We start from the raw sequence: 115,343 nt of genomic DNA on the forward strand, positions 1-115,343 counted from the left end.
TTTTGGGGGGCTGTGCCGGTGCTCCCGCGCGCGCCCCCCCCGGGGGGCGGGCCCGTGGGGGCCGCGGAAGCGCCCGGCCGGAGGGCCCGGCCGGGCGCTTCCGGTGCTGGGTGCCCCGGGACCGGGACGCCGGGTCGCGCCGACCCGGCCGGACGTGTCAGAGGCTGAGCCGCTGGCCCGGGAAGATCAGGTTCGGGTGCTCGCCCACGACCCGCTCGTTCTTCTCCCACAGCACGCGCCAGCCGCCCCGCACGCCCTGCGCCGTGGCGATCTTGGAGAGGGTGTCGCCCGACCGGACCACATAGGTCATCCCGCCGCTGGACGGAGCGCTCTTCGGGGCGCTCCTCGTGGTGTCCCGCTTGCTGCGCGTGGCCGGCTTCTCGGTACGCGGGGACCGCTCCTTCGGGGCGGCCTTCGTCTCCGACTTCCGCTCCGACTTCGAGCTGCCCTTCGTCGAGCCGCCCTTCTTGCCGCAGGTCGGCCACGCCCCGATGCCCTGGCCGTCGAGCACCTTCTCGGCGATGCGGATCTGCTCGCTCCGGGTCGCCAGGTCGGCACGGGCCGCGTACTTCTTGCCGCCGTAGCCGGCCCACGTGCCCTGCGAGAACTGCAGGCCGCCGTAGTAGCCGTTGCCGGTGTTGATGTGCCAGTTGCCGCCGGACTCGCACGAGGCGACGGCGTCCCAGTTGACCGCGGCCTGGGCCGGCGCGGCCGGGCCGGCCAGGGCGACGACCCCGGCGAGGGCGCCCGCGGCGAGAGTGCCGACGGCGGCGCGGCGGACGGTCACCCGACGGTGGCGGGCGGTGTATTCAGTTGCCATGTGTGATTCCTCCACGCCGGCGAGGTGAGCTGTCGGGTTCGGGCCGAGGAGCCCGGCCGCCGCAGGCGGCTTCACCCCGAGGTGCGGTGCACCGAGGAACGTGTGGGTCCCCCGCTCCTGCCTGATTGACAAGGGAACCGACGGTCGGCGGCAGGACTAGGCGTTACCGACCGTGGTCGCCGCGTTCGCGGACTCAATCGACGTTAGGCACCGTTGGTGACGGGTGCCCACCTCTTGTGAAGTTCTTCACCCGCTCGGGCGAGGGACCACACCGTCGACTTGCGAGACTTCACCAGCAATGCAGGGCGAACGCCGGGCCGGGTCTGATCAGGGTGAACCGCCATCGGCCAACCTCGTCCCGTTACCGAACGTGATTGGGGTCCGATTGCGCACATCGGATGCCGGAAACACTCGGTGATCACCCACATCGCTCAGTGGGGCGGTCGCCGGCCGTGCCCGGCAACGGCGGTGTCGGCCGTACAGCTCAGCTCCCCGGGGACGAGTTGCACGCGGGCGGGCCGCCACACCTCGACCCGTCCACCCTCCACGCGGGCCAGCAGGCAGTCGTACTGACTGGCCCGCAGCGCCACCCCCACGACCCCACCCACGGCGGCGACCTGCCGGATGACCAGAGGCTCAAGGTCGAGGCGGTCGACCGCCGCGCGGACGGCCTGCTCGGTGGCCGCACCGCCGGTGGGAAGGGCTTGGCGCAGGTCGTCCTCGGCGGAGCCCGGGAGTTCCGGGTCGACGGAGACGGTGAGCGGGGAGCCGTCCGGACAGGACACCTCGTCGACCCGGTCGTCCATGGCGTCCTGCTCGACGCTGATCGCATAGCAGACGGGCAAGTCGAACGTCTCGTCCATCGACCGGCCGGACGCGTCGACCGCCGTGGCCACCCCGTGCACGCGGACGATCAGCGAGACCCCGCCCCCGGTCCGGGTGTCGTCGATCCGCATGACCTCCGTGCCGGCGACCCGGGCGGCCTCCCGGGCGTACCGCTGCGCCGGGTGCGGGTACCGGCGTTCCCGCGCGACGGCCTGCTCGACGCGGATGACCTTGCCACCGGCGTCCTGCATCGCCAGCTCCCTGGTCCGGACCGTGTCGACCTGCGGCTCCGGCCCGTAGCAGCCTGGCAGCAGGAGCAGCCCGATCGACACCGGCACCAACCCGCGCAGCCGCCCCCGAAGCATGGGGTCATTATCCCGCTCCGTCCGCCCGTCCGGGGCCCCGCCCGGCGGGACGCGCAACGGCGCGCGCCGGGCGTCCACGGTCGACGGTGTCGACCGGGAGCCCGGCGCGCGGTGCGTCGCGGCGGCTACAGGGTGCGAGCCAGCCGGTCGGCGAGGATGCGGGTGAACCGGGACGGGTCGGCCAGCTCGCCGCCCTCGGCCAGCAGCGCCATCCCGTACAGCAGCTCGGCCGTGTCGCCGAGCGAGTCCGCCCCGGCGTCCTGCTCGTGGGCCTTGCGCAGCCCCTCGACCAGCGGGTGCCCCGGGTTCAGCTCCAGGATCCGCTTGACCTGCGGCACCTCGTGCCCCATCGCCCGGTACATCTTCTCCAGCGTCGGGGTGATGTCCTGGGCGTCGCCGACCACGCAGGCCGGGGAGGTGGTCAGCCGGGTGGAGAGCCGGACCTCCTTGACGCTGTCGGAAAGCCGGCCCGTCATCCAGGTCAGCAGGTCGGCGTACTCCTGGCGCTGCTGCTCGCGGGCCGACTCGGCCTCCTTCTTCTCCTCCTCGGTGTCCAGGTCGACCTGGCCCTTGGCGATGGAGCGCAGGGGCTTGCCGTCGAACTGCCCGACCCGCTCGACCCACACCTCGTCGACCGGGTCGGTGAGGACGAGCACCTCGTAGCCCTTGGCCCGGAACGCCTCCATGTGCGGCGAGTTCTCGATCATCGGCCGGGACTCGCCGGTCATGTAGTAGATGTCGCCCTGGCCGTCCTTCATCCGCTCGACGTAGTCGCGCAGGCCGGTCAGCTCCGCCGGATCGTGGGTGGAGGCGACGGAGACGATGTCGAGGATCGCCTCGGTGTTGTCCGGGTCGTCGAGCAGGCCCTCCTTCAGCGCCGGGCCGAACTCCGACCAGAAGGTGCGGTACTTCTCGGCCTCGTTGGCCTTCAGCTCCTTGACGGTGGCGAGGATCTTCTTCACCAGCCGGCGGCGCACCGCCTGGATCTGGCGGTCCTGCTGGAGGATCTCCCGGGAGATGTTCAGCGACAGGTCGTGCGCGTCGACGACGCCCTTGACGAAGCGCAGGTAGTTCGGCATCAGCGCGTCGCAGTCGTCCATGATGAACACGCGCTTGACGTAGAGCTGCACGCCGCGCCGGGCCTGCGGGGCGAACAGGTCGACCGGGGCGTGCGAGGGCAGGAAGAGCAGCGCCTCGTACTCGAAGGTGCCCTCGCCCTTCATGTGGATCGTCTCAAGCGGGTCGGCCCAGTCGTGGCTGACGTGCTTGTAGAACTCCTTGTACTCGGCCTCGTCGACCTCGCTGCGCGGGCGGGCCCAGAGCGCCTTCATCGAGTTGACGGTCTGCACCTCGTGGGTGACCGCGCCGTCCTCGCCCGGGCGCTCCACGGTCATCCGGATCGGCCAGGCGATGAAGTCGGAGTACCGCTTGACGATCTCGCGGATCTTCCAGTCGACGGTGTAGTCGTGCAGGTTGTCGTCGCTGTCCTCGGGCTTGAGGTGCACGGTGACGGCGGTGCCCTGCGGCGCGTCGTCGATGGTCTCCACGACGTACGTGCCCTCGCCGGTGGACTCCCAGCGGGTGCCCTCGGTCTCGCCGGCGCGGCGGGTGACCAGGGTGACCCTGTCGGCCACCATGAAGGTCGCGTAGAACCCGACCCCGAACTGGCCGATCAGGTCGGCGGACCCGGCCGAGTCCTTGGACTCGCGCAGCTTGGCGAGCAGTTCGGCGGTGCCGGACTTGGCGATGGTGCCGATCAGGCCGACGACGTCGTCGCGGGACATGCCGATGCCGTTGTCCCGGACGGTCAGGGTGCGCGCCTCGCGGTCGGCCTCGATCTCGATGTGCAGGTCGGAGGTATCGGCCGCGAGATCCTTGTCGACCAGGGACTCCAGGCGCAGCTTGTCCAGCGCGTCGGAGGCGTTGGAGACGAGTTCGCGCAGGAAGACGTCCTTGTTCGAATAGATCGAATGGACCATCAGCTGGAGCAGCTGGCGCGCCTCCGCCTGGAATTCCAGCGTCTCGATCCGGTTGCTCACACCGACCCCCTTCAGTTACTTCCGACCTTCGCGCACAGGATACGAGTCGTCGCTCGCGGTCGCGTCACCCGCCCGGCCCGGCGAAGGGACCGGGTGGCTTTCCTGCCGTGCCGTGAAGGTGGCGGCGCAGCCATCATGTCCAGATGACAACCCCACTGCTCTCCTCCCTGGTCGAGGCGAGGTAGCGAACGAGGTAGGGTTGGCACCGTGACTCACACAGGCATCGCGTCGATGAGGCTCCGCATCCGCCGCTGACGGCGGCGCACCGAGCGATCCTCACCTCCCTGCCCGCCGTTCCGGTCTCCTGCCGGGCGGCACCTTCAGGCTGCCCGGCTCCATCGCGAGCTGCGGAGCGTTCCTGTGTCCTTTCCTCCCACGAATCCATCATTCCTGCCGCGAGCCGACTCTCCCGTCCACCACGAGCCCGTCCACCACGAGCCCGCCGGCGTGGACGAATCGCTGTCGGCGGGCGGCGCGGTCCCGGCCGGGGAGCACGCGCACCTGCGCGCCGAGGGCGTGAGCGTCCTCCTCGGCGGGCGACAGGTCCTCCACCACGTGTCGATCACCGTCTCGGCCCGGTCCCGGCTGGCGATCGTCGGCGAGAACGGCTGCGGCAAGACAACTCTGTTGCACGTCCTGGCCGGCATGGTCCATCCCGACGCCGGCTCGGTGCGCCGGGTGGGCACCATCGGGCTGGCCGAGCAGGCCTTGCGCGCCGGACCGGGCCTGACCGTCGGCACCCTCACCGATCAGGCGCTGCGCGCCGCCAACGCGGCGTTGGGCGCGCTCGACGAGGCGGCCGACGACCTCGCCGCAGGGGTGGACGGCGCGGAGGAGCGCTACGCCGCCGCGTTGGAGGCCGCCACCCGCCTCGATGCCTGGGACGCCGAACGCCGGGTCGACATCGCCCTACAGGCGCTGAGCGCGTGCACCGACCGCTCGCGCGAGCTGAGCACCCTCTCGGTCGGGCAGCGCCACCGAGTGCGCCTGGCCTGCCTGCTCGGCGCCCAGCACGACATCCTGCTGCTGGACGAGCCCACCAACCACCTCGACGCCGACGGCCTGGCGTTCCTCACCGCGCAACTGCGCGCCCGCCGTGGTGGCGTCGCCCTGGTCAGCCACGACCGCGCTCTGCTGCGCGACGTCGCCCGGGACTTCCTGGACCTGGACCCCAGCCAGGACCGCATGGCGCACCTGCACGCCGGTGGCTACGACGGCTGGCAGGAGGGGCGCCGCCGGGAGCGCGAGCGGTGGGAGCAGGAGTACGCGGCGCAGCAGGCCGAGCAGCACCGGCTCACGGCAGCCGTGAAGCAGGCCCGCGACCGGCTCAGCACCGGCTGGCGCCCGGACAAGGGCACCGGCAAGCACCAGCGCCAGTCCCGGGCCCCCGGGGTGGTGCAGGCGCTCAACCGCGAGCGGGACGCCCTGGAGTCGCACCGGATCACCGTGCCCGAGCCACCGCTGCACCTGCGCTGGCCGGAGCTGACGACCCGTCGCGGCACCGGGCTGGTGCGCGTCAACGGCGTGCTGCTCGCCGGGCGCCTGGAGCAGCCACACACGCTCAGCCTGAACGGCGGCGACCGGCTCCTGATCACCGGCGCGAACGGCGCGGGCAAGTCCACCCTGCTGTCGGTGCTGGCCGGTAGCCTGCGACCGACCAGCGGATCAGTGCACCGCCTCCCCGGCGCGCGCATCGCCCTGGTGGGGCAGGAGGTGCCGAGCTGGCCGGCCGATACCACCGCGCGGCAGGTGTACGAGCAGCACATCGGTCAGCTGATCGCCTCCGGTCGCCTCCGCGAGAGCGAGGCGGTGCCGCTGAGCGCGACGGGCCTGCTGGACCGCGAAGCGCTGCGTACCCCCGTTCAGCGGATGTCCCAGGGCCAGCAGCGGCGCCTGGACCTGGCGGTGCGGCTCGCCGCCCGGCCCGATCTGCTGCTCTTCGACGAGCCGACCAACCACCTGTCGGCGGCGCTGGTCGACGAGCTGACCGCGGCTCTGCTGACCACGCCGGCCGCTGTCGTTGTCGCCACCCACGACCGTCAACTGCTCGACGACCTGGCCGGCTGGCCCCACGTGAACCTGCTCCACCACCATGCGGCTTGATTACCAACCGCCACAACCGAAACGGGTCGCGGGCCGCTCATAGTGTGGTGGGAGGCCGGGTTGCGGAGTGAACAGGAGTACGTCGAGTACGTGCGCGCACGCATGCCGTGGTTGCGGCGGCTGGCGTACCGACTGTGCGGGCAGTGGTCAGCCGCCGACGACCTGGTGCAGGAGTGCCTCGTCGCGCTGTACCGGCATTGGCGAAAGGCGGCGGCGGACTCGATCGACGCGTACGTCCGGACGATGCTGGTGCACGCCTACCTGGCGGAGCGGGAGCGGTTCTGGAACCGGCGCGTCCGGCCAGTGGCCGACGTCGTCGGGCCCTCGACGGCGCCGCTGGCCGGCGCCGAAGACCGCGTCGACCTGCTGGCTGCGCTGACGAAGTTGTCCCGCGAGGATGGCAAGCACGGTCCAGACGACCGGAACTCTGCGGGTCAGCCGATCCGGCGCCCGCGTACCCAGCCGAGCACGCAGACGGCAAGGGTGGGCGTGTCACCGTCCAGTAGCCCCCCGGTCTGCGGGGTGTCGACAGTGCGGGCTGACCTCTCTCGCGCCCGCTATCGAAAGGCCGGGGCGTTTGGCCACGGCAGACGAACCCACCGCTGCAGAACGGCCACACCGAAACTGATTAGGCACGGCTCAGCGGGCGGCGAACCGGTCCAGCGTGGCCCGCAGGTGCCCGCGCATGGCGTTACTGCCGGTATGGCCGGAGTCGGCGACCACGATCAGCTCCGCGTCGGGCCAGGCGCGGGCCAGCGACCACGGCGTCTCCAGCGGCGAACCGAGGTCGAGGCGGCCGTGCACGAGCACCCCGGGAATCCCGGCCAGCCGGCCGGCGTCGCGCAGCAGGGCGTCGTCGTCGAGCCATGCGCCGTGCGAGAAGTAGTGCGCGCAGATCCGGACGAACGCCAGCCGGGCGTCCGACGGCCGGTCGCTGTACACGCCGGGCCTGCCCTGTGGCTCCAGCGAGACGACGGCGTCCTCCCAGGCCAGCCAGGCGTTCGCCGCCCGGTGCCGCACCCGCGCGTCCGGGTGCTCCAGCAGGCGCGCGTACGCGGCGAGCAGGTCGCGGGCCGTCCCCCGGCCCGGCTCGACCGTCGGGCGGTCTGCCTCCGGCACGGCATCGGCGAACCGCCGCCACTGCTCGGGGAAGAACCGGCCGACGCCCCGGTACAGCCAGTCGATCTCCGACCGGCGGGTCATGGTGACCCCGACGAGGACGATCGCGCTGACCCGCTCCGGGTGCCGCTGCGCGTACGCGAGCCCCAGGGTCGAGCCCCACGAGTCGCCGAACAGCAGCCACCGGTCGATGCCCAGGTGCTCGCGCAGCCGCTCCATGTCGGCCAGCAGATGCGCCGTGGTGTTGTGCCGCAGGTCGGCGGCCGGGTCGGCGGCGTGCGGGGTGCTGCGCCCGCAGCCGCGCTGGTCGAACTGGACGATCCGGTACCGGGCCGGGTCGAACAGCCGGCGGACGCCCGCGCCGGAGCCGGCCCCGGGCCCGCCGTGCACGACGAGCGCCGGTGTGCCGCCCGGGTCGCCGGACACCTCCCAGTGCACGAGGTTCCCGTCGCCCACGTCGAGCATGCCCTGTTCGTACGGCTCCCCGAGCCCGTACCCCATCTCCACGCTGCCCCTCCCGGGCCTCTGGTGCGCGCAATTACACGGAATGTGCGGCCTTCGGAGCCTGCAACAGCCACGAATTCCGTGAATTTTCGCTGGCGGGTCAACGGGCGGACCGCCGGCGGCGGTCAGCCGGCGATGGCGTCCAGGGCTCGGGTGAAGTCCGCCAGTAGGTCGGCCGTCTCCTCGATGCCGGTGGAGACCCGCACCAGGCCCTCGCCGATGCCGGTTTCGGCGAGCTGCTCGGCGTCGACGATGCCCGCCCACATCGAGCGCGGGTGCACCACCAGGGTGCTCACGCTGCCCAGGCTGGCGGCGCGCTTGGCCAGCCGCAGCTCGGCCAGCAGGGTGGCCACCGCCGGCCGGCCGCCGGCCAGGTCGAGGCTGAACACACCGCCGTGCCCGCTCATCTGCTTGGTGGCCAGGTCGTGCTGGGGGTGGCTGGCCAGCCCCGGGTAGCGCACCCGGGCGACGGCCGGGTGCTCCTCAAGGGCCCGGGCCAGCGCGAGGGCGTTGTCGTTGTGCCGGGCCATCCGCAGCGGCAGCGTCCGGATGCCGCGCAGCAGCAGCCAGGCGTCGATCGGGCCGAGCGTCGCCCCGGTGACGATGGAGGTCTGCCACACCCGGTCGACCAGCGCGGCGGACCCGACCACGACCCCGGCCGAGACGTCGGAGTGGCCGCCGAGGAACTTCGTGGCGCTGTGCCAGACCAGGTCCGCGCCGAAGGCCGCCGGACGCTGGTTGACCGGGGTGGCGAAGGTGTTGTCCACGACGGCGTACGCCCCGTGGGCGTGCGCCAGGTCGACCACGGCGGTCAGGTCGGTCAGTTCCAGCAGCGGGTTGCTGGGGGTCTCCACCAGCACCAGCTTCGTCTGCGGGGTGAGCGCCCGGGCGAACGCGTCGACGTCGGTCTGGTCGACCTGGGTGCAGGTCACCCCGAAGCGGGTGAGCAGCCCGGTGGTCAGCGAGGTGGTGCCGCCGTACGTGCTGCGCTGCACGATCACGTGGTCGCCGGCGTTGAGCAGGGCCAGGGCGATCGTGGTGATCGCCCCCATCCCGGACGCGGTGACCAGGCCCGCCTCGACGCCCTCCAGCTCGGCCACCACGGCGGCGACCTGGGCGTGGTTGGGGTTGCCGTAGCGGGTGTAGAAGGCGTCGCCGCGCGTCTGCGTGGCGACCTCGGTGAACCGCTCGTCGGTCTCGGCGCTGAAGGTGGCGCTCTGCACGATCGGGGGCGACACCGCACCCGTGGGGCTCAGCCCGTCGTCGCCGTGGATCGCGGTCGTGCCGATGCCGGTCACCGGTGCTCCTTCGGTTGTCTGCTGCGAATGGTCAGGGTACGACGACGACCGGCGCCGGGGCGGGCGCGGGGGCGGCCCGGTCGGCGAGCATCCGCTGGCTGTCGCGCTGGTGCCGCAGCCGGGCGTCGTCGAGGTCGGCGACGGCCAGGCCGGCGGTGGCCCCGGCGTCGGCGAGGGGGCGGCCGTCGGGGGCGTACACGGCGCTGTGGCCGGCGAACCGCCACCCGCCGTGCGTCCCGGCGAAGTTGGCGAACACCACGTAGCTGGTGTTCTCCAGGGCGCGGGCCGGGAAGTAGACGCTTCGGCGGTGGTCGGAGTCGCCGACGGTGAACGCTCCGGACACCAGGTAGGCGTCCGCGCCGGCCAGCGCGAGGCCGCGGGCGTGCTCGGGGAAGCTGGCGTCGTAGCAGACGCCGAGGCCGAGCCGCCAGCCGCGCACCCGCACGAGCGTGTCGGTGGTGCCGGGGACGAACACCTTCCGCTCGTCGGCGTCGAGGTGCCGCTTGTGGTAGGTCGCGGCGACCGCGCCGTCGGGGCCGACCACGTGGGCGGCGATCGCCCAGCCGTCGGCGCGCCGGGCGCAGCCGCCGACCACGGCGGTCACCCCCCGCTCCCGGCAGGCCTGGCCCACCGTACGCAGGGCCGGGTCGCCGGGGGCCACCTCGCACCGGGCGACGTCGGCGGCGAGCAGCGGATAGTCGTACCCGCACAGCGACAACTCGGGGAAGACGACCAGGCTCGCGCCCAGGTCGGCGGCCCCGGCGATCGCGGCGGCATGCGCGGCGGCGTTGCCGGTCAGGTCGCCGCCGACCGCCTCGATCTGCGCCGCCGCCACCCGCAGCGGCTGCCGCAGCGGGGTGTCGCCCGTCGTCGTCACATCGCCCCCAGCCACCAGCGCAACCCGAAGAAGACCGCCAGCCCGACGGTCCACACGATCATGAACCGTTCGACGAAGAGCCCGGTCACCAGGGTCACCACCCCGGCCACCAGGTACGGGACCGTGACGACGGTGATCTCCACCCGGTTGTCGACGGGGGCGAGCACCGACGGCACCGCGATCGCGGCGAGCAGCGCGGGCGGCAGGTAGCCGAGGAACGTCTTCACGTCGGCGGGCAGTTCCCGGTCGCGGAAGACCAGCAGCGGCACGTACCGGGGGGCGAAGGTGGCCAGCCCCATCCCGAGGATGAGCAGCAGCATCGACATCGCGGTCACCTTCCGTCCACGTCGGCGGCGGCGTCGGCCGCCCGGTCCCCGGCCCGCACGGGCTCACCGGGCGGTACCGGCTCACCGGGCCGCTCGTGTGGCACGGAGCCCGGCGGCGGCCCGTCGGCGCCCGCCGTCAGGTCCGGCGCCACCGGGTCCGGGTCGTCCGCCGGCTCGTCGGGCTTCGGCGGGAACCAGCGGCGTTCGATCCGCTCACAGGCCATGCCGACGCAGGCGCCGCCGAGCGCCGCCAGGATCAGCCCCAGGTTGTACGGCAGGCCGAGGGTCAGCATGGCCAGCGCGCCGGCCGAGACGGCGGTGGTCCAGATCTTCCAGCCGGCGAGCGCCCCGGCGAGCACGACCAGGAAGACCGCGGTCATCGGGAAGTCCAAGCCGTGACGCAGCCGCTCCGGCAGCAGGTGCCCGGCGACCATGCCGACGACGGTGGCGATCGCCCAGTTGACGTACATGATGGCGGACGCGCCGAAGTAGTACATGCTCTTGCGGCGGGCCGGCGCGTCGCCCTTGATCCGGTCGAACGCGACGAAGAACACCGCGTCGATCAGCCCGAAGCCGAGCAGCAGCCGCCACCGCTGCGGCAGCTCCCGCACGTGCGGGGCGAGCAGCGTCGAATAGATCAGCATGCGCAGGCTGAGGATCAGTGTGGTCAGCACGATCACCGGCCACGCCGCGCCCTCGGAGATCAGCTTGAAGCCGATGAACTGGGCGGTGCCGGAGTTGACCACCATGGCCAGCCCGAACGTCTCCAGGTAGGACAGCCCGCTGGCCAGGCCGAGCGTCCCGCCGATCACCCCGAGGGGGAAGGCGGAGATCAGGAACGGCACCATCGAGCGGGCCCCGGCGACGAACTCGCCGCGCGGCGTCGCGGGCCGCTCGGCGGCGCTGGTGGGCGTGCGGTCAGACATGGTCCTCCCCGGGGCGGCGGGCACGCGGAGCGGCCGGGCCGGCGGCGCCGACGAGGGCGGCCACCTCCCCGGCGCGGGTACGGCAGAAGTAGTGTCCCCCACCGTCGATCTCTTCGAGGGTCACGTCGGCGGCGATTCGCCGCCACGCGGCGTGCTCGTCGGCCGAGCCGGTGGTGAGCGGGTCGTCGTCGGCGAGCACCACCGTCACCGGCACGGTCAGCGGCCGGTCGGCCAGCGGGGCGAGCCGGTCCCGCAGGTACGCGTGCGAGCCGAGCGCGTCGTGCCGGAACGCGGCGACCAGCGCCGAGGTGTGGTCGGCGTCGAGGCCGTCGAGGTCGGTGAAGCCGGTCTGCCCGACCAGCCAGTCCACCACGCCCGCCTCGTCGAGGGCCCGCACCTCGGCGATGCTGGCGTCGATCTCGGCCGCGTCGCGCAGCAGCTTGCCGCCGAGGAAGAGCCGCGCCGGCGGTGCCCCGGCGGCGGCGAGCAGCCGGGTCACCTCGACGGCCAGGGCCGCGCCGACGCAGTGCCCCCAGATGAGCACCTCGCCCCGGTCGGCGGCGCGGATCTCGTCGGCCACCCGCCGGGCCACCTCGTCGAGGTCGGCCAGCGGCTCGGGGTGGCCGAGGTCGTGACCGGGCAGGGCCACCGCCTGAACGGCCACGCCGTGCCCGGCGAGCGCCTCGGCGAGGGGGCGGAAGGCCAGCGGGTTGCCGGCGGCGTACGGGAAGCAGACCAGGACCCGGTCGGCGGCGACGCCGGACGGCGACAGCGGCTGGAGCAGCGGATCGTCGCCGGACCGGGCGGCCCCGGCCCCGATCGCCGCGCCGGACCCGGGGGCGACCGCCGCGCCGGACCCGGACCCCGTACCGGAGCCGGCGGGGGCCTCGGCGGACTGGGCGGGCTGGGCGGCCTCGGCGGCCCGGGCCAACGGGCCGAGGTCGGAGTGGGTCATCAGCTGCCGCAGGGTGACCAGCGGGCGCAGCGCGGCGACGACCCGCATCGCGGCGAGGGAGTTCCCGCCGAGGTCGAAGAAGTTGTCCTCCTCGGCGATGTCGGCCGCCGGCACGTCCAGGGTCGCGGCCCAGACCTCGGCGATCCGCCGGGCCACGTCGGTGGCGGGCGGGGTGCGCCCGGCGGGGCCGGCGGCCGGGGCCGGCGCGGTCCGGCCGAAGGTCCGCCGCGCGGGGGCGACCCGGGCCGGCAGCAGGCCGGCGGCGTACCCGCCGTGCGGGGCGTCCGGGGTGTCGGCCAGCGCGGCGAGGGCCCGCCGGTACGCCTCGCCGATCCCGGCCGCCTGCTCAGGGCTGAACTCGGCGGAGTGGTAGTGCAGGCTCAGCCGGACCTCGTCGGTGAAGAAGTCGCGCATGAACTCGGCCCGCAGGGCGAACTCGGTCTCGGTGCTGACCCGCACGTCGAGCAGGTCGAAGCCGGGCCGCTCGCGTAGCTGCTTGAGCAGGTAGAAGTGGGTGTAGTTGAACACCGTCTCGAACAGCGGGTCGGTGGTGGCGGCGTCGGCCTTCATCTGGGCCATCGGGTAGCGCCGGTGCGGCAGCAGGTCCGCCTCGGCCCGGTAGACCCGGCCGACGAGGTCGGCCCAGCTTCCGTCGCCGAGGTCGACGCGCAGCGGCACGGTGTTCAGGAACAGCCCCATCGCGGTGGTGGCGCCCTCGGACTCGGGCCGGCCGCTCTGCTCGTACCCGGTGACGACGGCCGCCTCGGCGGCGAGCGCGCCGATGACCTTGACGTGCGCGGCGAGCAGCAGGGTCTTCAGCGGCACGGCGAGCCGGTCGGCCAGCCGCAGCAGCCGCTCGGACAGCCCGGCGGACACGTCCACCTCGTGGAAGACCACCGGGCGCTGCGCGTCGACGGTCGGCGGCTCCCAGCGGGGCAGCTCGGTGACCCCGCCGTCGGCCAGCACGTCCCGCCAGAAGTCCCGGTCGTCGGTCGAGGCGACGGCCCGGCGTTCCAGCCCGATGTAGTCGCGGAAGTGGTTCCCGGTCGGCGGCTCGGGCAGCGGTCGGCCGTCGCGCAGCCGGTGGTACGTGTCGAACAGCCGGGTGTGCAGCAGGGTGATGCTCCACCCGTCCAGGGCCGAGTTGTGCTGGCTGAGGCTGTACCGGTACAGGTCGTCGGCGAACAGGTGCACGTGGACGCGGACCAGTCCCGGCTCCCGCCAGACGAACCGGTACGCCTGCTCCCGGTCGTGCCAGTCGGCGTACCGGCGCTCCTGCTCGGCCGGGTCGAGGCCGCGCAGGTCGGTCACCCACAGCGGGGTCGGCGCGTCGGCGTGCACGAGCTGGAGGTACTCGCCGTACCCGGTGAGGTGGTAGCTGGTGCGGAAGATCGGGTTGTCGGCGACCAGCCGCCGCACCGCCCCGGTGAACGCGGCCTCGTCGAACGGCGCGCTGATCAGGAAGCTGATGATGTCGTGGTACTGGGCCGCGCCCCGGGCCAGCTCGTTCTGGAAGATCAGCCCGGCCTGGAGCTGCCCCAGCGGGTACGCGTCGACCACCCCGTCGGGCAGCAGCGCCCGGTCGGCCGGGGACACCAGGTCGAACGGCGCGTACGTGGGGGGCCGCTCGCCGGTCGCCGGGGCGGCGGCGAGAGCGGCGATGGTGGGGTGGCGGAACATCTGCTGGAAGGTGAGGTCCAGCCCGGCGGCGTGCGCCCGGGCGAGCACGGTGACGAAGTGGATGGAGTTGCCGCCGAGGGCGAACAGGTTGTCCTCTACCCCCACCCGGTCCACCCCGAGCACGTCGGCCCACACCTCGGCGAGGATCCGTTCGACGTCGGTGCGCGGCGGCACGTACGGGCGGTCGTCGGCGGGCGGGTCGGGCAGCGCCCGCCGGTCGAGCTTGCCGCTGCCGGACAGCGGGAACTCGGCCAGCTCCACCACCCGGGCGGGGACGAGGTACCGGGGCAGCAGGCCGGACAGGTGCTCGGTGAGCGCCCGCTCGGCCACCGGGGAGTGGGTCAGCACGTACCCGAGCAGGTTGCCGTCGCGGGCCACCACCACGGCGTCCTTCACGGCCGGGTGGCCGCGCAGCGCCTCCTCCACCTCGCCCAGCTCGACCCGGTGGCCGCGCACCTTGACCTGGTGGTCGAGGCGGCCCAGGTAGTCGATGGTGCCGTCGGGCAGCACCCGGGCCAGGTCGCCGGTGCGGTACACCCGCTCCTCCCCCGCGTCCGGGGCGGCCACGAACCGGTCCCGGGTCAGCTCGGGGCGGTTGAGGTAGCCCCGGGCGAGCTGCACCCCGGCGATGCACAGCTCCCCCGGCACGCCGACCGGCTGGACCCGCAGCCGCTCGTCGAGGACGTGCAGCCGGGTGTTGTCCACCGGCCGGCCGATCGGCACCCGCTCGACGCCGGGCACGCAGCGGTGGTGGGTGACGTCGACGGTGGCCTCGGTCGGGCCGTACAGGTTAACGAGGGTGACGTGCGGCAGCAGCGCGGCGAGCCGGTCGACGTGGTGCGGGCCGAGCGCCTCGCCGCTGGCGAAGACCCGCCGCAGCCCGGCCAGCGGCGCGGTGTCGGCGGTGGCCAGCCAGTCGAGGAACGCCCCCAGCATGGACGGGACGAAGTGCAGGGTGGTCACCCCGTGCGCGGCGACCGCCGCGACGATGGCCTGCGGGTCGCGTTCCGCGCCGGGCGGCAGCAGGCACACCGACGCGCCCTCGCGGGCCCACCAGAACAGCTCCCACACCGACACGTCGAAGGTGGTGGGGGTCTTGTGCAGGATGACGTCGTCCGGGCCGATCGGGTGCAGCCGCTGCATCCAGGCGAGCCGGTTGGCCAGCGACCGGTGCTCGATCATCGCCCCCTTCGGGGCGCCGGTCGAGCCGGAGGTGTAGATGACGTACGCCAGGTCCCGCCCGTCGGCCTCCGCCTGCGGCGCGGACACCTCCGCGTCGGGCGGCCCGCCGGACGGCGACGCGGACACCGCTTCCCGGGGCAGCGCGTCGTCGGGCAGCGCGTCGTCGGGCAGCGCGTCGGCCGGCGACAGCGGGAGCACCGGGACGCCGTCGGGGACGGCCGCCGGGTCGGCGGCCAGCACGAGCGCCGCGCCGCTGTCGGCCAGCAGGTAGCCGATCCGGGCCGGCGGGTAGCCGGGGTCGACCGGCAGGTAGGCCGCGCCGGCCCGGTGCACGGCGAGGATCGCCGCGAGCTGCGCGGGCGACCGCTCGGCGAGCACGCCGACGACGGTCTCCGGGCCCGCACCGGCCGCCCGCACGGTCGCGGCGAGGACGGCCACCCGCCGGTCCAGCTCCGCCCACGTCCAGGTGGTGTCGTCGGTACGCACGGCGACGGCGTCGGGTGTCCCGGCGGCCCGGCGGGCCACCCAGGCGTCGGGGCGCAGGGCGTCGCCGGGGTCCACGGCGGTGTCGTTCATCGCGTCGAGCACCGCCCAGTCGGCGGGGGTGACCAGGGCGACGTCGTCGACCGGGGCGTCCGGGGCGGCGAGCGCGGCGGTCAGCAGGAGCAGCAGGTGCCCGGCGATCCGGTCGGCGGTGGCCCGGTCGTGGCGGGCGGCGTCGTGGTGCACGGTCAGCTCGGCGGCCGTGACCGCCACGGTGACGCCGATGCGGGGGTCGGGGGCGGCGTCGGCGGTGTGCACGGCGACGTCGAGGAACGGGTGCCGGTCGGCCTCGGCGTGCGGGGCGAGGTCCTCGGCGAGCAGCTCGACCGGGTAGTCGGCGTACCGCTGCGCCTCGGGCAGCGCGGCGCGGAGCTGCCCGAGGAGGTCCCGGTAGCTGACGTCGGGGCCGCAGGTCACCGGCAGGGGCAGCAGGCCGGCCAGCGCGTCGCCGTCGGCCGGGCGGCCGACCAGCAGCGCCGACGCGCCCGTCCAGCGGCGCAGCAGCGCCGCCACGGCGGCGGCCACCAGCACGTACCGGGCTGGTTCGGCGCCCCGGCTGGCGGCGGCGAGCCGGTCGGCCAGCGCGGCGCCGAGGGGCACGGTGACGGCCTGCGGGCGTGCCGGGGCACCGGGGGCGGGAGTGCGGTCGGCGGGGAAACCGATCCGGTCCGCGCCGGCGGTGAGCACGTCGCGCCAGTGCCGGGCGTGGTCGGGCCGCCGCGCCGCGGCGATCCTGAGCTGGCCCCGGGTCATCAGAGACTGCATGATCTCGCTCTCCGGCTCACAGGTCGATGTCGATGTCGATGGTGGCTGCCGGGTCGGCGGCGGGCCGCGCGCCGGTCAGCACGCCGACCGGTCGGCCCGGGTCGGCCAGCACGGCGTCGAGGAGTTCCAGGTACAGGTCGGCGAAGGCGCGCACCGTCTCCGGCAGGAACAACCCGGCGTGGTACGCCCAGTGCACGCGCAGCGAGTCGGCCCGCTCGTAGACCTGCATGTCCAGGTCGAACATGGCCTGCCCGGTGGGGGCGATGGCCAGCTCCACCGGCCGGCCGAGGAAGTCGACCCGGGCCACCTCGTCGTGCTGCATCGCGAAGAGGGTGTCGAACAGCGGGTGCCGGTGCGGGTCGCGGACCGGCAGCACCGCCTCGACAAGGCTGTCGAACGGGAAGTCCTGGTGGGCGAAGGCGTCCACCACGTCCCGGGCCACCTCGTCGAGCAGCGCCCGGAACGGCGCGTCGGGGCGGACCCGGTGGCGCAGGCAGACGGTGTTGACGAACATGCCCATCGCGGCGTCCAGGCCCGGCGCGCCCCGCCCGGCGACCGGGGTGCCCACGGTGACGTCCGCGCCGTCGGTGGTCACGCCGTCGGAGCCCGCGCCGCCAGTGGTCGTCGCGAGGAAGGTCGCGTAGACCGCGAGCAGCAGTTGGAACAGGGTCACCCCCTCGCGGCGGGCCAGGGCGCGCAGCGCGGCGGTGCGGTCGGCGTCCACGGTGAACTCGACGACCCCGCTGCCGGCGGTCGGCGCCGGCCCGTCGCCCGCCGGCCGGTCGGCGTCGGTGGGCAGCCGGGGCGGGGCGGGCGGGTCGGCGAACCGGCCCAGCCACCAGTCGCGCCCCGGCGGCTCCCGCCCGTCGACCCAGGCCGCGTAGTCGGCGTACTGGGCGGGGACGGGCGGCAGGTCCCGGCCGGCGTAGCGGGCGTCGACCTCGCGCAGCAGCAGGGCCAGGGAGAGCCCGTCGGTGACGATGTGGTGCAGCTCCAGGGCCAGCTCCGGCCCGGCCGGGGTGCGCCGCAGCTCGGCGCGCAGCAGCGGCGGCGCGGCCAGGTCGAACGGGCTGACCGGCACCGGGGCGTCGGCGGGGGCGGGCACCTCGGGCAGCTCGAACGTCACCCCCGCCAGCACCCGCTGCACCGGCCGGCCCGACTCGGTGCCGAACGCGGTGCGCAGGACGTCGTGCCGGGCGATGACGTGCCGAAACGCGCCGGCCAGCCGGCCGGCGTCCACATCGGCCGGCAGCGGCAGCACCAGCGGCAGGTGGTAGGCCACCGACGCCGGGTCACGGGACTGGGCCAGGTACACCCGCCGCTGCTGCGGCGACAGCGGGTGCGCCACGCCGGCGGCGGCCGGGGGCAGCGGCGCGGCGGCCCGGGACCGGCGGATCTCGTCGGCGAGGGCGGCCACGGTCGGGTGACGCAGCACGGCGGCCAGCGACACCGCCACCCCGAACACCCGCTGGGCCTCCACCGCCAGCCCGGCGGCGGCCAGGGAGTCCCCGCCCGCGGCGTAGAAGTCGTCGAGGACGCCGAGCTTCGGCACCCCGAGCACCCGCTCCCAGACGCGCACCAGCACCCGCTCGGTGTCGTCCCGGGGCGGCAGGTACACCCCGTACCGGTCGTCGGGGGCGACCAGGTCGGCCGGGTCGAGCGAGTCGACCTGGACGACGTGGCGGGGCAGCTCCGCGTCGGTCAGCTCCGCGGCGAGCTGACCGCGCAGCACCAGCGGGTCGAGGTAGTCCTCGGCGACGACGTACACGCAGCCGTCCTTGACCGCCACCTGGCCGACCTGCGGCCAGAGCCGGGCGAGGGTGTCCACGTCGGGGGTCATCGGGCGGCTCCGATCGCCTCGGCCAGCCCGCGCACGGTCTGGTGCAGGTAGAGGTGGCGGGGGGTGAGGTCGGCCAGACCCTGGTCGCGCAGTTCTCTGAGCAGCCGCAGGGCCAGCAGCGAGTTGCCGCCGAGGTCGAAGAAGTTGTCCTCCGGCCCCACCTCGGTGCCGAGCACCCGCTGCCAGATCGCCCGGATCCGCTCGTCCAGCCTCGCGTCGTCGGCCGGCGCGCAGGCCGGGTCGGCGGGGGCAGTGATGGCGGCGGCGGGGGCGGGCAGCCGGGCCGCGTCGAGCTTGCCGTTGGCGGTGAGCGGCAGCGCGGGCAGCGCGGTGATCGTCGCCGGGACCATGTAGTCGGGCAGCAGCCGGGCCGCCCGACGGCGCAGCTCGGCCACCGAGCCGGCGGCGTCGGCGAGCACCACGTACGCGTGCAGCCGGGTGTCGGCGGCCTCCGCGCCGGTCTCGACCAGCACCGCCACGGCGAGCGCGGCCGGGTCGTCCAGCAGCACCTGGCGGATCTCGTCCAGCTCGATGCGGTAGCCGCGCACCTTCACCTGGTTGTCGAGGCGGCCGAGGTGCTCCAGCCGGCCGTCGGGCAGCAGCCGGCCCCGGTCGCCGCTGCGGTACATCCGCCCGCCGGAGAACGGGTCGGGCCGGAACCGCTCGGCGGTCAACTCCGGGCGGTGCAGGTAGCCGTCGGCCACCCCGGCCCCGCCGACGTGGATCTCCCCCGCCGCGCCCGGGGGCAGCAGCCGGCCGGCCGGGTCGAGCACGTACACCCGCCAGCCGGGCAGGGCCCGGCCCACCGACCGGCTGCCGGCCAGGGCGAGCCCCCGGTCGAGGGTCTGCGCGGTGACGTGCACAGTGGTCTCGGTGATGCCGAACATGTTCACCACCCGGCAGTCGGGCTCCGGGTGGCGGTCGTACCAGCCGGTGAGCATCCGGGCGTCGAGCGGCTCGCCGCCGAAGACGACCAGCCGCACGGCGAGCGGGTCGGCGGCCCGCCGGTCCACGTCGAGCAGCTGCGCGAACGCCGACGGGGTCTGGTTGAGCACGGTCACCCGCTCGGCGGCGAGCAGGGCGTGGAACTCGCCCGGGGAGCGCACCACCAGGTGCGGGACGACGACCAGGTGCCCGCCGGTGAGCAGGCAGCCCCAGATCTCCCAGACGGAGAAGTCGAAGGCGCTGGAGTGGAACATGGTCCAGGTGTCGTGCGGGCCGAGTCCGAAGTCGGCGGCGGTGGCGTCGACCAGGGCCAGGACGTTGCGGTGCGGAACCCGCACGCCCTTGGGCCGGCCGGTGGAGCCGGAGGTGTAGATGACGTACGCCGGATCGTCCGGCCCGCCGACGTGCGGCTCCACCGGGCCGGACCCCTCGGTGGACGGCCCGGCGGCGGTCAGGGCGGCGGGCGGCCCGTCGGCGGTCAGCTCGGCGGCGTCGACGCCCCCCGCGCCGACCAGCAGGGCGACGCCGGAGTCCTCGACGGTGTAGCGGATCCGGTCGACCGGGTAGGCCGGATCGACCGGCACGTACGCGGCCCCGGCGCGGAGCACGCCGAGCAGCACCGCGACCAGGTCGACGGAGCGGTCCAGGCAGACCCCCACCCGGTCGCCGGGGGCGACCCCGTGCGCCGTGAGGGCCCGGGCCACCCGGCGGGCGCGGTCGTCCAGCTCGCCGTACGTCAGCCGCTCGCCGGCGCAGGAGACGGCCGGCGCGTCCGGATGGGTCGCGGCGTGCCGGGCGATCCGATCGTGGATGGTGTCCTTCGGGGCGGGCAGCTCGCCGGGGCCCCGGCCCAGGGCGACGATCGCGGCCCGGCCGGCGTCGCCGAGCGGGTCGCAGTCGTCCAGCCGGCGGTCCGGGTCGGCGAGGATCTGCCCCAGGACCCGGACGACCTGGCGGGCGAACGCCTCGACCAGGTCGGCCGCCCACCCGGCCGTGCGGTGGTGGCAGGCGAGGGTGGTGCCGGCCAGGGCCAGGGTGAGCGGCCACACCGGTGCCAGGCAGGGCCGGTACGCGTCGGCGGTGCTGTCCGCGTCGAGCACACCCACCTCGACGTCGAGCAGCCCAGCCGGCACCGGAGCCCCGGGGGCCGGCCAGGGCGACCCGGGCCCCGCCGTGGCGAGCAGGTCGCGGGCGCCGCCGTCCACCGGCACCGCGACGACGGTCAGCCGCTCGCCGACGACCGCGCCGACCCGGGGCCGACGCACCCCCCGGTACCGGGCCAGCACCGCGCCGACGGCGGCGACCAGGGCGGTCAGGTCGGTGCCGGTCGGCACGGCGACGGTGTGCACGGCGGTCCGGTCCGCCCCGGGGTCACCACGCAGCCACCCGGCATCGCCCGCGTCGTCGCCGTCCGACAGCTCGACGGCCGACGAGCCGACGGCGATGGCGGGTGCGGAGTCGGCCACCAGGGCGGAGTCGGCCAGGGCGGGATCGGCCAGGGCGGAGTTGACGATGGTGAGCTGGGTGAGGTCGGTGAGCAGCGTGCCGAGGCGGTGCCGGCCGACGGCGTGCCGGCAGGCGACCAGCACCAGGTCGGCGCCGTCGTCGTGCCGCAACAGCACCGCCCGCAGGTCGGGCCCGCCGGCCGGCAGGGGCCGGGCCAGCTCGGCGTCCCGGCGGGTCGACGCGAGCCCCGCCCGGACCCGCTCGACCCACAGCCGCCCCGCGGCCAGCCGGTGCCGCCGGGTGACGGTGAGGTACCGGTCGGCCAGCCGGTCCGGGTCGGCGTCGGCGGCCAGCCGGACGGCCGCCGCGTGGCACAGCCGCGCCGGGTCCGGGTGCTGTGCACTGTGCTGGGCGCTCATCGGGTGGTGAACCCCCCGTCGACGGTGATGACGGCACCGGTGACCTGCGCCGACTCGTCGGAGGCGAGCCAGAGGGCGGCCTGCGCCACCGACCCGGGCTCGATCAGCGCGTTCATCGGCTGGGCCTGCACGAAGGTCTCCTCGTGCTCGGCGACCGGGACGTCCAGCGACCGGGCGATCTCGGCGAGCATCCGGCCCTCCACGTGCGGGTCGTCGCGGACCGAGCCGGGGCACAGCGCGTTGACCCGCACCTTCAGCGGGGCGTAGTCGAGCGCGGCGGCACGGGTCAGCCCGACCAGGCCGTGCTTGGCGGCGACGTAGCCGGCGAAGTGCCGGTAGCCGACCAGGCCGGCGGTGGAGGCGACGTTGACGATGCTGCCGGCGCGCTGCCGGCACATCACCTCGCCGACCGCGCTGATCATCCGCCACGGCCCGGACAGGTCGACGTCCAGCATGAGCTGCCACTCGGCCTCGGTGATCTCGTGGGTCGGCTTGCCCGAGGGCGCGGCGATGCCGGCGTTGTTGACCAGCACGTCGACCCGGCCGAACCGGTCCAGGCACAGCGCCACGGCGGCCCGGACGGCGGCGGAGTCCCGCACGTCGGTCCGCACCGGGTACGCGGCCACCCCGTACCCGGCGCACAGGTCGGCGGTGTGCGCGAGCTGGCTGGCCGAGCCGAGCGGGTACGGCACCCCGGGCAGGTCGGCGGCCAGGTCGACGAGGACCACGTCCGCGCCCTGTGCGGCGAACGCGACCGCGCAGGCGCGGCCCAGCCCCCGGGCCGCGCCGGTGACGATGGCGGTCTTGCCGGCCAGCCGGTCGCCGGTGACCACCGGAGCGGGCCGGGTCGGCGCGTCGGTCATCCCGCCAGCTCCCGCCGGACCAGGTCGAGCAGGGCCGCCGGGGAGTCGGCCAGGTACATGTGGCCGCCGGGCAACCGCTGCGCGGCGAACCCCGCCGAGGTGACCCGCCCCCAGCCGATCAGTGCGGCGTCCGGGACGAGGGCGTCGTCCTCGCCGCGCAGCGCGGTGACCGGCACCTCGATCCGCTTGTCGGACGCCGGCCGGTACGTCTCGTGCAGCTCCACGTCGGCGCGCAGCCCGGGCAGCAGCAGCTCCCGCATGTCCGGGTCCTCCAGCGCCGGGTGGGTGTAGCCGGCGAACTCCTCCACCCGGGCGACGAACTCGTCGTCGGGCAGGTCGGCGGCGGTGCGGTCCCGGCCCGACCAGGGGTCGGGCGAACCGCTGACGAACAGGTGCGCCACGGTCACCCCGGCCGTCCCGGTCAGCCGGCGGGTCATCTCGTACGCCAGGACCGCGCCCATGCTGTGCCCGAACAGGGCCACCCGGTCCGCACCGGCGACCAGTTCCAGCACCTCGTCGAGCAGCCCGTCGACGGCCTGCTCCATCCGGCGGTAGGGCTCCTCGACGAACCGCTTCTCCCGCCCCGGCAGCGACACCGGGGCGACCTCCAGCTCGGGCGGGGCGAGGCGACGCCACGGTTGGTACACCGACGCGCCCGCGCCGGCGTACGGGAAGCAGAGCAGTGTCGTGCGGGTCAAGACGGCTCCTTGCCGGCGAGGGCGGACCGGACGGCGCGCAGCAGCCCGGCATCGGCCCGGGCGAGCAGGTCGTGCCCGCCGGGAACGGTCAACGTGGTGCAGCCTGCGGTGGTCAGGTCGGCCCAGGCCGCCGCCTGCGTCGCCGGCACGTGCGGGTCGGCGTCGCCGACGATCGCGGTGACCGGGACGCCCACCGGGTCCGGGTCGCGCAGCCGGTAGCTGCGGCCCAGCTCGAAGTCGGCGCGGGCCGCCGGCAGCGCCGCCGCGGCCAGTTCCGGGTGCCCGGCGACGGCCGGTGGCATGGTGCCCAGCGCCACCAGTTCGGCGAGGAACGCGGCGTCGTCCATGGCGGACCAGTCCGGCTCGACGCCGGCCCGGTGCGGGGGCACCGCCGAGGAGACCACCAGCAGGTCGGCGGGGCGGTGGCCGCGCCGGGCCAGCCGCCGGACCAGCTCGAACGCCACGTACGCGCCGAGGCAGTCGCCGTAGACGACGTACGGGCGGTCCAGGTGGGGGGCGAGGGCCGCTTCCAGGGCCTGCACCAGCGGGGTCATCCGGCGGTGCGCCGGCTCGTCGGCCCGTTCCCGCCGGCCCGGGTACTGCACGGCGTTGACCTCGACGGACCGGGGCAGCCCGGTCCGCCAGGTCTCGAACGCCCCCGCGTTGCCGCCCGCGTACGGCAGGCAGAACAGCCGCAGCGCGGGGCGGGGCACCGGCGCGCGGACCACCAGCCAGGGCGTGTGCTCAGCCATGCCGGGCCACCCGATCCACGAGCGCCCCGAAGTCGTCCAGGGCGACGAACTCGGCCAGGGTCAGGTCGCTGCCGTAGCGCTGCCGCAGCCCGGCGACCAGCCGCAGGGCGCGCAGCGAGTCCCCACCGGCGGCGGCGAACCCGGTGTCGTCGGAACGCGGCGACACCCCGACGACCTCCCGCCACAGCCCGGCGACGCGGGCGGACCAGCGGGACCGGGCGTCGGTGGGCACCGCCTCGGCCGACCCGACCGGCGGCAGCGGCGCGGTCGGGTCCGCGGCCAGCAGCCGGGTGAACGTCCCGGCGAGCCGGTCGGCCCAGTCGTCGTCGAAGCGCCGGCCGTCGTACTGGAGGGTGAGGGCGAGCCGGCCCGTGTCCGGGGCCACCTCGACGTCGACGGCGAGGCTGAACGCGACGTCGACGGTGATCCCCCGGCTGGCCACGATCCGGGGGCCGGCGGCGTCGACGGCGGCGTGGAAGTGGGTGTAGTTGAAGAAGCTGTCGAAGCGGGGGCCCGCGCCGCCGGCCCGGACGATCTCGGCGAGCGGGAACCGGTGGTGGCCCATCAGGGACCGCTCGACGTGCCACGCGTCGCCCGCCAGCTCGGCCAGCGGCCGGTCGCGCAGGGTCGCGGTGACCGGCAGGGTGTTGAGGAACAGCCCGAGGGTGGCGTCGCTGCCCTCGCCCTCGGGCCGGCCGCCGACCACCAGGCCGGAGACCACCTCGTCCCGGCCGGCCGTCTCGCCGAGCGCCCGCAGGTGCACCGCCAGCAGGTACGCCTTAACCGGCACCCCGGCCGCGCGGGCGGCACCGGTGACCCGGTCGGTGACGGCCGGCTCCAACGGCACCCGCCGGGTGACGGTGATCCGGGGTGCCGGGCCGCCGAGCAGCAGCGGCGGCGCCGCCCCGGCGCCGTCCAGCCAGAACCGGCGGGCGGCCGGGTCGGCGAGGGCGGCCCGCTCGGCGGCGACGTAGGCGCGGAACGGCAACGTCGCCGGGGCCGGCGCGGACCGGCCGGCGCGGCGCCGGTCGTGGTCGGCCAGCAGGGCGCGGACGAACGCCTCCAGGCTCCAGCCGTCGAGGACGGAGTGGTGCTCGGCGACGACCAGGGTGAACCCGTCGGCGCCCTCGTCGAGGGCGTACAGCCGGACCAGCGGCGGGCGGTCGACGTCGAACGGTCGGGTCCGCTCGGCCTCGATCAAAGCGTCGGTCCGGGCCCGTCGGGTCTCCTCGTCGGCCCCGGCCAGGTCGTGCACCGGCACGTCGACCGGCACGTCGGCGTGCACCAGTTGCAGCGGCTCGGCGTACCCGCCGGGGGCGAAGCCGGTGCGCAGCACCGGGTGCGCGGCCACCAGGGCGGCGAACGCGGCCCGCAGCGCGTCGGCGTCGAGCGGCGCGTCGACCCGGTGCGCGGTGACGTTGTGGTACGTCGCCGGGTCGCCGGTCAGCTCGCAGTGGTAGAGCATGCCCTGTTGCAGCGCCGTCATCGGGTACGCGTCGACCACCCCGGCCGGCAGCCGGTCCCGGTCGGCGGCGGCCAGCAGCGCGAACGCCTCCGCGTCGGGGGTCTCGGCAGCCGGCTGGCCGGCGGCGTCGCCCGTCCCGGCGTCCGGGTCGGCGAGGCTGATCTCGCCGTGCTCGACCAGCTCCCGGATCGACTGGTGGACGAAGATGTCCCGCAGCCGGAACGACAGGCCCCGCCGGTTGGCCGCGACCTGCATCTGGATGCTGCGGATCGAGTCGCCGCCGAGGGCGAAGAAGCTCTCGGTCACCCCGACCGTCGGCACGCCGAGCACCTCCTGCCACGCCTCGACGAGGATCTCCTCGGCGCGGTTGGCGGCGGCCACCTGCGGGCCGGCGGGCCGGCGGCCCAGCTCGGGGGCGGGCAGGGCGGCCCGGTCGAGCTTGCCGTTGCGGGTCAGCGGCAGCGCGTCGAGGACCACCACGGCGGCCGGAACCAGGTGCGCCGGCAGCCGGTCGGCCAGCCACCCGGCCAGCCGGTCCGCCAGCGGCTCGCCGCCGGCCGGTTCGGGGGCGGTGACCACCGGGCGGGGATCGTCGGCGTACTCGGGGCGCACGGCGTGCAGGGTGTACCGGTCGGTGCCGACGAGCAGGTCGTCCTGGCGGGTGACCACGTCGAAACCGCGGTCCTCGAAGAAGGCGATCAGCTCGTCGAGGCGGCCCTCGGTGGCCGTGCCGACGCCGTCGTGCACCTCCATCGCGACCTGGTCGATCAGCGGCCAGTGTCGATCGTGCAGGCCGGCGAGCACGTCCGCCTCGGCCCGCTGCACGTCGATTTTCAGCAGGTCGATGCGCTCGGGGGCCACCTCGTCGATCACGTCGGACAGCGGCCGGACGTCCACGGTCAGCGTGTCACCGGCGAACCGCTCCTGGAGCAGCTCGTCGACCCGGTCGAGCAGGGCGTCCCGGTCGGCCTCGCCCCGGTCCCGCTCGTTGGTCAGGAACCGCTTGATGACGGCCCGCTCGGCGTCCGGGTCGGCGTACTCGGCGTGGCCGGACATCATGGCGTAGCCGGGATAGTAGGTGAAGCTCACCTGCCCGGGGCCGGCGGCGAGCCCGTACGGGTGCACGGTGGCCGGGACGCCGAAGGCGGCCACGTTGCGGCGCAGCGCGTCGGCCACCGACGGCACCGGCTCGAACGCGTGGATGGTGGCGTCGGGGCAGACGGCGTGCGCGAACAGGGAGAACATGCCGATGTTCGCGCCGACGTCGAAGATCGTGGCACCCTGGCGCAGCACCACCCCGTCGCGCAGGTAGACCTGCTGGACGAAGATCTCGTCGTACAGGTAGCGGGTCTCGTGCGGGTTGATCCCGACGACCCGGTCCACGTCGACCGTCGCGCCCGCCTCGGCCGGGGTGACGTAGCCGACCAGCCGGGCGCCGTGCCCGTCGTCGTCGCGGGCCACCACGGCGGCGTCGGCGACCCCCGGGTGCTGGCGCAGGGCGGCGGCGACCTCCCCCGGTTCGATCCGGAAGCCGTTGACCTTGACCTGGTCGTCGAGCCGGCCCAGGTACGCCAGCCGCCCGTCGGCGTCGAAGCGCACCCGGTCGCCGGTGCGGTAGACCCGCTCGGCGCGTCCCGACGGCAGGGTCACCGTGACGAACCGGCGGGTGGTGGTCTCCGCGTCGCCGAGGTAGCCGTCGGCGAGCTGGGGGCCGCTGAGGCACAGCTCGCCGGCCACCCCGGGCGGCACCGGCCGGAGCTGCCCGTCGAGCACCCACGTTCCCACCCCGGGCAGCGGGCGGCCGATGGTCGGCGCGACCCCGGCGGTGATCTCGGCGGCGGTGGCGTCCACCGTGCACTCGGTCGGGCCGTACAGGTTGACCGCGCGCACCCCGGGCAGCCCGGCGAGGGCGTCCCACAGGTCGGGGGCGATCGCCTCGCCGCCGAGCAGCAGCAGCCCCGGCAGCCGGGTCCGGCCCGTGGCCACCCCGTCGGCGGCGAGCAGGATGCGAAGCTGCGACGGGGTCAGGTCGAGCACGTCGACCTCGTTGGCGGCGAGCACGGCGGCCAGCTCGGCGCCGTCGCGGCGGGCCTCCTCCGGCACCAGGTAGAGGGTTCGGCCGTGGCCGAGCTGGACGAGCTGCTTGATCGAGGCGTCGAAGGTCAGCGGGGCGTTCACCGCGACCCGGGCACCGGCCGGGGTGCCGGCATGCACGGTGCGTTCCAGGGCGTGCGCCAGGTGGGCGGCGGCGCCGTGCGAGACCTGCACCGGGCGCGGGGCCCCGGTGGAGCCGGAGGTGAAGATGACGTACGCCGGATCGGCCGGCCGGGGGGCGGGCACCGCGGCGGTGGCGGTGGTGGCCGCCAGCTCGGCGACGCCCACGGCCGGCACGTCCCCGACGGCCCGGTCGCCGAGCACTAGGCCGGCGTCGACCGCGCGGACCAGGCCGGCGAGCCGCTGCGCCGGGGCGGCCGGGTCCAGCGGTACGTACACCGCGCCGGCCCGCAGCACGCCGAGGAACCCGACGACGGTGTCCCGGGACCGGGTGGCCAGCACACCGACCCGCCGGCCGCCGTGCAGGCCACGCTCGACCAGTCCGGCGGCGACCCCGGCGGACAGTTCGCGCAGCTCCCCGAAGGTGTACGCCCCGTCGGCGGCGACCACCGCGTCGGCGTCCGGGTCGGCGGCGGCGAGCCCGTCGTCGAGCAGCTCGGCGAGGGTGCGGGTGGGCGCGTCGGACGCGCTGCCGGCGGCCTCGGCCAGCCAGCCCGCCTCGGCCGCGCCGAGCAGGGCCAGCGGGGTGCCGTCGGTCAGCGCGCCGGGCAGCGTGCCGAGGACGGCGAGCAGCCCGTCGCGCAGCGCCCGGCCGCCGGTCACCCGCAGGGTCACCGCGTCCGGGCCGCACACGGCGGTCAGGTGTGGGCCGGCGGGCGGCGGCGGGACGGCGACCTCCACGGCGGTGGCGCCGAGGCCGGCCAGGGTCGACGGGGCGAGGGCCGGCACGGCGGCGAAGCCGGCCACCGCGTCGGAGTCGACTCCGACCGGCTCCAGCAGGTGGAACGCCTCCTCGGCCGGGCGCTCCGCGCCGCGTACCTCGTCGAGGAGCTGCTTGGGCGCGGCCGGCAGGGGCAGGCCGAGCCGGACCGGCGCGTAGCCGCCCAGCGGCCCGACCACGGCGGCGGTCCCGTCGGCGTGCCGGCCGTCGGTCCACCGGGCGAGCACCAGCTCGGCGTCGTCGGCCCCGGCGGGCGGCTCGGCCCGGCGGGACAGGGTCAGCGCCCACGCGGCGAGCAGCAGGCTGGGCACGCCCACCCCGGCGGCCTCGGCGGCGGCGGCCAGCGGGCCGAGCGGCACGTCCGCCTCGGCCGGCCCGTCGTCGGCGTCGCCGTGCGGGGCGACCAGCCGGGCGGCGGGCGCGGCGGGGACCGCCGACGGCTGCGCCTCCTGGCGTTCGCCGAGCTGCCACTCGGAGACGTCGAGGAACTGCAACCCGTCCGGGTCGTCGGCGAGGGCCTGACCGGCGTACGCGGCGGCCAGGTCGGCCAGCACCAGCCGCAGGCTCGCCGGGTCGGCGAGCAGCGGGGTGGCGGCCAGCTCCAGGGTGTCGTCGGTGAGGGTCACCGACAGCTCGCCGGCCGCGCCGACGGTGACCGACCGGGCGTCGTCGACGTCCTGCAACGGCACCCGCAGGCCGGGGTGGTGCACCAGGGTCAGCCGCAGCGCCTCGTGCCGGGCGACCACCGCGTCCACGGCGGCCTGAAGGCGCGCGGCGTCCAGCGGCCGGTCCAGGCGGACCTGGGCCCGGACCAGCTCCCGCGCGCCGGTGTAGGCGAGCCGCTGGACCGGGGAGAGTCGGTAACCGTTCACACCACGCTCCGGTTGACGTAGAGGTCGGACATGGCGACCAGGATCTGCCGGTCGCCGGAGAAGGGCTCCCGGCCGTGGGTGGCGAGGAAGTTGTCCACCACCAGCACGTCGCCGCGCTGCCACGGGACGGAGACGGCGTGCTCGCGGTACAGGTCGCGGATGCCGGCGACCACCTCGTCGTCGATCGGGCTGCCGTCACCGTGGTACGCGTTGCGGGGCAGCCCCTCCGGGCCGTACTCGCGCAGCAGGGCGGCGGCGACCTCCGCCGGCAGGTTCGAGGAGTGGAACAGGTGGGCGTGGTTGAACCACACGGTCTCGCCGGTGCGCGGGTGGGTGGCGGTGGCCTGCCGGCGGGCGCGGGTGCGCAGCCCGTCGTCGCCGAGCCAGGTGAACTCGGTCGCCGACGCGGCGCAGTACGCCTCCACCTCGGCCCGGTCGGTGGTCTGGAACGCCTCCTGCCAGGGCAGGTCCAGGTGCGGGCCGTAGTTGCGCACGTAGCACAGGCCGTCGCGGGTGAACCGCTCGCGCACCTGCGCCGGGATCCGTGGGGTCACCACCCGCTCGCTGGCCAGCGGGGTGGCCCCGCCGTCGCCGGTGGCCGGCTGGGCGCACCAGAAGTACAGGTGGGTGGGCCAGTTGTGCGAGTACGACATCTCGTGGTGCAGCGGGATCCACTGTTCGGCGTTGAACTCGGTGGAGGTGAACACCCGGTCGGCGACCTCGTGGCGGGGGGCGGCCCGCTCCAGGTAGCCGAGCAGGTCCGGGGTGACGGCGCGGGCGGCGCGGCTGAAGTCGTCGGGGGTGCCCACCTCGAAGCCGCGGAAGAAGACCGCGCCGTACGAGTCGAGGTCACGCAGCAGCTCGTCGTGGCGGCCGGTGAGCCAGCCGGCGAGGTCGAGGTCCGGCACGGTGGCCTCCACCAGCAGCACGAACGTGTCGTCGACCAGCACCCGGCGGGTGACCGGCGCGGCGGCTGCGGAGGTCGCGCCGCGGCGGCGCGGTCCCGGCCCGCTCACGACCGGCGTCCCGTCGTCGCCGTGCCCGCCGGCACGGACGCTGCCCCGGGCCCGGGGGACGCGGCCTCGGGGGCGGCGAACGGGTCGGACATCGCGGTGAGGATCCGCCGGGGCGGCGTGAACGGCTCCCGGGCGTGCGCGGCGAGCATGTTCTCCACCAGCAGCACATCCCCGCGCCGCCAGGAAAACGACCGGGTCTCGGCCGCGTACGCGGCGCGCAGCTCGGCGAGTACGTCGTCGCCGATCGGGGTGCCGTCGCCGTACGTGGTCTGGTAGGGCAGGTCCTCCTCGGCGAGCGCCCGGCGCAGCCCGGCGCTGACCTCCTCGGGCAGGGAGGTGACGTGGAAGAACAGCGCGTGGTTGAACCAGGTGCGCTCCCCGGTGACCGGGTGCTCGCGTACCGCCGGGCGGACCTGCCGGGTGCGGAGCTGCTCGTCGCCGACCCACTGCACCTCGATCGCCGACCGGGCGCAGTACGCCTCCACCTCGGCGCGGCTGTCGGTCTGGAACGCGGTCTGCCAGGACAGGCTGATCCCGGGCAGGTAGTTGCGCTGGTAGCCGACCCCGCCCCGGCGCTCGAACTCCGCGACGGTGGCCGGGTTCAGCCGGGCCAGCACCCGCCGGCTGTCCGCCAGCGGGGTGCGCCCGCCCGCGGCCGGCTCGGTCTCGCAGAAGAACACGATCCGCAGCGGCCAGTTCAGCGTGTACGACTGCTCGTTGTGCAGCACGATCGGCTGGTCGGCGGGGTGCTCGGTGGAGGTGTACACGCCCTCGGTCACCTCGCTGCGCGGCGAGGAGCGTTCGCCGTAGCTGAGCACGTCGCCGGAGAGGGCGGCCATCGCGGTGCGGAAGTCGGCGGCGTCGGCCACGGCGAAGCCCCGGAACAGGACGGCGGCGTGCCGCCGGGCCAGCTCGTCGACGGTGGCCCGGTTGCCGGCCAGCCAGGTCGCCAGGTCCAGGTCGGGCAGGTTGGCCTGGACGAGGACCGGCAGCGGCCCGCCGGGCCAGTCGGGACGCACGTCGACCACGGCTCGTTCCCGGTTGCGGCGCGGGATCACCGGTGCCACCCGGATCTGCTCAGTCATCTCTCGTTCCCCCAAGGGTCATCGACACACTCGGCGAGGCTGCGCTGCGGGTCGGTGGCCGCCCGGCGCAGCACCTCGGTGAAGCGGCGGTGCCAGGCGGTGACACGCCCGCCGTCGAACAGGTCGGTGCGGTAGGTCCACAGCGCTTCCAGGTCGCCCCGGCGCTCGTCCAGCCAGAGGGTCAGGTCCAGCCGGGCCGCGTCCGGCGCGAGTTCCACCCCGGCGAAGTCCAGCCCCCAGGCGCCGTTCCAGGTAGCCGCCGGGGCGTTCTGCACGCCGAAGGCGACCTGGACGAGAGGGCTGCGGTGCGGGTGGCGGGCCGGTCGCAGCCGCTCGACCACGGCGTCGAACGGCACGTCCTGGCGGGCCGCGGCGGACAGGGCGGCGTCGCGGGCCTCGGCGAGCAGGTCGGCGAAGGACCGGCCCGGCGCGGGACGCAGCCGCAGCGGCATGGTGTTGACGAAGCAGCCGATGCTCTCCTCAGCCGGCACGCTGGTCCGGCCGGCGAAGGCCGTGCCGACGAGCAGGTCGGTGCGCCCGGTCCTCGCGCCGAGCAGGGTGGCGAAGGCGGCCAGGCCGACCATGTAGAGGCTGGCCCGGTGCGCCCGGGCGAGCTGTCGGACGGCGGCGGCGGTGTCGGGGGCGACCGGAACACGCAGGCTGGCCCCGTCGGGCCGGTCCGTGACCCCGGCTCCCCGCGCCGAGGTCGGCCGCGCGGTCGGGCCTGTGGTCGGGCCTGCGGTCGGGCCCTCGACTGGGCGGGCGGCGTCGGGGGTGGCCGGGCGGGCGGCGAGGTCCAGCAGGGTAGGCGCGCCGCGCAGCCCGGCGGCGACCTCGTCGAGGGCCCGGCGGCCGGCCGGACCGGCCAGCCAGTCCCGCTGCGCCAGCGCGAAACCGGCCGGGCCGGGCGCGGGGTGGGCGGGCCACGGCGGCCGGGGCCGGGTGACCCGCACGGCCGCCTCGCGCTCGCTGTCGTAGCAGCGGCCGAGGTCGCGGACCAGGACGCTGAACGACCAGTCGTCGCAGACGATGTGGTGGGCGACCAGCAGCAGCGCGAAGCGCCGCTGCCCGCCGCCGACCAGGTGGGCGCGCAGCAGCGGCCCGGCGGCCAGGTCCATCGGGGTGCGGGCGCTGGTCGCGGCGATCCGGGCGACCCGCTCAGCCAGCGGCACCCCCGGCAGGGGCGCCTCGATGACCAGCTCCACCTGCGGGTCGTCGTGCACCCGCTGGACCGGGCCCGCCGCGGAGCCAGGAAAGACGGTGCGCAGCGCGGGGTGCCGGGCGACCACCCGGCGCAGGGCCCGGGCCAGCGCCGCCCGGTCCACGGGCCCGTGCAGCTCGACCATGTAGGACACCAGGTACGAGGTGTCGGTGGGGTCGAGCTGGTGCAGGAACCACAGCCGGCGCTGCGCCGCCGACAGCGGTGCGTCCGCCTCCCCCGCCATCCCGGCGGTCGGCCCGTCCATGGCGGCGGCGGACCATCCGGCGGCGGCGGGGGCGATCGCCGTAGACGTCGCCATGTCCTCTGTGGGCCTTGGGCCTCCCCCCGGATCCGACGGGCGGCGGGAGGTCGGCGGCCGGGCGGCGAGGTGAGCGGCGAGGGCGGCCACCGTGGGGTGGTCGAAGAGCGCGGCCGGCGGCACCGGGACGCCGATGACGGCGGTGAGCCGGGCCGCGCACCGCACCGCCAGCAGGGAGTCGCCGCCGAGGTCGAAGAAGTCGGCGTCCAGCCCGGTGACCGGCACGCCGAGCACGTCCCGCCACACAGCGGCCACCTCGCCGGCCGGGCCTGCGTCGCCCGCGTCGAGATCGGCCGTGGCGGGAGCAGCATCGGAATCGGCCCAGGTCGGCGCGGGCAGCGCCGCCCGGTCGGTCTTGCCGCTCGGCGTGGTGGGCATCCGGTCCAGCCAGACCACCACGGCCGGCACCATGGGGGCGGGCAGCCGCTCGCGCAGCCGGGCCGGCACGTCGTCGCGGTGCTGGCCGACCAGGTAGCCGACCAGCACCGGGTCGCCGCTCGGCCCGGTGCGCACCGCGGCGGCGGCCTCGCGTACGCCGGGCAGGGCGGCGAGGGCGGCGCCGACCTCGCCCAGCTCGATCCGGTGCCCGCGCAGCTTCACCTGGTCGTCGAGTCGGCCGAGGAACTCCAGTTGCCCGTCGGGGCGCAGCCGCACCCGGTCCCCGGTTCGGTACATCCGGTCGCCGGGGCGGAACGGGTCGTCGAGGAAGCGGGCCGCGGTCTCCTCGGGGCGGCCGAGGTAACCCCGGGCCAGGCCGGCGCCGGCCAGGTGCAGCTCGCCGGGGGTGCCGGACGGAACGGGCACGCCGTCGGTGTCGAGCACGTACGTCCGGGTGTGCGGCAGCGGCCGGCCGATCGGCGGCACCGTCTCGTCGGCGGTGACCTCCGCCCAGGTCGAGTAGGTGGTGTCCTCGGACGGGCCGTACAGGTTGAGCAGCCGGCGTACCCCCGGTCGGGCCAGGACCCTGGCGGCGAGGGCGGCGGTCAGCGGCTCGCCGGCCAGGCAGACGGTGCGCACGCCGGCCGGCAGGGCGTCGGCGGCGAGCAGCTCGCTCATCGCCGAGGGGACGGTGTTGACCAGGGTGACCGGCAGCCGGGCGGCGTCCGGCGCGGCGAGCGCGAGGACGGTGTCGACCAGCACGACCCGCCCGCCCCAGCAGAGTGGCCCGAAGATCTCGAAGATCGACAGGTCGAAGCAGACGCTGGTGGCGGCGAGCATGCCGCCGAGTTCCTCGTCGGCGAAAGCGGACCGGATCCAGTGCATCAGCACCGACGCGGAGCGGTGCTCGACGGCCACGCCCTTGGGGCGGCCGGTGGAGCCGGACGTGTAGATCACGTAGGCCAGGTCGGACGGGGCGCCGCCGACGTCGGGACGGTCGGCCGGCTGGTCGGCGAGGTCGAGGGCGTCCAGCGGCAGCGCCGCGCCGCCGAACCGGTCGGCGAGGCCGGAGCGGGTGAGCACCACCCGGGCGCCCGAGTCCTCGGTCATGAACGCCACCCGGGCCGGCGGGTACGCCGGGTCGAGCGGCACGTACGCCGCGCCGGCCTTGAGCACGGCGAGCAGCGCGACGACCAGGTCGACGTCGCGGGTGAGGCAGACGCCGACCCGGTCCTGCCCGGTGACGCCCCGGGCGAGCAGGGCCCGGGCGAGCCGGTTGGCGGACTCGTCGAGCTGACGATAGGTCAGCGCGCGGTCGCCGTGGCGCACCGCCTCCGCGTCGGGGGTCCGTCCCACCTGGGACTCGACCATCCGGTGCAGACAGTCGACGATGACCGGGGTGCCGGAGGCGCGGGGGGTGGTGGACCGGCGGACCGGACCGGTGGGCCGGACGGAGGTGGTCACTCCCGCCCGCGATTCGTCGTACGCATGCAGCCAAACACCGAACGCCCCCCAGGATCGTGACGGTACGTGTGCTCCGGATGACCCCTCGGCAGGTCAACGCCTCGGGCCCTTCACGCTCTGCTACTTAAAGCGATCAATTGATCGCTCTCCGGTGAGAGGTTCCACGAGCATCGACGGCACTGCCAAGAGCCCTCCCGAAATACGGGACGGTGTTGGCGAAACCCGGAACGGGGGTGTTCGGCCGCGCACCCGGGCCGACGATCACCCCCGAGGCGTTCACCAGCGCCGATGCCCGCCCGCGCGAGCCTCCGCCCGCCTTCCCCGGGGCCGTTCCTGTCAGGAAGACGCCATCGGCCTCGGGACCTTGATCACTAGGGCCGGCGGCACCCCCGGGGTCACGACCTGCGGGGGGAGGGATGCGACATGACGGATACGCCGACGGGCGTCCTCAGGGGACGGCGGGGCTGCGGTCGGAAACCTGTCCGGGTCCGATGCCCGTCAGGTCGCCGCCGGGGGCGGTACGGTGGTGGACGGGTTCCGCCACTCGTCGGCAAGCACCGACCAGATCTCGATGTCGATGCGCCGGGTGGGCCCCGGCAACACCTGCCGCAAGGTGCCGTCGTGGCGCATGCCGAGTCGCCGGGCCACGGCCAGGCTGCGGACGTTGTCGGCGTTGGTGCGCCACTCCACCCGGTGTATCCCCCGCTGCCCCACCGCCCAGTCGAGGACGACGCCGACCGCCCGGGTGACCAGGCCGCGCCCCTCCGCGGCCGGCTCCAGCCAACAGCCCACCTCGCACACCCCGAGCGCGCTGTCGAACGCCACGAACATCACCCCGCCGACGAGCACCCCGTCGAGCCAGATCCCCCAGATGCCCCCGGCGTCGCCGGCCCACCGGTCGGCGTAGCGTTGCAGCACCGCGCGGGCCGACGGCAGCTCGGTGGCCACGAAGGACGCGCCCACCCACGGCGCGATGTGCTCCCGGGCCCGGTCCAGGTTGCGCAGGAACTCCTCGGCCCGCCACGGCTCCAGCGGGCGTAGCTCGGCGTCGGCGGTCAGGGCGCGGGCGAACACCGGGCCTCCCAGGGGCGGCAGACTTCAGGGACCCGGGTAGCAGATCACAGACTGATCGCAATCGGCCACCCCGGGACGCCCGGCCGGCGGCGGGGATCCGGGCGGATCAGTCGCGCAGCAGGTCGGCGTGGGCGGCGCGGAGCCGAACCAGGGCCGGGTCGCTGCCGGGAACGACCCGGCGGTCGAGCTCGGCCCAGACCTCGGCGAGCGCCGCCGTGACGGCCCGCAGCTCGGCGGCATGTCGCCGGCTGCTCTGCCGGTGCAGCTCGTCGAGGCGGCGGGCCCAGCCGGCGGTCACCGTGGCCAGCCGGTCGGCGTCGGCCCGGGCCTGCGCCGCCGAGCGGGCGGCGGGGGCGGGCACGATCGCGGCGATCGGGCGGGGGTCGCCGTCGCGGGTGACCAGCGTGACCGTGTCGGTCAGCTCGGCCATCGCGATGAGCTGGGTCAGTCGGGTGCGGGCCTCGCGCAACGGCAGGGCACGCGGCGGGGTGGGCTCGTGGGCCAGGGCGGGGGCAGCCATGCCCCCATGCTGACGACGGGGTACGACAATAAATGTCCCCGACCGTCCACGATGGCCGTCGGCGCAGGTCAGGGCTCGGCGCGCATCGTCTGATCCCGGTGCTGAACGTCGCGGTGACGGCGGAGACGGCGACCAGCGCCGGGAAGATCAACATGGCCGTCCCGCTGGAGAACCGGGCCAGCAGCAGTCCGACCAGCCCTGGGGCGAGGGCCGCCACCGAGGTGGCCGCCAGGAAGACGACCACGGCCGCGCCCCCGGACGGCGGGGTCTCAGGCGCTGGCTGACCCAGAGCAGGTTGAACGCGCGGTTGCGCCAGCGGCTCACCGGGCCGGCGGCTTCCGGGTCCGTCGGGCGCGCGTTCCGCGCCGCCGGGGCGTCCTCGATCATCGGTGGCACCTGTTCTCCGTCGGGGCGGGCCAGTAGGACAGCGTCTTGGTGCCTAAAGCGGATCGTGCGCACCCGCCCCAGGGCCGGGTCGAGCAGCGGGGACACCCACCGGTCCAGCACGGCCGCGCTCATGATCATCGGGTCGCCGCCGGTGAACAGGACGTCGGCGACCGGGTGGGGGCGGCCCGGCGCGGGCCGCCCCCACGACACGCGGGTCAGCCCTGCGCGTCGGCCATGCCCCGGCGCAGGCTCAGCGGGCGCATGTCGGTCCACACCTCGTCGAGGTGGGCCAGGCACTCCTGCTTGGGCCCCTCGAAGCCGGTGGCGGTCCAGCCGGCCGGCAGGTCGCGGTCGGCGGACCAGATCGAGTACTGCTCCTCGTGGTTCACCACGACCCGGTAGATGCGGGTGTCCTCGTCGGCGGCCATCGCCGTTCTCCTTCTCTCGATGGTTCTCTTCGGTGGGTGCACCGGCCTGCGACCGGGGCACGGTTCGGTGCTGGGGCGGACGCCCGGGGCGCGGCGGCGCGTCCCGGATCAGAGCCGGACGGGGCAGGGCCTGGAGGCGGCGGTCGAGCGGCGACCGCGCCCGACTCGCCCGGCCGTCGGCGAGGGCCAGGCTCGGCGCGGCGGCCAGTAGGTCGGTGAACGCCGACCCAGCGGCAAGCCGGGCCGGCGACGCGCCCAGGGAGAAGTGCGCGCCCTGTCCGAAGGCGAGACGCGGGTTGGATACCGGCGCAGGTCCCGCTCGTCAGGCCGGGCGAAGCGGGCGGGGTCACGGTTGGCGGCGGTGACCAGGTACAGCCGCTCCCCGGTGCGCATTCTCCAACTGGCGCAATTGGCCTGCTCCTCGTGCGACAAAGGACGCGAGGCGTCCGACCAAACGGGGGTTGATGTCACCGGAATTGCAGTGAGCCGCGCATTCCAGCCCGCCGGTAAGCCGATCGACCCGCCTGCAAAGGCCATGCAAATTAATCGGAAATAGTCGCTAACCGCGAAACGCCCGATGAAAGTACGTCAGCCACGAAGCGGCCCAACTGGACGCTATCGGACCCTTTTTGCGGGCATATGTTCGTTCCGCTGGCCTCCCAGGGTCTTCCTCTCACTCCCCCAGCACCCTCACGGTCCCCCCAATCGCCGGCACTCAACAGCTTCCCGAACATTTGCCGGCCGGACTCATTCTGCATCTCCGCGCGTAGCCGGTCAATCCACGGACTGCTATGAATCTGACCCGCAAGCTGACAGTTGCCCGACGACCGGGCCGAATAGGGAAAATCAATTGTGATCAAGGTTTTCGACGTTGCAGCAGCTCACCGGGGCGAGCCGTCGCCACCCCGGGCGTCCTCGACCGCGCGGGTGAGGATGTCGACGTAGCGGCGGCACCGGCCGGCGACAGTCGCCTCGTCGAACAGGGCCGTCGCGTACTCGACGACACCCCGCAGACCACCGTCGGCGGGGGTGACCATCACCGCCCAGTCCCGGCGTGCGCAGTCCAGCCCCTGGTCGGTGACGTCCGTCACCAGCCCGGCCAGGCGCAGCGGCGGCATCCCCGGATTCCAGGCGAAGACCGCGCCGGTCAGCGGCGGCGGATCCCCCATCCGCCAGTCCGGGTCGACGACGGCGTGGAGGACCGGCAGCGGCGCGGGCTGGTGCCGCACCGCGTCGAGGAACACCGCGTCGGTCCGGACCGCCAGGTCGACGAGGGGCTCCCCGTCGCGCAGCCGCACCCGCAGCGGCAGGGTGCTGGTGAACAGGCCGACCACCGGCTCCAGCTCCCGCCGGTCCCGGTGGGCGTACGGGCAGGACAGCAGGACGTCCCGGGCCCCGGTCAGCTCGCCGACCAACCGCGCGTACGCGGCGGCGAGCAGCGGGAACAACGTCAGTCCCGCCTCGGTGGCGAGCCGGTCCAGGCGGCCGGTCAGCTCGGCCGGCACGTCGAAGGCGTATTCCGCCCCGCGACCCGACGGCGTGGCCGGCCGGGGCCGGTCGGTGGGCAGCGGGACGGCCCGGGACACGTCGGCGAGCCGGTCCCGCCAGTGCCGCAACACTGCCGGCGGGATCCGGGTCGCCCGCTGCCGGCGGGCGTGGTCGACGTAGCGCAGCGCCGGCGCGCGGTCGGGCGGCGCACCCGAGTAGCCCCGCCCCAGCTCGTCGAGGAGTTGGAGCATGGACCAACCGTCCCCGCACAGATGGTGCACGACCATCAGGAGGATCCAACGGTCGCCGGCCAGCCGGGCGAGGCGGGCCCGCAGCCACGGCCCGTCGGCCGGGAACGGCTCCCGGCCGGCCGCCACGCACCACGCCCGCGTCCCGGCGGGGTCGGCGGCGAGGTCGGCGACCGGCACCGGGACCGGCCGGTGGGCCAGCACCTCCTGCACCACCGCGCCGTCGCGCGCCACGACGCGGGTACGTAGGGCCTCGTGCCGGGCGACCAGGGCGTCGACCGCCGCCGCGAGGGCGGGCACGTCGAGCGGGCCGGCGAGGTCGACGCGTACCGCCATGTGCACGGCCGCCGGGTCGGGGGCCAGACGCTGCCGGTGCCACATCAGCTCCTGCTGGTACGTCGCCGGCGCCCGGTCCCGCACCGCGGCGTCGCACTCCGCCGGGCCGGGGCGCGGGGCCGGGGCGGCCGGACCAGTCGAGCCGCCGGGACCGGCAGGGGCGGGCGGTGATTCGGCGGCCATCGCGCGGACGCCCGGGCTGCGCAGCACCCGGTCCACCCCGACCTCGACGCCGAGCGCCTCCCGGAGCCGGTTGGCCAGGCGGACCGCGCCCAGGGAGTCGCCCCCCGCGGCGAAGAACGAGACGTCCAGTGGCACCTGGGCCACGCCCAGCTCCGCGCACCAGGCGTCGTGGACGAGCCGTTCCCGGCCCGGGCGCGGCTCCTCCCCGCCGGGCGACCGGTCCGGCGCCGGAAGCCGGGAGACGTCGACCTTGCCGGTGTCCCCGGTGGGCAGGGCGTCCAGCACCACCCACGCCCGGGGGACGAGGTGGGCCGGCAGCCGCTCCCCCAGCTCGGCGGTCAGCCGGGCGGTCCGGGCGGCGGGCGGCTCGCCGTCGTCGCCGCCGACCACGTACCCGACCAGGTACGGCTCGGCCCGGTCGTGCCGGGCGACGACGGTGGCCTGCCGTACCCCCGGCAGGAGCGCGAGCGCGGCGGCGGCCTCGCCCGGCTCGACCCGGTGCCCCGCGATCTTCACCTGGTCGTCGACCCGGCCGAGGAACTCGACCGTGCCGTCGCCGCGGAGCCGGACCAGGTCCCCGGTCCGGTACATCCGCTCCCCGGGCGTCGCGGCGAACGGGTCGGGCAGGAACGCCGCCGCGGTCGCCCCGGGCCGGCCCAGATAACCCCGGGCGAGCCCGGTGCCGCCGACGTACAGCTCGCCGGCCGCGCCCGGCGGCACCGGCGCGCCGCGCCGATCCAGCACGTACAGCCGGCGGTGGTCCACGGGCCGGCCGATGTCGATCGGGCCGGGGCCGGCGGCCGGCACCGGGCCGGCGGTGGTGACGACGGCGGCCTCGGTCGGCCCGTACGCGTTGAGCACCGCCGCCGGGTAGCCGGCGGGTGGTCGGCGGCGCAGCTGACTCCCGCCGACCACCAGGGCCCGGACCGTCGGGGCGGGTGGCGTCGGGAGCGCGAGAACCAGCTCGGCGAGGGGCGCCGGCAGGAAGGCGACGGTGACGCCGGCGCGGTGCCACTCCGCGACCAGCCGCGCCGGGTCCGCGCGCACCCGCGACGGCACGAGGTACAGGGTCGCACCGGCGGCGAGCGTCGGGTGGATCTCGGCGAGGTTCGCGTCGAACCCGAGGCCGAGGGCGTGCGCCACGGTGTCCGCGCCGGTGAGGGCCAGGGCGCGCGTGTGCCAGTCGACGACGTCCACGGCGGCCCGGTGCGGGACGCCCACCGCCCTGGGCCGGCCGGTCGAGCCGGAGGTGTACACGCACCAGGCGAGATGCCCAGGGCCGGCCGCGTCGACCGGGTCGGCCAGGTCCGGCTCGGCGGGCCCGTCCACCAACAACCGGACCACCCCGGCGGGGGCCCGGGTGGGGTCGGGGACGTCGACGGCGGTCAGCAGCAGGCGGGCACCGCTGTCGGCGAGCAGGTCGCGCAGCCGGGCCGCCGGCAGGCCCGGGTCCAGCGGCAGGAACGCCGCGCCGGCCATCAGCACGGCGAGCTGCGCCGCGACCAGCTCCGGCCGGCGCGGCAGGAGCACAGCGACGAGGTCGTCCGGCCCGACGTCGTGCGCCGCGATCCGCCGGGCCAGTTCCCGGGCCCGGTCGCGCAGTTCCCGGTACGTCCACCGGCGCTCACCGGAGACCACGGCGATCGCGTCGGGGGTCCGGGCGGCCTGCCGGACGAACAGGTCGTGCAGCCGGTCGGCGACGGGTTCGGATTGCGGCCCCAGCGGGCGGGCCGCCGGGTCGTCGAGCCGGTCGGCCAACCGGGACAGCGGCAGGCCCGGCTCGCGGGTCAGCACATCCAGCAGTCGGTGGAGGTGGTCGAGCAGGCGGTCCACGGTGGCCCGGTCGAGCACCTCCGTGCGGTACTCGACGTGGCAGCGCAGCGTCCCGCCGTGCGACAGGTAGACCATCAGGTCGACCGGTGCCTTGTCCAGGCCCACCGGCAGGGGCTCGGCGGTGACGCCCGGCAGGTCGAAGACGAACGCCTCGGGTCCGCTCTCGTACTCCACGACCACGTCGAAGAGGGGGTGACGGCCGGCCTCGCGGTTCGGGGCCACCGCGCGGACCAGGGCGTCGAACGGGACCCGGTCGTGCTCGTACCCGTCGGCGGCGGTCACCCGGACCCGGGCGAGCAACTCCCGAAAGGTCGGGTCGCCCGTGAGGTCCAGCCGCAGCGGGAGGGTCCGGACGAAGAACCCGATCAGGTCGGCGGTCCGCTCGTCCCGGCCGCCCGTGCCCGTGCCGATGACCAGGTCGGCCTGGCCGGTGAACCGGAACAGCAGCACCCCGAACGCGCTCAGCAGGACGGTGAACGGGGTGACCCGCTCGTCCCGGCCGAACCGCCGTACCCGCTCCGCCAGCTCGGCGGGCAACTCCCGGAAGACGCTCTCCCCCGCCGCCGACGGCAGCGCCGGGCGGGTCAGGTCGGACGGGATGACGAGGGTGGGCGGGGGCGGGTCGAGCCGGTCCCGCCAGTAGGCCAGGTCCTTGTCGTCGGGCTCGCCGGCGCCGGCCGCCGCCAGCTCGGGGTAGGTGACCGGCAGCGGTGGCAGGTCGGGGGCGGTGCCGGCAACGCGGGCCCGGTAGTGGGCCGAGACCTCCCGGGTCAGCACGGCGTACGACCCGCCGTCGGTGGCCAGGTGGTGGAACGTCAGCACCAGCACATGATGGATGGCGGAGAAGCGCAGCAAGGTGAAGGCGAACACCGGCCCGCGGGCCAGATCGGACACCCGCCGGCTCCCGGCGGCCAGCGCGGCCCGGATCGTCGCGTCCTCGGCCTCGCCGGCGTGGTCGCGCACCGGGCACCGCACCGGCACCCACGCGCGTACCACCTGCCGGGGCTCCCCGTCGACCTCGGCGTAGCTGGTGCGCAGCGGGGCGTGCCGGTCGACCACGTCCTGCAACGCGCCGCGCAGCGCGGCGTGGTCGAGCGGGCCGCGCAGCCGCACGGCCACCCCCTCGTGGTACGCGGGGGTGCCCGGGTGCAGCCGCTCCACCAGCCAGAGCCGGCGCTGCGCGGACGACAGCGGCGCGGTCCGCACGGCCCCGTCGGTCCCGTCGGTCCCGTCGGTTCCGTCGGTTGCGTCGGTTCCGTCGGTTGCGTCGGTTCCGTCGGTTGCGTCGGTTCCGTCGGGTGGCGGTGGGGGCAGCGGGCTGCCGGGGTCCGGTGCCGGCGCGTCGGTGCCCGCCGGTCGCCCGGTGGGGGCGGCGATCCGGCGTGGGGTGGCCCGGCGCAGCGCGTCGAGCGCCGGCAGACCGGCGCGGACCGCGTCCCCCGGTAGTCCGAAGTCGACGAAGCAGGCGATCTCGTCGACGCCGGCGTCGAGCACCGCCTCGACCACCGCCCGGCAGCTCTCCGGCGACCCGATGAGCGCACGCTCGGCGCAGTACCGCTCGTACGCCCGGGACAGCACGAACCGGACGTCGTCGTCCGGGGTGTCGGCCAGGTCGACGTTCATGCCGAGGCTGTTGACCACCTGACCGAGCAGGCTGAACGAGGAGCGCAGGTACGCGCAGAACGGCTCGAACGCCTCGGCCCGGGCCCGCGCGGCGTCCTCGCCCAGGTAGGCGTGCAGCAGCACCACCACGCGCCCGCCGGCCGGGTCGAGCCCGTGCTCGGCCCGGGTACGCCGGTACAGGGCGACGTTCTCGGCGAGACGCGCCACGTCCTGCGTCATCAGGTTGGTCACCACGCCGACGTCGCGGCGGGCGGCCTCCCGGTAGCTGTCCGGGTTGCCGACGATCGCGGTGAAGACCGGCGGCTCCGCCTGGACCGGCCGGGGGAACAGGCGTACCTCGATCCGCTCACCGCTGCCCGACCGGGCCGGCACCGCCTCCCCGCGCCACAGCCGCCGGACGGTGTCCAGGTGCTCGTACATCACCTGCTTGTGCCGCCCGAAGTGGTCGGGCTGGAAGACGAAGTCGTTGGCGTGCCAGCCGGGCGCGCAGCCGAGCCCGATCCGGCCCCCGGAGAGGTTGTCCACCATGGACCACTCCTCCGCGACCCGGACGGGATGGTGCAGGGGCAGCACGACCGAGCCGGCGTTGAGCCGCACCCGCCGGGTACGCACCGCGAGGGCGGCGGCGAGCACCGACGGGTTGGGGAAGAGACCGCCGAAGGAGTGGAAGTGCCGCTCCGGCATCCAGACGGCATGGAAGCCGTGCGCGTCGGCGAACTCGGCCGCGTCGAGGACGACCCCGTACTTGTCGTCCCGGTCCTGGTCGGGATAGTCGCCGAAGAAGTAGAGGCTGAAGTCGGCGGTGCCCTGCGGGGTCACCGGCTGCGCGACGGCGTCCGTGGAAGCGGCGGCCGGCGCGGCGGCGAGGGGCACGGCGGCGGCCGGCGCGACGACGACCGGCACCGCGGCGGCGGGAGACACGGCGGCAACCGGCGCGGCGGCGAGAGGCACAGCGGCGGGAGACACTGCCGACGACACGGCCGGGGTCGTCCCTGCCTGCGGGCCGTCGCCGCGCCCGGAAGCGGCACCGAGCAGGGCGAGCTGCTGCTGCATCAGGTCCAGCTGCCGATGGATGATGCCGGCCAGCTCGCCGGAGCCCGGCCGGCCCTCGCCGGCGGCGAGGCCGGCCGGAGCGGAACCGGCCACCTCCGGCCCGGCCAGCTCCGGCCCGGCCACCTCCGGCCCGGTCGCGGGGAACCCGGGCGCCGCCGGGTGCGGCCCGGGAGGCGGGGTCGTACCCGGGTCCGTCGCCACCCGGGCGGCGTCGGTGATCGCGGCGGCCAGGCGGCGGGGGGTATCGACGGCGGTGAACAGGTCCCGCACCGGCACCCGGACGGCGAAGGAGCGGTCGATCTCCCGGGACATAGTGATCAGCAGGAGCGAGTCGGCGCCCAGGGCGAAGAAGCTCTGGTCCGGGTCGACCTCGGCGGCGGCCAGGCCGAGCCGCTCGGCGGTCAGCGCCCGCACCCGCTCCAGCACCGCCGAGTCCGCCCCCGCCGCCGGAACCGGCGCGGCGACGGACCCCACGGACGCGGCCCCGACCGACGCAGGCCCACCGGCGGCCGGCGGGTCGACCCAGAACCGGCGGCGCTGGAACGGGTACGCGGGCAGCGTGACCCGCCGGCCGCCGTAGCCGCCCACGAGCCCCGCCCAGTCCAGCGGCGTCCCCGCGACGTGCAGCTCCGCCGCCGCCCGCCACAGTCCGGCGGCCGGGTCGAGGCCCCGGCGCTGGGACGGAACCCAGCGCGGCACCGGCCCGGCCGCTGCGGCGATGCCGGTCAGCACGCCGTCCGCGCCGGCCTCGACCACCGTCCGGCAGCCCTCGGCGGCCAGGGCGGACACGGCGTCGTGCCAGCGCACCGGCTCGCGCGTGTGCCGGCACAGGTGGTCCGCGTCAGGCCGCCAGCCGGGCGGGTGGACCCGGCCGTCGAGGGCGCTCACGACCGGCAGCCGGGTGGGCCGGAACACGACCTCGCCGGCCAGCTCCCGGAGACGGTCCAGCACCGGCGCCACGGCCGCCGAGTGGAACGCCCGGTCCACCGGGAGCCGCCGGGTCACCACCCCGAGCCGGTCGGCCCGGGCCGCGGCGGCGTCGACCTCGGCCGGCGGGCCGGCGAGGACGTGCCGGGCCGGCCCGTTGACCGCCGCCAGCTCCAGCGACGAGCCGGCGATCAGGTCGGCCACGACGGGCCTGTCGGCCAGCACCGCCAGCATCGCGCCGGGCGGCAGGCCGTCGGCCATGAGGCGGCCCCGGCAGGCGGCGAGCCGGACGGCCTCGGCGAGGGACAGCGCGCCCGCGACGACCAGGGCGGCGTACTCGCCGACGCTGTGTCCGAGGACGTGGCCCACGGGCAGGCCCCACGACCGCCACAGCTCGGCCAACGCCACCCCGACGACCACCAGTGCCGGCTGGGCCACGTCGGTGGGTCGGCCGGCGGGCGGGCGATCCTCGCGCAGCCGGGCGGCCAGGTCGCCGCCGACCGCCTCCCGGTACGCGTCGGCGGCCTCGTCGAGCACCGCGCGGACCACCGGGAAACGCGCCGCCAGCGGGAGCAGCGCCTCGCGGACGTCCCCCTGACCGGGGAACGCGAGGGCGACCGGTCCGGAGGCGTCCCCTCCGGTGTCGCCGGCGACGACGTCGGCCGGGAGGCCGCCGGCGTACCGGTCCAGGGCATCGGCCAGCGCGGCGGTCGAGTCGCCGAGGACGACGAGTCGGTGGCGCAGGTGACGGCGACCGGTGCCGGCGGTCAGCACCAGGTCCGCCGGCAGCAGGGCGGGGTCGGCGCGGAGCCGGTCCCGGTGGGCCAGGGCGAGCGCGGCCAGCGCGGCCGGGTCGGCGGCAGAGAGCGGTAGCAGGCCGGGGACCTGGGCGGGCCGGTCGCCGGGCCTGGGCGGCGGGCACGGCGGGATCGGCGGCTCCTCGACGATCACGTGGGCGTTGGTGCCGCCGACGCCGAGGGCGCTGACCGCGGCCCGCCGGGGCGACCCGGTAGCCGGCCAGTCGGCGGCGACGGTGGTAACCGTGAACGGCCCGTCGGCCAGGCCCAGCGCGGGGCTCGGCCGGGTGAAGTTGATCTGCGGCGGGACGCGGCCGGAGCGGACGGTGAGCACGGCCTTGATCAGGCCGGCCATCCCGGCGCAGCTGTCCAGGTGCCCGATGTTGGCCTTCACCGAGCCGAGGAACGCCCGCGCGGGCGCGTACGCCTCGGCGAGGGCGTGGTGCTCGATCGGGTCACCGAGGGCGGTGCCGGTGCCGTGCGCCTCGACGTACCCGACGGAGGCGGCCGACACCCCCGCGTCGCGCAGGGCCCGCCGGACGACGTCCACCTGCCCGGACACCCCGGGCGCGGTGTAGCCGACCTTACCGGCCCCGTCGTTGTTGACCGCCGAGCCGAGGAGCACCGCGTGGATGCGGTCGCCGTCGGCGAGCGCCCGGTCGAGCGGCTTGAGCACGACGGCCGCCACCCCGTTGCCGCCGACGGTGCCGTCGGCGTCGGCGTCGAAGGGCCGGCACCGCCCGGTGGCGGACAGGATCGACCCGGGGGTGTGCCGGTACCCGGTGACCTGCGGGACGTGCACCGCCACCGCGCCCGCCAGGGCGATGTCGGCGTCGCCGGCGAGCAGGGCGCGCGCCGCCAGGTGCACCGCGACCAGCGAGGTGGAGCAGGCGGTCTGCACGGTCACCGCCGGGCCGGTCAGCCCGAGCCGGTACGCGACGCGGGTGGCCAGGAAGTCTGGCTGGTTGCCCAGCGCCGCGCCGATCATGGTGGCCGGATCGGCCGAGCCGACCGCCTGCGGGAGCTGGTGGCGCAGGTAGGTGTGGTGGGGGTACAGGTTCATCCCACCGCCCGCGTACACGCCGATCCGCCGTCCGTCGGTCTCGCCGGGGCAGCCGGCGTCCTCGAGGGCGTGGTGGCAGGTCTCCAGGAACAGCCGGTGCTGCGGGTCCAGCAACTCGGCCTCGCGGGGGCTGATGCCGAAGAAGCCGGCGTCGAAGCCGGTGACGTCGTCCAGGACGCCGCTCGCCGCCACGAAGCCGGGGGCGCGCGTGGCCTCCTCGGACACCCCGCCCGCGGTGAGCTCCTGCGGGGTGAAGAAGTGGACGCTCTCCACCCCGGCGAGCAGCCGCTCCCAGTACTCGTCGACGGTGCCCGCGCCGGGGAACCGGGCAGCCATGCCGACGATCGCGACCCGCCGGTCCGCCGGGGGTGCCTGCGTCGGCGCGGGGGCGGCGCTCGGGCCGACGCTCGGGCTGACGCTCGGGCCGACGCTCGGGCTGACGCTCGGGCCGGCGCTCGGGCCGGCGGCGAGGTGCGCGCTGAGGGCGTCGACGGTGGGGTGGGCGAACAGCTCCGGCTGCGGGACCGGGCGGCCCAGGGCCTGCTCCAGCCGGGCCCGGAACCGGACGATCTCGACGGAGCCGACGCCCAGCTCGTAGAACGGCCGGTCCGCGTCGACCGGCCGGCCGAGGACGTCGGCCAGCGCGGCACGCACGAGGGTCCGCACCGCCGCCCGCCCGGGCCCGGCCGGTGACGGCCCCGTCGCCGGGCCCGCCCCCACCGGCTTTGCGCCCTCACCAGCCGGACCCGCAACGAGGCCGGGAGCGACGACGGAGCCGGGGGCGACGACGGGACCGGGGCCGGGGCCGCCGGGCGGGAAGCCGCCGGCCAGGAACCGCCGCCGCAGCTCCGCCCGTTGGAGCTTTCCCCCGGAGGTACGCGGGAACCCCTCCTCGGGCACGGCCAGCACCCGCGCCGGGATGACCTGCCACCGGCGGGCCACCACCGCGGTGAGCGCCTCGGCCACCCGCTGCGCCGGCTCGGCCCCGTCGGGATCGGGGACGTGGAACAGCACCAGTGACTCGGTGCCGGTGCGGGCGTCGGGTACGCCGACGGCGGCGACGAGCCCGGCGCGTACCCCGGCGACCCCGGCGGCCACCCGCTCGATCTCGTGACAGGGGATGTTCTGCCCGTTGAGGATCAGCAGGTCCTTGGCGCGCCCGGTGACGGTGACCGCGCCGTCGCGCAGGTAGGCCAGATCCCCGCTCTCCAGCCAGTCGCCGTCGGGGAAGGCCGCGCGGTTGGCCTCGGGGTCGCCGAGGTAGCCGGGGGTGACCCGGGCCGAGCGGACCTGCAGCCGGCCGACCCGGCCCTCGGGGAGCACCGCGCCGGCGGCGTCGACAATGCGCAGCGTGACCCCGGGCGCGGGCCGGCCGACGGACAGGAACTCCGTGCAGTCGGCCGCCGAGTCTTCGTCGACCCACTCCAGGTCGCCGCCGAGGCTGGCCGTGTCGACCCGCTGCCGGCCGCCGGGTGCGGTGAACGACGCGAAGGTGATCCCGGTGCAGGTCTCGGACATCCCCCAGGCCGGGGTCATGGCCGCCGCCGGCACCCCGGTCGCGGCGACGAACGCCTCGAACGTCTCCGGCAGGCACTGCTCGCCGCCGCTGACCATGCGCCGCACCCCGCCGAGGTCCCACCGCCGGCCCGGGGCGCGCGCCACCGCGTCGACGACCAGCCGCAGGCCGAAGTTCGGCGCCCAGCTGTGCGTCACCCCGTACCGGCGCATGAGGTCCAGCCAGCGCGGCGGGTCCGCCAGCACCAGCGGCGTGGCGACGTGCACGGACGTGGCGCCGAGGAACACCCCGCCGAGGTGGTACAGGAGCAGGCCGGCGACGTGGTCCAGCGGCAGCCAGTTGAGCAGCACGTCGCCCGGGCGGACGTCGAGCATCTCGCGGGCGCCGACGGCGTACTCGGACAGGCCCCGGTGGGTCAACGGGATGATCTTCGGGGTGCCGGTGCTGCCCGACGACAGTTGCAGGACGGCCACCCCGGCGGGGTCGGGGGCGACCTCGGGCAGTTCCCCGGTGGTGCCCCCCGCCGCCAGCTCCGCCACGGCGAGCACCCGGCCGGCCAGCGGCAGACCGGCCAGCCCCGCCACGTCCTCGACGCCGGCGAGGACGACCGGGGCGTCGAGAGCCCGCCAGGCGTGCAGCAGCGCCGCGAGGGCGGGGCTGTCCGCGTCGTAGCCGGCCGGGGCGCCGACCGTCAGCGGCGCGACGCCGCCGAGCACGCAGCCCCAGAACGCCGGCCAGTACTGCGCGCCGGAGGTGATCCGCAGGATCGCCGACGAGCCTGCGGTGACCCCCCGCGCCCGCAGGCCGGCCCGCACGACACGGGCCCGGTCGAGCAGCGTCGGATGGTCGAGGAACACGCTGCGGCCGTCCTCGTCCACCACCCGGATGCCGGCGTCGGGGAACTCCCGCGCCGCCCGCCGCAGCGCGTCGCCCAGCGTCCGGGGGTGCTCCGGGTCTGCGGGCAGGTCGCCGCCGTGGCTGACGGCGGGGCGACGGGCGGGCGGTACGGCGGTCACGGCGTCACCTCATGGGTCGCGGGGTCGACGGGCGGTTTCCGGCCGGCCGTTCGGAACGTCTGGACGAGGAGGAACGCCAGGGCCACGGCGAAGGCCGCCCCGTGGGCCACGGCGACGACCGTGAGCGGGGCCGCCCGGCCCAGCGCGGCGGCGCAGCCGACCATGCCGAGGCCGAAGCCGGCGTTCTGCGCCGCGCTGGCGAACCCGAACAGCCGGGCGCGCCGGGGCTCGTCGACCGCCTGGAGCCGGGTGGTGTAGCTGATCTCGGCGTAGCCGTCGGCGGCGCCCGCCGCCACGGTCAGCGGGATCAGCAGCCACAGGGGAGGATCGGTGAAGGCGAGCACGAAGAAGACCGACATCAGGCAGGTCGCGACGCCGAAGGAGCGCGGGGAGCCCATCCCGCCGGTGCGGGCGGCCAGCCGGGCACACCACCGGCCGGCGACGAGGCTGCCCACCGCCCAGCAGGTCAGGAAGACTGCGGCGTACCCGGCGGGCGAGTCGGGGCGGACCAGGTTGGCCTGCACCGGGATGCCCACGTTGTGCGACGCGGACCCGAACGCGTCGGCGGCGCGTACGCCGATCATCGCCACCACCACCGGCGCGACCGCCCGCAGTATCCCGAAGCCGGCCAGGGCGCGCGGCCCGGCGGGCGGCGCGGTCCCGGTCCCGGCGGTGGCCGGCCGGCGGGCCCGCACCCGGGCCAGCAGCACGGCGGAGAGCACGTACGTGCCGGCGTCGAGCAGGAACGCCATCTGGTAGCCGAGCTGGGCGACCAGGATTCCCGCCGAGGCGAACCCGAGCAGCATCGCCACCGACCGGGCCGCGACGAGCCGGGCGTTGGCGCGGGCCCGGCGATCGGGGCCGGCCAGCTCGGGCAGTTCGCTGCGCAGCGCGACCCCCCACAGGGTCTGCCCGCAGCCGAGCACCACGGCGAGCGCGTAGAGCATCCCGGGCCGCGCCCCGTCGGGGGCTGCGACCAGCAGCGCCAGGGTCACGGCCGACAGCACGTCCGCGCCGATCATCAGGCGGGTACGCCGGCACCGGCCGGCGAGCAGCCCGCTCACCGGTCCCATGAGGAAACCGGCGGTCATGCGGACGGCCATGAACAGGCCGGTCTGCACGGCGGAGCCGGTGACCTCCAGCGTGAACAGGCCCAGCGCCACCAGGTTCAGGTAGCTGCCGTACGTCGACGCCGCGTGCGCGGCCACGACCAGCCGCAGGTCACGCGCCGGACGGCCCCCGTCGGCCCCATCCACCACTGAAGGTCCCCACCACTGTCGATGCCTCCGGACCGCCGATCCTGCCTGCCGGCCGGGCGACTTTCAATGGCGCTGTCGGGATTGCGGGGTGCCCCTACCGTCCCGGGGTGAGGTATCGGGCGGGGACGGCGTCGGTCAGCCACACCCCGTTGGCGCTGCGGTGGAAGACGTGCCTGTCGTGGGCCATCGCCGCCGCGTCCACGGTGAACACCACCACGGCCCCGCCCCGCCGCGCGCCGACCCGGCGGGCGGTCTCGACGTCCTCCGACAGGTGGACGTGGTGACGGCCGCCCCGGTGCAGCCCGGTGGCCCGGATCGGGTCGAGGGCGGCGGCGCCGGTGCCGTGGTAGAGCCGGTCGGGCGGCACCGCCGGCGGCAACCCCAGATCGACCGGGATGGAATGGCCCTGGTTGGCCCGGATACGTTCGACCCCGTCGGGGCCGCGCTCCACCGCGAAGCGCTGCTTGTCGTTCTCGGCGACCACCACGTCGAGCGCGTCCCGCCCCACCCGCAGGGCGGCCAGCAGGTCGTCGACCAGGACCCACCCGGCCCGGTCCGGCGTGAGGCCCAGGCGGTGCGGCTCGTGCCGCAACGCCCGGGACATGCGCTTGCTCAGCTTGACCGTGGCGCGGTGATCCATCCCGGAATTGTGGCCGGTGTCGGCCCCGCCCCTCCACCCGTTTTCCACCCGACGTCCGGGGCCACGACCGCAGGGTCGTTGCGTTGTCGCGGGTGCGGTCCCCTGGTCGGCCCGGTGACCGTGGCCGGGGCGGAGCCGGGAAAACTCGGCGCGGTGCCGGGGCCGGCTGCTAGCCTCTCGCGTTGACGCGGAACCACCATCGGGAGGCCGACCGTGCCCAGGGAGACCGGACGCACCCTCGTCGCCTCGAACAAGAAGGCCCGGCACGACTACGACATCCTCAAGACGTACGAGGCGGGGCTCGTGCTCGCCGGCACCGAGGTGAAGTCGCTGCGGGCCGGCCGGGTGTCGCTGGTCGACGCCTTCGCCCAGGAGCACGACGGCGAACTGCTGCTGCACGGCCTGCACATCGCCGAGTACGGCTTCGGCACCTGGACCAACCACCAGCCCCGCCGCACCCGCAAGGTGCTGCTGCGTCGCGTCGAGATCGACCGGATCCTCGACCGGACGCGCGAGGGCGGGCTCACCCTCGTGCCGTTGTCGCTGTACTTCTCCGACGGCTGGGCCAAGGTCGAGCTTGCCCTGGCCAAGGGCCGCAGGTCGTACGACAAGCGGCAGGCGATCGCCGAGCGGGACGCCAAGCGGGAGATCGCCCGCGAGTTCGGCCGCCGGCTCAAGGGCGCCCGCGCCCGACGCGCCTGACCCCGCACCCGCCGCCTCCTCCCCGGCCCCGCCGCTTCTTCCCCCGGCCCCGCCGCTTCTTCCCCGGGCCCCGCCATGTCCGATCCTGGCCCGCGTGACCCGTCCCACGCCGTGACGGCCGACGCCGCAGCACGGAACGACATCGTTTCGCCACCGTCATGGCGGCAAAGATCGCATCCCGGCCTGCGAACGCCGAGTCTTGACTACGATCGGGTACGACATCGTTTCGTAGGAGGGACCAGTGACGAGGGATCAGCGGAGCACGACGACTCCGGCCGTCCCGCCGGCACGGACCAGACGGGCACCGGCACCGACCAGCCCGGCACCGGCCGTTCCTGCGACACCGGCCGTTCCTACGGCGCGGGCCGCCCCGGCGGCTGCGCGGACGCGACGCTTCCCGGAGCTGCTCGCCACCGTGCTCCACCTGCTGCGCGAGGTGGGATACGACCGGCTGACCATCGACACCGTGGCCGCCCGGGCCCGGGTCAGCAAGGCCACCATCTACCGGCACTGGCCGGGCAAGGCCGAACTGGTCGCCGCGGCCCTGCACGAGCGCCACGTCGACCGGCGCATCCCCGCCGACACCGGCTCGCTGCGCGGCGACCTGCTGGAGCTGCTGCGCGCCACCGCGGCCATCTGCACCGCGGACAGCGACCTCATCCAGGCGCTGACCCTGGCCATGCGCACCGCCCCGGAGCTGGAAAAGACCATCCGACAGCAGGTGATGCCGGCCGGCCGCGTCCTCAGCGTCGCCGTCGTCGTCCGCGCCGCCGCCCGCGGCGAGATCCCGCCCGAGGCCGGCGAGCGCGATCTCTTCCACGACCTCGCACCCGCCATGGTGATGTCCCGGATCCTCGCCCACGGGCTCCCCGCCGACGACACGTTCCTCACCCAGCTCGTCGACCAGGTGCTGATTCCCGTTCTGCGGTACCGCGCCGACTGACGCGGGGGCCCGCCCGCGCACCGACGCCCCTTCACGGAGGGCTCCACCATGCCCGGATCCACGTCCAGCGCGCCCGCCTCGCCCGGGGCGACGGCCACCTCCGCGCACCCGCGGCGCTGGATCGCGCTGGCGATCATCGCGTTCGCCCAGCTGATGGTGGTCCTCGACGCGACCATCGTGAACATCGCCCTGCCCAACGCCCAGGTCGACCTCAACATCTCCGACGCCGACCGGCAGTGGGTCGTCACCGCCTACACCCTCGCCTTCGGCGGCCTGCTGCTGCTCGGCGGCCGGATCGCCGACTACTGGGGCCGCAAGCGGACCTTCCTCGTCGGCATGGCCGGCTTCGCCCTCGCCTCGGCCCTCGGCGGCCTGGCCGGGAGCGGCGGGTTGCTCTTCGCCGCCCGCGCCCTCCAGGGCGCCTTCGGCGCGCTGCTCGCCCCCGCCGCGCTGGCCCTGCTCACCGTGCTGTTCACCGAGACGAAGGAGCGGGCGAAGGCGTTCGCGGTCTACGGGGCCATCTCCGGCGGCGGCGCCGCCGTGGGCCTCCTCCTCGGCGGCGTGCTCACCGAGTACGCCAACTGGCGCTGGTGCCTGCTGGTCAACATCCCGGTCGCGATCGTCGCCATCGTCGCCGCCATCCCGCTGGTGCCCGAGAGCCGCGCCCACGGCGACACCCGGTACGACGTACCCGGCGCCGTCGTGGTCACCGCCGGCCTGGTCTGTCTCGTCTACGGGTTCACCAAGGCCGCCGAGGACGGCTGGGACGCCACCGCCACCCTGGCCTTCATCGCCGCCGGCGTGATCCTGCTCGCCGTGTTCGTGGTGATCGAGCTGCGCTCCAGCCACCCGCTGCTGCCGATGCGTATCCTGCTCGACCGCAACCGGGGTGGCGCGTACATCGCCTCCACGCTCATCGGCGCCGGCCTGTTCGGGGCGTTCCTGTTCCTCGCCTTCTACTTCCAGGTGGTGCTCCAGTACACCCCGCTGGAGGCGGGCCTCGCCTCCCTGCCGGTCACCGCCGGCGTGCTGGTCGCCGCCGCCGCGGCCAGTGTCCTGCTCCCCCGCATCGGCGCGAAGCCGCTGATGCTGGCCGGCGCGGTCCTGGCCGCCGCCGCCATGCTGTGGCTCACCCAGATCGACGTGGACACCTCGTTCGTGGGCCACCTGCTGCCCGCCCAGGTCGTCCTCGGCATGGGCCTCGGGTTCACCTTCGTGCCGGTGTCCAGCCTCGCCCTGGTCGGGGTGCCCAACCACGACGCGGGCGCGGCCAGCGCCACGCTCAACGCCACCCAGCAGATCGGCGGGTCGCTCGGCACCGCCCTGCTGAACACCATGTACACCAGCGCGGTCGCCGGATACCTGTCCACTCGGGTCCCCGGCCCCGCGACCCAGGTCAACGCGCTGGTGCACGGCTACACGGTCGCGTTCGCCTGGGGTGCCGGGCTGATCCTGCTCTCCGGCCTGGCCACCCTGCTGCTGATCAGGGTCCGCCGGAAGGACATCCCGGCCGGGGGCACCGTACACATGGGCTGAGACCGCCCGGGTCCACGGCCGGGCCCGGCGCCGCGCGCCTCGCGCGCCGCCGGGGCCGGCCTTCCCTCTCCCGGTACGCGACGCGCGGCGACACCGCCCCCCGCTGAGCCTTCGATCAGGCTGACCCGCGCGGCTCAGCCCTTCACGCAGACCACCTGCTTGAGGTGGGCGACCACCTCGACCAGGTCCTCCTGCTGGGCCATCACCTCCGTGATGTCCTTGTACGCGGCGGGGATCTCGTCGACCACCCCCGCGTCCTTGCGGCACTCCACCCCGGCGGTCTGCCGCGCCAGGTCGTCCGTGCTGAACGTCCGCTTCGCCTGCCCGCGCGACATCCGCCGCCCGGCCCCGTGCGAGGCGGAGCAGTACGCGTCCGGGTTCCCCTTCCCGCGCACGACGTACGACCCGGTGCCCATCGAGCCGGGGATGACGCCGAGGTCCCCGACGCCGGCCCGGATCGCGCCCTTGCGGGTGACCAGCACGTCCACCCCGCCGTACGTCTCCTCGGCGACGTAGTTGTGGTGGCACGAGATGGGCTCGTCGAAGCCGACCTGCGGGTACCGGTCACGGACCACGTTGCAGAGCAGGGCCAGCATCACCGCGCGGTTGCGGCGGGCGTACTCCTGCGCCCACCACAGGTCCCGCCGGTACGCCGTCATCTCCGGCGTGCCGGCGAGGAACACCGCCAGGTCCCGGTCGGGCAGCTCGGCGTTGTGCGGCAGCCGCCGCGCGATGCCGATGTGCCGCTCCGCCAGCTCCTTACCGATGTTGCGCGACCCGGAGTGCAGCATCAGCCAGACCCGGCCGGCGTCCGGGCCGCCCTGCTCCAGGCAGACCTCGATGAAGTGGTTGCCACCGCCGAGGGTGCCCATCTGCTGCTGGGCCCGGGTCTCGAGCTGGGCCACCCGCTTGTCGAGGGTGCCGAAGCGCCCCCAGAAGTCGGCCCAGCCGCGCTGCTCCAGCCCGCGTACCCGGCGCGGGTCGACCGCGTTCTCGCGCTTGGCGAAGCCGACCGGGATGGTCGCCTCGATCTCGGAGCGCAGCCCGGCGAGGTCGTCGGGCAGGTCGGCGGCGGTGAGCGAGGTCCGCACCGCCGACATGCCGCAGCCGATGTCCACGCCGACGGCGGCCGGGGAGACCGCCTGCCGCATCGCGATCACCGAGCCGACGGTGGCGCCCTTGCCGAAGTGGACGTCGGGCATCACGGCGACGCCCTCGACCCAGGGCAGCGCGCCGATGTTGCGCAGCTGCCGGGCGGCCTGCTCCTCGATGGCGTACGGGTCGGTCCAGACCCGGACGGGCGCGCGGGTGCCCGGAAGCGGGGTGAATGCCATCGTTCTCTCCTCGTTCGTTCTCGTCCTTGGCGGAGCGGCTGGCCGGATTCGAACCGGCGGTCTTCACCGTGGCGGGGTGACGCGCTGCCGGGCTGCGCCACAGCCGCGAGGCCGGCCCGCCGGTGGCGGGACGGGCGTTGGCGATATCGGTCCGACGGGCGGGGACGGGGACGAAAAAGCCGCCCGGTCCCGGACTCGGGATGGGCGGCTACGCGTGTCGCGCTGGCGCTATCCGCGCCACCACCCGGATTGTCGGCGCTGACACCGGCCGAGGGTCTGCCCGCCGGTGAGCAGCGGGGCACCGCCGCGCGGCGTGGGCCGCGAGGTTGTGGTGCGCTTGCGCTGCGACACGGCATGCTCCCTGGATCAGCTCGGGTTGGCCTTGCCCGATGACCGTAGGCGAGGGCCACGACGACCGCAATGGATATCCGGCTGCCCTCGGCGCCCACCGGCACGCCCGCCCGACGCCCGGCGGGTTGGTCGGGCGATCAGAGCCAGCCGCGTGCGGACGCCTCGACGCCGGCCTGGAACCGGGTGGTGGCACCCAGCCGGTCGATGACGGACGCGATCCGGCGGGTGGCGGTGCGGGCGCTGACCCCGAGCTGGCGGGCGATGCCCTCGTCCTTGAGGCCGGCCTTGAGCATCTGGAGCAGCAGCAGATCCTCGTCGCTCGGCTTGTCGTCGGCCGGCGGGTGGGCGCCGGCGAGCGGCGTGGCCCGACCCCAGTACGCCTTGAACAGTTCGATCAGCGCGTCGAGCAGCCCCGAGGGGTGGATCAGCGCGATGTTGTCGTAGGCCCCGCCGGTGAGCGAGACCACCGCCACCCTCAGGTCCATGATCCGTAGCTTGAACGGCAGGCTGGGGAGGATCCGGGCCTGCTCACCCGCCTCGGCGAGCCTGACCAGCAGCTCGAAGCGACCCGGCCGCCCCATGGACTCCGGGCAGTAGACCGTGCGGATGTCCACCCCTCTGGCGATCAGGTCCTGGGTCTCCGCGATCTCCGCCTCGTTGGTGTCCGGGGTGCCGTCCACGTGCTTCATGTAGGGCGGCCGGTCGAGCACCCACAGGTGGGTTCGCACGGACCGGGTGAGCTCGTCCACCCGACGGTTGACCGTCTCCCGGCCCGACAGCACCTCCACCCAACGCCCGGGATCGCGGAGCCGGGCTTTCTGAAACAGTTGGGCGAAGTCCGCGACGGCAGCCTGTACGCCGTCCAGCGCCGCTTCCGCCTCCAGCCGGTGCCGGGCGACGAGTGCCGTCAGAGCCGCCTGCGGCCCCATGGCCTCGTATCTTCCGGGCGCTGTCCGTCTCAGCAGGCCGAGCCTGCCCAGCCGGGCGACGGCGCCGCGTACCCGGGCGGTGGTTACGCCCAGGGCGTCGGCGCTCTCCGACAGTGGTTGGTCGGGCTGGATCAGCAGTAGCCGGTAGATCTGCTCGTCGAACTCGCTGATGCCCAGTGCGCCCAGCACCGGATCGTTGCGCACATCCCACCTGCCCGTGACCAGGTCACCGACGCGTGACGCGATTCGCCACGTGACCGAAGACGTCATGAAGATATCTCGACTTATTTCGGCCTGAGACGTTCACTACTCACCATCCCACCTGGCGATCTTGCCGGCGTGGACAGGCTCTCTTCGTCTCCAAGCCCCCCAAAGAGGAGCAATGGCCCGTAGGATCCGACAAACCTCCCGCTATGGCGCGGCGGTAGCTGCTGTGGCCCTGGCGATCACGATCAGCCCGGTCCCGGCGTCCGCCCAGCCGGAGCCACCGGCGCTGCCGAGTGTCCTGCCCTCGAGTGCCGGGGGCAGCGAAACCTACATCGTGACCCTGGCCGACAAGCCGCTGGCGACCTACGAGGGCGGGGTCGCCGGCATCGCCGGCACCAAGCCCGGCAAGGGCAAGAAGGTGGACGTGGGCACCGCCAACGCCCAGCGCTACCGCAGCCACCTCACGGACAAGCACACCAAGGTGGCGCGCAGCGTGGGCGCCAAGGCGCTCAGGAGCAACTCCGTCGCCTCGAACAGCTTCGTCGCGGAGCTGACCCGGGCGCAGGCAGTTAAGCTGCTGGTCACCGGCGGCGTGCTCTCCGTGGTGCCCGACAGGCTGCTCAAGACCACCGACGACCGCAACTCCGTCGACTTCCTCGGTCTCTCCGGTCGCCGGGGCGTGTGGTCCAAGCTCGGCGGCACGGCCAACGCCGGCAAGGGCGTCGTCGTCGGTGTGATCGACACCGGGGTCTGGCCGGAGAGCGCGTCGTTCACCGCGCCGGCGCTCGACGCCACCGCGCCCACGGCGGCCGATCCGTACCGGCCGTACCGCCAGGGCACGGCCACCGTCATGCACAAGTCCGACGGCGGCACGTTCACCGGCACCTGCCAGACCGGCGAGCAGTTCGCCGTGACCCTCTGCAACGAGAAGGTCATCAGCGCCCGGTACTTCGGTGATGGCTGGCTGAGGCGCGTTCCCGCGGAGAAGCGGAAGGACTACGTCTCTCCCCGGGACGCGCAGGGACACGGCACCCACACCGCGAGCACGGCGGCCGGCAACACCGCTGTCCCCGTCACCGAGCAGGGTGTCAACTTCGGGGAGATCTCCGGAGTCGCGCCGGGCGCGGCGATCGCGGTCTACAAGGCACTCTGGCAGGGCATCGACGACGACACGACCGGCGGGCAGACGTCGGACATCGTCGCCGCCATCGACCAGGCGGTGGCCGACGGCGTCGATGTGATCAACTACTCGGTGGGCAGCGGAACCGAATCGTGGCCCGACGACCCGACCCAACTCGCCTTCCTCAACGCGGCGGCGGCGGGCATCTTCGTCTCCGCGTCCGCCGGCAACTCCGGTCCGGACGCGTCGACGATGGACAACACCGTGCCGTGGGCGATGACGGTCGGCGCCAGCACGGTCGCTCCCTACCCGGCCAGCGTGGAGCTGGGCAACGGGGCCCGCTTCAACGGCACCAGCACGACCGTCGCGGCGGCGTTCGGACCCAAGCCCCTGATCGCCTCCAGGGCGGCGAAGGCCGCCTCCGCCGACGACACCGCGGCGGACAACTGCATGACCGGCAGCCTCGACCCGGCGAAGGTCACCGGCAAGGTCGTCGTCTGCCTCCGTGGCGTCATCGCACGGCCGATCAAGTCCGCCGAGGTCAACCGGGCCGGCGGCGTCGGGATGGTGCTGGCCAACCCGAGTGACCAGGACCTCAGCGGAGACCTGCACAGCGTGCCGACCGTGCACATCAACTCGCCCGACACGCAGGCCGTGCTGGACTACGCGGCGACCGCGGGGGCGCAGGTGACCCTGCTGCCGACCGGCCCGACCATGCCGTACCCACAGGTGGCAGCGTTCTCCTCGCGTGGTCCCTCGGAGCGCCACCCGGACCTGCTGAAGCCGGACATCGCGGCTCCCGGCGTCGCGATCCTCGCGGCCGTGGCCCCGCCGGGTGCCGAGGGGAAGAACTTCGACTTCTACTCCGGCACCTCGATGGCCGCGCCGCACATCGCCGGCCTGGCCGCGCTCTACCTCGCCAAGTACCCGGACTGGTCGCCGGCACGGGTCAAGTCCGCGATGATGACCACCACCTTCCCCACCAAGACCGCCACCGGGAAGCGGAGCAGCGACGTCTTCGCCCAGGGCGCGGGCCACGTCGACCCGGCCAAGATGCTCAACCCCGGTCTGGTCTACGACACGTCGGAGCAGGACTGGCTGGCCTACTTGGAAGGGCTGGGCGTCCGGACCGGTTCCGGGGTCAAGCCGATCCAGGGCAGCGACCTGAACTACCCGTCCATCGGCGTCGGCAAGCTCTTCGGCACCCGGACGGTCACCCGTAAGATCACCGCCGTCACCCCCGGCGTGTACCACGCCGCGGTCGACCTGCCCGGGTTGAAGGTCAAGGTGAGCCCGTCCACCCTGCGCTTCAAGAAGGCGGGGGAGACCAAGCAGTTCACCGTCACCATCGAGCTCAAGACGGCTCCCGCCGGCGTGCCGACCATCGGTTCGCTGACCTGGCACGGTGGCGGCACCGCCGTTCGCAGCCCGATCGTGGTGACCCCGCAGAGCGTGCTCGCGCCGACCGAGGTCCGGGGCGCCGGCGCCGCAGGCTCGGTGTCCTTCGAGGTGACCCCGGCGCTCAAGAAGCTCCCGATCACCACCTACGGGATGGTGGCGGGGCCGCCGACGCCCGGCGCGGTGAACGTCACCGACGTCTGGGGCAAGGACTTCCCGGTCACGGTGGCCAAGGGCACCAAGGCCGTCGAGTTCACCGCACGCGCGGACAACCCTCAGGCGGAGATCGCCATGATCGTCTTCCGGGTGGTGAACGGCGGTGTGGTCTTCCTTGACTGGACCGTGTCAGCCAATGACCTGCGCCTCACCTTTGCCAGGCCGGAACCGGGCCTGTACCAGATGACGATCATCACCCTGGCGGACCTGCCGGGAACCACCGAAACGCCCTTCAAGGTGCAGGCGAACCTGGTCACCGGCCAGGGTGGCGTCGGCAAGCTGACGGTGTCCCCCAAGAACCCCAAGGTCACCCCGGGCACCCCGCTGACGGTCACCGCGAAGTGGTCGGCAGTGCCCGCCGGGCGGCACACGGGCTACATCGAGTACCCGAACGGGGCCGGCACCATCATCAGCGTCAACTGACCTGATGCCGTACGGAAGGCGGGGCCGGACAGCATCGTCCGGCCCCGCCTTCGCAGTCCGAGGCCCGCGGCGGCGGCCGAACGCGCGCCGGGGCGGGCGGGTGCCGGTCAGGCGAGCGCGATGCCCTCGCCGACCGGCTCGGTCACGTGGTCGAGGAAGGGGAAGCGGGCGCGCAGCTCGGCGAACCCCGCTCCGCCGCGCCAGGCGTCGGCGATCCGCACGACCTGGTCCAGGTCGGTGGTGTCGCCGTCGGCCCGGGACCCGTCCGAGCCCGAGATGTCGACCATGAAGTAGCGGGCCTGGGATCCCAGCCCCACGCAGATCGTCCCCCGCTCGGAGATCAGCTCGGCGCACGTGAACCGGCTCCGACCCTGCTCGGGGGCGCTGATCCGGCCCACGTCCACCTGACACCGGGTGGCGGTCAGGGCCAGCGCGGACGCGAGCCCGCCCAGCTCGACCAGGTCGGGGTAGAGGCGCACACCCAGGGCCGTCGACACGTCGCTCATCACTGACTCCCACTTCTCTGTGACAGGTCCAGCAGCGCGGACGTTACAGCCTGGTAAACCTTTGATCTAGCCTCTCGGACGCCCCGGGCAAAAATCATTCCTGCCTGGCCGGTCCCGCCCCGGGACGCCGCCGCACCGGCCGGGACGTCGGCCGAGGACGCGTAGCATCCACGCCCATGGCGCTGATCCGCTGCGACTTCCACTCCGAGGTGCTGGGCATGGGCACCTCGATGACCGTGCTCCTGCCGGACCCGGCCGGCTCCGGGATCGGCCTGGCCGGCAGCCCGCCGGACGGCGACCCGCCCGTGCTGTACCTGCTGCACGGCCTCAGCGACGACGACACCGTCTGGACCCGGCGCACCTCCATCGAGCGGTACGTCGCGCCACTCGGGCTGGCCGTGGTGATGCCGCAGGCCGGACGCAGCTTCTACACCGACGAGGAGCACGGCAAGCGGTACTGGACCTTCCTCAGTGCCGAACTGCCCGAGCTGTGCCGGTCGTTCTTCCGGCTCTCCGACCGGCGCGAGGACACCTTCGTCGCCGGCCTGTCCATGGGCGGGTACGGCGCGGTCAAGTGGGCGCTGCGCGACCCGGGCCGGTTCGCGGCGGCGGCCAGCCTCTCCGGGGCGCTGGACTTCGCCCGGCGGCGCGACCACCCGACCAGCCCCGTGGACCCGGCCGTGTGGCACCCCGTCTTCGGCGACCGGCATGCCCCGGGCAGCGACGACGACACGATGGCGCTGCTGGAGCGCGCCGGGGAGGACCTGCCGGCGCTCTACGTCGCCTGCGGCACGGAGGACTTCCTGTTCGACGACAACACCCGGTTCGTCGAGACGGCGCGGCGGCGTGACGTGCCGCTGACCGTGGACTTCTCCCCCGGCGCCCACGACTGGGCATACTGGGACGCGAAGATCCGTGACGTGCTGGCCTGGCTGCCGCTGCGCCCGCCCAACGGGGCGTGAGGACCGGCCCCCGGAGGGGCCGAGGCCGCCCAGGATCTCCGGGCAGCCCTCCGGATCGGGCTCAGCGGCGGTTCAGACGCCGACCAAGCCGTCGACGGCCTCGCGCAGGAGGTCCGCGTGGCCGTTGTGCCGGGCGTACTCGTGCATCATGTGCAGCATCACCAGGCGCAGCGACACGTCCTCGCCCCAGCGGGGGTTGTGGGCGACCACGTCCAGCGAACCGGCCTCCCGCTCGATGCGCCGGGCGTGTTCGACCTCCCGCCGCCACGCCTCGAACGCCTCGGACGCGCCGGCGGTGCGGGCGTCGTACGCCTCCTGGTAGTCGCCGGTCTCCGACCAGACCAGCGGCACGTCCTCGCCGCCGATCACCCGGCGGAACCAGGTGCGCTCCACCTCGGCCATGTGCCGGACCAGGCCGAGCAGGCTCAGCGTGGACGGCGGGGACGACTGCCGGCGCAGCTCCTCGTCGGTGAGACCCTCGCACTTCATGGCGAGGGTGGCGCGGTGGAAGTCCAGAAACGCGCGCAGCATCTCGCGCTCGTCGGCGATCAGGGGCGGGCCGATCCGCTCGGTGGTCATGTCCGGGTCCTCTCCGGTCGCCGACGGCCCGAACCCACGCTCGACGGGCCGGAGGCCGCCGAGGGGCGATGCTCTCGCCGGGCGAGCCTAGCGCCGGTGCCGCCGGTCGGCGCGGTCGGACGGCACCCGCCGGGTCAGCCGGACGGGCGGGCCACGGGAAAGTCGAAGTACGTCTCGGGGTACGGCTCGTCGTCGTACCGGTAGTGCCACCACTCACGCGGATAGTTGGTGAACCCGCCGTCGGCCATCAGCCGCTTCAGCAGTTCCCGGTTGTCCCGGGCGGCTCCGGTGACCCGACCGTCGGCGGTGTGGGCACGCGGGTCGAAGCAGTCGAAGCCGGTGCCCATGTCGACGCTGTTGTCCGGGAAGCGGTCGCCCTTCGGCGCGGTGCAGGCGACCAGGGGCTCGCCGGGGACGTAGGGGCGTTGGCCGGCCGGCGGGTCGTCGACCAGGGTCAGGTCGACGGTGCTGCCCCGGCTGTGCGCGGTGGGCGCACCGAGGTAGCCCTCGTCGAACAGTCGCGATTTGGCCACCCCGGGGTAGAACTCGGCCTTCGCCTGCTCCTCCTCGGGGCGCTTCGCCCAGGCCACGAAGTCGTCCACGGCGGGCTGCGGGCGGTAGCAGTCGTACACCTTGAGGCTGTGGCCCGTCGCCCGGGCGGCCTGCTGCACCCGGCGCAGCGCCTCGGCGGCGGGCCGGGTGAGCAGGCACAGGGGCTCCCGGTACCCGGCGATCGGCCGGCCGACGAAGTTGTGCGCGGTGGCGTACCGGATGTCGGACCCGATGCTCGGATCCACATCGGACAGCACCACGAACTCCCCCGGCACCCCCACCTCGCCCCCGCCCGACGCGGACGCCCCGACCCCGGACGCCCCGATCCCGGACGGCCCCGACACGGAACACCCCGCCAACAACACCACTCCCCCGACGACGACCCGTACCAGCCCTCCGACCACCCACCGCCGACCCCCCACCCGCCATGCGGCGCGGATCAAGAGGCTTACGTCAGGTCTGATCTCTGATTCCGACGTAAACCTCTTGATCGATCCGCGAGGGAGGCCTGGGCGGGAGGAGGCAGGTCGGCCCCCGGGGGCGGGGAGGGGTGTACGGGCCGGCCGGCGTTGCTGTCCCATGCACACCGTTCTAGCAGTATCCGGCCTGTTTCATGGTGAACCGGCGGGATCCCGCTCCCGGGTGGGGCGATCGATACTCACCGCCCACGGGCCGCCCGGCGGATCTCCACCGGCAGCGCCGGCGCGCCGTCGACCGGGGCCGGGTCCTCGGCCGTGGGGGCGATACCGCCGGCGGCGATCCGGTCCAGGGTGGCCAGGCCGGCCGCGTCCACCTCACCGAAGATGGTGTAGTTGGGGCGCAGCGCCGAGTTGGCGTACACCAGGAAGAACTGGCTGCCGTTGGTGTCCGGGCCGGCGTTGGCCATGGCGAGCACACCCCGGGCGTACACCTTGCGCACACCGGTCGGGTCCGTCGGCGCGGGCGGCAGGTCGGTGGGCAGTTCGTCGGCGTACCGGTAGCCGGGCCCGCCCGAGCCGGTGCCCGACGGGTCGCCGCACTGGAGCACGCTGAGCGTCGGGTACGCGGTCAGCCGGTGGCACGGGGTGCGGTCGTAGAACCGGTGCCGGACCAGGTGCAGGAAGCTCTGCACCGTGCAGGGCGCCTGCTCGCGGTCCAGGGTCAGCCCGATCGGGCCCTGGTTCGTCCGCAGCGTGACCCGCACGGTGCCGTGACCCGGCGTCCGCCGGGGATCGGGCGGCAGCGGGACGGGCCGGGCGGCCGGCTCGTCCGGCGTCTCGGTGTACGCGCACGGCCCCGGGGTCGTCCTCGGCGGCGCGGCGGCGGCCGGGACCGCACCTCCCCGGGCGGCGGCCGGGGCTGCCACGGCGGCGACGCCGCTGCCGCCGACCAGTGCGGTGGCGAGCAGCGCGACACCGGTGAGGCGGGACAGCGTACGCGTCCTGCGGGGGTGGGCCGGCAACGGCGGGGCCGACTGCCGACGGGATGACCTCGACACGGGGCGTCCTCCTGGGCTGGTGGATCCAGAAAGATCGCAGTCTATGGATTCGGCGGTCCTCCTGTCGACGGCGACACGCGGAGCAGGGCACCCTGGAGTGCCCCGTTCATGCGGGCAGCTCCATAGGGAGCGGAGCACGGGTCACGGTTGGGCCACGCGGCAGCAGGTCGACGAGTTCGCCCGACGCGGGTTGACTCCTCCGGCCCAGGCCGGGCGGTGACCGCGCCGCGCCCGGCTGCCTGCTCCGGGGGCGTCAGCCGGCGGGGGCTCAGGCCCGACGGCGGGCGCTCAGGCCCGACGGCGGAGGCTCAGGCCCGACGGCGCCGGCGACGCAGAAGCGCCGTGGTGAGCAGCGCGGCCACGACGACGGCAGCGGCGGCGGCCCCCACGACCACCGGCCACGACGCGGCCCGGCCGGGGCGGGCGACCCGGTCGGCGGCCACCGCCCGGGGCACGGGTGAGACCGCCGCTCCGGGCGACGCGGACGCCGACGGCGTGCCGTTGGCGACCGTCTCCCCCGGGGAGACGAGACGGCCCACCGAGGCGTCCCGGGGCAGCGAGAAGCCCCAGTCCAGCAGCGTGGCGCCCTGTTCCCAGCCGCGCATCGGGCTGGGCTCGGCCCCGAGCAGGGTGACCACCAGCCGGCGTCCGCCGCGCTGCGCCGCGCCGACGTAGGTGTGCCGGGCGTAGTCGGTGAAGCCGGTCTTCCCGCCCAGCGCCCCCGGATAGCGGTAGATGAGCTGGTTCTCGTTCTGGATCTGGAAGCCCTTCTTCCGCAGCGCCGGCTGGGCGGGGATCCGGGTGCTCTCAGTCAGCGCGTACCGGCGGAAGGTGGGGTCGGCGAAGCAGGCCCGGGCGATCAGCGCCAGGTCGTACGCGCTGGTGAACTGGCCTGGCCCGTCCAGCCCGGAGGGAGTGACGGCATGGGTCTGCAGGGCACCGAGGCGCGCCGCCTCGGCGTTCATCGCCCGGACCCCGCCGGCCGCCCCGGCCGGACCGCCGACGAGCCGGGCCAGCACGTTTGCCGCCTCGTTACCGGACTGGAGCAGCAGCCCGAGGAAGACCGTCTCGACGGTGTAGCGACCGCCCTCCAGCAGTCCGACGGCGGAGCTGCCGGGGGCGATGTCGAGGTCGGCGTGGGTGACCGTCACCACCTGCTTCGGGTCCAGCTTCGGCAGCGCGGTGGCGGTCAGCAGCAGCTTCTGCACGCTGGCCGGGGTGGCGTACTCATGCGGGCCGCAGCCGCCGAGCACCGCTCCGGTGTCCAGGTCGGCGACCAGCCAGGAGGTGGCGGTGACCGCCGGCGGCGGGGTGGCCCCGGCCGGTGCGACGAGGCCCGGTGCGGCCAGCGCCGCGCCGCCCACCGCCTGCTGCTCCGGCACCGACGGCGGCGGTGTCGGCTTCGGGGAGCGCGGCACCTTCGGCGCCACCGCCTTCGGGCAGGGCACCGCCGTGTTGGCCCGGCCAGCCGGCGCGGCGGCGGCCGGGACGGCCGGGACGGCACCGGCGAGGAGGACGGCGGCAGCGGCGGCGGCCAGCACCGGGGCTCTCATGCCCAGCACCCTAACCGGCAGGGTCCGGCACCGACGGGCGGGCCACGCGCACGCCGGACCGCGCCCACGGCTGCCGCTCCGCCACGGCGGTCACCGTCCAGCTCGCGCGCTGTTTGAGACTTTTCCGCCCACTCCCGCTGTTGACCACGCCGCATTGCCGCGAAAGTTTCAACGCGAGGGTCAATGAGATGATTGAACCGGCCAGGCTCAGCACCAGCAACCGGGCAGGGTTCACCCTGCCCACGATCGCCCGAAGGGTTCGCATGCAGCAGCCGACTCGGACCGTCGCCGACAGCCACGACATGATCGAGGTAAGCGGTGCCCGGGAGAACAACCTCGCGTCCGTCTCCGTGGACATCCCCAAGCGACGCCTCACCGTCTTCACCGGGGTCTCCGGCTCCGGCAAGTCCTCGCTCGTCTTCGGCACCATCGCCGCCGAGTCGAAGCGGCTGATCAACGAGACCTACAGCGCCTTCCTCCAGTCGTTCATGCCCAGCCTGGCCCGGCCGGACGTCGACTCGCTGCGCAACCTCAGCGCCGCGATCATCGTCGATCAGGAGCGGATGGGGGCGAACTCGCGCTCCACGGTGGGGACCGCCACCGACGCGTACGCCATGCTGCGCATCGTGTTCAGCCGGCTCGGGCAGCCGCACGTCGGGGCGGCCGGGGCGTTCAGCTTCAACCTCCCCGAGGGGATGTGCCCCACCTGCGAGGGGATGGGCCGGGTCTCCGACCTCGACGTGCACGAACTCGTCGACGTCGAGCGGTCGCTCAACGACGGGGCGATCACGGTGCCGAACTTCGCGGTCGACTCCTGGTACTGGCAGTCCTTCGTCGCCTCGGGCCTGTTCGACCCCGACGCCAAGCTCCAGGACTACACGCCCGAGCAATGGCAGGACTTCCTCCACAAACCGGCCACCAAGCTGAAGGTCGGCGGCGGCAACCTCACGTACGAGGGCCTGGTCGTCAAGGTCCGCCGGCTGTACCTGAGCAAGGACAAGGAGCCGGCCCAGCCGCACATCAAGGCGTTCGTCGAGCGAGCCGTCACGTTCACCACCTGCGGCGACTGCGGCGGCGCCCGGCTCAACCAGGCCGCCCTGTCCTCCCGGATCGCCGACCGCAACATCGCCGAGTGCTCCGCGATGCAGATCAGCGACCTGGCCGCGTTCGTCCGGGCGGTCACCGACCCGTCCGTGGCGCCGCTGGTGGGCAACCTGCGCGACCTGCTGGACTCGCTCGTCGAGATCGGCCTGGGCTACCTCAGTCTCGACCGCGAGTCGGGCACCCTGTCCGGGGGCGAGGCGCAGCGGGTGAAGATGGTCCGCCACCTCGGCTCCAGCCTCACCGACGTCACGTACGTCTTCGACGAGCCGACGGTCGGGCTGCACCCGCACGACATCGCCCGGATGAACGGCCTGCTGCTGCGGCTGCGCGACAAGGGCAACACGGTGCTCGTCGTGGAGCACAAGCCGGAGACCATCGCGATCGCCGACCACGTGGTCGACCTCGGCCCCGGAGCCGGTCCGGACGGCGGCCGGGTCTGCTACACCGGCGACGTCGCCGGGCTACGCCGCTCCGACACCCTGACCGGCCGGCACCTCGACCACCGGGTCAGCCTGCGCGAGCAGGTCCGGCCACCCGCCGGGCAGTTGCCGATCCGCGGCGCCGACCTGCACAACCTGCGCGACGTCAGCGTCGACGTGCCGCTCGGGGTGCTGACGGTGGTGACCGGCGTCGCCGGCTCCGGCAAGAGCTCGCTGATCCACGGCTCGCTCCCCCGCCGCACCGGGGTGGTGGTCGTCGACCAGTCCCCGATCCGCGGGTCCCGGCGCAGCAACCCGGCCACCTACACCGGCCTGCTCGACCCGATCCGGGCCGCCTTCGCCAAGGCCAACGGGGTCAAGCCGGCCCTGTTCAGCGCCAACTCCGAGGGCGCCTGCCCGGCCTGCAAGGGCATCGGGGTGATCTACACGGACCTGGCCATGACGGCCGGGGTCGCCTCCAGGTGCGAGGAGTGCGAGGGCCGCCGGTTCACCCCGAAGGTGCTCACGTACACCCTGCGGGGGAAGAACATCAGCGAGGTCCTCGCCATGTCGGTGACCGAGGCCCGGGACTTCTTCCCCGGCGGGCCGGCCCGGTCGGTGCTGGACCGCCTCGCCGACGTGGGCCTGAGCTACCTCGGCCTCGGCCAGCCGCTGACCACCCTCTCCGGGGGCGAGCGGCAACGACTCAAGCTGGCCATCCACATGGGCGAGAAGGCACACACCTACGTGCTGGACGAGCCCACCACCGGCCTGCACCTGGCCGACGTCGACAACCTGCTGGCCCTGCTGGACCGCCTGGTGGACGCCGGCAACACCGTGGTGGTCATCGAGCACCACCAGGCGGTGATGGCGCACGCCGACTGGATCATCGACCTCGGCCCGGGCGCCGGCCACGACGGCGGCCGGGTCGTCTTCACCGGCACTCCCGCCGACCTCGTCGCGCACGGTGACACCCTGACCGCCACCCACCTGCGGGAGTACGTCGCCCAGTGAGGTCCGGGCCGGGTCCACCGCGCCCCCGGTGGGCTCGGCCCGTCGTCGACGTACGTACCGGCGAACGCATCGGCCGACGCCAGTGGCAGACGCCGCTGGCCGGGCCCCCTTGTCGGGGGCCCGGCCGGTTGGCTGTTCGGTGGTGCGGGTGTCAGCTGTTCCAGTGTTCGGTGACGAGGTCGGCGGCCTGCTGCTCCCACTGCGCGTACGCGTCGGGGTATGCGGACACCTGCACGGTCTGGGCGGCCTCGGTCAGGGGCATGTCCTGCCACCCGTCGACCTGCTTCAGACCCTTCAGGAACGCCAGGGTCGAGTATTCAGGATCGGTGATCTGCTCGGGGGTGCCCCAGCCGGAGGTGGGGCGCTGCTGGAACAGGCCCTGCGAGTCGTGGTCGTTACGGTCGCCCAGGTGACCCAGGTTCTCCAACTTCGACTCCTGCAAAGAGGTGCCGATCGAGATCACGGCGGCCCGCTCGTCCATACCGGCCTTCTTCGTCGCCGCCACGATCGCCTTCACGTTGGCGGTCTGCTCGTCGCCGAGCGCGATACGGGACTGCTCACCCTGCACGCCGTGCGGGATCAGCTTGGCCTTGTCCACTGCCGGCTTGTCGGCCTGCACGGCCACCGCGGCCGGCATGGCCGACTCGACGGTCCCAGTAGTGGTGGCGTGATTCAGCGGACCGGCGGCCAGACCACCAGCGAACGCCAGACCAGCGATACCGAGAACGCTCTTACGCATGATCGTGTTCATGGGGGGTGACTCCAATCGGGGGTCGACACACGCGCCCGCCCGGGGAAAGGACGGGGGGTGTGAGCACCACGTCGAGGCGCCCAACAGATCAAGAACAAGGGGGGAAGTCGTCCGGCGGCTCACCGCACCCGCAGGGGGGTGCTGATGGCGGCGGGACCATGTGTAACGACCGGCGGCCGACCCGCATTCCACCGGGGTTCGGCCGGCTCAGCCGCGGGGTGCGCTACTCGATCGTCCGCCATGTGTAACGACCCCGGGCCGGCCCATGTTCCACCGGACGGGTGTCACCGGTCACCCCGAACCGGACATTCGACTCAGACGGGCCACCACGGTCAGGCGCCGGCAGGACGGTCGACTCCTCGTACCGGACGCGCGGGCCGGCCGGGGACATATCGACCGAACGGGGGACGGGCACGAGCACCGCGCCGGCCGGACCAGGCGTTACCCTGGCACCATGCAGGGCGTAGCCTCCCCCACCTCGGCCGACGTGGCCTTCCTGGCCCGCCCGGGCCGCCCGGCCGTCGTCACCCCCACCCTGGCCGAGCTGACCGGCCCCACGCGTGGGGTCGTCGAGCTGCCCGTACGCCTGATGTGGAACCTGCACCGCACCTTCGACCTGGGCGACCCGGACGACCTGCTCTGGATGTACGAAAACGTGTTGCGCGAGACCACCCACGCGGACGACCTGCGGGAGCTGGTCAACGGTCACCTGCTGCGCCAGGTGTGGCCCATGCTCAACCTTCCCCGTGGGGTCCGCGCGGCGTGGGAGCACCGCCACGGGGCCCTGCGGGACGACCGGGTCCTCCGCACGGCGTGAACGACGCCGCACCGCCGGACGAGTTCTACCGCGAGGTCGCCCGGGTGGCCCTGTCGGTCGCCGGCCGCCACCGGTTCGTGCTCGGCGGCGGCGTCGCCTGGGCTGCGCACGGGCTGTTCTCCCGCCCCACCGAGGACGTGGACCTCTTCGCCGATGTCGAGGGGGCAGCCGCTGCGGCGGCGACCGGCGTGCGTACCGCCCTGGAGCGCGCCGGCTTCGAGGTGACCGACGCGGACCCGGGCAGTGACCTGGCCGAGCTGTTCGCCGGGTTCGACCGGGACATGAAGGACTTCGTGGTGAGCCGGGGGCCACGGCAGATCCGGCTGAGCCTGGCCCGGCTCGACCGGTACCGCAGCCCGGTGGTCATGGACCTCGGGCCGGTGATGGACATCCGCGACCTGGTGGCCAACAAGACGGCGGCGCTGGTCAACCGGCGGGAGGTCCGGGACTTCATCGACGTGGGGGCCGCCCTCGACCACTATTCGGTCGCGGAGCTGCTCGGCCTGGCCCGGCAGCTCGACCCGGCGCTGGAACCGGAGGACGTCCGGGACGCCGGCCGCTACCTGGACCGCCTGCCCGACCGACGCTTCGCCCGGTACGGCCTGGACGCGGCGCAGGTCGCGCGGCTGCGGGCCCGGCTGGCCGCCTGGCCCCGCTGACGTCCCCACCGGTTGTAAAGCATGTCGGCTCCTGTGGCGGGAGGGACAGCGGCTCGTTAGGGTGCGCAACGGCGCCCGCGAATTGCGCCCACCCCCATGGAAAGGCACCTCATGACCTCCTCCTCCGGCGCGTCGCGCCGCCAGGTGCTGGCCGTCGCCGCCGCCGCCGCGACCGCACCCCTGATCGCGGGCGCGCCCGCGCAGGCGGCCGGGTCCAAGGGCCCGAAGACCTGGGACCTGACGATCCTGGGCACCTCGGACACCCACGGCAACGTGTACAACTGGGACTACTACCGGGACGCCGAGTACGACGACAGCAAGCACAACGACGTCGGCGTCGCGAAGCTGGCCACCCTGGTCAACCAGATCCGGGCCGAGCGGCGGGGCAGGGCGACCCTGGTCCTCGACTCCGGCGACACCATCCAGGGCACGCCGCTGGCCACGTACTACGCCAAGCAGGAGCCGATCACCACCACCGGTGCGACGCACCCGATGGCCAACGCGATGAACATCCTGAAGTACGACGCGGTGACGCTGGGCAACCACGAGTTCAACTACGGCCTGCCCCTGCTGGCCAAGTGGATCACTCAGCTCGGGTTCCCGGCCCTCGCCGCGAACGCGGTCAACGAGGCGACCGGCAAGCCGGCGTACCTGCCGTACGTGATCAAGGAGGTCCGGCTCGGTGGGCACGGCGCGCCGAAGCTGAAGGTCGGCATCCTCGGCCTGACCAACCCGGGCGTGGCGATCTGGGACAAGTCCAACGTCGAGGGCAAGCTGGTCTTCGCCGACATGGTGGAGACCGCCGCCAGGTGGGTGCCGGTCATGCGGGCGCGCGGCGCCGACGTCGTCGTCGTCTCCGCGCACGGCGGCGACAGCGGCACCTCCAGCTACGGCCCGGAGCTGCCGAACGAGAACCCGTGCACGATGATCGCCGAGCGGGTCCCGGGCATCGACGCGATCCTGTTCGGCCACGCGCACAACGAGGTCGTCGAGAAGTTCGTGACGAACACGAGGACCGGCGTCCAGGTGCTGCTCTCCGAGCCGTCCAAGTGGGGCCAGCGGCTGACCCGGATGGACTTCACCCTCACCCGGGAGCGGGGCCGCTGGAAGGTGGCCACCAAGCACGCCACCATGCTGAACACCAACACGGTGGTCGAGGACCCGGCGGTGCTCGCGGCCGTGCGCGGCCAGCACAACAAGACCGTCGCGTACGTCAACACGGTGGTCGCCCAGTCGACCGTGGAGCTGTCGGCGGCCGATTCGCGGTACCAGGACACCCCGATCCTGGACTTCATCAACCACGTCCAGACCGAGGTCGTCACGGACGCGCTGGCCGGCACGGCGTACGCGGGGCTGCCGGTGCTGTCGATCGCGGCCCCGTTCAGCCGTACGGCGGTCTTCCCCGCCGGTGACGTGCGCATCCGCGACGTGGCCGGGCTGTACGTCTTCGACAACACCCTGGAGGCGGTGGTCCTCACCGGCGCCGAGGTGCGGGCCTACCTGGAGTACTCGGCGAAGTACTTCACCACCCTCGCAGTCGGCGCACCGGTCGACCCGGCGACGATCAGCGACCCGGCCGTCCCGGACTACAACTACGACGTCTTCTCGGGGCTGGACTACGACATCGACATCAGCAGGCCGGTCGGCCAGCGGATCACCCGCCTGGTCCTGCCCGGCACCGGCACCCCGGTCGCCGACGACGCGCAGTTCGTGGTCGCGGTGAACAACTACCGGCGCAGCGGCGGCGGCAACTTCCCGGGCATCGTGAAGACCCAGGTCTACAACGCACAGCAGGAGATCCGCCAGCTCCTCATCGACTGGGCGCAGGAGCGGGGCACCATCGACCCGGCCGACTTCTACGTGCCGAACTGGAAGCTGGTCCGCGAGGGCGAGCCGGTGGAGTTCCCGAGCGCCTGATCGGTTCGGACCGCGCGACAGCCCTCTTTTCCGTCCGTCCGAAAGGAGGGCTGTCGCCGGAAAGGTTCGGCATTTCTCGTCCGCCGGAAAGGTTCGGCATCTCTCGTCAAAGGGCTTACATAGCGGAGGGTTGCGTCCACGCTCCCACTCCATCGACAGCACAAACGGGGCAGCTCCATAGGTGCCGACGCAGGGCAGGCCGACCCGGCAAAGGCCGACCCGGCAGGGCCGATGGTGTCGGCGGCGAGCGCATCCCCTGGGGGCCTGCCAAGCCGGAGACCCTCACGACTTTGCCGGGGCCCTGGGTGAGTCGGCGTGCCGTTTCAGCCGGTGCCGGCAGCCCCGCCGCTCACCGGGACACGACTGGCGTCGAACGGACCTGGCGGGCCGGTGGGAGCCGGTCCAGCAGCGCCAGCGCCGCCCGCACCGGCACCCGGTTCAGCGTCTCGTCGAAGCTCGCCCGTCCCTGGCAGAACCGGACGAACATCCGCCACCCGGGCGGGGTGGCCAGCAGGGCGTGGAAGACGTCCGGCCGGCGGGCGAACACGTCCAGCAGCCGGTGCCCGGCCCGCATCGATCCGACCAGGTCCCGTTCCACGCCGCGCTGGTAGCCGTCCAGGTCGCCTTCGGCGACGGCCGCGCCGGCCAGCGCGCCGGAGCGCAGCGCGTAGCTGATCCCCTCCCGGCTCCACGGCTCCAGCAGGCCGGCCGCGTCCCCGGTCACCAGCACCCGGCCGTGGCGCAGCGGCGAGTCGTCCTCGCGGCAGCGGGTCAGGTGCCCGGAGTCGTGCTCCGGGGTCACCCCGGACAGGCCCAGCCGGTCGACGAAGTCACGCAGGTACTCCCGGGTCCGCTCCCCCGCGCCCCGTCCGGCGATCACCCCCACGGTCAACCTGTCCCCCTTGGGGAAGACCCACGCGTACGAGCCGGGGATCGGCCCCCAGTCCAGCAGCAGCCGGCCGCGCCACCGGAGCTGCTCCTCCTCGGGCACCGGCAGCTCCAGCTCCAACCCCAGGTCGACCTGCCGGTACCGGACGCCGACGTGCCGGGCGGTCACCCCGGAGGAGCCGTCCGCGCCGATCACCGTACGGGCGTGCACGGTGTCGCCGTCGGCGAGCCGCAGGCGTACCTGATCGGGGTCCTGCTCCAGGGCACGGACGGCGACCCGCTCGCGCACCTCGGCCCCGGCGGCGACCGCCGCGGCGCGCAACCGGTCGTCGAACTCGTCGCGGCGCACCATCGCGACGAGGGGCCCGTCGGCGTGCCGGCGGGTGAACTCGCGCCGCCCGTCCCGGGTGAACGTCACCCGGTCCACCCGGTCGTGCGCCGGCACGTCGATCCGGTCGCCGACCGCCGCGAGGGAGGTGCCGATCAGGCCGCCGCCGCAGGTCTTGTACCGGGGGTGCGCGGCCCGCTCGACGACCAGGGTGCGCAGCCCGGCGCGGGCCGCGACGTGGGCGGCGGAGAGCCCGGCGGGGCCGCCACCGACGACAGCGAGGTCCCAGATGATCACGGATGAAGCCTAGGGCACCGCCGGACGGAAAGCCGGGCGGCGCAGCGGGTACGGGCCGGCGGGAACCGCACGATCGGGCAGGCATCAACCGTGGGGCGGCGGGTAACCGTCCAGCGCAGTCCCGCCCCCTGCCGGGCGGTCACGTCGAGGAGGAAGTCATGCAGCAGGTACGGCTGTCGGATGTCGAGGAGCGGGTCTACCAGGCGGTGGCCGCGCTGGAGTCCCGTGGACAGGTTCCCTATCCCGACATGATCGCGCAGGAGTCGGGGTTGCCCCAGGACGAGATCCACGCGCCGCTGCACATGTTGACCGAGAAGAACCTCCTGCACCGGGAGGACTCACCGATGGCGGGGCTGGACTTCGGCCCGCGCTGGTGCGCCCGCCAGATGGCGTGAACCGGCGCGAGGCCCCGGATTGCCCCGCGTGGGCCCGGATAGCGATCATTGACACGTGATCGACGGCCGACGGGGGGCACCGCCATGAGCCCAGGACGGCCGGACCGACCGGGCCAGTCGGCGGATGCTGCCGACGGGGCCGACAACGTCGACAACCGACGGCGCTGGCAGGCCCTCGGGGTCGGCCTGGTCGCCGCCTTCATGACGCTGCTCGACGTGAGCATCGTCAACGTCGCCGTGCCGTCCATCGACCGGTCGCTCGGCGCGACCCCGAGCGACCTGCAATGGGTTCTGTCCGGGTACGCGCTCACCTTCGGCCTGGTGCTGGTGCCGGCCGGACGGTTCGGCGACGCCCGGGGCCGTCGCAACGCGTTCGTCCTGGGGATCGCCCTGTTCACGCTGACCAGCGCCCTGGCCGGGTTGGCCCGATCACCCGAGTGGCTGGTCGGTGCCCGGCTGCTGCAGGGCGCCGCCGCCGGAATCGTCAACCCGCAGGTCACCGGCATGATCCAGCAGTTGTTCCGGGGCCCGGAACGGGCCCGGCCGTTCGGCCTGCTCGGTGCCACGATCGGTATCTCCACCGCAGTCGGCCCGCTGCTCGGCGGGCTGCTGATCCAGGCGGGCGGCGAACAGCACGGCTGGCGGTGGGTCTTCTTCGTCAACGTACCGGTGGGGATCGTCGCGGTGCTGCTCGGCTGGCGGCTGCTGCCCGCCCGCCCGTCCGTCGGCGTGTCCCGGCACCGGCTCGACCCGGTCGGGGTGCTGCTGCTGGCCGTCGGCGTGCTGCTCCTGCTCCTGCCGCTGGTGCAGCGGGAACAGTGGCACAGCCCGTGGAAGTGGGCCCTGGTTCCCGCCGGCCTGGTCACGCTCGCCGGCTTCGGCCTCTGGGAGCGGTGGTACGCCCGGCACGAGACGCCGCTGTTCGACCTGCGACTGTTCAGGTTCCGCTCGTACACCCTCGGAGCCCTGATCGCGCTGGTCTACTTCGGTGGCTTCACCGCGATCTTCTTCATCTTCACCCTGTACCTCCAGAACGGTCTCGGCTACAGCGCGCTGATCGCCGGCCTGGCCATCACGCCGTTCGCCCTCGGCTCGGCCGCCGCGTCCGCGCTCGGCGGCCGGATCGTCAACCGGTACGGCCGCCCGCTGGTCGCCGTGGGCCTGCTCGCCGTGGTGCTCGGCCTCGGCGCGGTGGTGTTCGTGCTGCGCGGCGACCCGCACGGCTCGGTGCCCCTGCTCACGGCGGTACCGCTGCTGATCGCCGGGCTGGGCAGCGGCCTGGTCATCGCCCCGAACCAGACCCTCACCCTGTCCCAGGTTCCGGTGGGGCAGGCGGGCAGCGGCGCGGGAATGCTCCAGACCGGTCAGCGGATCGGCTCCGCTGCCGGCATCGCCGCCGTCGGCGCGGTCTTCTTCTCGTCCCTGGCGGACACCGGCGGGGACTGGTCGACGGCGTTCCGACACTCGCTGCTGCTTGCCGCCGGCATCATCGCGCTGGCCCTGATCGCAGCCCTGATCGACATCCACCGCAGCCGCCGGGCCCCCCAGCCCTCCACTCATCCCTGACCACCCCGGCCGAGGGCGAGGCTCCCCGTCGGCAGCGCGCGTGACACGGTGCCCGCCGGTGAACAACCCGGCGGGCACCGTGTCACGCGGTAGCCCGGGCAGTCAGGACGGTCAGCGCGTCGACCCCGTGCCGAAGCGGTTGCGGCGACGCCAGGCCAGCCCGGCGAGCGTCAGCACCACACCGACGCCGACCAGCCCGCCACCGACGGCCAGCGGCGTGCTGATGCTGTCACCGGTCACCGGCAGCCCTCCGTGCGGCTTGCGGGTCGGTGTCGGTGTGGGCCGCTCGCGTGGGAGCACGGTCAGGGTCGCGGTCGCCGTCCAGCCCGTGTCGGCACCGACGGATGTGAACGTGAGCCGCCCGGTGACGCTCGGCGTGTAGCGGGTGGAGTACTTGCCCGCCGCGTCGGCCTTCACCGTGAACCGCGACGGCGCCGCCGCCTGGTAGGCCACCGGGGCCATCGCGACGGTGCTGCCGTCGCTGCGGCGGGCCGGCGCCTGACCGGGCAGGCCGGCGGCGAGTGGCGTCGTCGACACGGCGTGCTCGGCGGACTCGTTCGGCCCGAACCCGGCACCGGTCAGGGTGACGGTCTGACCGAGGACGATCGTCGACGGGTTGGCCGTCAGCGCCGGGGGCTGCGGCGGGTACTGCGGCGGCTGTTGTGTGCCGGACGGCGACGGTGCCGGCTGCGGCTGTGCCGCCCCCGCCGCGGTCGGCGCGGCCACGACGGCAAGACCGACCGTGAGCGCCATGATGATGCGGGATAGCCGCATGATTGGTTCCCTCCTACTGGTCACAGTGTGGTGCGGACTTAACTTGGGTGGTCCATGGGGTGGCGGTGGGGGTGAGCCAGAGTTCGGCGTCTCCGCTGCCGGTCCTGCCGGTCAGCACGTCGACATCGAGGGTCCGGGTGACGCCGGGGCGTACCTCGACGTTGGCGATGACGACCTGTCGCCGCCGTTCGAGGCCGCTGCCGACCCGCAGGTCGACTCCGTCGAGCCGGCTGGCGAGCACCGCGCCGCCGGCCGGGCTGTAGACGGACACCAGGGTGCGGGCGGTGTAGGGGTCCCCGGCCAGGCCCAGGCCGAGGACGGAGGGGGACAGCCCACTGGCGGGCGCGGTCGAGTGGAGCGTGAAGCTCAGCCGTAGCTGCCGCCGGCCGTCGGGGCGGCAGTCCCCCACGGTCAGGGTCGCCGACGGCCGCAGGTAGTAGCCGAGCTTCGCGCCGCTGCCGTCGTTGAGGAACACGCCGACGGTGGGAACGTTCTCCTGCTCGGGCAGCGCCCCACCCAACCGGCTGCCGGCGATGACCCGCTGCTCGGCCGGGTGGGCGCTCCAGAACAGGATCCGCCGCTCGCCGATGGCGCGGTCCAGTGCGGACAGCAACGCCCGGGGGTCGACCTCCCGGGTGAAGAAGGTGCTGAACACCGCCGCCGCGGAGGCCGCGAAGAACTCGTCCTGCCTGGCCTGGTCCAGCCGCTGGTACGTGTCGGAGAGCAGGGTGTGCACCACCTTGTCGCTGACCAGGGTGGTGTTGCCCGGCACGGGCACCGGTCCGGTGGCCTTGAGCAGGTACGAGAGCACCACCGGGTCGACCGCGAGCACCCCGTCGACCGTGGTGCCGCTGCGCTTGCGGTACATCGCCCGGAAGAGCGCCGCAGCGGTCGGGAAGTGCGGGGTCAGGTTGACGTCCGCCGGATACGTGCCGACCAGATCGGTGTAGAGGTTGCGGACCTCGGTGCTCAGCTTCGCGGACAGGTCGAAGCGGCCCAGGCTGGCGACGGCGTCCTGTGCGCCCATCCGGAGCCGGCCGTTCTCTGCCTCGATCACCGCGTACGCGCCGAACATGCCGCCGGTGGCCCGCAGCTCCGCCGGGTTCTGCGACACCAGCAGGTAGCTGCGCGGCCCGTCCGCGCCGAGCAGGTTCGGCAGCAGGCGGGCGGCCTGGTCGGCGGCCCGGGTCAAGGCGGCCAGCCGGTCGGTCTCGGCCCGCAGGTCGGTCACGGCCTGTCGGACCGGGTCGACCAGTCCGGTGGTGGGCACGGCGGCGAGCCGGGCGTTGGTACGCCGGACGACCTCGTCGGTGCCGGTGAGCTGGGCCGAGACGGCCCGGAGCTGGCTGACGTCCAGCCGTCCCTTGCCTGGCAGCAGCGTGGACAGGTCGGTGCGCAGCAGGGCGGGGAACGCGTCCCGGGCGAGTTCGTCGACGGCCACCGCGATCTCGCGGACCGCGGCGAGGTCGTCCCCGGCGTACGGGGTGTGCCGCCCGACCGACCAGCCCGGATCGGCGGTGGCGTCGCGGGCTGCGGCGGCCTGCTCCTGGAGCGCGGCGAGGGTGCGTTGCGCCCGGTCGGCGTCGGCCCCGACCACCTCGGTGCTGAGCTGCCGCGCCAGCCCGGCGGCGTTGAGCAGGTGGGCCCGGGCCTGCCAGCCACGGAAGCCGACCCAGCCGCCGCCGACCGCGACGAGCGAGCCGACGATCAGGCCGGTGAGCAGGACGCGGCGTACCCGCGCCCTGGTACGCCGTCGGGATCTTCGCCGACGGCGGTGGGGCCGCACGGTTTCGCTCACACCTGCTCCCGTCGTGAAGCGGACAGAAATGATGATTCATCGTTTTCTAGCACGCATCGGGCAGGTTGCGTGGCAAAATCGCGCTTTTTCAGACGTCGAGTCCCGTTCGGGGGTTTCCTTCCGGTGGGTCCGAACCGCGATGCCGCCCGGCCACCTCGTACAGCAGCTCCTCCACGCGGTCCACCCCGCCGCGCGTGGACATGTCGCGCAGGTACGCCTCCCGGCCGCGCCGCCCCATCTCCAGCCGCGCCGGCGTCGGGATGGTGGCGGCCAGCCAGAACCGGTCGGCCAGGGTGGCCCAGTCCTCCGGCGGGCAGGACAGCCCGGCCCGGGCCCGTTCCACGATCTCCACGGTGTCTCCCCCGGCGGAGGCCACCACGGGCGAGGCGGAGCTGAACGCCGCCTGGAGCTTGCCGGGTACGCTCCCGCGCAGCTCCGGCAGGTCGCGCAGCATCACCAGCTGGTAGTCCGCGGCGGCGTACAGGTCGGACATCTCCAACGGCGACCGGCGCGCGACGAACCGGACGTTGCGGGCCCCCAACTCCTCGGCGAGCCCCCGTACCCGCCCCTCGTCGGGGCCCGAGCCGACCAGGACCAGGTCCATCGTGCCGCGCAGCGGGGCGGCGGCGCGGACCGCCGTCTCCAGGCCCTGCCGGGCGCCGATGGTGCCGGCGTACATCACCGCGCAGCGGCCGTCGCCCCGGACCAGCCGGCGGGCCTCCCGGGTCGGCTCGGCGGGGCGGAACAGCCGCTCGTCGGTCCAGTTGAGCACCACCCGCACCCGGTCGGCGTCGGCGCCACCGGCGACCACCAGGTCGCGCATGGCGGGGGCGGCGACCGCGACCAGGTCGGCGGAGCGGTAGAGCCGACGGGTGGCAGCGGCGAGCCGGGCCGCCCAGGGGCGTGCCGCCTCCGCCGGCCCGGGCAGCTCCGGGTGCACGTCCTGGACGTGCAGCAGCGTCGGGACCGCGCCCAGCAGGCGCCGCAGCCCGACGGCGGCGAAGGTCGTCGGCGGCAACTGGTGGACGTACAGGGCGTCGACGCCGGCGAGCTGCCCCCGGCCGATCGTCCCGGCGCTGGCGGCGAAGGACAGCCAGCTCGCCATCCTGGCGCGGACGGAGGCGTCCCCACCGGTCCACCGCGGCACCCGGCGCACGGTCAGCCGCTCGCTGCGGCTCTCGTAGCGCCACCGCTGCCGCCAGCCCGGATAGGCGTGGCCGCCCGGGTAGTCGGGAAAGCCGGTCAGCACGCGAACCTCGTGGCCGCGGGCGGCCAGCCCCTCGGCAAGGCTGCCGGGGATGAACGCCGGCTCCGGCGGGAAGTGGTACGCCAGGATGCCGATCCTCACCGGGCACCCCCACCCCGGAGGTCACCTTCCGGCGCGGCGTGGCCACCCTGCGTGGTTCCGCCTGCGTACGATGCCGGCAACGCGCTGCCCACGGGCGCCGCCTCGGCCGGTGCCGGCACAGCGTCGGGCCGACGCACGACCAGACCGCTGGGGGAGTCTCCGATGGCCGACCGGATCCTGTTCGTCTGCCACGCCAACATGTGCCGCTCGCCGATGGCCGAGTACCTGGCCGGCTGGCTGCTGGCGAAGCTGCCGGTCGAGGTGGCCAGCGCCGGCACGGCCGCCGTGGACGGCCGGCCGATGCACCCGTACGCGGCGCAGGTGGCCGCCGGGACCGGCCGCGATCCGGCGGCGTTCCGCAGCCGGGCGCTGACCGCCGGCCAGTTGGCCGACGCCGCGCTGGTGCTGACCGCGACCCGTCGCCAGCGGGCGGCCTGCGTGTCGCTGGCCCCCGCCGCACTGCACCGCGTGTTCACCCTGCGCCAGTTCGGTCGGCTCGCCGGGCTGGCCGACGCGCCGGACACCACGGACGCCGGGGCGCTGCGCGCGGCGGCGCGGGCGGCGGCCCAGGCCCGGGGGCGGTTGCAGCCGACCACCACGGCCGAGGACGACCTCGTCGACCCGATCGGTGGCACGCCACTGGACTTCCGGCGCTGCGCGCAGGAGATCGAGCGGTCGTTGACACCGGTCACGGCGCTCATCGAGGCAGCCGGGTGAGTTCCTGCGTCGGGTCGGCGGCCCGCTCCTGACCGACGAACCCGCTGCTGGGGGCCGCCGCCGGCTTGCCCACCCGCCCGGCCGGGGCGGCGACGGGCGCGGGAGGCACGTCGATCCGGTAGCTCTCGTACTGGTCGGTCTCGGCGCGGCCGAGCTTGGCCATGTTGAGCACGCAGCCGAGCAGCCGGACGGAGACCGACTGGAGCGCCTGAGCGGCGGCGGCGATCTGGCCCCGGTCGGTACGCCCGTACCGGCTGACCACCAGCGCCCCGTCGGCCTGGACGGCCACGACGACGCCATCGGTGACGGTCCGCAGCGGGGCGGTGTCGATGACGACGATGTCCGCCGATTCCCGCAGCACCAGCAGCAGGTCCGCCATCGCCTTGGAGCCCAGCAGCTCGCTGGGGTTGGGCGGGACCGAGCCGGCGGGCAGCACCAGCAGGGACTTGTCGCCCCATCGCTGCACCACGTCCCCCACGCTGACGTCGCCCAGCAGCACGTCGGTCAGCCCGACGCTCGCCTCCAGGTTCAGGTACTCGGCCACCTTCGGCCGGCGCAGATCGGCGTCGACCAGGGCGACCCGCCAGCCGGCCTCGGCGAGCGCGATGGCCAGGTTGCAGGAGAGGGTGGTCTTGCCCTCCCCCTGCAACGCGCTGGTCACGGCGATGACCCGGGCCGGCTCGTGGACGTCGACGAAGCGCAGGTTCGTCCGCAGCTTGCGGACCGCCTCGGCGCGCGGCGAACTGGCCGCGTCCCCGACGATCAGCGGCGCGGTGCGCGCGGTGGGGTCGAACGGGATCTCACCGAGCAGCGGGCTGCCGGTGGCGCGTTGGAGGCCGACCGCGTCCCGCAGCCGGTTGTCGAACCGGGTCCGGAGCACGGCCAGGCCGAAGCCGACGAGCAGGCCGGCGAGCGCGCCGACGGAGAGGTTGAGCGGCGGCTTGGGCGACACCGGTGCGGAGCTGACCCGGGGTCCGCTGATCACCTCCACCTTGATCGGGGCGGTCCGCCCCTCGGGGGGTGTCTCCACCGCCTTGACCAGCTCGACGAACTGGGCGGAGACCGCCTCGGTCAGCCGCAGCGCCCGCGTCGCGTCGGTGTCGGTGACGGTGCCGCGCAACAGGACGGTGTCGGGGACGGTGCTGGCGCCGATCCTGGCCTGCACCTCCTCCGCGGTGAGCCCGATCGGGTTCTTCGCCACGACGCTCTGCGCCAGCCGGTCGCTCTTCAGCAGGTCGGCGTACGACTTGACGCGCTGCTGCATGAAGATGCCGCCCTGGTACGCCTCACTGACCCCCTGGTTGGGGACGGTGACGAAGTAGGTCACCGAGGCGACGTACCGGGGCTTCGTCTGGACCGTGACCAGAGCGGCAACTCCGAGACTCACCATGACGGCGAGCAGGACCAGCCACCAGCTGCGTCGGACGGCCCGGAGGTAATCACGAACGTCCATCAGCCGGGAAGCCCCCGTCCGGTCCGTGCGGTCGACTTGTCAAGCACAAGAGCTCCTCAGCAGTCACGGGGCGGTCACCGGCTCCGACACCCCCACCCAGCGCATTCGGCTCCACCGACTGTAGAGGATGTAAGCGGTCAAATGCCGCAAACGGCCCATTCGACAAGACATCGCCATTAATAGGGCCGCACGCATCGCCGAATTCGTTCGGAACAACTGCCCCGGGACCCGGGAAGTGACGTACGACCCGGCGGACGGGTGTCGCTCGGCGGCCCGCCGGGGCAGGGCGGCTGGCAACGGCGGTCCGGGAGCCAGCCGGCGGACGGCCAGCCCGGGGCAGCCCGGGGCGGGGCCGGCCACCCCTCGCGACGCGGCGGGCCCGCCTCCCGGGTGCGGCGGTGGGGCCGGCCGACTGCCGTTGCCCCCACCGGTGGACTCAGCGTCGGCGCTCGGCCGGCTCGTCCTCCTCGGACTGCTCGGTCTCCTCGCTGATCGCCTCGTTGAACGGCTCGGTGAGGTCATCGCCCGGGACGGCCACCTCCTCGGCGAGGTCCTGCTCGTCGGGCCGCCCGCCGGGTTGCGGCTGGGGCGCGGTGGCGCCACCGGCGAAACCGTACTCGTTGGGCTCATCGTGCCGGCTCATACCGTCATCCTCCCGATTGATCCGCTTTGTCTCCCGTGCCCCACGGTAGGCCGTGATCTTCCTCGGCGCAGCGCGCTGCGGATTGTCGACACGACACCGACCCGACCGGGCACCCGTCAGCGGGCCGGAGCCCGGCGGGTGCCTCGAATCGAAACGGGAGACGGCGGGTGACCGGGCCGCCGGATGGCCGGCGAGCGGGACCGCAGGCGACGACGCGGCGCGGTCATCGACCCGGGGTCACCTGTCGCTGCTCCTGGGCGATCTCACGACGCAGGAAGAAGTTCAGCGCGGTCCGGATGGTGGCGATGGCCGCGAGCTGACCTATCTGGTCGAAGGTCGGCGACACGGCGGTGCGCAGGATGTCGGCGGCGAGCTGGAACTCCAGCCCGAGGACGAGGAACCGGCCCAGGGAGAGCCGGATGGGGGTGAAGACGGCGGCGCTGCGGTGGCGCAGTCCCTCGACCACGAACCGCAGCGCCGCCCAGGCCGCGCCGACGAAGATCACCAGCGCGCCCGTGACCTCCACCAGGGCGACCAGCATTTGGTCGCCCTGGCGCAGGAATTCCTCCCACCTCACCCCGGGCCGTTACCCGCCCCGGCAGGCGGTAGTCGGGATCAGTTCAGCTCGGCGACGGCCTCGAAGATGAGCCAGAGACCGCAGATGGCGAAGAGCACCGCCGCGCCGTACCGGATGGTGCGCTCCGGCAGGTGCCGGCCGAGCATCCGGCCGACGACGATCGCCAGCGCGTCCGCGGCCACCATGCCGATCGTCGAGCCCAGCCAGGTGCCGAACCAGCCGTACTTGGTGGCCAGGGTGATGGTGGCCAGCATCGTCTTGTCACCCAGCTCGGCGAGGAAGAACGCGACGCCGACGGCGAAGATGGCGGACTTGCCGCTCCGCTCGGCCTTGCGCTTCTCCTCCTCGGTGAGCTTGTCGCCGCGCAGCGTCCACGCGCCGAAGCCGAGGAACGCGATGCCGGCGATGAGGGAGATCCACCCGGTGGGCAGGGCGGCACCCAGCCCGTATCCGATGGCCACCGAGGCCAGGTGGACGAGGGCGGTGGCGATCGTGATACCGATCAGCACCGGGACCGTCTTGAACCGCGTGGCGAACGTCAGCGCCATGAGCTGGGACTTGTCGCCCAGCTCGGCGACGAAGATGACGCCGAAGCTGACGACCAGCGCGACGAGGAAACCTTCCATGACACCCTTCCCGATGGTGCCGGGCCGGGGTATGGGGCGCCCTCGACCCGGCTGTTGTGCACAGCCTGGGTCGAAGGTCTCGCCCGCCCCACCTCAGGTGGGGCCGCGTGGCCGGATGCGGAACGCACCAGCGTGTCGACCACGACATTGGGGGCTACTCCCCTTCGCCCCGGCAGCCTAGCCGATCGGCGCGGCCGGGGGCCGACGCGGGTGGACGGCGTCCCCCGGGTCGGGCCTGCTGCGTCCCCCGCGTCCAGCGGCTCAGTCGGCGCGGGCCAGGGTCACGCCGAACAGGCCGTCGGTGTCGGTCCAGAACTCGTGGACGGTGAAGCCGGCGGTGGCCAGCTCCGCCGCGATCCCCTCCGGGCGGAACTTCGCCGACACCTCGGTGCGCAGCTCCTCCCCCGCCGCGAACGCCACGTCCAGGTCGAGCACCCGGACCCGCTGCGGACGCTCGGCGCGCAGCCGCATCTCGATCCACTCCCGCTCCGGGTCCCAGAGCGCGACGTGGGTGAACGCCTCCGGATCGAAGTCGGCGCCCAGTTCCCGGTTGACCACCCGCAGCACGTTGCGGTTGAACTCGGCGGTCACCCCGGCCGCGTCGTCGTACGCGGGGACGATCACCGCCGGGTCCTTGACCAGGTCGGTGCCGAGGAGCAGCCAGTCGCCGGGCTCCAGGGCCGCGCGCATGCCGGCGAGGAAGCCGGCCCGCTCTGCGGGGAGCAGGTTGCCGATGGTCCCGCCCAGGAAGATCACCAGTCGGCGTCCGCCGGCGGGCAGCCGATCGAGGTGCCTGGTGAAGTCCCCGACGATGCCGCGTACCCGCAGCCCGGGGTAGTCGGCGGCGATCTGCTCGGTGGACTGCCGCAGGGCGCTGACCGACACGTCCAACGGCACGAACGTGCCCAGCCCGCCCCGGCGGGTGAAGGCGTCCAGCAGCAGCCGGGTCTTCTCCGACGAGCCGGAGCCCAGCTCGATCAGCGTCTTCGCCCCGGTCAGTTCGGCGATCTCGCCCGCCCGTTCGGCCAGCACGGACCGCTCGGCCCGGGTCGGGTAGTACTCCGGCAGGCGGGTGATCTCCTCGAACAGCTCGCTGCCCCGGGCGTCGTAGAACCACTTGGGCGGCAGCCACTTCGGTGCTGCGGTCAGCCCGGTCCGCACGTCCTCCCGCAGCCCGCGACCGAGGTCCTGCTCCTCCAGGTAGATCTCCAGCGGTTCGACGCTCATCAGGTGTCCCCCTCCGTCACTCGTGTCGTTTCCCCACCTGCCGGCCGGTCGACGGGTGCGCCCCCGGACAGGGTGTCGACCCGGGCCCCGGCGGTCGTGGCCACCACCAGCCGCCCGTCCGGCACCGCCTGCCAGCCGGGCTCGTCGTCGTGCGGTTCCGAGGCCAGCAGCACCGCGCCGGGGGTCCGCCGCAGCGACAGCGCGTGGCCGGCGACGCTGGCCACGACGGTCCGCCCGTCGGTGAGCAGCAGGTTGAGCCGGGACCCGGGCGCCGCCGCCGCGACCCGCGTCACCGTGTCGGCGACCGCCCGCGCCGGGTCGTCCCCGGCACGCAGCCGGTGCCGTACCAGGGCCCAGAGCAGCGCCGCGTCGGTCGGCGCGTCGAGGGTGAGCAGGTCGCGTACGGGCAGCCGGCCGGCGAGCCCGGTCACCGCGTCCGGCCAGCCGCGGACCACCCCGTTGTGGCTGAACAGCCACGGACCCTCCGCGAACGGCGCGGCGGCGGTGTCGAGCACCGGCATGCCGACGGTGGCCGACCGGACGGCGGCCAGCACCGCGCCGCTGGTGGTGGCCGTGGCCAGCTCCGGCAGCGTCACGTCGCCCCAGATCGGCGTGCCCCGCCGGTAACGCAGCGGCGCGCCGCCGCCGGGCGGGTACCAGCCGACGCCGAAGCCGTCGGCGTTGATCGTCCCGCCGCCGCGCATGTCCCGGGGCGCCCAGGACTGTCGCACCAGGGAGTGCGGCGGGTCGTACAGCAGGGCCCGCAGGCTCACCGGCGGCCCGACGTACGCCAGGTGCCGGCACATCAGGCGGCACCGCCGGTCGGGCCCGCAGCCCCGCCGGACGTCCGCCGGGGCGCGGTCGCCACCGGGTGCGGCGTCACCGGGGTGCTTCCTCCGGCCGGGCGTCGCGGGCGCAGCGGAAGCCGCTGAAGATCTGCCGCCGGATCGGGTAGTCCCAGTTGCGGAACGTCCCCCGGCAGGCCGCCCGGTCGGTGCCGAACGACCCGCCGCGCAGCACCCGGTGGTCCTCGCCGAAGAACACCTCCGAGTACTCCCGGTAGGGGAACGCGGCGAACCCGGGGTACCCCCGGAGAGCGCTGGCGGTCCACTCCCAGACGTCGCCGACGAGCTGGTGCACCCCGAGCGGCGACGCGCCGGCCGGGTACGCGCCCACCGGCGCCGGCCACAGGTGCCGCTGCCCGAGGTTGGCATGCTCGGCGGTCGGGTCCTCGTCGCCCCACGGGTAGCGGCGGGACCGGCCGGTGGCCGGATCCCAGCGGGCGGCCTTCTCCCACTCGGCCTCGGTGGGCAGCCGCCTGCCGGCCCATGCGGCGTACGCCTGCGCCTCGTACCAGCAGACATGCACCACCGGCTCGTCGGCCCGCACCGGGGACCACCGGCCGAACCGCTGGTACGCCCACCCGCCGCCGTCACGCCGCCAGTGCATCGGCGCGGTCAGCCCGGCCTCGGTACGGTGCCGCCAGCCGGCCTCGCTCCACCAGCGCGGGTCGTCGTAGCCGCCGTCGGCCATGAACTCGACGTACCGGCCGTTGCTGACCGGGGCGGCGTCGATGGCGTACGCGGGCAGGCGGACGGTGTGCGCGGGGCGCTCGTTGTCCAGCGCCCACGGGTCGGTGGAGGTGCCCATGGTGAACTCGCCGGCCGGGACGAGGACCTCGTCGGCGACCCGGGCGCGCGGCTCCGGCGGGGGCGGGGCGTGCAGCGCAGGCGGGCCCAGGCGGAGCTGGTGGGTGGCGAGCATGGTCTCGTCGTGCTGCTGCTCGTGCTGGACGATCATGCCGAAGGCGAACCCGTCGGCGACCAGCGGACGGTCGGTGAACGGCACCCGGTCGAGCAGGTCGTGCACCTTGTCCCGGACGGTGGCGAGGTAGGCGCGGGCCTCGGCGGGCGGCAACAGCGGCAGCGCCGGGCGGTCCCGACGGGGCTGCTTGAACGCGTCGTACAGGTCGTCGATGTCCCGCCGGACGGGCTCGCGTCCGCCGACGTCCCGGACCAGCCAGAGTTCCTCCTGGTTACCGACGTGGGCGAGGTCCCACACCAGCGGGGACATGATCGGCGAGTGCTGGCGCATCAGGTCGGCGTCGTCGACGGCCTCGGTGAGCAGGGCCGTCCGCGTCCGGGCGCGCTCCAGCTCGGCGGCGATCCGGTCGCGCAGCCGCTCCGTGCCGAGTTCGTGGATGGTCGTCACCGCGTTCCCCTCTCCGTGGCGGTCAGTCGCCCCCGTAGTGCGTGGGCGGTCTCGGCGTGCAGCGGGGCCGGCAGGTCGAGCTGGGGCAGGGCCGCCAGCGCCAGGTCGAGCAGGCCGGTGGCGGCGCGCGCCAGCGGGGGGTCGGCCAGCCCGTGCCGGGCGGCGACGTCCCACCGGTCGGCCACCGCGGCGGCGACGCTCGCGGCGCGGGCCACCGTCCCGGGGTCGGCGAAGAGCGCGGCCAGCACGGCCAGCGGGAGCCGCCAGTCCGGCCCCGGTTGGGCGTCCAGGTAGCGGATCTCCAGGTACCCGCGGGGCCGGACCACCGGGAACAGGGTGCTCAGGTGGTAGTCCAGGTCGTCCGTGGTGGGCGGGCGGGGCAGCGCGCCGGCGAGCCAGTCGCCGAAGGTAACCCCCGCCGGCGGGGTCCAGTCCGCGTCGTCGTCGCGCAGGCAGAGCAGCGGCGCGGCCAGCGCGTACGTCGTCCAGGCCGCCACCGGGTCGGCGTCGGGCCGGGCCGGGGACCAGACCGGCCGGGTGCGGGCGGGGTCGATGGCCAGCCAGGCCGCCATCCGGGCGGACGCCCAGCCGGTGCGCCGCCCGGCGTGCCGCCCGGCCGTGGCGAACGCGGCGAGCAGCGGCGGGCCGACCGCGTGCGCCGCCGCCCAGCGGGCCGCCACCTGGTCCGGTTCACCCGCGTCGAGGCAGACCTGGAGGCCGGCGGTGCTGTACATCATGGTCCGGCCGGCCGTCCCGCCCCGGTCGAACACGCAGCGCATGGCGCGGTAGCGCGGGGTGTCGACGACCGGGCGCGGTGTCCGGAACGGGTCGATGCCGGTGCGGCCGAGGGCGAGCCCGGCGGCCCGGAGCAGGCCGGTGACCTGGGCGATGTCGGCGTCGGTGGCCTCGATCAGCGCGGCGACCGAGGGTTGCGGCGGGGTGGATATCTCGAGCTGGCCGCCGGGCTCGACGGTCACGGCGCTGCCGTGCCGGAGCGGTGCGGCTGGGCTGGAGTCGTCGATGGTGACGGGGCTGTGTCGCCCCAGCGCCGCCAGCAGCCGTTCCCGGTCGACGGGGAGGGCGGGGTCGGCGGCGTCGTGCACGGTCCATTCCAGTTCGACGCCGGTGTGGGTGGGTGGACCGGTCTTGAAGCAGATCCGGGCGATGTGCCGGGCGGCGTCGGCCGCCTCCCGCAAGCGGGTGTTCCGGTCCAGCTCCGGCGATGTCACCACGAGGCGATTCCTTCCCGCGCTGTCCTTCCCGCGCTGGTTGACTGACGACCACACCGGTGACGGCCGTTTCGTGACCGTGACCGGGTCCGGGCGTCCGGGGTGTACCCATCCTCTGTCTAGCAGACGAAATCCGCTCGTCTTGCCGTAACAGATGTTTCGTCGCCGGTCGTCCCGTCGGGGCGCGAGGTGGCCGTCCGCCCGGGTCAGGACGGGAGCTTCGCCGCGTCCGGGATCTCGCCGCCGGTCGCCTCCGCCGCGTTCCGGTCCGGCCAGCCGGGGTCGGCGGGGCGCCCGGTGGGGACCTGCCCGGAATCCGCTCCGGCCAGCAGATCCTGGCAGAAGCTCTCCACCTCGGCGGCCCCGCCGGCGGCGGCGACCAGGGGCGCGAAGCCGGGCTTCTCCAGCGCCCGTTCCCGCTGGGCCGCCGACTTGGCCAGGTACGCCCGGCACAGCCCCGGCAGTTGGGCGCCGGCGCCTGAGCGGCCCGGGGCGGGGCTGCGGGTGTCGGTGCCCGGCGTCCCGGGCCGGGCCGGGCCGGACGGGCCGGCGCCGGACGGCGTGGCGGTCGGGGCAGGGATGGGGGACGGGGATCCGCCAGGGCCGGATCCGGTGGGGCGGGGCGCGGTGGGTCCGGTGGCGCCCGGGTCTGCGGGGCTGGCCGACGCGGTGGACGGTGCCGGCGGGGCCGGTTTCTCCGCCCGGTCCAGGGTGGACGCCGCGACGGCGGCACCAGCGGTGGCGGTGACGGCCAGCGCGCCGATCCAGGCGACCACACCGACGGTGAGCCGGCGGGGCGTCCGCGCCGGGGCCGACGCCGGGGCCACCCGGGCGGCCCGGAAGGCCGCCAGCGCCGTCTCCTCCCCGGCCAGTTCGCCGGGGCGGGTCGGCCCGGCCGCGGCGGCGAGCAGCCGGGCCAGCGGATCTCCGCCGGGGCTGCCGGGGCCGACGGCGTCCTCCCGGTCGGCGACCCGGCCCCGTCGGGCAACGGCGGCGTCCTCGTGCTGCCCGGCCGGGCCCGGGCGGGGTGCCGCGCCGTTCCGGGCGGCGCAGGCCGCGTCGAGGAGCCGGTCGGACTCGGACCGGTCGGCAGGGTGCCGCCCGGGGCGGTCTGGTTGACGGAAGATCATCGGTGTCCCCTCACGTCACCGTCCGCCGGCTCGACACGCGGCGCGTCCGGGGCCGACCGATCCGTCCGGGGAAGGGGCGGGATGACGGACGGCGTCGCGGCCGGGAGCGGATCGTGACGTTGCACGAGTGCGGCGAGCCGGCGCAGACCGCGATGGGCGGCCGTGCGCACCGCGCCGGCCCGGCAGCCCAGCACCCGGGCGGCGGTCTCAGCGTCCAGGCCGACGACGGCACGCAGCAGCACCGCCTCGGCCTCCCGAGGAGGCAGGGTGGCGATCAGCGCCAGCGCGGCCTCGGTGCCGAGCGTCTCGCCGGCCCGCTCGGCGGTGTCGGCGTCACCGGCCAGGTCGCTGAGCGTCTGCACCGGCACCGGCATCGAGGGCCGCCGGCGCTGGCGGCGCAGATGGTCCATGGCCCGGTTCCGGGCGATGGTGACGGTCCAGGCGCGAAACTCCCCGCCGGTGAAGGTCGGCAGGTCGCGGGAGATCTGCAACCACGTCTCGGAGGCGACGTCCTCCGCCTCGGCCCCGACCAGTGCGGTCAGGTAGCGCAGCAGGCCGGGCTGGAGGCTGCGGTAGAGAAACCGGAAGGCGTCCTCGTCGCCGGCCCGCGCCGCGACGACCGCCTCGTCCAGCTCACCGGCCATGGCTCCGCCGTCCCCGCCGCCCGGTCCCCGAAGACCGGCGTACGCCGACCGCGTCGCACGCGACACCGACCCGGCCCGGCGGCCGGACCTCATCCCGCACCATCAGCCCCCCGCTGACCAGATCGCGCCCGACGCCGGTACGGCGCGTCCGGGCGCAGCACGTGGCACGTCCGCCGACGGAGTGCCGTGCCAACGCCGCCGGGCGGGCTAACGCTAGGAGTGGAGGGTCGGGTGGACAAGGCACGGACTGCCGAAAAAAGAGTGAGAATTATCAACCCGCCTGACCGGCGTGTCGATGTAACACATCCAGGGTCGGCCTACGCGCGAGCCCGCCCGCAAGGGGCGCGGAGCCCCGGTTGATGCAGGCCACGACCCGCTTGACCCACCCACTCGACCAACACTGTCACCAACTGTCGCGAAATGGTCACAGGATATCCGACCCGGGAATCCCGCCGCTGCCCCGTCGCCACGACGGGCCCGTCCGATTGGGCCAGATCACGAGAAGTGCTCCGCGCCGGCTCTGGGTACGGTAGTGCCGTGTTGTCTTCGGGAGTCGTACTCAGCGGTCGGTACCGCCTGGACGACCGTGTCGCCACCGGCGGCATGGGTGACGTCTGGCGGGCCACGGACCAGATCCTCGGCCGCCAGGTCGCGGTGAAGGTCCTGCTTCCGGCGCTGGTCTCCGACCCCGACTTCATCGCCCGGTTCCGGACCGAGGCGCGGATCATGGCCGCCCTGCGGCACCCGGGCATCGTGCAGGTCTACGACTGCGGCGAGGACGACCTGCCCGACGGCGGGCGGGCCGACTACCTGGTCATGGAGTTCGTCGAGGGCCAGCCGTTGTCCCGACGGATCGAGGCGGCCGGGCAGCTCGACGTCGCCGAGACCATGTCGATCGTCGCCCAGGCGGCGCAGGCGCTGCACGCGGCGCACCTCGGCGGCATCGTGCACCGCGACGTCAAGCCGAGCAACCTGCTGGTGCAGGAGGACGGCACCGTCGTGCTGGTCGACTTCGGGGTGGCCCGGTCGACCAACGTCACGAGCATCACCAGCGCCGACGCGGTGCCGGGCACCGCGCTCTACATGGCCCCCGAACAGGCAGCCGGCCGGCCGGTCTCCGGGGCCACCGACATCTACGCGCTCGGCGCCGTGGCGTACTGCTGCCTGACCGGCGGGCCGCCCTTCACCGGGGACAACCCGTTGCAGGTGGCCGTCCGACACCTGGACGACGAGCCGCCGGAGCTGCCGCAGGAGATTCCGGCATCGGTGCGGCAGCTGGTGGGCCGGGCCCTGGCGAAGGATCCGGCAGCGCGGTTCGCCACCGGCGCGGCGATGGCCGAGGCGGCGCGGGCCACCGTCGCGGACGGCTCGGCGCCGACCAGCACCGTGCCGGTCCCGCTGCGCGGTGCCGCTGGCGGTGGCGCCGCCCCGGGCGCCAGCGGCACCACCCGCGACGACCTGTCGCCGGTACGGCGGCCCGCCCCCTCCTCCGCCCGGCGCGGTGCGCGGCGTGGCACCATGCTCGGCGCACTCGCGGCGGTGCTGGTGGCGCTGGCCGGGCTCATCGCCGCCCTAGGCGCGACGCAGAACGAGAACGCCCCCGCGACGAAGTACCAGCCGACCGCCCCGGCTGCCGTCCCGACGCACGGCGACGACTCGGCCGCCACCGAGGAGGCCGCGGTCGACGGGGGTCGCACCGGCCGGCCGGGCCCGCGCCCCTCGGCCCCGGCCAGCCCGACGGCGACCCCGCAGCCGAGCGGGTCGGCCACGCCGAAGCCGTCCAGCACGCCGACGCCGAGCACGCCGGACGACCCGCCGCCCACCACGCCGAGCACGCCGGACGACCCGCCGCCCACCACGGCGAGCACGCCGGCCGACCCGCCGCCCACCACGGCGAGCACGCCGGCCGACCCGCCCGTCCTGAACGGCTGAGTCCGCGCACCGGCCGACCCCGGTCCGGATGACCCGTCCGGCCGGGGTCGCGGCTTTCCCACCGGCCCCGTCATCCCCAAATCGGACTTTAAACGCAGATACTCACTTACGCTGACGAGGATGCATGTTCCGTCGTCTGCGGGAGCACGGGTGAGCGCTGAGAAGTTGGTCGTCATCGGCCAGGGATACGTCGGCCTGCCGCTGGCCGTACGGGCGGTCGAGGCGGGAATGGACGTCGTCGGCCTCGACGTCGACGCCGACCGGGTCAAGCGGCTCGCCTCCGGCGAGTCCTTCGTCGAGGACATCCCGACCGACCGGCTCGGCCGCGCGCTGGGCAGCGGCCGGTACCGGCCGAGCACGGAGTACACCGAGGCCGAGGGCTTCGACGTCTGCGTGATCACCGTGCCCACCCCGCTGCGCGACGGCGTCCCCGACCTGAGCTTCGTCGAACAGGCCGGAGTGGGCATCGGCCCGTACGTGCGGCCGGGCTGCGTGGTGGTCCTGGAGTCGACCACCTATCCGGGCACCACCGAGGAGCTGCTCCGACCGCTGCTGGAGTCGGCCAGCGGGCTGACCAGCCCCGGCGACTTCCACCTCGGCTACAGCCCCGAGCGGATCGACCCCGGCAACCCCACCTGGAAACTGGAGAACACCCCGAAGGTGGTCTCCGGGGTGGACGCGGAGTCCCGCGACCGGGTCGACGGGTTCTACCGCCGGCTGGTCGAGCGGACCGTGCCGGTGGACTCCACCCGGGTCGCCGAGCTGACCAAACTGATCGAGAACACCTTCCGCCAGGTCAACATCGCGCTGATCAACGAGCTGACGATGCTCAGCCACCACCTCGATATCGACGTGTGGCAGGCGATCGAGGCGGCCGAGACCAAACCGTTCGGGTTCATGCCGTTCCGCCCCGGGCCGGGGGTCGGCGGGCACTGTCTGCCGATCGACCCGTGCTACCTGTCCTGGCAGGTCAAGCGGCGGCTGGGGCGTCAGTTCCGGTTCATCGAGCTGGCCAACGACGTCAACCACGAGATGCCCGAGCACGTCGCCCAGCGGATCATGGGCGGGCTGAACCGGGTCGGCCGCGCGGTCAACGGAGCGCGGCTGCTGCTGCTCGGGCTGGCGTACAAGCCGAACACCGGGGACATGCGGGACTCCCCCGCCGTCGACGTGGCCCGCCGCCTACAGGCCCTCGGCGCGGACGTGCGCGCCGTCGAGCCGTACGCCGAGCCGCATCACGTGCCCGCCGGGGTGACCGTGGTCGGGCTGACCGAGCACGAGGTCCGACAGGCCGACGCGGTGGTCGTGGTGACCGACCACGACTGCCTCGACTACGACCTGGTGGTGCGGCACGCCCGGTACGTCTTCGACACCCGCAACCGGTGCCACGGCCCGGCCGTCGAGCGGCTCTGAACGAGGGATCGTTTCGGGGCCCCCGCCTGCGGGCGGGGGCCCCGAAACGTCACTCGGCGCCGAGGGACTCCACGACCGGTCGGGCCAGGGCCCGACGGGCCGGGAGGACGGATGCGGCGAGCGCGGCGAGCACCGCCACCCCGAGGATCAGCCCGAGCTGCCCCCACGGCATGACCAGCGCGAAGTCGCCGCCCAGGCGGGCGACCACGGCCATCGCCCCGGCGCTGACCCCGACGCCGAGGCCCACCCCGAGCACCGCGCCGACCAGCGCCATCAGCACCGCCTCCACGGCGAGCATGGCGCGCATCCGGCCCCGGGTCAGCCCGACCGCGCGCAGCACCGCGTTCTCCCGGGTCCGCTCCACCACCGACAGGCTCAGCGTGTTGGCGACCCCGACCAGCGCGATCACCACGGCCAGGCCGAGCAGCGCGGTGACGAACGCCAGCAGCATGTCGACCGTGCCGGTGAGCATCTTCTTGTACGCCGCCTGATCCATCAGGTTCACCGTCGGGTAGCGGGTCACCACCGACTCGACGGCCCCCCGGGCCCGCTCGGCGGGCACCCCGGCGGCCGGGTCGACCTCGACGAGGTAGCCGCGCTCGGCCGGGAAGAGGCGGGTGAAGTCGGCGTCGACCACATCGACCATGTGCCCGGCCGGGACCGGGCTGCCGGCCAGCAACGGGCCGTCGGCGACGACGACGGCGGCGACCTCGAACGGCCGCCCGGCCAGGGTGACGGTGTCGCCGACCGCCCAGCCCTTCGCCCGGGCCAGCTCCCGGTGCACCAGCACCCGGCCCGGGCCGAGCCGGCCCGCGTCGCCGGCGTCCACGGCGGTCAGGGTGCGCCCGACCAACGCCGGGTGGGCGGACCGCAGCTCGACCCCGCCGCTGACCCGGCTGCGCTGCTCGTGCACGACGCCCAGCTCGGCGCGGGCGGCCAGCTCGTCCGCGAGGTCCGGCGGCAGACCCCCGCCGATGCCGGTGACCAGGAAGTCCACCCCGATCTGCTGGTCCACTGCCCGCTCGATGCCGGTCTTGACGCTGCGCGCCCCGACCACGAAAGCGGACACCAGCCCGATGCCGATGACCAGCGCGGTGGCGGTGGCGGCGATCCGGCGCGGGTTGCGCACCGCGTTCGCCACGGCCAGCCCGGCGGTCGCCCCGAACAGCCGGCGTGCCGGCCAGCCGAGCACCCGCACCAGCGCCGGCACCAGCACCGGGCCGAACAGCACGATGCCGAAGAAGGTGAGCACCCCGCCCGCCGCGACCAGCGGCACCTGGCCGCTGCTCCCCGCCGCCACCAGCGCGGCCACCCCCGAGCCAAAGACCAGCGCGCCGGCCGCCAGCCGGACCCGGCCGGCCCGGCGGGTGGGCTGCACCGCCGCGTCGGTGAGCGCGGCCACCGGCGCGATCCGGGTGCCCCGCCAGGCCGGCACGGCGGCGGCCCCGACGGTGAGGGCGGTGCCCAGCAGCAGGCAGGTCAGCACGGTCGACGCGGTGACGGCGAGCCCGCCGGAGACGGGCACGTCGAACGCGGACATCAGCGCGTCCATCCCGACGGCGAGGCCGGTCCCGGCGGCCACCCCGAGCGCGGAGGCGACCAGCCCGGTCACCGCCGCCTCCAGCAGCATCGCCCGGAACACCTGCCCCCGGGTCGCGCCGACCAGCCGCAGCAGGGCGGTGCTCCGGGTGCGCTGGGCGAGCATGATGGCAAAGGTGTTGGCGATGACGAAGCCGGCCACCACCACGGAGATTCCGGCGAAGGTGAGCAGGAACAGGTTGAACTGCTCCAGGTCGCGTACGGCGTCCTCGACGGCGGCGTCGAGGATCTCCTGCCGGTCCTTCACGGTCACGCCGGCACCGGTCACCGCCGCCAGCCGGTCGGCCAGCTCCGCCGCCGGCACGCCGGGCGCGGCGGCCACCATGATCCGCCCGTAGCCCTTCTCCGCGGCGACGGCGAGGGCGTCGGGCCCGGCCAGGCCGATGAACGGCCCGCCGACGTCCCGGGAGGTGCCGGCCACGTCGACCGTGCCGACCAGGGTGTACGGGCGGGCCGCTCCCCCGCTGCCGCCCACGTTCACCGGTGACCCGAGCGTGAACCCCTCCTCGGCCACCGTCGGCGCGTCGAGCACCAGCTCACCGGGGCGCTGCGGGAGCCGCCCGGCCACCACGTCGTACGACTGGAGGGCCGGGTCGGTGGGGATCGCGGCGAGGACGGCGAAGCCGAGCACGGGCCGGCCGTCGGAGCCGACCACCCCGGCGGTGCCGGTCAGTTCCCCGTCGGCGGCGCGTACCCCGTCGACCGCGCGCACCTTCTCGACCAGCGCGGGAGGGATCGGGGTCCGCTCGGCGTACACGGCGAGGTCGGTGTGCCGGTCGAAGGTGCCGGCCCGGTCGTACGCGCCCTGTCTCATCCCGTCGGTGAAGATCAGGGTGCCGGCGACGAAGGCGACGCCGAGCACCACGGCCAGCGAGGAGAGCATCAGCCGCAGGGTGTCGGCGCGCATCATGCGCAGGGTCAGCCGGATCATCGAGGGCCCCCCGCGGCGCCGGCCGGGGCCGGGTCGAGGCGGGCGAGGGCGTCGAGGACCGCCTCGGCGGTCGGCGCGGTCAGCTCGCGGACCAGCCGGCCGTCGGCGAGGAACACGACCCGGTCGGCGTGGCTCGCGGCGACCGGGTCGTGGGTCACCATCACCACGGTCTGGCCGAGGGTGTCGACGGCCTCGCGGAGCAGCCGCAGCACCTCCGCGCCGGAGCGGGAGTCGAGGTTGCCGGTCGGCTCGTCGGCGAAGATCACCCACGGCTTGGTGATCAGGGCGCGGGCGACGGCGACCCGCTGCTGCTGGCCGCCGGAGAGCTCGGCGGGCCGGTGCCGCAGCCGGTCGGTCAGCCCGACGGCGGCGACCACCTGACGCAGCCAGCCCGGGTCGGGGCGACGGCCGGCGATGGCCAGCGGCAGCACGATGTTCTCCTCGGCCGTCAGCGCGGGCAGCAGGTTGAACTTCTGGAAGACGAAGCCGACCCGGTCCCGGCGCAGCAGGGTCAGCCGCTTGTCGTCGAGCCGTCCGGTGTCGGCGTCGCCGATGCGTACCGTGCCGGCGCTGGGCCGGTCGAGGCCGGCAAGGCAGTGCATCAGGGTGGACTTGCCGGAGCCGGACGGGCCCATGATGGCGGTGAACCGGCCGGCGGCGAAGTCGACGTCGACGCCGTCGAGGGCGACGACCCGCGCCTGACCGGCGCCGTACTCCTTGCGCAGGCCCCGGGCGGTGACCGCGACGCCGGAGGCGGCGAACGCGGGAGGTGGTACGGACACGTGGTGCTCCCCGTGAAGACGGCGGCTGGGACGTCTCCGACGCTATGGGCGGCACCGGCCGACCCGCGTCCACCCGCGCGCTCGACCTCGGTGCGCCCAGGGGTGCGCCGCCCGGGACGGCGGGTACGACCTGGGTCGTACCCGCCGTCAGCCCCCGGGGGTGACCAGGCCGCTCTCGTACGCCAGCACCACCGCCTGGACCCGGTCGCGGAGCTGGAGCTTGGCCAGGATCCGCCCGACGTGGGTCTTCACGGTCGCCTCGGCGACGTGCACCCGGGCGGCGATCTCGGCGTTGGACAGGCCCTGCGCCACCAGCAGCAGGATCTCCCGCTCCCGCTCGGTGAGCTGGGTCAGCCGGGGGTCCCCGGTGGGGCCGGGGCCGAGCTGGCCGGCGAACCGTTCCAGCAGCCGGCGGGTGATCGGCGGGGCGACCACCGAGTCGCCCTCGGCCACCACGCGGATCGCGGCCAGCAGCTCCTCCGGGGGAACGCTCTTCAGCAGGAACCCGCTCGCCCCGGCCTGGAGCGCGGCGAACGCGTCGGACTCGGTGTCGAAGGTCGTCAGGACCAGCACCCGGGGGGTGCGCCCGGGGCGGCCTGCGCAGATCCGCCGGGTCGCCTCCACCCCGTCCATGGTCGGCATCCGGATGTCCATCACCACCACGTCGGCCTCGATGCGGTCGAGCACCCGCAGCGCGTCCGCGCCGTCGATGGCCTCACCGACCACGGTCAGGTCCGACTGGGAGTCCAGCACCATCCGGAATCCCGCCCGCACCAGCGCCTGGTCGTCCACGATCACCACGCGGATCGTCATGCCGCCACCTCCGTCCCGGTGCTCGACGGTAGCGGCAGCCGCACCTCGACCTGCCACCCCCCGGCCAGCCTGGGACCGGCGGTGAGGCTGCCGTCGTACACCGTCACCCGTTCGCGCATGCCGACCAGGCCGTGGCCGCCGGAGGGCGCGGGCCGGACCACCGGCCGACCGCGACCGTCGTCGGCGGCCCGGACCACGACGGCGCCGGGCGGGTGGTCCATGCCCAGCGTGACCGTCGCACCGACCCCGGCGTGCTTGAGGGCGTTGGTCAGCGCCTCCTGCACCACCCGGTACACGGTCAGCTCCAGGCCGGGCGGCAGCGCCGGGGGCTCGCCGGTGACCGTCCAGTCGATGCGCAGCCCGGCGGCGCGGAACCGGTCCAGCAGGTCGGGCAGCCCCACCAGCGCCGGTCGCCGGTGCACCGGTTCCGCCGACAGGCCCGGGGGCCCCGCGCCGTCCGTCCCGGCCGCCGGGTCGGGCGCGGTCGGCTCCCGCAGTACGCCCACCAGGCGGCGCATCTCCTCCAGCGCCTGCCGGCCGGTGTCGGCGACCACCTTCACCGCCTCCCGGGCGGTCTCCGGGTCCCGGTCGAACATGTACCGCGCCCCGTCGGCCTGCACGATCATGACGGCCATGCTGTGCGCCACCACGTCGTGCAGCTCCCGGGCGATCCGGGTGCGCTCCTCGGCCACCGCCGCCCGCGACTCGGCCTCCCGCTCGCGCTCCAGGGTGGTGGCCCGCTCCTCCAGGCTGAACACGTAGAGCCGGCGGGTGCGCACGTTGAGGCCCATCAACCAGACCGCGCCGGTGACCAGGCCGAACCAGATCGCCGTGGCCCACCAGGCGGCCGTGCCCTGCATCTGGGCCGCGCCCAGCACCACCCCGACGGCGGCGACGATCCCGGCGACGATGCCGTCGCGCAGCCGCTCGGCGTACTTCACGACGCTGTACAGGGCGATCAGCACAGCGACGTCGAAGGCCAGCGGTCCCCAGCCGGCGACCACCTGGACCAGGGCGAGCACGGCGATGGTCGCCGTCGCCGCCGACGGGTGGGTGCGCCGGAACAGCAGCGCCACGGCCATCGCCGCGCCGACGCCGGTGCCCCACCACCCGCCGGACTGGTTGGCCGCGCCGGCGAGGCCGAACAGCACCACGAAACCGGAGACCGCCACGTCGAAGGCCACGCTGCGCAGCGGCCGGCCGAACAGGATCCGCTTCACGGTCACCCAGCGTACGGGCCGGCGGGTGGGGCGCGAACGGGTAGGCGTACAGGAGCGTCGCGGGCCGCCGTTGATACACAATCACGCGTGACTATTTGATTCATGTTCCGCCGTATCCGGGAATTACCACCTCCCCGGCAAACATGGACACCTCTTAAGCAATCGACATTCTTGAGTGTTTCATTGTTCGCGGCCATTGCCCTACAGTAATCGAGCCGGGTGACCGGGAACGCCAAAAGCACTCGGCCCCCACCGCCCCGTCGAAAGGGAATCAGCATGACAATTGCACGCACCCGTCCACGTCTACGCGTGGCACGACTGCTGTTCGGCACCGTCCTGACCGCCGTCATGGCCTTCTCCGTGGGCGGTACCGCTGCGGCCGCCGTCGACTCGGGCAGCGGCATGTCCGCCAACGCCCGCACCGACGTCTACATCAAGGACATCGCGAGCGACACCGGCTTCGAGCCGCACGGCGCCATCTATTCGTCGTTCTTCAACAGCCCGAACATCAAGATCTGCCCCACGGCGGTGGAGTGCGCCTCGTCCACGAATCCGGTCGTCAGCTCGACGAGTTACATTTTCGTGAAGCTGAACAACCACGGTCCCTACGGTTCCGGAATCAGCAGCGGAACGCTGAAGGCGTACTACACCACCTCCGGCGGCGCCGCGAACTGGCCGCTGAACTGGACGCAGATCGGCGCGAAGCCGCTGGTGGTCGCCGCCTCCGGGGTCACCACGACGTCGATCGCGTGGAACAACGTGCCCTCCATCGGGCACTTCTGCCTCCTGCTGCGTTGGGAGTCACCGACCGACCCGATGCTGTTCGAGGGCCCGGCGACGTCCATCAACACGCAGTACAACAACAACATCGCCTGGAAGAACGCCAACACCGTCCCGGCGGCCACCCCCGGCTCGATCTCGGTCCGGCCGTACGCCCTGGCGAACGCCCTGGACGTGCCGGCCAAGTTCGACCTCGCGTTCCGGCCGCTGGGCGAGGCGGTGCCGGGAGCCAAGATCGTCGCCGACCTCGGCCCCGAGATGTTCCAGCGCTGGCGGGCCGCGGGTGCGCAGGGTGAGGGCATCCGGGTCGTCGGCAACACCTCGATCCAGATCGTCGACCCGGCCAAGGCACAGATCAAGGACCTGCTGATCAACCCGAACGAGCGGCCGGTGCTGTCGCTCAGCTTCTCGGTGGACCAGGTCCTGCAGAAGCCGTACGTCCTCCAGGTCGTCCAGGTCGGCCCGGCCAAGGAGATCGGTGAGAAGTACGACGTGGGCGGGGTGGACTACACCTTCGATCCCAAGGAGCGCTGACGAGGGGGACGGTGGGCCGGGCGCCGGGGATCGCATCCCCCGGCACCCGGCCCACCGGCATGCCCTCCCAGCCCCACCCCGCGCCGGCCCTACGCGCCCGGGGAGACCGTGGAAGGAAACGGCCCCTCCGGGGGCCGAAATCCTCCCAGGTCTACGGGAGGGTGACCGGGAGGCGGTACTGGCGGTCCGTGCCCGTGGCGGTGCGGAGGTGGACCTCGCCGGTGCGCAGGCCGTACGTGACCGACCAGCGGGTGTGGCCCTGCCGGACGTCGTTGAGCAGCTCCAGCGCCGCCCGGTCGTCGACCACCCCGCCGGCCTTCGCCAGCGCGGCGGCGAGCACGCCGTAGCGGTGGTCGGTGCGCCGCTTCTCCTCGGGTACGCCGACAACGGGCACGTTGGTCAGCGCCTGCCAGCTCCCCCGCCCCTTCTCGACCCGCAGCGCCCCGTCGACGAACTCGACCACGGCCGACGCCCCCGTGGCGTCGGCGAGCAGGTAGTGCAGCGGCGGTCCGCCCTCGAAGTCGAGGTTGTGCCGGCCGAACACGGCGACCGCCTCGTCCACGGTGGCTGCCTGGTCGAGCACCAGCCGCAGGATGCGCACCGAGCCGACGGTGGGCCTGCCCGCCTCAGGTCGGGCGGTGGCGGCGTCGTCGGCGGCCAGTCCGACGGCGAGCCCGCGCTCGTTCATCCCGTCGAAGGGCAGCAGGGGCGCGTCGAGCAGCCGGCGGTCCCCCGTGGGGTCGGCGCCGACGCCGAGGTAGGACATGTCGACCAGGGAGACCGTGGCGTACCCGTCCGGCGGGTCGGTGCGCAGCACGAGGGCCGGGTTGGCCTCCCAGTCGAAGTTGCGGGCGAACAGCGGCCGGCCCCGGTCGCCCCACGCGGCGAAGAGCGAGCAGCCGAACGGGCTGGGCGGCGCGGCGTCGGTGCCCACGGTGGGGTCGTAGTCGCCGACGAAGGTCATCTCCCACATCGGTAGGTCGTCGACCTTGCGCAGGCTGGCCAGGGTCTGCTCGGCCTCGGCCGCGCTCTGCCGGGACGCGGTGGGAGTGCCGGTCGACGGGCCGGTCGGCGTCGACCCGGCGGCGGTGGGCTCGGGTCCGGAGCAGGCGGTGACGGCGAGCAGCAGGGCCAGGCCGGCGCTGAGGAAGGTCCTACGCATAATCCCTGAACGCTAAATCAGCCATCGACCGTTGTCCACCACGGCGAGAGCAGCCGGGCCTGTCCCCGGTGCACCTCAAGCACCCGTACGCCACGTCGCGGCGGTCAGGCCGGAGGCGTCCCGGCAGGGGTGTTTTCCCGCCTGTTGTGAACATCTGGTGTCGGGAGGTTGATGGTGGTAACTTTCTCGACACTTGCAAGACCTTGCAGAAAGATCCGGTACTTCTTGACGACACACGTCAGGCAACTGTCCGGATCGGACAGTCCACCCCCGAACCGAGGGCTGCCGCAAGGTCCGTCCCCCTTCGGCCCAGGCGCCGACATCTCACCCCCGAGGAGCCCCGATGGGCAGCAGCACCGGGCGACGACGACGGATGATCGGGGCCGCGATGGCCGCCGGCCTGGTCGTCGGGCTGGCCCCGCTCAGCATCGCCGCCGCCGCGAACACCGTGACCGTCTACTACCAGCCCCCGGCCGCGTGGACCGGCACCGTGAACCTCCACTGGGCCCCCGACGGAGGCGCGTGGACGGCCGTGCCGGGCGTACCCATGGAGCCGGCCTGCACGGGCTGGCGCAAGCGGACCGTCGACGCCGGGTCCGCCGCCGGCCTCCAAGCGGTCTTCAACAACAACGCGGGCACCTGGGACAACAACAACGGCCGCAACTACCGCCTCGGCACCGGTGCGGTGACCGTGTCCGGCGGCGTGGTCGGCGCGGGCGATCCCTGCGCCGGCACCCCGCCCTCGCCCACCCCCTCGCCCACCCCGTCGACCGGCCGGACGGCCGACGTCTGGTACCACGTCGCCACCCGGGGCTGGGCCACCGCGAACATCCACTACCAGCCCGCCGGTGGGGCCTGGACCGCCGTGCCCGGCGTGCCGATGGAGGCCGTCTGCACCGGCTGGGCCCGCCGGACGGTCGACCTGGGTGCCGCCGCGACGATGAAGGCGGCGTTCAACAACGGCGCTGGGAACTGGGACAACAACAACGGCGCGGACTACGCCATCGGGACCGGGGTGACCACGGTCAAGGGGGGTGTGGTGACCGCCGGGGCGACCGCGCCGTGTGTGCCGGAGACACCGGACACCACCGCGCCCTCCACCCCGACCGGGCTGGGCGCCACCGCGAACGGGGTGCGGGTGGCGGTGTCCTGGGCGGCGGCCACCGACGACCGGGCGGTCACCGGCTACCGGCTCACCCGCACCGGCGGGCCGGAGGGCACGGTCACGATGACCACCGCCGCCACCAGCTACCTCGACGGCGCGCTGACCGCGAACACCCGCTACGAGTACACCGTGCGGGCGTACGACGCGGCCGGCAACACCTCACCGGCCAGCGACCGGGCGGCGGCGACCACCGGCGACGGCCCGCCCCCGGCGACGGCCGGCAGCCCGCTCGGCGGTGACCCCCGCGAGGACAGCATCTACTTCGTGATGACCGCCCGGTTCGCCGACGGCGACAACGCCAACAACCGGGGCGGCAGCCAGCACGTCAGGTCCGGCAACGCGGCCAACAACGACCCGATGTTCCGGGGCGACTTCAAGGGCCTGATCGACAAGCTGGACTACATCAAGGGGCTCGGCTTCTCCGCCCTGTGGATCACCCCGGTGGTGCTGAACCGGTCCGACTACGACTTCCACGGCTACCACGGCTGGGACTTCTACCGCGTGGACCCGCGCCTGGAGAGCCCCGGCGCGAGCTACCAGGATCTGATCAACACCGCGCACGGCAAGGGCATCAAGATCTTCCAGGACGTGGTCTACAACCACAGCTCCCGCTGGGGCGCCAAGGGCCTGTTCACCCCGACGGTGTACGGCGTCCGCGACGAGCAGTGGAAGTGGATGTACAGCAAGCAGGAGCCGGGCCGCGGGTACGACCCGATGGTGGAGCACGCAGGCGCCGACCCGGAGCTGACCCCGGCGCAGAACGCCCTGGCCAAGGGCCGCGCGTACAACGGGGACGTGTGGTCGACGGCCGCGCCGGCCGGCAACCAGTGCCCGCGCTGGGGCACTCCGAACGGGACCAGCCCGGAGGGCTTCAAGCTCTACGAGTGCCAGTGGCCGGCACCGACCAACAAGCTGTTCCCGGCCGACCTGTACCACCAGTGCTGGATCGGCAATTGGGAGGGCGAGGACGCCCGGAGCTGCTGGCTGCACGAGGACCTGGCCGACTTCAACACCGAGAACGCCACCGTGCAGCAGTACCTGATCGACGCGTACAACCGGTACATCGACATGGGGGTGGACGGCTTCCGGATCGACACGGCCGTGCACATTCCCCGGGTCACCTGGAACCGTCGCTTCCTGCCGGCCATCCAGCAGCACGCCCTGGCCAAGCACGGCGAGAAGGGCAAGGACTTCTACGTCTTCGGCGAGGTCGCCGCGTTCGTCAACGACAAGTGGAACCGGGGCTCGGTCAACCACTCGGCGCAGTTCTTCACCTGGAAGGAGCGCAAGGAGTACAGCCCCGACGACGTCAGGGCCGCGATCGAACAGTTCGACTACGAGCAGCTCTCCGGCCCGGGCGGCCAGCCCACCACCGACAACGCGTTCCTGCGCGGGAACACCTACCACGCCCCGGACCACTCGAAGTTCTCCGGCATGAACGTCATCGACATGCGGATGCACATGAACTTCGGCGACGCCAACAACGCGTACGGCAACGGCAAGGACTCCGACGACAGCTACAACGACGCCACCTACAACGTCGTCTACGTCGACAGCCACGACTACGGGCCGAACAAGTCGAACACCCGGTACACCGGGGGCACCGACGCCTGGGCGGAGAACATGAGCCTGATGTGGACGTTCCGGGGCATCCCGACGCTCTACTACGGCTCGGAGATCGAGTTCCAGAAGGGCGCGAAGATCGACTGCGGGCCGACCTGCCCCCTCGCCACCACCGGCCGGGCCTACTACGGCGACCACGTTCAGGGCACGGTCACCGCGTCGGACTTCGGCAAGGTCAGCTCCGCCACCGGGCCGGTGGCCACCACGCTCAGCCAGCCGCTGGCCAAGCACGTGCAGCGGCTCAACCAGATCCGCCGGGCGGTGCCCGCCCTGCAGAAGGGGCAGTACTCGACCGAGGGGATCAGCGGGTCGATGGCGTACAAGCGCCGGTTCACCTCCGGCGCGGTGGACAGCTTCGCGCTGGTGACGGTCTCCGGCAGCGCGACGTTCGCCGGGGTTCCGAACGGCCGGTACGTCGACGCGGTCACCGGCGACGTGAAGACGGTGACCAACGGGACGCTGTCCGCAGCCGTCACCGGCAAGGGCAACCTGCGGGTGTACGTGCTGGACCTGCCGGGCAACCCGGCGCCCGGGAAGATCGGCGAGACCGGCGCCTACCTGCGGTGACCCGGCGGCGGGGCGGCCGGTCCGGCCGCCCCGCCCCGGTCACGTCGATCATGGGTGGGCCGGGCCTCGGGGAGCCGGGGTCCGGCCACGCCACCGCCGCCAGTTCCGCGACGCGGACCGGCGGCTCAGCGGTCAGCCGACCGGCGTACGGCGCGTGGCGCGCGGGCCGACCAGCCGGCGGACCACCGGCGCGGCGTTCCACTTCGCCGCCCCGACCAGGTCCCGGGCGTGCTCCAGCATCGTGTAGTCCGGCCTGGCCAGCCCGTCGGCGATGGCCCGGTCCAGGTCGTTGCCGCACCGACTGAGCACGCTGTCGAAGTCCCGCCGGACGGGTTCGAGCAGGTGGTAGCCGAACGAGCGGTGCAGCCGGGCGAACAGCGGCTTGTAGAGCCGGGCCCGCTCGTGCAGCCCCGACGAGTACGACATCGGGTTCTTCGGCCGGCGCAGCACGTAGTCGGGCAGCACGTCGGCGAAGGCCCGTCGCACGATCCACTTCTCCCGCCCCTCGCGCAGCTTCAGCTCCAGCGGCAGCCGCATCGCCAGCTCCACCACGCTGAGGTCGAGGAACGGCACCCGCGCCTCGACCCCGTGGCCCATGCTGGCCCGGTCCACCCGCTGCAACTCCGTACGGCACAGGTTGCGGATCCGGTGCAGGAACAGCCGGCGGGCCCGCTCGGGGCCGACCTGGTGGTACATCGGGTAGCCGCCGAACAGCTCGTCGGAGCCGTCCCCGGTGAGCACCACCCGCACGCCCAGCTCGCGGAGCCGACGGAAGATCGGCACCGAGACCACCGCGTTGATGATGTCCCCGTACTCGGTCAGCTCCGAGATCCGGATGGCCTCCCGCACATCGGCGAGCCGGACGTCACGGGGGCGCAGCTCGACCACCTCGTGCGGCACCCCCAGGTCGGCGGCGAGCCGCCGGGCGTACGCCACGTCCGGGCTCTCCGGCACGCCGACGGTGACCGCCACGCAGTTCGGGTGCATCTGGTGGGCGTGCACCAGGGCCAGGGAGCTGTCCAGCCCGCCGGAGAGCACCACGCCGAGGGGCAGGTCGGTGTCCACCCGCATCCGGATGCTGTCGGTGAGGGCGGCACGGACGAGCAGGGCGGCCTCGTCCGGGTCGTCCACCATCGGCAGCCCCTCGCCGAGGGTCAGCAGGTCGACGTACGGGCGCAGCCGGACGTCGCCGCCCGGCTCGGCCCAGCCGTGGTGCCCCGGGGGCACCTCGCACACCGGCGCACCGTGCCCGACCAGCGCCTTGACCTCGCTGGCGAGGTGCAGGCAGCCGGGCACCCGGGACCAGTACAGCGGCTTGACCCCGATCGGGTCACGGGCCAGGTAGGCCCGCCCGGTGGTCCGATCGACGACGACGAACGCGTACTCGCCACGCAGCCGCCGCACCGCGTCCTCGCCCCAGGCCAGGAACGCGGCGAGCAGTACCTCGGTGTCGCTCTCGCTGCGGAACGGGTGGCCGAGTCGCGTCAGCTCCGCGCGCAGCTCGTGGTGGTTGAAGATCTCGCCGTTGTGGCAGAGCAGGAACCGCCCGTCGGCGGAGACCCAGGGCTGCACGGCCCGGTCCCGGTCGACGATCCGCAGCCGGCGGGTGCCGGCGAGCAGCCCGGCCTCCCGGCGGGTCTCGGTCACCTCGCCGCGCGGGGCGAGGACTGTCAGCATCCGGCGGAAGGTGGCCGGGTCGGCCTCCGGGCCGATGCTCAACGCGATGCCACACACGGCTCAGACCCCCATCTCGGCCTCGTACGACCGGCGGAAACGCGGGCCGGCGGCGGGCGCGAGGCAGAGGTGCCAGGCCTGTCCCTCGTCGATCACGTTGACCTCCCCGGCCCGCTGCCGGGCGAGCAGCAGACCGGCGAGGGCGTCCCGGGCGCCGAACCGCTCGAACCAGGCCAGCTCCACGTCGACGGCGTAGCCGAGGCAGTGCCCGCTGGGCACCATCGCGGCGTAGCCGAGACGGCGTAGCTGGTGCTGATGCTCGGCGCTGCGGACCAGGCTGGTCACCCACAGCGGCGGGGTGCCGGGCGGGGTGATCCGGTCGAACTCGCGGCCGATGTCGTTGAGCAGCCCGATCACCTCGCGCCGGGCCCGGCGGAACTTCAGCCCGGCGGTGTGCGGCCGGGCCTCCGGCAGCAACCGTCGGCGCACCGCCCGCACGCCCCGGCCGACGAGGGTGACCGGCTGCTGCTGGTACCGGAAGCGGAGCAGGTCGCGGCGACGCAGCCACTCCAGGTCCACCAGGTCGACGCTGGCGTTCACCTCCGCGTCGGTCATGAAGGTGGGCGCGTCGCGCCACCACAGCACGTCGATGCGGGAGAGCAGGTAGATCCGGATCAGGGCGGTCAGGTCGGCGGCGGAGCTGCGCGGGTTGGGCCGGTAGCGGGCCATCTCCAGCAGCAGCGTCTCCCGGGCGCCGATGAGGCCCTGCGGGGTGGCGTGGAGCACCGCGGCGATCGCCGGCTCGCGCAGGCGCCCGTCGAGCAGCACCTGTCGGGCTCCCGCCGACCCGGGTTCGGCCAGGGCGCCGACCTCGATCAGCAGCTCCGCCACGGCCGCCCGGTAGGCGGCGAGGTCCGGGGCGGCGGGCGGGGCCGGTCGGCGGGCCACCCCCCGGGCCGCCCCCTGGGGCACCCGCCGGGCCGGCGTGGCGGACGCGACGGACGGGCCGGGCTGCTGGCCGGGGCTTCGGCTGGGCACTCGCATGGTCGGGTCCTCTCTCCCGGTACGACACGGTGCGGCTGATATGAAACCCACCGTAAGCACCTGGAGCGGGAAGAGCCCGAACAATTCTCCTATTTCACCCGAAGTCTGCGTGCGGCCCGGTACGGAAGCGAGCCGGTGCTCACCCGGGCCACCCCGAGCCGGCCCAGCTCGGCCAGGCCGGGGTTCTGCACCGCTGACGGGGTGAGCTGGACGGCCGGGGTGGGTGCGGCACCCCGGCCGTCCGCCCGAGCCTCGATTCCCGGAGGAAGAGGCCCTTGTCCCAGTCTCGCCGAACTCAGCCGTTCACGCAGCCCGCTCCGCCGACCGCGGAAACCAGACCCGCGCCGTCGCCCGCGAAACAGGCCGAGAAAGCCGGTTGTGCCGGTCGCCCGAGCGCGCCTCGAGGGGTGATGAAAGGCTTGTCCCATGAGCTCCGCACCAACACCGACCGACCCGACCGCCACGCCCAGCACCGACGAGGCGACCGCCTTCACGGATCTCGGGTTGCGCGCCGAACTGCTCGGCGCCCTCTCCGCCCTCGGCTACGAGGAGCCGACCCCGATCCAGCGGGAGGCCATTCCTCCCCTGTTGGCCGGTCGGGACCTGCTGGGCCAGGCGGCCACCGGCACGGGCAAGACCGCCGCGTTCGCGCTGCCGCTGCTGCACCACCTGCCTGACCGGCGCCCCGGCGGCGACCCGGTGGCGCTGGTGCTGGTGCCCACCCGGGAGCTGGCGGTACAGGTCTCCGAGGCGTTCCACCGGTACGGCAAGGACCTGGGCACCCGGGTGCTGCCGATCTACGGCGGGCAGCCGATCGGCCGGCAGCTACGCGCCCTGGACCTGGGCGTGGACGTGGTGGTGGCCACCCCGGGGCGGGCGCTGGACCACATCGCCCGGGGCACCCTGCGGCTGGGCGAGCTGGCCACGGTGGTGCTCGACGAGGCCGACGAGATGCTCGACATGGGCTTCGCCGAGGACATCGAGGCGATCCTGGAGCACGCCCCGGCGCAGCGGCAGACGGTGCTGTTCTCGGCGACCATGCCGTCGCGCATCGACGGGATGGCCCGCCAGCACCTGACCGAACCGGTACGCATCCAGATCGGCCGGGAGCAGCAGGTGGCCGGCGAGGCGCCCCTGGTGCGGCAGAGCGCGTACATCGTGGCGCGGGCACACAAGCCGGCGGCGCTGGGCCGGGTGCTGGACGTGGAGTCGCCGACCGCGGCGATCGTGTTCTGCCGCAGCCGCGAGGAGGTGGACCGGCTCACCGAGACGATGAACGGCCGGGGCTACCGGGCCGAGGCGCTGCACGGCGGGATGAGCCAGGAGCAGCGGGACCGGGTGATGGGACGGCTGCGCGCCGGCACCGCCGACCTGCTGGTGGCCACCGACGTGGCGGCCCGGGGCCTGGACGTCGAGCAGCTCACCCACGTGGTCAACTACGACGTGCCGTCGGCCCCGGAGTCGTACGTGCACCGGATCGGCCGGGTGGGCCGTGCCGGCCGCGAGGGCGTGGCGATCACCCTCGCCGAGCCGCGCGAGCACCGGATGCTCAAGACCATCGAGCGGGTGACCGGGCAGCGGATCGCGATCGACAAGATCCCGACGGCGGCCGACCTGCGCACCCGGCGGCTGGAGCTGACCCAGGCGGCGCTGCGGGAGTCGCTGCTGGAGGACGACCTGGATCCGTTCCGGGTGATCGTGGAGTCGCTGTCGGACGAGTTCGACCTGATGGAGGTCGCCCTCGCCGCGGTGAAGCTGGCCCACGAGGCCGCCTCGCCGGGCTCGGACGACGACGAGGAGGAGATCCCCCAGGTCGCGGTCCGTCCGCAGCGGGAGACCCGGCCGGGGTACGAGGGTCGGGGCGGCGGCGACCGCCGTCCGGCCCGCCCCCGGTCGGGGGACGCCACGCAGGTGTTCATCGGGCTGGGCCGGCGCGCCGGGGTGCGCCCGCAGGACCTGGTGGGGGCGATCACCGGAGAGACGCGGGTGAGCGGCCGGGACATCGGCTCGATCGAGATCGCCGACCGGTTCTCGCTGGTGGAGGTCCCGAACGGGGCGGTCGACGAGGTGATCGCCGCGTTGCGCGGCAGCACCATCAAGGGCCGCAAGACGACGGTACGCCGCGACCGCGACCGCCCCTGACCGCTTGATCGATTCGGCGTCGGTGACGATCACGGCCCCCGCGTTCCAGGGCACCGCCAGGTCACCGACGCCGAGTTGATCCGCAGCGGCGCGGGTCGGCCGGGTCAGCTCAGAACGCGTACGAGCCGAACCTGCCCAGGGGGCCTTGGCCGGGCGCGCGTTGACAGAGGTCCCCCGCCTGCCGGAAGCGATGACAGGGGACCTCTGTCGCCCCTCAGGCGGCCGTCAGGGTGGGGCCGGTGAGGGTGCCTGCGTCGGCCGGGCGCAGCGCCAGGGCGAGCACGTCGACGACGTCGGCGAGGGTGTGCACGGTCAGCGCCTCCCGTACCTCGGTGGGTAGGTCGTCCAGGTCCGGCTCGTTACGGGCCGGGATGATCACCTCGGTCAGGCCGGCCCGGTGCGCGGCGAGCAGCTTCTGCTTCACCCCGCCGATGGGCAGCACCCGGCCGGAGAGCGTCACCTCGCCGGTCATCCCGAACTCGGGTCGCACCGGCCGGCCGGTCACCAGCGAGGCCAGCGCCGTCACCATCGTGATTCCGGCGCTCGGCCCGTCCTTGGGCACCGCGCCCGCCGGAACGTGCAGGTGGATCCGCCGCCCGGCGAGGGCGTTCGGGTCGATGCCGAGCCGGCGCCCGTTGGAGCGCAGGTACGACAGCGCGATGTGCGCGGACTCCTTCATCACGTCGCCGAGCTGGCCGGTGAGGGTCAGCCCCGGCTCACCCTCCATGCTGGTGGCCTCGACGAAGAGCACGTCCCCGCCCGCGCCGGTGACCGCGAGGCCGGTGGCCACGCCGGGCACCGCCGTCCGCTCCGCCGACTCGGGGGTGAACCTGGGCCGGCCGAGGTAGCGGGCCAGATTCTCGGTGTCCACCCGGACGGGCGTCGGGTCGGTCGCCAGGGCGACCGCGACCTTGCGCAGGATCTTCGCCAGCGCCCGCTCCAACTGCCGGACGCCGGCCTCCCGGGTGTGCTCCCCCGCGATCCGGGCGAGCGCGTCGTCGGCGACGGTGACCTCCTCGTTGGTCAGGCCGGCCCGCTCCCGCTGCCTGGGCAGCAGGTGGTCACGGGCGATGGCGACCTTCTCGTCCTCGGTGTAGCCGTCCAGGGTGACCAGCTCCATCCTGTCCAGCAGCGGGCCCGGGATGGTCTCCACCACGTTGGCGGTGGCCAGGAACAGCACGTCGGACAGGTCGAGGTCGACCTCCAGGTAGTGGTCGCGGAAGGTGTGGTTCTGCGCCGGGTCGAGCACCTCCAGCAGGGCGGCGGCCGGGTCGCCGGCGTAGCCGACCGCGAGCTTGTCGACCTCGTCGAGGAGCACGACCGGGTTCATCGAGCCGGCCTCGCGCAGCGCGCGGACGATCCGGCCGGGCAGCGCGCCGACGTACGTGCGGCGGTGGCCCCGGATCTCCGCCTCGTCGCGGACCCCGCCGAGGGAGACCCGGACGAAGTTGCGGCCGAGCGCCCGGGCGACGGACTCGCCGAGGCTGGTCTTGCCGACGCCGGGAGGGCCGGCGAGGGCGAGCACCGCGCCGGAGCCACGCCCGCCGACCACGCCGAGGTTGCGCTCGGCCCGGCGGTTGCGCACAGCGAGGTACTCCAGGATGCGGTCCTTCACGTCGGCCAGGCCGGCGTGGTCGGCGTCGAGCACGGCCCGCGCCGCGGCCAGGTCGGTGTTGTCCTCGGTACGCGTGGTCCACGGCATCTCCAGCACCGTGTCCAGCCAGGTACGGATCCAACCCGCCTCCGGGGAGGCGTCGCTGGCCCGCTCCAGCTTGCCGACCTCGCGCAGCGCCGCCTCGCGGACCTTCTCGGGCAGCTCGGCGGACTCGACCCGGGCCCGGTAGTCGGCGGAGCCGTCCGGCTCGTCCTCGCCGAGCTCCTTGCGGATGGCGGCGAGCTGCTGGCGGAGCAGGAACTCGCGCTGGGACTTCTCCAGCCCCTCGCGGACGTCGCTGTTGATCTGCTCGGTGACCTCCTGCTCGGCCAGGTGGTCCTTCACCCAGCCGACGAGAAGCTCCAGCCGGGCGGTGGCGTCCGGAGCGGCGAGCAGTTCGGTCTTCTGCGCCAGCGTGAGCCAGGGCGCGTAGCCGGCCGCGTCGGCCAGCTCGGAGAGGTCGGTCATCCGCTCCATGGCGTCGATGACCTGCCACGCGCCGCGCTGCTGAAGCACAGACGTCATCAGGGCGCGGTACTCGCGGGCGAGGTCCCGGGCCCGGCCGGTGGGGACGGGTTCGGGCAGTTCGGTGGCCTCGACCCAGAGGGCGGCGCCGGGCCCGGGGACGCCGGAGCCGATCCGGGCCCGGGACAGCCCCCGGACCACGGCGGCCGGCTCGCCGCTGGGCAGGCGGCCCACCTTCTCGATGGTGGCGACCGTGCCGACGGGGCCGTACTCGCCGTCGATACGGGGCACGGCGAGGAGTTGCTCATCGCCGGTGGCGCGGGCCGCGTCGACGGCGGCCTGGGTGGTCGGGTCGAGGGTCACCGGAATGACCATGCCTGGCAGTAGGACGGCGTCGGTCAGTGGAAGTACCGGAAGAGTTGCCATCGAACACCTGCTATCGCGTTGGGTTGAGCCTGACTCACTCAAGTAACAGAGCGTTCCCCTTGTTCCGAAGCGTGATTCAGCCCACTCGGACGGTCACTCGGAGGCGGCCCGGCGCAGGGCCCGGACGCGGGGTCTGCCTCGCCGGCCGGGGCGTCCGACGAGGAGCGACGGCGGTCCCCGCGCCTGATCACGGCCCGGGTCGGCGCCGGCGCGATCTTCGGGAAACCGCCCGCCGCCGAAGGGAAGGCGTGGCGGATGACCACCACACCGCCGCGCCCGCCGCGGGTGTCGGAGGCGAATCGGGGGCCGCCCCGCGGCGCCTCTGGCCTGCTCAACCGCTTGAGCGGCACCGGCAAATTCCACCGGCCCAGCGGGATTCCATCCCGCGTAAACTCGACTCGCCGAATGCAGAACCGGGCATATTCTTGCGGAATTGCCAGTTGATACGTCAAACTCTTAGCACACCCCGCCCAACACAAGGAGTAATTGGCGATGGCTCGGAAAGTAATCACCGTTCTGACTGATGACCTCGACGGCGGGAAGGCGGATCGGACCGTCGAGTTCAGCCTGGACGGCGTGGCGTACACCATCGATGTCTCCGACGAGAACGCCGGCACCCTGCGCAAAGCACTCGATCCCTACATCAACGCCGGCCGGCGCATCGGTCGGGGCCCGGTCGAGACCGGCCGGACCGCCCGCCGCCCGGGAAGGGCCCCGGTCTCCGGAATGGACCGCGAGCAGAACCGGGCCATCCGGGAATGGGCCGCCAACAACGGCCACGAGATTTCCGACCGCGGGCGCATCCCGGTGTCGGTCGTCGAGGCCTACAAAAACCGCTGATCCGGCGGCGGTGCCGCGATCCGGGGGATCCCGGGTCGCGCCGTGGAGGCCGGCACCCGCTGGCCCCTTTCCGGTCGCAGTTCCTACGGCGCCGGCCGACATAGGCCGGTGCCGGTGCGAGCCGTCCCACGACCCGGCCGGTCAGCTACTTGGCCGGTCGGCGCACTCGACGGAGCAGCGGGCGGGCCGGGCCCGGCACTCCGGGCGCCCGTCGACACGTCAGTGAACGGCGCGCGGACGGGGCCGGGCCGGCACCGGCGCACCCGACACCCCCGCCCGAGGTGACGGCCCGTTCACGCGCCGACGGCTTCCGCTCTTCCTGCCGTGCCCGTCCGCCGAGATGACGGCACCTGCGCGCCGCCCGGCGTCCCCCGTCCACCGGTCCAGCCCCGCAGGCCGCCCCGCGCAGTTCGGCGTCGCGGGCACCCGCATCTCCGCGCCGGTGCTCGAACCGCGCGACGGGGTCGCCCCGGGGTGATCGGCCCCGGGCGACCCCGGATCTGCCGACGGTCGCGGCGCCGCCGCGCGACTGGAGTCGACCTGGATCCGCACGACGTTCGAAGGCGGGTGCCCGGTTGATCCGCTCCATCATCGGGACGCAGTTGCGGACCGCCTATCGGCCCGGACCGCGCACCGGGCGGTTCCGGGCAGCGGCAGGCCGTCCCCGCCGCCGTTCTGGCCGCCGCCATTGTCCCCGCCGCGCTGACCGCGCTTGTTGCCGATTCCGCCGAAGAGCGCGAGCGCGCCGACAACGTCCAGCAGCCGCCTGCTCCGCGCGATACCGGATGACGGCGCCCGTGTGGCCTTCGCATCGAATTGCTCTCCTCCCCCGACCCGGTAGCCGCCACGTGGCCCCGCGGGACCGATCAATTCCGGTGGGCCTCCGGTGAGGGTCACTACGACGTGCCGGCGCATGCCGATGGTCGACGATGTTCTTTCGCACCGTCGTCCACGCCCGCAGGCTCGGTGGAGCAGGATCCTGCCCATTCCCGCTGGAGTACGCGCCGCGCCGCGAGGTTCAACCCGGATATGGGAATTCTGCGGGAGCGACCGGTCGACGGCCCGTTACAGGGACGTCAGTCCGCGCAGAGGTGGTCGAATCCAAAGCCGTTCCGCATTTCGTCACGGCGCGCCCGCAGCCGGCGGATGTCCCCGTCGAACTGCTCGCGGGCGACCAGCTCCGGCTCGCCGCCGTCGAGGCCGCGCAGCCGCTCGCCCACCGCCACGGCGGCGAGGTCCTCGGCGAGCCGCCCCGGGTCCACCCCGCAGGAGAGGCGGTGCTCCCACACCCGCACCCGTTCCACCAGGCACCGTCCGGGCCGCACCTCGACCCAGCTCCAGCCCTCGGCCGGGCCGTCCGCCCAGCGCACGTGCAGACCCCGGACGATCGGGTCGACCAGCCGACGGGAGACGTAGGCCTCGACGGCTGCCGCCCGGGCCAGGGCACCGAGGTCGTTGACGTGCCCGCTGCGCCCGTCCGGCAACCGGCCGACGATGTCCCGGAAGGCGACCGGCGTGGCGTCCCCGGGCTCGGTGTGCCCCGGGTCCGGCCCGACGGCGTCGGCGTAGGCGCGCGCGTCGATGACGTACTCGACGATCCGCCGGCCGTGGTCGGCGGCGCGCAGGGTGGGCGAGGCGATCCGCAGCACCGCCAGGCCGACCGCCGCGCACACGGCGTCCTTCATCCGTTCGGCGCGGTGGGCCGCCGACCCGGCCGGCACCGGCGGCCCGACCTCGACGGCGAACAGCGGCCGGCCCGAAGACGCGGCGCAGACCACGTGGTCGAGGCACTCCCGCCCGGCCGAGCTCCACTGGTGACCGGTGACCCCCGGCGGACGGCCGTGCAGCAACTCGCCGAGCCGCCGGGCTGCGTACACCACCTGGCCGCCCCGGGCGAGGGCCGGACCACGGCCGGTCGACGCCGCGACGGGGCGCAGCAGGGAGCCGTCTTCACTACCGGTGCTCGTCATCCGCCTTGTCCATCCGTCGGGCCGTCAACCGGCCGAGTCTAGGCCGTCGATCATGGTTCCCACCTCGCCGGTGCGGCCCGCGCCCGGCCGCCGGTCGGCCCGGGCACGCCGCCCGGACGCTCCTCGCCGCGGCGCCGGCTGGGCGGGGCCGGCGGAGGCGCTCCGTTCTCCGGTTCTCTAGGCTCAGCGGGTGCTGCACAGTGGACGGCCCCCGGAACTCATGACCAAGCGCAGCCTCGTCGCCGTCTCCCACGCCATCGAGAGCGCCGCCCTGGCCATCGCCGAGGACGGGCCGATGGTGGTCGTCGCGCTCTTCCAACGGATGCCGTACTTCGAGCGGGAACGGGCGGTCTACGAGCAGATCGCCGCCTCGGGGGCGGTGACGGTGGTGGGCGTGGTCGGGCAGCCTCCTTCGGGGCTCCCCGACGGCGCGTACGGGGTGGCCCTGGAGGAGACCGAGGACCTGGCGCGGGAGTGGAGCGTGCTCGCGCTGACCCCCCGGTTCGGCGCGATGCTGGTCGCGTACGACCGGGCGGAGGTGGAGCCGGCGGCGACCCTGGAGGCCGGTCGACTCTTCGACGGCCGGTGGGGTTTCCGCCGCGACGAGGCGTTGCACGAGGTCCTGCGGCTGCGCGACCGGCTCGCCGACCGGCTTTCCGACGCGGTCCGCGCAACCGTGGACGACGTGCTGGCCCGGGTACGTGACCTGCCCGCGACGCCCGGCGAGGCACGCGGCGAGGCGGCGCTGCGGCTGATGTTCTCCCGCGCCGAGCGGGCGGCCCGGGATCACTGGGCGACCGGGTCGGGGGCG

At 74.4% G+C, this 115,343-nt stretch carries 76 protein-coding genes, 1 tRNA gene, 1 pseudogene and 1 riboswitch (1 of these 79 running past the window's edge); of the genes and pseudogenes, 22 read left to right on the forward strand and 56 right to left on the reverse strand.

Annotated features, from left to right (window positions below; genetic code table 11):
- Positions 1-157: 157 nt before the first annotated feature.
- The 3 genes from ACFYZF_RS08850 to htpG form a co-directional block, all read right to left on the reverse strand.
- Positions 158-820 (reverse strand): transglycosylase family protein, encoded by a 663-nt coding sequence (locus ACFYZF_RS08850; protein WP_387017398.1) that lies wholly within the window; start codon positions 818-820, stop codon positions 158-160.
- A riboswitch (cyclic di-AMP (ydaO/yuaA leader) is annotated at positions 820-973 on the reverse strand. Its footprint overlaps the gene before it by 1 nt.
- 278 nt (positions 974-1,251) lie before the next feature.
- Positions 1,252-2,010: a hypothetical protein gene (locus tag ACFYZF_RS08855; protein ID WP_387017400.1), complete on the reverse strand. Its 759-nt coding sequence runs from the start codon at positions 2,008-2,010 to the stop codon at positions 1,252-1,254.
- Between the two features lie 125 nt (positions 2,011-2,135).
- Positions 2,136-4,049, reverse strand: coding sequence for a molecular chaperone HtpG (gene htpG, locus ACFYZF_RS08860; RefSeq protein ID WP_387017402.1), 1,914 nt, complete (start codon positions 4,047-4,049; stop codon positions 2,136-2,138).
- Positions 4,050-4,496: 447 nt separating this feature from the next.
- Here htpG and ACFYZF_RS08865 point away from each other — a divergent pair, with 447 nt between their 5' ends.
- Positions 4,497-6,152: an ATP-binding cassette domain-containing protein gene (locus tag ACFYZF_RS08865; protein ID WP_387017404.1), complete on the forward strand. Its 1,656-nt coding sequence runs from the start codon at positions 4,497-4,499 to the stop codon at positions 6,150-6,152.
- Positions 6,153-6,254: 102 nt separating this feature from the next.
- A pseudogene (locus tag ACFYZF_RS08870) lies at positions 6,255-6,404 on the forward strand (RNA polymerase sigma factor); the annotation flags it as partial.
- 387 nt (positions 6,405-6,791) lie between these two features.
- On the opposite strand, the gene pip reads toward ACFYZF_RS08870, so the two are convergent.
- The 17 genes from pip to ACFYZF_RS08955 form a co-directional block, all read right to left on the reverse strand.
- A complete protein-coding gene (pip, locus tag ACFYZF_RS08875; RefSeq protein ID WP_387018374.1) occupies positions 6,792-7,772 on the reverse strand; it encodes a prolyl aminopeptidase in 981 nt (326 codons plus the stop codon).
- A 128-nt stretch (positions 7,773-7,900) separates the two neighbouring features.
- A complete protein-coding gene (locus tag ACFYZF_RS08880; protein WP_387017406.1) occupies positions 7,901-9,073 on the reverse strand; it encodes a trans-sulfuration enzyme family protein in 1,173 nt (390 codons plus the stop codon).
- A gap of 31 nt (positions 9,074-9,104) precedes the next feature.
- Positions 9,105-9,965, reverse strand: coding sequence for a carbon-nitrogen hydrolase family protein (locus tag ACFYZF_RS08885; protein WP_387017407.1), 861 nt, complete (start codon positions 9,963-9,965; stop codon positions 9,105-9,107).
- The gene (locus ACFYZF_RS08890) at positions 9,947-10,276 is read right to left on the reverse strand and encodes an AzlD domain-containing protein (protein ID WP_387017409.1); all 330 of its coding nucleotides are present in this window, start codon (positions 10,274-10,276) and stop codon (positions 9,947-9,949) included. The genes ACFYZF_RS08885 and ACFYZF_RS08890 overlap by 19 nt, the downstream gene beginning before the upstream one ends.
- A 5-nt stretch (positions 10,277-10,281) precedes the next feature.
- Entirely contained in the window at positions 10,282-11,202 is a 921-nt protein-coding gene (locus ACFYZF_RS08895) for an AzlC family ABC transporter permease (protein WP_387017411.1), read from the reverse strand.
- Positions 11,195-16,327 carry an amino acid adenylation domain-containing protein gene (locus ACFYZF_RS08900; RefSeq protein ID WP_387017413.1) on the reverse strand — a complete coding sequence of 1,711 codons (5,133 nt, stop codon included), beginning with the start codon at positions 16,325-16,327 and terminating at the stop codon, positions 11,195-11,197. The genes ACFYZF_RS08895 and ACFYZF_RS08900 overlap by 8 nt, the downstream gene beginning before the upstream one ends.
- Positions 16,328-16,343: 16 nt before the next feature.
- On the reverse strand, positions 16,344-18,167 hold the full coding sequence (locus ACFYZF_RS08905) for a condensation domain-containing protein (protein WP_387017415.1): 1,824 nt from the start codon (positions 18,165-18,167) through the stop codon (positions 16,344-16,346).
- Entirely contained in the window at positions 18,164-20,977 is a 2,814-nt protein-coding gene (locus tag ACFYZF_RS08910) for an amino acid adenylation domain-containing protein (RefSeq protein WP_387017417.1), read from the reverse strand. Before ACFYZF_RS08910 ends, ACFYZF_RS08905 begins: the two co-directional genes overlap by 4 nt.
- Positions 20,974-21,840, reverse strand: a complete 867-nt coding sequence (locus ACFYZF_RS08915) for an SDR family oxidoreductase (protein ID WP_387017418.1) — start codon at positions 21,838-21,840, stop codon at positions 20,974-20,976. The genes ACFYZF_RS08910 and ACFYZF_RS08915 overlap by 4 nt, the downstream gene beginning before the upstream one ends.
- Positions 21,837-22,538, reverse strand: a complete 702-nt coding sequence (locus ACFYZF_RS08920; protein ID WP_387017420.1) for a thioesterase II family protein — start codon at positions 22,536-22,538, stop codon at positions 21,837-21,839. Before ACFYZF_RS08920 ends, ACFYZF_RS08915 begins: the two co-directional genes overlap by 4 nt.
- Entirely contained in the window at positions 22,535-23,290 is a 756-nt protein-coding gene (locus ACFYZF_RS08925; RefSeq protein WP_387017421.1) for a thioesterase II family protein, read from the reverse strand. Before ACFYZF_RS08925 ends, ACFYZF_RS08920 begins: the two co-directional genes overlap by 4 nt.
- Complete coding sequence (locus ACFYZF_RS08930) at positions 23,283-28,622, reverse strand: amino acid adenylation domain-containing protein (RefSeq protein ID WP_387017423.1); 5,340 nt, start codon at positions 28,620-28,622, stop codon at positions 23,283-23,285. The genes ACFYZF_RS08925 and ACFYZF_RS08930 overlap by 8 nt, the downstream gene beginning before the upstream one ends.
- A complete protein-coding gene (locus ACFYZF_RS08935; RefSeq protein ID WP_387017425.1) occupies positions 28,619-29,638 on the reverse strand; it encodes a TauD/TfdA family dioxygenase in 1,020 nt (339 codons plus the stop codon). Before ACFYZF_RS08935 ends, ACFYZF_RS08930 begins: the two co-directional genes overlap by 4 nt.
- A complete protein-coding gene (locus tag ACFYZF_RS08940) occupies positions 29,635-30,723 on the reverse strand; it encodes a TauD/TfdA family dioxygenase (RefSeq protein WP_387017427.1) in 1,089 nt (362 codons plus the stop codon). Before ACFYZF_RS08940 ends, ACFYZF_RS08935 begins: the two co-directional genes overlap by 4 nt.
- Positions 30,720-34,085 (reverse strand): amino acid adenylation domain-containing protein, encoded by a 3,366-nt coding sequence (locus tag ACFYZF_RS08945; RefSeq protein ID WP_387017429.1) that lies wholly within the window; start codon positions 34,083-34,085, stop codon positions 30,720-30,722. Before ACFYZF_RS08945 ends, ACFYZF_RS08940 begins: the two co-directional genes overlap by 4 nt.
- A 498-nt stretch (positions 34,086-34,583) precedes the next feature.
- Positions 34,584-35,159 (reverse strand): GNAT family N-acetyltransferase, encoded by a 576-nt coding sequence (locus tag ACFYZF_RS08950; protein ID WP_387017431.1) that lies wholly within the window; start codon positions 35,157-35,159, stop codon positions 34,584-34,586.
- Positions 35,160-35,265: 106 nt separating this feature from the next.
- Positions 35,266-35,679 (reverse strand): type II toxin-antitoxin system Phd/YefM family antitoxin, encoded by a 414-nt coding sequence (locus ACFYZF_RS08955; protein ID WP_387017433.1) that lies wholly within the window; start codon positions 35,677-35,679, stop codon positions 35,266-35,268.
- A gap of 98 nt (positions 35,680-35,777) precedes the next feature.
- On the opposite strand from ACFYZF_RS08955, the gene ACFYZF_RS08960 reads away from it, so the two are divergent.
- A complete protein-coding gene (locus ACFYZF_RS08960) occupies positions 35,778-35,963 on the forward strand; it encodes a hypothetical protein (RefSeq protein WP_387017435.1) in 186 nt (61 codons plus the stop codon).
- A 318-nt stretch (positions 35,964-36,281) separates the two neighbouring features.
- On the opposite strand, the gene ACFYZF_RS08965 is transcribed toward ACFYZF_RS08960, so the two are convergent.
- From ACFYZF_RS08965 to ACFYZF_RS08980, 4 genes are all read right to left on the reverse strand, one after another.
- Positions 36,282-36,494: an MbtH family protein gene (locus tag ACFYZF_RS08965; protein WP_387017437.1), complete on the reverse strand. Its 213-nt coding sequence runs from the start codon at positions 36,492-36,494 to the stop codon at positions 36,282-36,284.
- An 881-nt stretch (positions 36,495-37,375) separates the two neighbouring features.
- Positions 37,376-48,577: an amino acid adenylation domain-containing protein gene (locus ACFYZF_RS08970; protein ID WP_387017439.1), complete on the reverse strand. Its 11,202-nt coding sequence runs from the start codon at positions 48,575-48,577 to the stop codon at positions 37,376-37,378.
- The gene (locus ACFYZF_RS08975) at positions 48,574-49,836 is read right to left on the reverse strand and encodes an MFS transporter (protein WP_387017441.1); all 1,263 of its coding nucleotides are present in this window, start codon (positions 49,834-49,836) and stop codon (positions 48,574-48,576) included. Before ACFYZF_RS08975 ends, ACFYZF_RS08970 begins: the two co-directional genes overlap by 4 nt.
- 94 nt (positions 49,837-49,930) lie before the next feature.
- The gene (locus tag ACFYZF_RS08980; RefSeq protein WP_387017443.1) at positions 49,931-50,476 is read right to left on the reverse strand and encodes an RNA 2'-phosphotransferase; all 546 of its coding nucleotides are present in this window, start codon (positions 50,474-50,476) and stop codon (positions 49,931-49,933) included.
- Between the two features lie 213 nt (positions 50,477-50,689).
- Between ACFYZF_RS08980 and smpB the strand changes: the two genes are divergently transcribed.
- The 3 genes from smpB (at position 50,690) to ACFYZF_RS08995 (ending at position 53,657) form a co-directional block, all read left to right on the forward strand.
- Positions 50,690-51,178, forward strand: coding sequence for an SsrA-binding protein SmpB (smpB, locus tag ACFYZF_RS08985; RefSeq protein WP_387017444.1), 489 nt, complete (start codon positions 50,690-50,692; stop codon positions 51,176-51,178).
- Positions 51,179-51,593: 415 nt separating this feature from the next.
- Positions 51,594-52,121 (forward strand): TetR/AcrR family transcriptional regulator, encoded by a 528-nt coding sequence (locus tag ACFYZF_RS08990; RefSeq protein ID WP_387017446.1) that lies wholly within the window; start codon positions 51,594-51,596, stop codon positions 52,119-52,121.
- Between the two features lie 48 nt (positions 52,122-52,169).
- Positions 52,170-53,657, forward strand: a complete 1,488-nt coding sequence (locus ACFYZF_RS08995) for an MFS transporter (protein WP_387017448.1) — start codon at positions 52,170-52,172, stop codon at positions 53,655-53,657.
- 134 nt (positions 53,658-53,791) lie between these two features.
- Here the strand turns inward: ACFYZF_RS08995 and ACFYZF_RS09000 are convergent, their stop codons facing one another.
- The 3 genes from ACFYZF_RS09000 to ACFYZF_RS09010 all read right to left on the reverse strand — a co-directional run bounded on the left by ACFYZF_RS09000 (position 53,792) and on the right by ACFYZF_RS09010 (position 56,475).
- Positions 53,792-54,991, reverse strand: coding sequence for an RtcB family protein (locus ACFYZF_RS09000; protein ID WP_387017450.1), 1,200 nt, complete (start codon positions 54,989-54,991; stop codon positions 53,792-53,794).
- A gap of 33 nt (positions 54,992-55,024) precedes the next feature.
- Positions 55,025-55,098: transfer RNA gene (locus ACFYZF_RS09005), tRNA-Gly, on the reverse strand.
- A gap of 381 nt (positions 55,099-55,479) precedes the next feature.
- The gene (locus tag ACFYZF_RS09010; RefSeq protein ID WP_387017452.1) at positions 55,480-56,475 is read right to left on the reverse strand and encodes a hypothetical protein; all 996 of its coding nucleotides are present in this window, start codon (positions 56,473-56,475) and stop codon (positions 55,480-55,482) included.
- Between the two features lie 229 nt (positions 56,476-56,704).
- Here ACFYZF_RS09010 and ACFYZF_RS09015 point away from each other — a divergent pair, with 229 nt between their 5' ends.
- On the forward strand, positions 56,705-59,635 hold the full coding sequence (locus tag ACFYZF_RS09015) for a S8 family serine peptidase (RefSeq protein ID WP_387017454.1): 2,931 nt from the start codon (positions 56,705-56,707) through the stop codon (positions 59,633-59,635).
- Positions 59,636-59,742: 107 nt separating this feature from the next.
- Here the strand turns inward: ACFYZF_RS09015 and ACFYZF_RS09020 are convergent, their stop codons facing one another.
- Positions 59,743-60,141, reverse strand: coding sequence for a hypothetical protein (locus ACFYZF_RS09020; protein ID WP_387017455.1), 399 nt, complete (start codon positions 60,139-60,141; stop codon positions 59,743-59,745).
- A gap of 176 nt (positions 60,142-60,317) precedes the next feature.
- Here ACFYZF_RS09020 and ACFYZF_RS09025 point away from each other — a divergent pair, with 176 nt between their 5' ends.
- Positions 60,318-61,103 carry an alpha/beta hydrolase gene (locus ACFYZF_RS09025; protein ID WP_387017457.1) on the forward strand — a complete coding sequence of 262 codons (786 nt, stop codon included), beginning with the start codon at positions 60,318-60,320 and terminating at the stop codon, positions 61,101-61,103.
- Between the two features lie 72 nt (positions 61,104-61,175).
- Here ACFYZF_RS09025 and ACFYZF_RS09030 read toward each other — a convergent pair whose 3' ends face one another.
- The 4 genes from ACFYZF_RS09030 to ACFYZF_RS09045 form a co-directional block, all read right to left on the reverse strand.
- Entirely contained in the window at positions 61,176-61,682 is a 507-nt protein-coding gene (locus tag ACFYZF_RS09030; protein WP_387017458.1) for a DinB family protein, read from the reverse strand.
- Between the two features lie 134 nt (positions 61,683-61,816).
- The gene (locus ACFYZF_RS09035; RefSeq protein ID WP_387018377.1) at positions 61,817-62,560 is read right to left on the reverse strand and encodes a M15 family metallopeptidase; all 744 of its coding nucleotides are present in this window, start codon (positions 62,558-62,560) and stop codon (positions 61,817-61,819) included.
- Positions 62,561-62,892: 332 nt separating this feature from the next.
- Complete coding sequence (locus ACFYZF_RS09040; protein WP_387017460.1) at positions 62,893-63,711, reverse strand: peptidylprolyl isomerase; 819 nt, start codon at positions 63,709-63,711, stop codon at positions 62,893-62,895.
- Between the two features lie 308 nt (positions 63,712-64,019).
- Positions 64,020-65,264 (reverse strand): D-alanyl-D-alanine carboxypeptidase family protein, encoded by a 1,245-nt coding sequence (locus ACFYZF_RS09045; protein WP_387017461.1) that lies wholly within the window; start codon positions 65,262-65,264, stop codon positions 64,020-64,022.
- Between the two features lie 263 nt (positions 65,265-65,527).
- Between ACFYZF_RS09045 and ACFYZF_RS09050 the strand changes: the two genes are divergently transcribed.
- Positions 65,528-67,801, forward strand: a complete 2,274-nt coding sequence (locus tag ACFYZF_RS09050) for an ATP-binding cassette domain-containing protein (protein WP_387017463.1) — start codon at positions 65,528-65,530, stop codon at positions 67,799-67,801.
- A gap of 151 nt (positions 67,802-67,952) precedes the next feature.
- On the opposite strand, the gene ACFYZF_RS09055 is transcribed toward ACFYZF_RS09050, so the two are convergent.
- Positions 67,953-68,552, reverse strand: a complete 600-nt coding sequence (locus ACFYZF_RS09055; RefSeq protein WP_387017465.1) for a hypothetical protein — start codon at positions 68,550-68,552, stop codon at positions 67,953-67,955.
- 454 nt (positions 68,553-69,006) lie between these two features.
- On the opposite strand from ACFYZF_RS09055, the gene ACFYZF_RS09060 reads away from it, so the two are divergent.
- The 3 genes from ACFYZF_RS09060 (at position 69,007) to ACFYZF_RS09070 (ending at position 71,945) form a co-directional block, all read left to right on the forward strand.
- A complete protein-coding gene (locus ACFYZF_RS09060) occupies positions 69,007-69,369 on the forward strand; it encodes a hypothetical protein (protein WP_387017466.1) in 363 nt (120 codons plus the stop codon).
- Complete coding sequence (locus ACFYZF_RS09065) at positions 69,366-70,028, forward strand: nucleotidyl transferase AbiEii/AbiGii toxin family protein (protein WP_387017468.1); 663 nt, start codon at positions 69,366-69,368, stop codon at positions 70,026-70,028. The genes ACFYZF_RS09060 and ACFYZF_RS09065 overlap by 4 nt, the downstream gene beginning before the upstream one ends.
- 111 nt (positions 70,029-70,139) lie before the next feature.
- Positions 70,140-71,945, forward strand: a complete 1,806-nt coding sequence (locus ACFYZF_RS09070; protein WP_387017470.1) for a bifunctional metallophosphatase/5'-nucleotidase — start codon at positions 70,140-70,142, stop codon at positions 71,943-71,945.
- Positions 71,946-72,294: 349 nt separating this feature from the next.
- Here ACFYZF_RS09070 and ACFYZF_RS09075 read toward each other — a convergent pair whose 3' ends face one another.
- Positions 72,295-73,458 (reverse strand): geranylgeranyl reductase family protein, encoded by a 1,164-nt coding sequence (locus ACFYZF_RS09075; RefSeq protein WP_387017472.1) that lies wholly within the window; start codon positions 73,456-73,458, stop codon positions 72,295-72,297.
- Between the two features lie 158 nt (positions 73,459-73,616).
- Between ACFYZF_RS09075 and ACFYZF_RS09080 the strand changes: the two genes are divergently transcribed.
- Positions 73,617-73,853 (forward strand): hypothetical protein, encoded by a 237-nt coding sequence (locus ACFYZF_RS09080; protein ID WP_350889386.1) that lies wholly within the window; start codon positions 73,617-73,619, stop codon positions 73,851-73,853.
- An 84-nt stretch (positions 73,854-73,937) separates the two neighbouring features.
- Entirely contained in the window at positions 73,938-75,419 is a 1,482-nt protein-coding gene (locus ACFYZF_RS09085; protein ID WP_387017474.1) for an MFS transporter, read from the forward strand.
- 111 nt (positions 75,420-75,530) lie between these two features.
- Here ACFYZF_RS09085 and ACFYZF_RS09090 read toward each other — a convergent pair whose 3' ends face one another.
- From ACFYZF_RS09090 to ACFYZF_RS09100, 3 genes are all read right to left on the reverse strand, one after another.
- A complete protein-coding gene (locus tag ACFYZF_RS09090) occupies positions 75,531-76,193 on the reverse strand; it encodes an LPXTG cell wall anchor domain-containing protein (protein ID WP_387017476.1) in 663 nt (220 codons plus the stop codon).
- A 13-nt stretch (positions 76,194-76,206) separates the two neighbouring features.
- Positions 76,207-77,991: a DUF4012 domain-containing protein gene (locus ACFYZF_RS09095; protein ID WP_387017478.1), complete on the reverse strand. Its 1,785-nt coding sequence runs from the start codon at positions 77,989-77,991 to the stop codon at positions 76,207-76,209.
- An 88-nt stretch (positions 77,992-78,079) separates the two neighbouring features.
- On the reverse strand, positions 78,080-79,339 hold the full coding sequence (locus ACFYZF_RS09100; protein ID WP_387017479.1) for a glycosyltransferase family 4 protein: 1,260 nt from the start codon (positions 79,337-79,339) through the stop codon (positions 78,080-78,082).
- 162 nt (positions 79,340-79,501) lie between these two features.
- Between ACFYZF_RS09100 and ACFYZF_RS09105 the strand changes: the two genes are divergently transcribed.
- Positions 79,502-80,056 (forward strand): low molecular weight phosphatase family protein, encoded by a 555-nt coding sequence (locus ACFYZF_RS09105; RefSeq protein WP_387017480.1) that lies wholly within the window; start codon positions 79,502-79,504, stop codon positions 80,054-80,056.
- On the opposite strand, the gene ACFYZF_RS09110 is transcribed toward ACFYZF_RS09105, so the two are convergent.
- From ACFYZF_RS09110 to ACFYZF_RS09155, 10 genes are all read right to left on the reverse strand, one after another.
- On the reverse strand, positions 80,037-81,509 hold the full coding sequence (locus ACFYZF_RS09110) for a polysaccharide biosynthesis tyrosine autokinase (RefSeq protein WP_387017482.1): 1,473 nt from the start codon (positions 81,507-81,509) through the stop codon (positions 80,037-80,039). The two genes, ACFYZF_RS09105 and ACFYZF_RS09110, sit on opposite strands and share 20 nt — an antisense overlap.
- A gap of 436 nt (positions 81,510-81,945) precedes the next feature.
- Positions 81,946-82,152: a hypothetical protein gene (locus ACFYZF_RS09115; RefSeq protein WP_387017484.1), complete on the reverse strand. Its 207-nt coding sequence runs from the start codon at positions 82,150-82,152 to the stop codon at positions 81,946-81,948.
- A 223-nt stretch (positions 82,153-82,375) separates the two neighbouring features.
- Positions 82,376-82,693, reverse strand: a complete 318-nt coding sequence (locus tag ACFYZF_RS09120) for a DUF1622 domain-containing protein (protein WP_387018378.1) — start codon at positions 82,691-82,693, stop codon at positions 82,376-82,378.
- Between the two features lie 74 nt (positions 82,694-82,767).
- Positions 82,768-83,355 (reverse strand): TMEM165/GDT1 family protein, encoded by a 588-nt coding sequence (locus tag ACFYZF_RS09125; RefSeq protein ID WP_387017485.1) that lies wholly within the window; start codon positions 83,353-83,355, stop codon positions 82,768-82,770.
- Between the two features lie 261 nt (positions 83,356-83,616).
- Positions 83,617-84,582: an L-histidine N(alpha)-methyltransferase gene (egtD, locus tag ACFYZF_RS09130; RefSeq protein WP_387017487.1), complete on the reverse strand. Its 966-nt coding sequence runs from the start codon at positions 84,580-84,582 to the stop codon at positions 83,617-83,619.
- A complete protein-coding gene (gene egtC / locus ACFYZF_RS09135; protein ID WP_387017489.1) occupies positions 84,582-85,388 on the reverse strand; it encodes an ergothioneine biosynthesis protein EgtC in 807 nt (268 codons plus the stop codon). The genes egtD and egtC overlap by 1 nt, the downstream gene beginning before the upstream one ends.
- A 73-nt stretch (positions 85,389-85,461) precedes the next feature.
- Positions 85,462-86,793, reverse strand: coding sequence for an ergothioneine biosynthesis protein EgtB (gene egtB, locus ACFYZF_RS09140; protein ID WP_387017491.1), 1,332 nt, complete (start codon positions 86,791-86,793; stop codon positions 85,462-85,464).
- Positions 86,790-88,025: an ergothioneine biosynthesis glutamate--cysteine ligase EgtA gene (gene egtA, locus ACFYZF_RS09145; RefSeq protein WP_387017492.1), complete on the reverse strand. Its 1,236-nt coding sequence runs from the start codon at positions 88,023-88,025 to the stop codon at positions 86,790-86,792. The genes egtB and egtA overlap by 4 nt, the downstream gene beginning before the upstream one ends.
- Positions 88,026-88,228: 203 nt before the next feature.
- On the reverse strand, positions 88,229-89,152 hold the full coding sequence (locus tag ACFYZF_RS09150; protein WP_387017493.1) for a hypothetical protein: 924 nt from the start codon (positions 89,150-89,152) through the stop codon (positions 88,229-88,231).
- Positions 89,149-89,796, reverse strand: a complete 648-nt coding sequence (locus tag ACFYZF_RS09155; protein ID WP_387017495.1) for an RNA polymerase sigma factor — start codon at positions 89,794-89,796, stop codon at positions 89,149-89,151. The genes ACFYZF_RS09150 and ACFYZF_RS09155 overlap by 4 nt, the downstream gene beginning before the upstream one ends.
- A gap of 537 nt (positions 89,797-90,333) precedes the next feature.
- Here ACFYZF_RS09155 and ACFYZF_RS09160 point away from each other — a divergent pair.
- Positions 90,334-91,728: a protein kinase gene (locus ACFYZF_RS09160; RefSeq protein ID WP_387017497.1), complete on the forward strand. Its 1,395-nt coding sequence runs from the start codon at positions 90,334-90,336 to the stop codon at positions 91,726-91,728.
- Between the two features lie 150 nt (positions 91,729-91,878).
- The gene (locus ACFYZF_RS09165; protein WP_387017499.1) at positions 91,879-93,141 is read left to right on the forward strand and encodes a nucleotide sugar dehydrogenase; all 1,263 of its coding nucleotides are present in this window, start codon (positions 91,879-91,881) and stop codon (positions 93,139-93,141) included.
- Between the two features lie 49 nt (positions 93,142-93,190).
- Here the strand turns inward: ACFYZF_RS09165 and ACFYZF_RS09170 are convergent, their stop codons facing one another.
- The 4 genes from ACFYZF_RS09170 to ACFYZF_RS09185 all read right to left on the reverse strand — a co-directional run bounded on the left by ACFYZF_RS09170 (position 93,191) and on the right by ACFYZF_RS09185 (position 98,486).
- Positions 93,191-95,671 carry an ABC transporter permease gene (locus ACFYZF_RS09170; RefSeq protein WP_387017501.1) on the reverse strand — a complete coding sequence of 827 codons (2,481 nt, stop codon included), beginning with the start codon at positions 95,669-95,671 and terminating at the stop codon, positions 93,191-93,193.
- On the reverse strand, positions 95,668-96,396 hold the full coding sequence (locus tag ACFYZF_RS09175) for an ABC transporter ATP-binding protein (protein WP_387018381.1): 729 nt from the start codon (positions 96,394-96,396) through the stop codon (positions 95,668-95,670). Before ACFYZF_RS09175 ends, ACFYZF_RS09170 begins: the two co-directional genes overlap by 4 nt.
- 204 nt (positions 96,397-96,600) lie before the next feature.
- The gene (locus tag ACFYZF_RS09180) at positions 96,601-97,266 is read right to left on the reverse strand and encodes a response regulator transcription factor (RefSeq protein ID WP_350888027.1); all 666 of its coding nucleotides are present in this window, start codon (positions 97,264-97,266) and stop codon (positions 96,601-96,603) included.
- Positions 97,263-98,486 (reverse strand): sensor histidine kinase, encoded by a 1,224-nt coding sequence (locus ACFYZF_RS09185; protein WP_387017503.1) that lies wholly within the window; start codon positions 98,484-98,486, stop codon positions 97,263-97,265. The genes ACFYZF_RS09180 and ACFYZF_RS09185 overlap by 4 nt, the downstream gene beginning before the upstream one ends.
- Before the next feature lie 276 nt (positions 98,487-98,762).
- Here ACFYZF_RS09185 and ACFYZF_RS09190 point away from each other — a divergent pair, with 276 nt between their 5' ends.
- Entirely contained in the window at positions 98,763-99,800 is a 1,038-nt protein-coding gene (locus tag ACFYZF_RS09190) for a hypothetical protein (protein ID WP_387017504.1), read from the forward strand.
- Positions 99,801-99,951: 151 nt separating this feature from the next.
- Here the strand turns inward: ACFYZF_RS09190 and ACFYZF_RS09195 are convergent, their stop codons facing one another.
- On the reverse strand, positions 99,952-100,962 hold the full coding sequence (locus tag ACFYZF_RS09195) for a linear amide C-N hydrolase (protein ID WP_387017506.1): 1,011 nt from the start codon (positions 100,960-100,962) through the stop codon (positions 99,952-99,954).
- Positions 100,963-101,305: 343 nt separating this feature from the next.
- Here ACFYZF_RS09195 and ACFYZF_RS09200 point away from each other — a divergent pair, with 343 nt between their 5' ends.
- Positions 101,306-104,317, forward strand: a complete 3,012-nt coding sequence (locus ACFYZF_RS09200) for a carbohydrate binding domain-containing protein (RefSeq protein ID WP_387017508.1) — start codon at positions 101,306-101,308, stop codon at positions 104,315-104,317.
- 132 nt (positions 104,318-104,449) lie between these two features.
- Here ACFYZF_RS09200 and ACFYZF_RS09205 read toward each other — a convergent pair whose 3' ends face one another.
- Together ACFYZF_RS09205 and ACFYZF_RS09210 are read right to left on the reverse strand one after the other, a co-directional pair.
- Entirely contained in the window at positions 104,450-106,051 is a 1,602-nt protein-coding gene (locus ACFYZF_RS09205; RefSeq protein WP_387017509.1) for an asparagine synthetase B family protein, read from the reverse strand.
- A 3-nt stretch (positions 106,052-106,054) separates the two neighbouring features.
- Entirely contained in the window at positions 106,055-107,035 is a 981-nt protein-coding gene (locus ACFYZF_RS09210; RefSeq protein WP_387017511.1) for a DUF5715 family protein, read from the reverse strand.
- A 426-nt stretch (positions 107,036-107,461) separates the two neighbouring features.
- On the opposite strand from ACFYZF_RS09210, the gene ACFYZF_RS09215 reads away from it, so the two are divergent.
- Positions 107,462-109,177 (forward strand): DEAD/DEAH box helicase, encoded by a 1,716-nt coding sequence (locus tag ACFYZF_RS09215; protein ID WP_387017513.1) that lies wholly within the window; start codon positions 107,462-107,464, stop codon positions 109,175-109,177.
- 214 nt (positions 109,178-109,391) lie between these two features.
- Here the strand turns inward: ACFYZF_RS09215 and lon are convergent, their stop codons facing one another.
- Positions 109,392-111,722 carry an endopeptidase La gene (lon, locus tag ACFYZF_RS09220; RefSeq protein ID WP_387017514.1) on the reverse strand — a complete coding sequence of 777 codons (2,331 nt, stop codon included), beginning with the start codon at positions 111,720-111,722 and terminating at the stop codon, positions 109,392-109,394.
- Positions 111,723-112,214: 492 nt separating this feature from the next.
- On the opposite strand from lon, the gene ACFYZF_RS09225 reads away from it, so the two are divergent.
- Positions 112,215-112,562, forward strand: a complete 348-nt coding sequence (locus tag ACFYZF_RS09225; protein ID WP_161683941.1) for an Lsr2 family protein — start codon at positions 112,215-112,217, stop codon at positions 112,560-112,562.
- Positions 112,563-113,638: 1,076 nt separating this feature from the next.
- Here the strand turns inward: ACFYZF_RS09225 and ACFYZF_RS09230 are convergent.
- Complete coding sequence (locus ACFYZF_RS09230) at positions 113,639-114,532, reverse strand: hypothetical protein (protein ID WP_387017515.1); 894 nt, start codon at positions 114,530-114,532, stop codon at positions 113,639-113,641.
- A gap of 190 nt (positions 114,533-114,722) precedes the next feature.
- Here ACFYZF_RS09230 and ACFYZF_RS09235 point away from each other — a divergent pair, with 190 nt between their 5' ends.
- Positions 114,723-115,343, forward strand: partial view of a DICT sensory domain-containing protein gene (locus ACFYZF_RS09235; protein WP_387017516.1) — the 5' portion only. The gene runs 522 nt beyond the window's last position; the window shows 621 of its 1,143 coding nt (coding positions 1-621); it begins with the start codon at positions 114,723-114,725; its stop codon lies beyond the right edge, outside the window.

This window comes from Micromonospora sp. NPDC001898 (genome assembly GCF_042891255.1).
Classification (GTDB): domain Bacteria; phylum Actinomycetota; class Actinomycetes; order Mycobacteriales; family Micromonosporaceae; genus Micromonospora.

Excerpts from the sequence above, each read along its gene's own strand:
- ACFYZF_RS09210 (WP_387017511.1), bottom strand. The coding sequence starts at position 107,035 with ATGCGAGTGCCCAGCCGAAGCCCCGGCCAGCAGCCCGGCCCGTCCGTC.
- ACFYZF_RS08955 (WP_387017433.1), bottom strand. The coding sequence starts at position 35,679 with ATGGCTGCCCCCGCCCTGGCCCACGAGCCCACCCCGCCGCGTGCCCTG.
- ACFYZF_RS08940 (WP_387017427.1), bottom strand. The coding sequence starts at position 30,723 with ATGACTGAGCAGATCCGGGTGGCACCGGTGATCCCGCGCCGCAACCGG.
- ACFYZF_RS08905 (WP_387017415.1), bottom strand. The coding sequence starts at position 18,167 with ATGACCCCCGACGTGGACACCCTCGCCCGGCTCTGGCCGCAGGTCGGC.
- ACFYZF_RS08895 (WP_387017411.1), bottom strand. The coding sequence starts at position 11,202 with ATGTCTGACCGCACGCCCACCAGCGCCGCCGAGCGGCCCGCGACGCCG.
- ACFYZF_RS08925 (WP_387017421.1), bottom strand. The coding sequence starts at position 23,290 with ATGGCTGAGCACACGCCCTGGCTGGTGGTCCGCGCGCCGGTGCCCCGC.
- ACFYZF_RS09120 (WP_387018378.1), bottom strand. The coding sequence starts at position 82,693 with ATGCTGGTCGCCCTGGTGGAGGTCACGGGCGCGCTGGTGATCTTCGTC.
- ACFYZF_RS09155 (WP_387017495.1), bottom strand. The coding sequence starts at position 89,796 with ATGGCCGGTGAGCTGGACGAGGCGGTCGTCGCGGCGCGGGCCGGCGAC.
- egtD (WP_387017487.1), bottom strand. The coding sequence starts at position 84,582 with ATGAGCGTCGAACCGCTGGAGATCTACCTGGAGGAGCAGGACCTCGGT.
- ACFYZF_RS09000 (WP_387017450.1), bottom strand. The coding sequence starts at position 54,991 with ATGGCATTCACCCCGCTTCCGGGCACCCGCGCGCCCGTCCGGGTCTGG.
- ACFYZF_RS09170 (WP_387017501.1), bottom strand. The coding sequence starts at position 95,671 with ATGATCCGGCTGACCCTGCGCATGATGCGCGCCGACACCCTGCGGCTG.
- ACFYZF_RS08965 (WP_387017437.1), bottom strand. The coding sequence starts at position 36,494 with ATGGCCGCCGACGAGGACACCCGCATCTACCGGGTCGTGGTGAACCAC.
- ACFYZF_RS09090 (WP_387017476.1), bottom strand. The coding sequence starts at position 76,193 with ATGCGGCTATCCCGCATCATCATGGCGCTCACGGTCGGTCTTGCCGTC.
- ACFYZF_RS09080 (WP_350889386.1), top strand. The coding sequence starts at position 73,617 with ATGCAGCAGGTACGGCTGTCGGATGTCGAGGAGCGGGTCTACCAGGCG.
- ACFYZF_RS09025 (WP_387017457.1), top strand. The coding sequence starts at position 60,318 with ATGGCGCTGATCCGCTGCGACTTCCACTCCGAGGTGCTGGGCATGGGC.
- ACFYZF_RS09070 (WP_387017470.1), top strand. The coding sequence starts at position 70,140 with ATGACCTCCTCCTCCGGCGCGTCGCGCCGCCAGGTGCTGGCCGTCGCC.
- pip (WP_387018374.1), bottom strand. The coding sequence starts at position 7,772 with ATGGGGTACGGGCTCGGGGAGCCGTACGAACAGGGCATGCTCGACGTG.
- ACFYZF_RS09195 (WP_387017506.1), bottom strand. The coding sequence starts at position 100,962 with ATGCGTAGGACCTTCCTCAGCGCCGGCCTGGCCCTGCTGCTCGCCGTC.
- ACFYZF_RS08915 (WP_387017418.1), bottom strand. The coding sequence starts at position 21,840 with ATGACCGACGCGCCGACCCGGCCCGCTCCGGTGGTCACCGGCGACCGG.
- ACFYZF_RS09105 (WP_387017480.1), top strand. The coding sequence starts at position 79,502 with ATGGCCGACCGGATCCTGTTCGTCTGCCACGCCAACATGTGCCGCTCG.
- egtC (WP_387017489.1), bottom strand. The coding sequence starts at position 85,388 with ATGTGCCGGCACCTGGCGTACGTCGGGCCGCCGGTGAGCCTGCGGGCC.
- ACFYZF_RS09225 (WP_161683941.1), top strand. The coding sequence starts at position 112,215 with ATGGCTCGGAAAGTAATCACCGTTCTGACTGATGACCTCGACGGCGGG.
- ACFYZF_RS09060 (WP_387017466.1), top strand. The coding sequence starts at position 69,007 with ATGCAGGGCGTAGCCTCCCCCACCTCGGCCGACGTGGCCTTCCTGGCC.
- ACFYZF_RS08980 (WP_387017443.1), bottom strand. The coding sequence starts at position 50,476 with ATGGATCACCGCGCCACGGTCAAGCTGAGCAAGCGCATGTCCCGGGCG.
- ACFYZF_RS09125 (WP_387017485.1), bottom strand. The coding sequence starts at position 83,355 with ATGGAAGGTTTCCTCGTCGCGCTGGTCGTCAGCTTCGGCGTCATCTTC.
- ACFYZF_RS09030 (WP_387017458.1), bottom strand. The coding sequence starts at position 61,682 with ATGACCACCGAGCGGATCGGCCCGCCCCTGATCGCCGACGAGCGCGAG.
- ACFYZF_RS08855 (WP_387017400.1), bottom strand. The coding sequence starts at position 2,010 with ATGCTTCGGGGGCGGCTGCGCGGGTTGGTGCCGGTGTCGATCGGGCTG.
- ACFYZF_RS09180 (WP_350888027.1), bottom strand. The coding sequence starts at position 97,266 with ATGACGATCCGCGTGGTGATCGTGGACGACCAGGCGCTGGTGCGGGCG.
- ACFYZF_RS08890 (WP_387017409.1), bottom strand. The coding sequence starts at position 10,276 with ATGTCGATGCTGCTGCTCATCCTCGGGATGGGGCTGGCCACCTTCGCC.
- ACFYZF_RS09055 (WP_387017465.1), bottom strand. The coding sequence starts at position 68,552 with ATGAACACGATCATGCGTAAGAGCGTTCTCGGTATCGCTGGTCTGGCG.
- ACFYZF_RS09050 (WP_387017463.1), top strand. The coding sequence starts at position 65,528 with ATGCAGCAGCCGACTCGGACCGTCGCCGACAGCCACGACATGATCGAG.
- ACFYZF_RS09200 (WP_387017508.1), top strand. The coding sequence starts at position 101,306 with ATGGGCAGCAGCACCGGGCGACGACGACGGATGATCGGGGCCGCGATG.
- ACFYZF_RS08900 (WP_387017413.1), bottom strand. The coding sequence starts at position 16,327 with ATGCAGTCTCTGATGACCCGGGGCCAGCTCAGGATCGCCGCGGCGCGG.
- ACFYZF_RS09215 (WP_387017513.1), top strand. The coding sequence starts at position 107,462 with ATGAGCTCCGCACCAACACCGACCGACCCGACCGCCACGCCCAGCACC.
- ACFYZF_RS08910 (WP_387017417.1), bottom strand. The coding sequence starts at position 20,977 with ATGAGCGCCCAGCACAGTGCACAGCACCCGGACCCGGCGCGGCTGTGC.
- lon (WP_387017514.1), bottom strand. The coding sequence starts at position 111,722 with ATGGCAACTCTTCCGGTACTTCCACTGACCGACGCCGTCCTACTGCCA.
- ACFYZF_RS09230 (WP_387017515.1), bottom strand. The coding sequence starts at position 114,532 with ATGACGAGCACCGGTAGTGAAGACGGCTCCCTGCTGCGCCCCGTCGCG.
- ACFYZF_RS09110 (WP_387017482.1), bottom strand. The coding sequence starts at position 81,509 with ATGGACGTTCGTGATTACCTCCGGGCCGTCCGACGCAGCTGGTGGCTG.
- ACFYZF_RS08995 (WP_387017448.1), top strand. The coding sequence starts at position 52,170 with ATGCCCGGATCCACGTCCAGCGCGCCCGCCTCGCCCGGGGCGACGGCC.
- ACFYZF_RS08850 (WP_387017398.1), bottom strand. The coding sequence starts at position 820 with ATGGCAACTGAATACACCGCCCGCCACCGTCGGGTGACCGTCCGCCGC.
- ACFYZF_RS09150 (WP_387017493.1), bottom strand. The coding sequence starts at position 89,152 with ATGATCTTCCGTCAACCAGACCGCCCCGGGCGGCACCCTGCCGACCGG.
- ACFYZF_RS09190 (WP_387017504.1), top strand. The coding sequence starts at position 98,763 with ATGACAATTGCACGCACCCGTCCACGTCTACGCGTGGCACGACTGCTG.
- ACFYZF_RS09045 (WP_387017461.1), bottom strand. The coding sequence starts at position 65,264 with ATGAGAGCCCCGGTGCTGGCCGCCGCCGCTGCCGCCGTCCTCCTCGCC.
- ACFYZF_RS09085 (WP_387017474.1), top strand. The coding sequence starts at position 73,938 with ATGAGCCCAGGACGGCCGGACCGACCGGGCCAGTCGGCGGATGCTGCC.
- ACFYZF_RS09115 (WP_387017484.1), bottom strand. The coding sequence starts at position 82,152 with ATGAGCCGGCACGATGAGCCCAACGAGTACGGTTTCGCCGGTGGCGCC.
- ACFYZF_RS09020 (WP_387017455.1), bottom strand. The coding sequence starts at position 60,141 with ATGAGCGACGTGTCGACGGCCCTGGGTGTGCGCCTCTACCCCGACCTG.